Origin of the sequence: Alkalihalobacillus sp. BA299 (assembly GCF_017745675.1) — a bacterium.
Classification (GTDB): Bacteria; Bacillota; Bacilli; order Bacillales; family Bacillaceae_F; genus Alkalihalobacterium.
In genome coordinates, this window is sequence record NZ_JAFLJM010000001.1 from 1 (window position 1) to 115,343 (window position 115,343).

Genomic DNA, 115,343 nt, shown 5'->3' on the forward strand with positions numbered 1-115,343 from the left:
CACTCCATGTAAAGTTTAAGTGGAGAAAAATTAAGTAGCTTTTCTCCTATTAAGGTTGCCCAGATTTAGCTGAAATTAAAAAAATGGGGTACGTATTTGACAGTTTCGTTCATATCAGTCAACATCGGATCGCTAGCGCTTCTCCGTGTTTCCTTTATCTCATACGGGAGGGCTCCAGTCCATAAGCCGCTAAACGGGCGCTTGCGCTTTTCTTGTCTAGCTACAGGTGTCATCGGCTCGAGGTCGCTTCGGTATATCAAACGGGTCTAAAAGTCAAGACACTAATTGCTGGCCCTCCAGCGCTTGTCGCCGATAAGCAGACACCTTCCGCTTTCTTGTCTAGCTGCAGCGCCCAGCGTCTAGTGAGACTTCCCTCACCGCCGTACGATAAGTCAACATCGTTTCGCTAGCGCTTCTCCGTGTTTCCTTTATCTCCTGCGGCTCCTTCTTTAATACAATATTTGTCGAAGTATTTTATTATGCTTATGTAGTTTGAGTTTATTCAACCATTTATAAAAAGCAGTAAAAGAAGCTGTGAAAGGCAAAATACTAGAACTGGTTTTTAATAATGTATACTAATATTTAAGATAAGTATTAGCTTTCTAAGAGAATGAGGGGGAAGTAAAAGTGAGAAAAATTAAAGTGGCGCTATTGCATTTATTACCAATTACTGGAGATGTCGCTTATAATCAAGGCTTAATTGAAAAAGGGGTTAAAAAAGCTGCGGAAAAGAAGGTGGACTGGATCATTACACCTGAGTTAGCGGTGAGTGGGCTTCAATTTGAACATATCATCGGAACACAATGGATTAACGAACAGCCGGATGAATGGTTGACTCAATTTATGAAAATAGTTAAAACTTTAAAAATAACAGTCTTTCTTGGAAATGCTGAGCGGTCTAAAGATCAAAACTTTTATAATTCTGTATTTGTGATAAATCCAGAAGGGAAATTAATAGGTAGACAAAGAAAGTTTGCTAGAGTTGATCATTGGTCGACTTCAGGAAGTACCCTAAATCCGATTGATTTAGGCAATATACAAGTCGGTATTTTGATTTGTGCAGATGCTTATAAAAAAACTATTGCAGATACATTAAAAGACAATGGTGCAGATATTATTATTGCTCCTTCATCATGGGGACCTGGTTTACATGGACCAGAAGGAGAATGGGAGCAAAGGTCGATCGATACAGGTTTACCGTTATTTGTATGTAACCGTACAGGGGAAGATAAAAGTGTTTCCTTTTGGGAGGCAGAGAGTTCAGTAATTAAAAATGGGAGGAGACTCCTTACTCATTATTCTAAACAATCGTCACTTCTGACATTTGAATGGGATTTGGAAAACATGGAATTATTGTCGACTCATTTTAAAATAGAAAAAATATGAATTAAAGATGTCAGTAAAAATAACTGAAGAAGTAGTAGAAGTGTTTACTTGAAAATAAAACATTCAAAGTAAAAATTTCCCCTTCACTACAGTAAAGGGGGAGTTATATGAATTAGTATAAGAATGGCACTAATTAATGTTGTTGTGATATTGTTTCTATTTTGAGCTTAGAAATTAATAAGGATCGGAAGGGTGGCCCATTTGCTCTGCTTGATCTACAGCTACTTCCATTTTCGTGGCCATTTGTTCTCCTGCTGTTTTTAGCCCTTCAGCTATTCTTTTTCCATAGTCTTTATCACATTGAGTAAGCATGTCCACCATACGATCTTGAATTTCTCTACGACAAGTCGATAATGCCCCGACTAAATTTGTAATTAACTCATCTCGCTCCCAATCACTAAATCTTCGGTACGTTTCACCGGCTTGTCCAAAATTATTTTCACGAGAAATTTTTTCTCTTTTTATATTTCCTTCTACATAAGGTTCATGTTCTTTTCCAGGGTTTTGTGCCTCTTTTAGACCACCAATAAGTGAAGGTTCATAATTGACGTGTGGGTTTTGGTGTTTTCCAAACTCGGTTCTAAAATCCATTTGTCCGCCTTCTTGATTAGAAGCAACATGTTTCTTCGGTTTGTTAATTGGTAATTGCAAATAGTTTGAACCAACACGGTATCGTTGTGTATCTGAATAAGAGAACGTTCGTCCTTGGAGTAATTTATCATCTGAAAAATCAAGACCGTCAACGAGTACTCCTGTACCAAATGCAGCTTGCTCGACTTCAGCAAAGTAATTTTCAGGATTTTTATTTAATACCATTTTTCCAACTTTATGCCATGGGAAATCCTCTTTGTACCAAAGCTTAGTCGGATCAAGTGGATCGAAATCCAATTCTGGATGCTCTCCGTCTTCCATTATTTGTACATAGAGCTCCCATTCAGGATAATCTCCCTGCTCTATCGCTTCATACAAGTCTAGCGTAGCGTGGTTAAAGTCTTTCATTTGAATTTGGTCGGCTTCTTTTTGTGTGAGATTTTTTAAGCCTTGTACCGGTTCCCAATGGTATTTGACTAACACAGCTTTGCCTTCATCATTAACCCATTTATACGCATGTACACCCGAACCTTGCATATTTCGATAATTAGCTGGAATGCCCCATGGCGAAAATAAAAAGGTAATCATATGCATCGCTTCAGGAGTTTGACATAAAAAATCAAACATTCGTTCTGGATCTTGTACGTTCGTTACAGGGTCAGGCTTAAACGAGTGAACCATATCAGGGAACTTTAATGGATCACGAATAAAGAAAATTTTTAAGTTGTTGCCAACCAAATCCCAATTTCCATCCTCTGTGTAAAACTTAATCGCAAACCCTCGAGGATCTCGTAAAGTTTCAGGAGAGTGTCCACCGTGTACAACTGTTGAAAAGCGGACAAATACAGGCGTTTGTACTTCAGTGTTTGTAAACACCCTTGCTCTCGTGTATTTGGAAATCGGTTCACCATTCACTGTTCCATAAGACTGAAAATATCCATGGGCTCCTGCACCGCGAGCATGAACGACACGTTCAGGAATTCTTTCACGGTCAAAGTGCGTTATTTTTTCAAGAAAATCATAATTATCTAGCGTTGTCGGCCCTCGGTTTCCGACCGTTCGCACACTCTGATTATTAGTGACAGGATGGCCTTGTCTATTCGTTAAAGTATCATCGGCTTGTAGTTTATGATTTTGTTCCTCATTCATAAAATTACCTCCTTTGTATGTACAGCATAACTTTTACCAAAAATAGGTTGTGCATCCAAAATAATTTTATTCAGATTATTGGAGAGATGTGGATGTAAGTAATTTTTGATTGGGATTTTTACGGGAATGAAATATAGATTGGTTTGGAAAAGGATATTGCCAAAGGTATACAGAATAAATTTGATAACCATGAATCTAAAAAATAGAACAGTATGAATAAGTGTTCAGGGTGCTTGAATTGCTCATTTTTATAATCTCCTTTATAATTTGCTACATATTTTAGGAGTGGGCTATTTACCATTTAAGAAGGTTGATTTGAAGGAGGTACCCTCGTTTGGTCTATTTAAATTTGATCGCGATTGCCGTTGGTGGTGCATTAGGGACGATTTTACGATATTCATTAAATGTATACACGTTATTTGTCGGGTATCCGCTAGGTACAGTCATTGAAAATATCGTCGGAAGCTTATTACTTGGCTTGTTTACCGGTTGGATTATTAATAGAAAGACTCGTGAATGGGTTAAGTTAGGGGTAGGTGTTGGCTTTTGCGGCGGGTTTACAACGATGTCAACGTTAGCCGCAGATAGTTTGTTTTTATTTCAGCAAATGTCGATATTTGAATCAATGATTTATTTATTTGTATCGTTATTTGGTGGGTTAACGCTTGCATTTTGGGGCTTAATGTTCGGTATGAAGTGGAGTGCGAGCAAGGACAATGAAAACAAGGGGCAATGGTCATGAATTTGCTTATTTTAGGATTAGGAGGGGCACTTGGTGCAGTTTCACGATATTTACTTGGGTTAGCGATTATGAAAAGACACCCTCAACCACCGATCCCGATTGCGATGCTGACCGTAAATCTAATCGGATCTTTTGGATTAGGGTTATTTTTTGCGTTGGCTTATGGTGATATCCCAATAGCTTCATACGGTGAGCCGTTGTATTTATTTTTTGGGATCGGCTTTTTTGGTGCATTTACGACGTTTTCCACCTTCAGTATGGAAACGATTGAACTTATCAGGAAAAAACGGATGAAAAAAGCAACGGTGTACTTTATGTTCTCTATTACGGGAAGTATTTTAACGTTTGTGATTGGCATTTTATTAGGGATTTTTTTAAGTAATTGAAAGATAACCACATAAGAAGGAGACATAAACTACAAATCCCTAAAATAACCTACTTAAACTATTTTAAGTAGGTTCATTCAATACCTAATATATTCCTTTTTTATTGATCCATTAGTATAGTAGACTTAGATGTAAATATTAGCAATGTCAAGGGTGTGAAAAAGTGAAGCAAATTAAAAATAAACTAGCAACGTATTCGAAAAAATCAGTATCAATTCAAGAGCTAGAACAACTGATCATGCCATTTATAGATACATATGATCAGTTTGCCACAGAAGTGCTCGAGCTAGAACAGCAGTCGATTTTGCAAATGGTGAAATCCAAAGGGAGAACGAGTCGGAATCCTTCGTTAGCTTTGCAATATCGTATTAATAAAAGTTTACTAGTAGAAGGACTTCATAAAGAAATTCAAAAGTATCGCACGCAACTTGATCATGCCATTCAGTTAGATACATATTTTTCGAAGGATCCTTCCGTTTGGAAAGAAGACCTACCCTATCTTTTAAAAATAGATCAATACATAAAAAAGCATTCATTTTCATTAGAAGCCGTACCAGCTCCAGAAAGGAGTTTTGAACTTGTTGCTGATGAAAAGTGGATCGAAGAAAAGGGCGGAAAAGAACTGTTAGAACGAATTGGCCTTTGGGAACGCTTCAACATTATTCCCGTGGCAGACCCATTGATGTTCGCCATCAACCCTAAAACGATGAAAAGCCCTGACCAACTACATCTGATTGTTGAAAATAAAACAACATACCAAGGCTTACTACCTGTTTTAACAGAAACTATTTTTTCGACGTTAATCTATGGGAGTGGAAAGAAAATTATTAAAAGTATCGAACAATTTAATAGTCAATACCCAGTCGAGGCCAATCATTCATTTTATTATTTTGGTGATGTCGACAATGAAGGGGTTTCGATTTGGTATTCCCTTTCGAAAGTTCAACATGTGGAACTTGCCCTCCCGTTTTATCACGCTTGCTTACTGAAACAAGCCGCCACAGGAAAAGAGAATCAAAAAGGTCGAAAAGAGGCAATTGATGCCTTTCTTCATTATTTTTCACTTGAAATACAAAGCGAATTGAACGTTACACTAGGTGAAGGCAAATATTTTCCGCAAGAAATTTTGAAGGCGAAGGAGCTGCAACAAATATGGAAGGAAACGGATTGGACAACCTAGATGTTGCTGAGCTGACGAGTGGTTTTCGTGATCGGATGAGAAGGCTGGCTTTATTTGACCCGCTTTATGAACTTGATCGAAAGCGTGAAGTGGACGATGCGAACAATCCCATCGATATGAAAGGACTCGGTTTACTAACACTACTATTCTTTTTTGAGCAAAAATTAATGAGGCAATATAAAACGGGCGTAAAGCAATTAGCTCAATTTTTACAAGAAGTTACAAAATCACAATATATTATCGTAGATTCAGGCTATGAAAAAATTGCCCGGACGATCATTCAGACGTTTCGACCGACAACAGGGAAAAAAAGAAGTTATTCGTTTTATAATTGGGAACAAAATCACCAAGATGACATTGAGTATTCGATTTTAAAAGCCAATAATTTTGATGTGAAAACAAACACGCAATTTTATACATTAGATGAAGATGGACTAGAGCTTATCTTTGCTACAAAAGAGTTCTATAGTGAATTTCAATTGTCGATTAACCAGCTGATGCTTAGAAAACAGCTAGACAAAGGTGAATTTAAAGGAGCCCTTAGGCAAATTAACGAGATGCGTATTGATGTTGAAAGCTTAGACGAACGGATGGTCAAGTTAAAACACGAGATAAAGCGTAGCATCGTGTCTGAAGAAACGTTCGAACGGTATAAAAGCTTGCTCGACGATATATATCGGCGCTTGGAGCGAGAGGACGAAGAGTTTAGAGAGCTTCGTCAGTTTGTAAAAGAAACGCGGGAACGTCTTTATGCACAAGATACGCACCAGAAAGAACGGAAAAGCTATGAACTGGTTTTAAAAATTATTAGAGAACTAGAAATCGTCCACTATGAACATTCAAGATTGCTTGAGCAAACGTATTCATTAAAAAATACGACATTAATTACGGCCCAAGAATCTCTCTATTATATTGGTATTCAATCATTTAATTTTGATCAAGACCTCGTCTCGCGGATTACGTCGACACCGTTACCGTTTGAGGCGTTAAAAGGAACGCTTCACCCGTTTTTAAAGGTAGAAGAAAACAAGCAGTGGTCTCCATTTTCCGTATTAGCCGAACAAAATATTACCGAGGAACGAGAAGAAAAAGTCGAACAACATTTTATTGAAGCAAGTGAACAAGAAAATGATGAAAAATATCGAAAATGGTTGATGGTTCGGTATCGAGAATTAATGGAGTTATTTTTAAAAGCATGGGATAACGAGAGTGGAAAGACGCTATCACAATTGATTGCATTTCTAGAAGAAAATGATCAGGTAAACTTGCTTGAGCAACGGTACTTCTACGATTTCTGGCTTATTCTTCACCAACGTTCACCAATTATTCCAGGTATTGTTGACGAAGACGAAAGCAAAACGCTGCTTGGCGATGCGCTCGCTCTATTAGGTAATAGAACATTATCCATACAAGAAGGAAATGGGGTAATCCAACGTGTATCCCGTTATTCGATCCAAGAGATGAACATGAATGTGGAGGAAAATGATGAATTATCCTGAACAAAAGATTATGAAGGCTTTTCAAATATATACGAAACTTGCCCGTGACGGCAAAGCAGGTGCAGAAGAAGTACAGCAATACAAAGCTGATGATAATATTCGCTCACTACTTGATAATTTTACGAGAGAAGTTGACTGTGTCGTTATTATGACGAGTGAAGAAGTGTTCTTAGTTCCTCATACAAAATTGTCCCCATTTCATGTAAGCAACGATTGGTTGAAGAAAAATTATTTACGTTCAGGTGCAACGAATGGTGACATTTACCTTCTTTATTTTTCGACGATTGTTCTTTTTGGTAATTTTTATGACTCCTATCAAAGTCCAGAACCGACACGGCAATTTATTCGCCTTGATGAGTGGATCCAATTGATTGATGAGCGAATCGATCAATTGACAGCTCATAGTGAAGAAGATTTAAAGGAGCTGGAAAAAGAATTTTCGTATAATTGGACGATAATTACTGAAAAGTGGAAGGATATGGATGATATCAAAGAAACGGCAAAGAAGCAAACGGGTAACACGATTAGTCGGTTAAGCTTCATTGATACGGTCAAACGATTTTTAGTGGATCAAGAGTTAATCCAAGAGATCGGTAATGAAGAAATAACATTAACAGAAAAGGCGAAAACGATTATTCAACGTTATTTTATGGAAGTTGAATACAATAAAGGAATTTTTGAATTTATTTATGGATTTGAGAGGAGGGAAGAGTAATGCCTTCGATTAGTAAAATACGTTTGACGAACATTGTGTATGAGGAAGGAAATAAGCGTTATAACGATGAAACATTTTTGTTCGATGGTCACAATGGAGCGATCCTTCTTGAAAATGGTGGCGGTAAAACTGTCTTAATTCAAACCGCACTTCAAGCGATTATGCCTCATGCTGATTTAGCAGCGCGGAAAATCAAAAATACATTACAGCTTGAAAATGCTCCTGCACATATTGCAATCGAGTGGATCACAAGTGATAAAACGAGACGCTATGTAACAACGGCTGTTTCTTTATTTATGACAAAAAATGGACTAGATTCCTTACGATACGTCTATGAATATGACGCTAACGATCCTTATCGTATCGAGGAAATCCCATTTGTACGTGATGGTAAAGAAGGAAAGCGACCTGCAGAAAAAGGTGAAATGCAAGACTACTATAGTACGATGCGTGAAAAGTCTTTCCGAGCCAGAACATTTCCTACGATTAAAGAATATAAGGCTTTTCTAGAAGAACAGTATCATATCATCGAAAGCGAATGGGAAAATGTCATAAAAATTAATAGTACAGAAGGTGGTGTTGAAGCGTTTTTTGATGATTGTAAATCAACGAATCAATTGTTTGATCGATTATTAATCCCAACGGTTGAGCGATCGATTTCGGGACATGATGAAAACCTGTTTGCCGATATGTTTGAAAAGCAGCATGCAAGCTTCAAAAACTATAAAAAGCTGAAAGAAACGATTGAAGAAAATGAACGGATCCAAGCAAAGTTAGAGGGCTATGTGCAAATTTATGAGAAACTTCACCAAGCTGTACTAGACTATGGAAAAGCAAAAGAACGGGCTAAAGGAACGTGGAATGTCACATTAGCCGAAAAACAACGATCATCCGAAGAAAAACAGGAGCTATTGCAAAAGCTAGATCAGCTCAAAGAAGAGGAGCGTTTACACCAAATCAAAACCGCTTCATATGAAATTCATACCGAAGAGTCCATCTATAAACAACTAGCTGAAGAGTACAAACAATCACTAACTCTAAAAGAACAACTACAAGAAGATATCGATTACTTTGAAAAAGAATACTTTTCTTTAAAGTTTGCTGAATTAAAAGAACAACGTCAAGAACATCTTTACCTTTTACAGCAAATAGAAGGCGAGTTAGCGAAGCTTGAACGAAATGTAGATATTGAAGAAAGTAAGGAAGAACTTGCTGTTTCGAAGCAAACGCTGTTAGGGTATTTCCAAGCTGAAATAGAAAAGATAGAAGCGACGAAACGTGAAGTGAATTATGAATTGGAGCCGATAAAAAGGCAGATCGAAGAACTTTTAGAGCAAACCGAAGAGCTAACTAAAAAAGAGAGAGTAATTGTAAAGCAGTTGTCGGAAATCATTGGGAAAATGAACAGTCGTGAAGATGATCTCGCCACTTTAAAACAACAACTTTTAGCCAATCCCGACCAAGAAAAGGTTGCTGAGGAAATGGAAAAATGGATCGCTCGTGTGCAATTTTTAGATGAGGAAATCATTCGACTTCATCAAGAAGCAAACCAATTAAAGCTAGAAGGTAAAGCTGCTAGTGACCAAATTGACGCGTATCGCTCCGAAAAAGAAGAATTCGAAAGAACAAAACGGACACTGATGGATCAGCAAGCTGACGCTGAGCGTAATCAGCAACAAGTAATTGATCAATTAACAATGCTCCGCCCTCAATGGGCAACGATTGATAATTTATATTTAAAACAAGAAACCGTTGTGAAGCGGATTGAAGAGCAAATTAAGCAGCTAGAAGCTGAAAAAGAAGAACTTTTAATACGTGAGCGCATCGCTTTTCGATATGTGGATGATTATGAAAATCAAGAGAACTTTTTCGGTGATCCATATATAGAGCAACAGCTCCTGTCTTGGAAAAATCAATTGGATTACGTGATTACTGGTGTCGAGTATTTGCAGGATTTGGAAGAAGCTGAACGTGAAGCACTCGAGACTTTCCCGTTATGGCCGATCGCGTTAGTCACAACAAGAAAATCGAAACAAGAGCTCGAACGAAAAGTGGAGCATATTTCTGATCGACTGCAGCTACCAATCGTTGTGATGACGATGGAAGAGGCGCTAGCCATTCATGATCAGAGTGATCACTATTCTTGGATCGCCCCGAAACATTGGAGCGCTAATACCGAAACGGAACCGTTTACAGAATGGAAAATACAAATCGCTGAAATCGCTAAAGCACAAGCACAGCAACGAAAAGATAAAGAATCTGAAGTGACATTGTGGAAAAATGTTCAGGGTGCAGTGATGCAATTTTTTACAAGCTATCCATACGAGTTAGTGAAACAACGAAAAGAAGATATTGCAAAATTAACGATCCAAATCGATGAACGAATACATTTAATGAAAAAACAAAAACAGCGACAAGTAGAAATCGAAATCAAGCAAAATGAAAATCAGAAAAAAGCAATTGATGATCGTGAAGAAAAACAGTCACTTGAAGCACGGATCGATAAAGGGAACCTTTATCAACAATTAGACGCAGACTTAAAGGGATTAAAGAAACAAAAAATTATTATTGAAAAACAACTTGAAGAACTTGAAAAAAGCTTAAAAGCTAATAAAGTACAACTCGATGACAGGAACCAACATCAAGAAGAAATAAACGAACGAATTCAGCAGTTGGAATTAGAATTAATGGTTATTAAAAAAGATGATGATTATTTTGCTGTAAGACAACTCACACCAATTTTTACGAACGATAGCAAGGGGGTCATCAAAGATAAAATTCAACGTCTTGAGTTGGAAATACGGAAAATGAGTGAATCGTTAGTAGAACTCGAAACGAAACGAGACAGCCAACGTCAATTACTAGAAGATAAAGAAAAGAGAATGGAGGAACTTCGTAAAGAATTTGATCAGTTAAATGAAAACAAAGATTTCCCTGCAGATGGTCATGCTTTATTAGCAACACATCGAAATAAACTTCAATCCTCTCGTAAGCGGCTGCAACAACAATCCGACGATGTCCAGAAGAAATCAGCAAAAAAAGACGAGCAAAAAGGAAAGTGGATTTCAAAGGTTGAGCAATTTGAGAAGGATTATTCCGGTCATTCGATCGTTATCTTTGAGGAAGCTGCAACTGAAATCGTTGAACGATTGAAGGATGAAAAGCAAAAGTTAAAGAGTAAAAAAGACTATTTGCTACAAGAACGTACTAGAATAGAATTGCAATTTGAAGCGATTATAGAAGCAGAACGGCTATTAGAACGTTTTATTGAAGGGCATAAGTTTCAAGCACCACATATCGCAGCCTATAAGTTAACATCAGATGAACAACGTGATTTTCACTATAACAGAAAACAGTTTGTTATGGATGTTACGGAGCGACTAAAGATCAACAAAGAGAATGGTGATCAAGAAAAAAATGATGTTGATGTGGCAAAACGTACATTTAGGGAATTTTGCCAAGAACATATTTCAGACGTTAAAATGCGGAATATGGCATTAAATGGTATTGAACATAAAGTAACGTATGAAGATATTTTAGAGTTTAGAAAGAATATGCTAGTGAGTGTGGAACGCGCAACGAACTATGCGAATGAACATATCCGGCAAAAAGACGCAGAGCTTCAGGCGTTTATTAGTAACATCCACTCACACCTCGTGAATGTGGTTGAAGAAATGAGACAAATTCCAAAGAAGACGAAGGTGAAAGTACTAGACGATTGGAAGCAAATTTTCACGTTCTCCATTCCTGAGTGGAAAGAAGAAGAAGGGAAAGCTCGAATTCGTGATCATATTGAATGGATCCTAGAGCAACTAGAGAATGAACGGTTCTTAAATGAACAAGGGATACAAGATGATGGAAAGGTCCGTAAAGAGATTGAAATGTGGCTGCAGTCGAAGCAACTTCTGCAAATCGTCATGAACAACGAAGGCATGAAAGTAACCTGCCGTAAAGTGACGAATGACAAAAAAGTGACGACACGTTCTTACTCGTGGGAACAAAGTAATGTTTGGTCAGGCGGTGAAAAGTGGAGTAAAAACATGACGTTATTTTTAGGTATTCTTAACTATGTCGCTGAGAAAAAACAACATATCCAGCCGAAAATGAAGCGGCATCGCGTCGTCATATTAGACAACTCATTTGGAAAGGCATCAAGTGACCACGTTTTAAGTCCAGTATTTTTTGTTGCTGATCAATTAGGTTTTCAAATTATTGCACTCACAGCCCATGCTGAAGGGAAATTTTTACAAGATTACTTTCCGATTATTTACAGCTGCCGATTACGGCCAACATCAAATGGTACGAAAAAAGTGATGACGAAGTCAAAGATGTTACATCACGCTTACTTCCAAGATCACGAACCAACTGTTGTTGAAAGACTAGGTGAAACCGAACATATGAGTCTGTTTGATTAAAATATAGATGAAATTAGTGAAAAGTAAGGGGCAATATTCTTTTTCTGGTAATAGAGGAAATGATTACTATAAAAATTCCACTTTAACGGTACCCTACGTTTAAAGTATAGAAAACGGTATTAGGTGCAAGCTAATCATTGGGATTTTAGAGTACCTAATATTATTCATGCGGAGGAACGGAATATGGACCAACAACAGCAACAGGAGCAACAGGTGCAAAATCAACAAGTACACCAGCAGTTTCAGCAGGCACAGCTTGAGATGAATCAAGCGGAACAAACATTACTCAATGAAAAAAAGCAGCTCCAACAAGCGGAAATGCAGCTGTATCAAGCAAAAGAACAAGTAAAGATGGAGCAACAAGATGTACAAGCGGCTCAAGCCAAAGTACAACAAAGACAAGCTGCTGTTATGGCACAACGGGAAAAGCTTCATTAATTTCGGCTGGGTCATTAGAAGGAAGATAAACGAGTCGATGGCTGTATCAAAAAAAGAAATACAAATTTTTTAACCCGTTCGGTTATGAGGGTGAAAAATTATATTGCCGGTTAATATTCCAAATGAAGATAACAATTAGATGAACAGCAAAATCGCATGGGATCTTATCGTCCTATGCGATTTTTGTTGATTATTGTTAACTTGGCTTATAAACAATTAAATTTATAGTATTGTATAAATGCTAAAAGATCTAGCGTATCCTTTATCAGATTCTTCTATTAATTAAATAGAAAGTGTGTTATATTTCAATTGTTCTGTTAATTTACTCATTGTTCAAAGAAGTAGGACGATAATAATAGTAACCTAAATTTAAATGTAATCGAAATCGTATAAATTGAAAAGTTGGTTAGCTTAAGTCCCATGTTCCTTGATGCATTTATTAACTTTCATAAAAATATGGGTGTTGCAGCTATCGAATTAATGGAGGTAAATATGGTGACATATACTGAATTCCAACTTATTGTTGAGACAAAACGTAGTCATTTGAGTAATGTTGAACTTCTCGGTTATTTGGATGACGCACGCTATTGTTGGTATGAATATTGTATTGCAATAGGTGTTGAAGCACTTGTAGTCCATATAAGTACTGATTTTAAAAAAGAAGTATTTAACCAAGAAAAAATGATCATTCGTACTTGGATTGATAGAGTAGGAAATACAAGCTTTGTACTGCAGCAAAAAGTCGTAGGAGATCATAACGAACATATTGCATCTTCACAAGTCGTGCTTGCAACAGTAAATAAAGAAACAAGGATGAAAACAACTGTTCCACAAGAAGTTCGGGATCTGCTTATGCAAGAAGGAACTTTGGATTTCAAGCGCTTAGATAAACATAGTAGCTACTCTACTTTTTAGTTATGCTAGACAGTAATGGTAGATGTCATGCACACATGCACTAAAAAGGGGAAAATACAGCTTTAGTTCGATTACATATATTATAGAATACACACACAATGGTCAAGGAAAAAACCAAGTGCTTTACTTTCACTTGGGGCGTTAATAGACGAGTTAATAATTTTATTTTTTTAGCCACACTTTTCCTCTACGATTTATTGAAACTTATCCAACCGTGAGAAAAACTGTTTAACGAATTCATAAAATACCTTTTCAGTAGGAGCGAGATCACGGTTTTTTGGTGTAATAACACCTACTGTCCGCTTTACTTCTGGTGAAGAAATAGGGATTTTTACTGTTAAACGTGATTCTCTATCATAAAATGTTCCATCAGGTAGGAGGCTTACACCAATACCTGCTGAGACAAGTCCTTTGATCGCATCCATATCTTCCCCTTCTGCTGTTATAGTAGGTACAAAGCCTGCCCTTTTGCAGGCATCTACAGCAATTTCATGTAAAATATACCCTTTAGGATACAAGATGAAGTCGTCAGATTGTAGATCACTAAGATGAACATTTTTATGATCAGAAAGGGGATGATTAGCAGGTACGATTAAGGAAATCCCTTCAGAAAATAAAATATCAGAATAAAGGTCAGGATCATCGGTTGGGACTGGGCCAAGGAAAGCTAAATCGATTTCCCCATTTTTTACAGATTCAAGTAATAAAGCATAGGAGCCTTGTTTTAAATGATAAGAAACATCCGGATTATTTGCTTTAAAAGCAGAAATAACCGTTGGAAGTAAATGGTTCGCTAAACTTGTTGGATAACCGATTTTAATGGTCCCTTTTTCAGGGTCCAAATACTCATCAACTTTTTGCTTGGCATAATCGATTGCTTTAATGGCTTTTTTTGTATGGATTAAAAATGTTTTTCCAATCGGTGTTAATTTAATGTTTCGACCTGTTCGTTCAAATAACGTTACTCCTAATTCTCCTTCGAGTTTAGAAATTTGCAAACTAATGGCAGATTGGGCGACATGTAGGTGTTCTGCTGCCTCGGTGAAGTGCTCTCGCTCCGCAACTTCAATAAAATAACGCAATTGACGTAACTCCATCGATATCCTCTCCATCTATACATATTGATTCGAGATCGTTTCTATCTAAATCATATATTGTTTATATCGATTTGAAAACCTAAAATAATACTATACAAGAAATCTTTCGTGAAATAAACAAAAGGGGGAGAAAACATGACATATAATCAAATGCCAAAAGCACAAGGTCTTTATCGGCCAGAGTTTGAACATGACGCGTGCGGGATTGGCTTATACGCTCATATAAAAGGAATAGCTACACATGATATTGTAAAAAAAGGGCTAGGAATGTTATGCCAGTTAGATCATCGAGGAGGTCAAGGAAGTGACCCCCTAACAGGAGATGGCGCAGGTTTAATGGTACAGGTTCCAGATGCGTTTTTCAAGAAGGTATCCCCAGAAATGAACTTGCCTGAAAAAGGACGGTACGGGGTTGGGATGCTATTTTTCTCAAATGACGAAAATGAACGGAGCGAAATTGAAGCACGTTTAAATAAATTAATAGAAGAAGAGGGACAGACGCTGTTAGGGTGGAGAAATGTTCCTGTTGATAAAGAGCAACTTGGTGAAGGCGGCAAAGCAACCTGTCCAACAATTCGCCAAGTGTTTATTGGTGCAAATAACGATGTCCAAGATGACTTAGCTTTCGAAAGAAAATTATATGTTATTCGGAAACAAGCCGAACGTTTTGCAAAAGAACAAGATTCGCGTTTTTATTTTGCCAGTCTTTCAAGTCAAACGATTGTATACAAAGGCTTGTTAACACCTGAGCAAGTGGATGCATTTTATCTAGATCTACAAGATGAAGCATTTGTTTCTGCTTTTGCATTAGTACATTCACGCTTTAGTACGAATACATTTCCGAGCTGGGAAAGAGCGCATCCGAACAGATATCTTATTCACAATGGGGAGATCAATACATTACAGGGTAATGTAAACTGGATGAAAGCTCGTGAACAACAATTCATATCAGAAGCTTTTGGAGACGACTTACCGAAAGTACTTCCGATCTTGGATACAGATGGAAGTGACTCATCGATCCTTGACAATGCGCTTGAATTTTTTGTGCTGTCTGGGCGTAAACCAGCGCATGCAGCGATGATGCTAATTCCTGAACCATGGACAGAAAACCCTCATATGTCAAAAGAAAAGAAAGCTTTTTATGAGTATCATAGCTGTCTTATGGAACCGTGGGATGGTCCAACAGCGATCTCGTTTACAAATGGTAAGCAAATCGGAGCGATTTTAGATCGTAATGGTCTTCGTCCTGCTAGATATTATGTGACAAATGACGATTATATTATTTTCTCATCAGAAGTTGGTGTCATTGATGTTGAACCAGAAAATGTCGTATATAAAGATCGATTAAGTCCTGGAAAAATGCTTCTTATTGATCTAGAGGAAGGACGCATTATTTCAGATGAGGAAATCAAAGCGGAGATGGCCAATGCTGAACCATATCAAAAATGGTTGGATGAACAGCTTGTAAAATTAGAAGATAAGAGTGATTTGAATGAACATCCAGTCAATGACTTACTAGTGCGCCAAAAAGCATTTGGTTATACGTATGAAGATGTAGAAAAGTACTTAATTTCTATTATTAAAGAAGGAAAAGATCCAATCGGGTCAATGGGGAATGACAGTCCACTCGCAGTATTATCAGACCGTCCGCAATCATTATTTAATTATTTTAAACAAACGTTTGCGCAAGTAACGAATCCGCCTATTGACTCAATTCGTGAGCAACTCGTAACAGCGACGGTTTCTTATTTAGGAGCAGAAGGCAATATCCTTCATCCAAATCAAGAAAGCTGTCATCGTATTCAGCTAGAAACACCAGTTTTAACAAATGGACAACTAGCACTACTAAAAGAAAATATAGACACAAAATTCAAAAGTGCAACAATCGAAACACTATTCTCAACAGATTTAGAATGTGCACTTGAGGGGATTTTTAAAGAAGCAGAAAAGGCAATCCAAGATGGGATAAGTCTATTAATCTTATCTGACCGTGGTATGAATAAAGAGAAAATCGCTATGCCTACATTATTAGCAGGAAGTGCTTTACACCATTATCTTGTTCGTCAAGGACTACGTACAAAAGTGAGTTTAATCGTAGAATCTGGTGAGGTTAGAGAAGTTCATCATTTTGCGGCATTAATCGGTTATGGTGTTGATGCGATTAATCCTTACCTAACTTTTGCAACTTATAAAAAAGCTGTAGAAAATGGTAGCTTATCAGTAAGCTATGAAGAAGCAATAAGTAAGTACATTAAGGGCGTGACAGAAGGTGTCGTAAAAGTTATGTCCAAAATGGGGATTTCAACAGTTCAAAGTTACCGTGGAGCGCAAATTTTTGAAGCAGTTGGTATCGGAACGGATGTAATTAATCGTTACTTTACAGGGACAGCTTCACAAATCGGTGGTGTTGACTTAGAAACCATTGCTAAAGAAGCAGTTGTACGTCATGAAAAAGCATATGCTGATTCAATTGAACAAATATTAGAATCAGGAAGTGATTTCCAGTGGAGAAAAGATGGAGAGTTTCACGCGTTTAATCCACATACGATCCATACACTCCAGTGGGCTTGTCGTAAAGGCGATTACAGCTTATATAAAAAGTATTCTCATATGGCTAACGAAGAAAGAATCGGCTTCCTCCGTAATTTATTTGCTTTCGATCCAAACCGGAAATCTTTACCGATTGACGAAGTAGAATCGGTAGACTCGATTGTACGTCGTTTTAAAACAGGAGCAATGTCATTTGGTTCATTAAGTAAAGAAGCTCATGAAACGTTAGCGATTGCGATGAACCGGATTGGTGGAAAAAGTAATAGCGGTGAAGGTGGAGAAGATTCAAGCCGTTATACTGTCGATAAAAACGGTGAGAACCGTCGTAGTGCGATTAAACAAATTGCATCAGGTCGATTTGGTGTCAAAAGTCATTATTTAGTCAATGCTGATGAATTGCAAATTAAAATGGCACAAGGAGCGAAACCAGGTGAAGGTGGACAGCTACCAGGAAACAAGGTGTACCCATGGGTGGCTGAAGTTCGTGGCTCAACACCAGGTGTAGGGTTAATTTCACCTCCTCCACATCATGATATTTACTCAATTGAAGATTTAGCACAGTTAATTCACGACTTGAAAAATGCTAATCGTGATGCACGTATTAGCGTGAAGCTGGTATCTAAAGCAGGTGTCGGAACGATTGCAGCGGGTGTTGCCAAAGGTGCTGCAGACGTAATCGTCATTAGTGGATACGACGGTGGAACGGGTGCTTCTCCGAAAACGAGTATTAAGCACACAGGTTTACCTTGGGAGCTTGGACTTGCTGAAGCACATCAAACGTTAATGCTTAATGGATTACGCGATCGGGTGGTATTAGAAACTGACGGAAAGTTGATGACAGGTAAAGATGTAGTTATGGCAGCAATCCTTGGAGCAGAAGAATATGCTTTTGCAACTGCACCACTTGTTGTTTTAGGTTGTGTAATGATGCGTGCTTGTCACTTAGATACATGCCCAGTCGGTGTGGCTACACAAAATCCTGAGCTTCGAGATAAATTTACAGGTGATCCAGATCATATCGTGAACTATATGCGTTTTGTGGCTGAGGAAGTTCGTGAATTAATGGCTGAGCTTGGCTTTAAAACAATGGATGAAATGGTTGGTCGAACAGATGTATTAGAAGTAAGCGAACGTGCGAAAGCGCATTGGAAAGCGAAACACCTAGACTTATCAACGCTTTTATATCAACCAGAAGGCGTACGTATTCGTCAAAAAGCACAAAATCATAAAATTGATCAATCATTAGATATTCAAGAAATACTTCCAGCTGTTCAAGCAGCGATAGAAAATAAAAAGCCAGTTGATGTTACATTCCCGATTACAAATGTTCAGCGTGTTGTGGGTACAATTGTCGGAAGTGAAATTTCGAAGCTTTACGGTGAAGAAGGCCTGGCTGAAGATACAATCACTCTAAGGTTTACTGGATCTGCTGGTCAAAGTTTTGGTGCCTTCGTACCACGAGGAATGACAATGCACTTAACAGGTGACGTGAATGACTATATCGGCAAAGGTTTATCTGGCGGTAAGTTAATTGTAAAAGCTCCTGCACAATCGACATTTAAAGAATCGGACAATGTGATTGCGGGTAATGTCGCATTTATCGGTGGAACGAGTGGAGAAGCATATATTAACGGTCAAGCGGGAGAGCGTTTTGCAGTACGTAACAGTGGTGTACACGTTGTTGTTGAAGGTATTGGTGATCATGGCTGTGAATATATGACAGGTGGCCGCGTTGTCATCTTAGGTAATGTTGGTAAAAACTTTGGAGCGGGTATGTCAGGTGGAATTGCTTACGTTCTAGCTGATGATGCTGATATGTTTAAAACAGTATGTAACCAAGAAATGATTGAATTTGAGGGGTTAACTGCTGCAGAAGACGTGAATGAAGTCCGTGAAATGATTTCGAAGCATTTAGGATACACAGGAAGTAGTAAAGCGAATGAAATTCTTGAAAACTGGGATCAGTTCGTTAGAAAATTTGTCAAAGTCATTCCGAAAGACTACAAGCGAATGATGGACAGCATTGAGGAACAAAAACAAGCGGGCTTAACAGAAAATCAAGCAGTAATGTCTGCATTTCAGGAAAACGCCTCACAAGGGAAAAAAGAAAAAGCACCTGCAAAAAAATTAGAAGTAGTCGTTCAGTAGGAAAGGAGAGGGAGACATGGGAAAAGCAACAGGATTTATGGAATATTCACGCCAAAAACCGAAAGAAAAAAATCCAGTCACACGCTTAAATGATTGGAAAGAGTATTCCTCGATTTTTTCTGATGAAATGTTAAGTCAGCAAGGGGCGCGGTGCATGGACTGCGGAACTCCTTTCTGTCATATGGGAACGGAATTACAAGGGGTAACAACAGGTTGCCCCATCCATAACTTAATTCCAGAATGGAATGATTTAGTTTACCGCGGGCGATGGAAAGAAGCATTAGATCGATTATTAATGACAAACAACTTTCCTGAATTTACAGGGAGAGTGTGTCCAGCACCATGTGAAGGGTCCTGTACAGTGGCAATTTCTGATCCAGCCGTTTCAATTAAAAATATTGAGCGCACGATCATTGATAAAGGCTTTGAAAATGGGTGGATTACTCCGCGCATTCCAGAAAAACGTACAGGTAAAAAGATAGCTATTGTTGGCTCAGGTCCAGCAGGGTTAGCGGCTGCAGACATGCTAAATCAAAAAGGACACTCCGTCACTGTATATGAACGTGCGGATCGTCCAGGTGGATTACTCACTTATGGTATTCCAAATATGAAGCTTGAAAAAGAAGTTGTTGAGCGCCGTATTCAATTATTAACTCAAGAAGGCATCGACTTCATTACGAATACAGAAGTAGGAAAAGACATTACAGCAGAAGAGCTTCGTGCCCAAAACGATTCGGTCATTCTTTGTACAGGTGCGCAAAAACAACGTGACTTAGTCATTGAAGGCAGAGAAGCAAATGGTATTCACTTTGCAATGGACTACCTAACAGACGTAACAAAGAGCTTACTAGATTCGAATTTTACAGATGGTAAATTCATTGATACGAAAGATAAAGATGTTATCGTTATCGGGGGAGGGGACACAGGAGCAGACTGTGTTGCAACTGCACTTCGTCAAAATTGCCGCAGTGTTGTTCAATTTGGTAAGCATCCAAGGTTACCAGAGAAGCGTACATCAGACAATATGTGGCCTGCATACCCGAACGTATTTACTTTAGAGTATGCGTATGAGGAAGCAGCAGCTAAATTCGGTGATGATCCACGTCAGTATTCGATCCAAACGAAAAAAATTGTTGCTGATGAAAACGGTAATGTGAAAGAACTTCACACAATTCAAATGGAAAAACTAAAAGATGAAAACGGAAATTATTACTTTGAAGAAATTCCTGGCACAGAAAAAGTTTGGCCAGTACAGCATGTTTTCATTGCGATCGGATTTGAAGGAACCGAACAACCACTGTTAGAACAATTCGGTGTGGAAACAAAAAATAACAAAATCGATGCTGCTTACGGCGATTATAAAACAAATGTTGATGGCGTATTCGCCGCAGGAGATGCACGAAGAGGACAAAGTCTTATTGTTTGGGCGATTAACGAAGGCCGTGAAGTTGCAACTGCAGTTGATGAATATGTATCTGCAGCTGTAACGAAGTAAACCTAGCCTAATAAGAGTATAAAACGAAAAAAACTAGGGATTCGAATACGATTTTCCTAGTTTTTTGTTTTTTCAGAAATAAGATGCCGCTATGAAGTTCATTTCACTGGAATTTAATGCAGTTTTGAGCGAATGCAAACTAGTTTGCTAGGATATAAAGGGAGCTCATTTTAGGATATTGGTCTAATCGCAGAAATATCGGTCTAACTCTGAATATATCAGTCTAATCGCAGAAATATCGGTCTAACTCTGAATATATCAGTCTAATCGCAGAAATATCGGTCTAACTCTGAATATATCAGTCTAATCGCAGATATATCAGTCTATCCCTGATTTATATCTCGACTAAGCTTAGGTATAGATTATTATATTTTTACTTCTTGCAACATTTGGTCATTTTAGAAACGTAGTGTTACATATTATTGCAACTCCCAAAACATACAAAGAGCGTCTGGTCAGGACGCTCTATTAAAGGAGGAAATGTTATTTGTACTGGACCATAGAGGAGCTCGATTTTTTCATTACTTACAAAAAGCGGTACCTACAATGATGAGAAGGATGAACAAAACAACGATTAACGCAAAGCCAGTACCAGGACAGTAAGCACCAGCTACTGGACCATAGCCATAACCACAACCATATCCACCGTAGTAACTCATAGTAACACCACCTTCCTTGCACGGTTAATATATATTATGTAGCAAGGCCAAAAGTGAGCTAGACTTGTATGGAATGACGATTAAATGGGCGTTTACCACGGGTATATAGGAGTAGGTACAAAATATTTAGTTTAGACTTCCTTGAATTTCTTTAGTAAGGGAAAAATTATTGTAAAGTTGGTCCCGTGTTGTAGTTTACTAGAAACATTATAACTGTTCATTATAGTGTAATTTGGTATAATTTATTTACAGACATACTTCTGGAGGTGCTACGATGAAACCATTACAAATTTCAGCAGAAACTGCACAAAAATTAGCCGAAAAGTTAAATGTACCATTAGAACAAATTATGCATATGCCGCAACATATTTTAGTGGCAAAATTGGCAGAAGCTGAAGCTGCAGAAAAAAAGGATAGAGAAAAATAAGAGAAACGAATTAGGCTTACTTTAGATGCCAAGGTTCCAAGAAGGGACTTTGGTTTTTCCCCCAAAAAAAATTATTTCGATACTTGTTGAGAAATTGTGTTATTTTGAGCTTGCCACATTAAAAAATATTCGAAATTAATTGATGATTCATTTTATATTTTATAATCTGAAAATCGAAAGGTGATTCATGTTTCGAGTTAAGTAAGCAGGAACTACGTATTTTCATTCTAAGGAGGAGGTTTTTAGAGAATTAGTCAAGCATATGTTCTATGAAATTAGTGATGAATTCATTGATGAACTTATGTCTTTGAATAAACTAAGGATTGCTACTATTAAATCTGAGTAAATTATTAAAAGTGCATTCAAAAATTAATTGACAATTCAAACTATTTATAATAATATTTAATTGAAAACAGATTAATATTTCATTTTATTAAAAGGTTACCATTAAAACACAAGGAATTTTAGAGGATAAATGTTTAGAGATCAAGTTTGTATTCAAAGGAGGAAAAACGTGAATTCAAGAATGACTGAAGCACTTTATAATGAATACCTTCAACAAGAATACTGGAACGATGAAACATTAGGAAACTATTTTTTGAAAGCGGTTACGAGATTTCCGAACAAAACAGCGGTCGTAGATCCATATAAACAAGTAACATTTAGTGAATTAGCAGAATTAGTTACAAATATTGTTAATGGTTTTTTGTCACTAGGTATCCAATCAAATGATGTAGTTGCCTATCAATTACCGAATTGGGTAGAAGGACATGCAATTCATAATGCACTACGAATAATGGGGGCAGTCGCTTGTCCTGTCGTCCCTATTTACCGAGAAAAAGAGCTCACTTTTATTCTAAATGAAACACAGGCAACAGCGATTGTTATTCCAGAACAATTTAGAAATCATGATTATATGGTGATGTTAAATAATGTGAAAAAGGATGTACCAACATTACAGCATATTATTGTTGTTGGTGAAACAGCTACTGAGGGAATGATGACACTTCATGAAATAATAGAATTAGGTCAAAATTCCAGTGTCAAAAAAGCATTAAATGAATTTACAGTTAATCCAAATGAGGTTTGCTTAATTTGCTATACTTCAGGAACTACCTCTAATCCAAAAGGAGTTCAACATACGAACAACACTTTACTTCGCGAATATGAAATGTTTATAAAAAATTTCAATCTAACTTCTGACACAGCAGTATTTATGCCTTCACCTATTACACATATATCAGGATTATCTGCACTCGAACTCCCTGTTATTCTAGGGGCTAAAGTAGCATATATGGATTTCTGGGACGCCGAAAAAGCAGCCGAAATTATTAGTAGAGAACGTTGTAGCTTTATGGTTAGTGCCACACCGTTTTTACAGTGGTTAGTAGAATCGGATGTTTCACAAAGATATGACTTAACGTGTATGAAAAATTTTGTATGTGGGGGTGCTTATATTCCTCCAGAGCTGATAAAAAAAGCACCTAAGGCTGGTATCAGAGCTGTTAGAACATATGGTTCAACAGAATGTCCGACGATTTCATTAGGCAGTCCCAGTGATTCACCTGAAATGACAGCAGAAACAGACGGAAAAATTGTTCCAGGATATGACGTTAAAATTGTTGATTTTGATCGAAATGAAGTGTCATTTGGCCAAGAAGGAGAGATAGCTGTTAAAGGCCCAGAAGTATTTATCGGATATAAAGATCTTGAGTTGAATAAAGCTGCCTTTGATGAACAAGGTTACTTTTACACAGGAGACTTAGGACGTCTTGAAGAAGGTAGGTATTTAGTTATTACGGGTAGAAAAAAAGATATCATAATTCGTGGTGGTGAAAATATTTCTACAAAAGAAATTGAAGATCTTCTATATCAGCATGAAGCAGTAGAACAAGTAGCTATAGTTGCTATGCCTGACCCTGTACTTGGTGAGAAGGCTTGCGCTTATGTAAAAGTAGTAAAAAACAAGGATTTTTCATTTGAAGAAATGGTTGACTACTTAAAGGGGAAGCAATTAGCTAAGCAAAAACTTCCTGAGTATCTCGAATTACTAGATGATTTTCCTTCTACAAGTTCTGGAAAAATACTTAAAGTTGAGCTGAGAAAAATGATTGCTAAGAAGCTAGGTTTAGCACCAGTAAGAGTTTAAATTAGTATAAAATTATAAATGGAGGTAATTAAATGTCTTTAGCGACATCATTTGCAGCCAATACAAAGCGACCTTTTTTTACAGAAGAACATGCCCTGTTTCAAAAGTCATTACGGAAGTTTCTGCAAAAAGAAGCAGAACCGTATTTTGAAGAATGGGAAAAAGAGGGACGGGTACCAAGGGAATTTTGGAAAAAGGTTGGCGACAACGGATTTTTATGCCAGTGGTTTGATGAAGAATATGGAGGGCTTGGTGTAGATTTTGGCTTTTCTGCCATTTTAGCTGAGGAATTTGAACGAATTGGTTCTGGAATGACCGGTTTCCCGACACACTGTGATGTTATTGCTCCATATATTAGTTCGTTTGGTACAGAGCATCAAAAGAAAAAGTATCTACCGAAATTTTTAACCGCAGAAATGATTTCTGCGGTAGCGATGACAGAACCAGGAGCCGGCTCTGATCTATCTAGTATGAAAACAACAGCGATTAAACAAGATGACCATTATATTTTAAATGGATCAAAAACGTTTATTACAAATGGAACGCAAGCAGATGTTTTTATAGTAGCTTGTAAGACGGATCCACAAGCAGTCCCTGTACATAAAGGAGTTAGCTTACTTATCGTTGAGAAAAATAGTCCAGGTTTCTCAGTAGCAAGAAAACTAGATAAAGTTGGATTGCGATCATCGGATACGGCGGAACTATTCTTTGATAATGTTATTGTTCCTGCTGAGAATTTACTAGGAGAAGAGGGGAAAGGCTTTACTTACTTAATGCAAAAATTACAACAGGAGCGAATTTTAACAGCGATCACCGCCCAAGTAGCAGCTGAAGATATGCTACAATTAACGATTGATTATATAAAAGAACGTGAAGCATTTGGGAAAAAAATTAGTAAATTTCAAAATACCCAGTTTACAATTGCAGAAATTGCGACTGAAATTCAACTCGGACGTACATTTGTAGATCAATTGATTATGAGACATATTGCTGGGGAAGACATTGTCACCGAAGTATCGATGGCTAAATATTGGGTGACAGAAATGGCAAAAAGAACATCAGGAAAATGTATGCAACTTCATGGAGGATATGGGTATATGGAAGAGTATAAAATTGCTCGCCGCTATCGTGACATCCCTGTTTATTGTATTTTTGCCGGTGCGAATGAAATCATGAAAAAAATTATTGCTAAAAATATGGGCTTATAAAATTTAATCTAAAAGTCTTTTTTAGAGGATACAATGACGATATTTAAGTTGTAATTATGTGAGCGCATACATATAGTTAATTTTCTAGTTTAAATTTATGAAGCTTTGTTATAGTACTTTTTGTTGATTAAATTTGTCTATTATTTTCTGAAGCTTCTGTAAATAAAGCTAGTTTTTAATTATTGTGTGTACTTTCATTTTTATAAATAAAAATGATTAGGGGGAATTTTTGATGAAGCTTAAAAAACGAAGTGGCATTTTGATGGCATTACTTCTAGTCCTGATGTTGGTAATTGCTGGATGTGGTGGCACACCTGCTGACAGTGAAAACAACAATAATTCGAATGAGGATGCAAGTAATGAAACATCTAATAATGTAGAGACTGTAAAGCTTGGTGTTGTTTTAGCGACTACGGGTCCGATAGCGACAACAGGAACATGGACACTCGATGGACATCAAATGGCTGTTAAAGAAATTAATGAAAATGGAGGCTTCCAAGTAGGGGACAAAACGTATAATGTGGAAATCGTCCACTATGACTCTGAAGGAAGAGCAGAATCGGCTACAAGAGCTACTGAAAGATTAATCAACCAGGATAAAGTTGTTGCCGTGTTAGGTACATCAATTAGTTCAGAAACAGCAGCAATGATCCCAATTGCAGAGCGCGCACAAACTCCACTCGCTACTTTTGTTGCAGCTAGTGATGTGTTAACAGAGCAAGGAGCAAGCTACTTCTCGCATGCTGCTCCAGCTAATATTAACTATGTAGATGCAGGAACACAAACTGTTAAAGACATTGGTATGTCAAATATCGCGATCATTTATGTCGATGATGCTTGGGGCCAATCGTACGCTAGATTATACCCTGAAAAGTTAGAAGCAGCAGGAATCAATATTGCTACTACAGAAGCTTTCGCACCTGAGCAAAGTGAGTTTATTACTCTATTAAATAAAGTAAAATCAACAAACCCAGATGGTATTCTTTTAGCAGCTGAAACAGAATTAGCTGTCCCATTACTAGTACAAATTAGGGAAACAATGGGGGAAATTCCAATTATGGAAACAGGTGGAGTTATTCCTGAAGAAGTATTACGATTAGAGCCTGAGGTTGCTGAAGGACTTGTGACACTAAGCCGTTCTGGTGAAGAAACAGAAGAAATCCGCAATTTTAAAGAGATGTTTGAAGCTGATTATGACTATGAGGCAAACTCATTCGTATATTCTGGTTGGGATGGAATCCACTTAATTGTTGATGCACTAGAAAGAGCAGGAACGGTAACTGATAAACAAGCGATCAATGATGCGATTAGAGCATCAAATTATCCAGGATTAATTGGAACATACAGCTTTAATGAAAGAGGAGAAAATAAATTAACTGGAAATCGTGCCATCGTTAAAGATGGGGCAGTTATTTATCAATCAGTTGATACACCTCTTCCATAAAATAAGTAGTGAGGCGGTGGTAGTTACCACCGCCCATTTAACAAATGTTGAATCACTAGCCATGACCTTAAAGACGGTGATAGCTGAGGGTAAGTTTACATAAAATATCCTACTGTCAACGTCCGAGTAACGATAAAGTAACAGCTAATAAAAATCAAGTATCACTATAAAAGGGAGGTAGTTTAGTTGCTAGAACAGATCCTGCAAGCACTCATTAATGGATTAGTAAGCGGAAGTATTTACGGACTTATGGCGATAGGTTTTACTTTAGTATTTGGGATCATGCATGTTATTAATCTAGCGCATGGCGAACTGTATATGTTAGGTGCTTTTTCAACATTTATTATGGTGAGCTATTTTCAAATTAATTTCTTTGTAGCTTTAATCGGCGCAATGATCGTCGTTGGGGTATTTGGTTTCTTTATTGAAAGAATAATATTTAGGCCATTACGTAAGACATCTGTTTTAAATACACTGCTTGCATCTATAGGTCTATCAATCTTAATAAGTAATCTCGTATTGTATATTGCAGGTTCTGGTATGAGAAGTGTTTATTTTCCATTTTCCGGACAATCTGTACAAATTTTAGGTGTGAGCTTATCCATTCATCGTTTGACGGTATTGCTCATTACGTTCCTATTAGTAGGTCTATTGTTCTATATCATAAAGTTCACGAAGTTTGGTAAGGCGTTGAGAGCAACTTCTCAAAGTCCAGACGCTGCTGCACTAATGGGTGTAAATATAAACCTCACCTATGGAATTATTTTTGCGATAAGTGCCGGAATGGCAGCTGTTGCTGGTGGTTTAATTGGTTCACTTTACGTTGTTGATCCTTCCATGGGATTAACCCCTGGTTTAAAATCTTTTATTATTGTAATTCTCGGCGGAATGGGCAGTATTGTTGGAGCAATTGTAGGAGCTTTAGTTTTAGGTTATGCCGAGACATTTACTACCTTATTTGCTTCTTCATCTTACCAAGATTTAGTGGGTTATATTATTTTAGTTTTAGTTTTATTACTTAAGCCAAATGGATTATTTGGAGGAGGTGCCAATATTAAATGAGGAATAAATCCCCTGTTAAATTAACGTTGATCGCCGTAGTGGCACTTCTATTACTAATTTTACCGTTGATGGTGGATAATTACCTAATTCACGTGGTCAATCAAGTGGGAATTTTTATTATTTTAACTTCAGCACTTAATATTATGGTTGGATATACAGGGCAATTATCTTTTGTACACGTTGGCCTTTTTGCGATCGGGGCTTATACAAGTTCGATCTTATCTATTGATTTAGGTTTACCATTTTTAGTAGCACTTCCTATTGCAGCAGTTGCAGCAGCCATTATCGGTTTTTTAATTGGATTTCCTGCACTCCGCTTTAAAACGCATTTCTTTGCAATCGTAACTTTAGCGTTTGCTGAGATCATTCGCCTTCTAATCTATAATCTACGAGATTTAACTGGTGGGCCGAACGGAATTTATAGCATTCCTTTCCCAGAAAGTTTTCTATGGTTTGATTTTTCACAACGTAGTCACTTCTATTATATTACTTTGTTCTTCGTCGTCATTACTTTAGTCTTTGTTCGCTACTTAATTGGTACAAGAACAGGGAAAGCGATGTTAGCTGTAAGAGAGAATGAAACATTTGCAAAGTTTATTGGTATTAATACGTGGAAAGTGAAAATGACGGCGTTTACAATTAGTGCTTTTATTGCGGGGATTGCAGGTAGTTTATTTGCTCATTACAACTCTTACATCTCTCCTTATTCGTTTACGATTGCTGATTCAGTTACCTTCTTACTAATGGTTATCATTGGGGGAATGGGGACGATAGTTGGACCAATTGTAGGAACTGCATTCTTAACGTTTTTACCCGAAATGTTAAGAAGTGTCGCAGATTTGCGCATGGTTATCTATGGGTTACTGCTTATTCTTACGATTATGTTTTTACCAAGGGGAATAGTAGGATTGTTTAAAGATTTGTATGCCTATTTTCAAATAAAAAAATCACCGGAAAAACCAATTTTTAAAGACATGGAAGGTGGGAAGCAAGATGTTGGAAGTTAAAAATGTCAGCCGTTTTTTTAAAGGTCTAAAAGCATTGCAGGATGTTTCGTTTACAGTAAATGAAAATGAAATATTTGGTGTGATTGGACCTAATGGTGCTGGGAAAAGTACGATGTTTAATTGCATCACTTGTTATTTTCCGCCTTCGTTAGGAAATGTTTATTTTAATGGGAAAGAAATCACAGGGCTAGCCCCTCATGAAATTACCCAACTGGGCATTACGAGAACGTTTCAACATACTCAAGTATTTCCAGAGTTAACCGTACGAAATAATATTATTACCGGACAATACGTAATGAAGCATAAAGATCCTTCACGAACGCAAGAAGCATTAGATGCAAATGTCGAAGAAATCTTAGCGTTTGTTGGTTTAAGTGACTTACAAGAATCGTTAGCGAAGAACTTAAGCCTAGGACATCAAACTCGTTTAGCGATTGGTATTGCTTTAGCCACTGAGCCGAAACTATTGTTATTGGATGAGCCAGCGGCAGGGATGAATCCTGAAGAAACGAAGCAATTAACAATATTACTAAGGCAAATTCGTGATCGTGGTGTTACTGTTGTTTTAATTGAACACGATATGAAAGCAGTTATGGGATTATGTGAAAGAATTCTAGTTTTAGAATACGGGCAGAAAATTGCTGAAGGAACTCCACAAGAAATTAGAGAAAATCCAAAAGTAATTGAAGCTTATTTAGGGAGTGGTGACCTTGCTTAAAGTAAAGGACTTACAAGTGAATTATGATAAGGTCAATGTGTTAAAAGGAGTATCACTTGAGGTGAACGAAGGAGAGATCGTCACCTTAATTGGCTCAAATGGTGCTGGAAAAACAACCTTGCTTCGAACGATTTCTGGCATAAAAGAAAGCAATGGTGGCGAAATCACTCTATTAGGAGAGCCGATTCATAAGCAAAGCTCCCATAAAATAGTAGAAATGGGGATCGGGCATGTCCCAGAAGGACGACATGTCTTTGGGGACATGTCTGTTTTTGAAAACTTAGAGATGGGTGCTTATCGTAGAAAAGATAAGGAGAACATTAAGAAAGATTTAGATGATATTTTCGATATTTTTCCAAGATTGAAAGAAAGAACATCACAAATGGCAGGAACGTTAAGCGGCGGGGAACAGCAAATGTTAGCCATCGGAAGAGCGTATATGTCTAGACCGAAACTTTATTTGTTTGATGAACCATCTCTTGGAATTGCACCATTGATTATTGCTCAAATCGCTCAAATGATAAAACGATTGAATGAGAAAGGTTCAACCGTTTTATTGGTTGAACAAAATGCAAATCTAGCATTAAAAATCTCTCACCGAGCCTATATTTTAGAAACAGGTACAGTTGGTTTAAAAGGGAATTCTGCTGAGCTTGCAAATGATGACCGCGTGAAAAAAATCTATTTAGGATATTAATTTCTTATCTTTATATTTTGATAATCAGATATTTATGTAGGAGGTAGATTACCATTTATAACACCATTATCTATAAAGAGTTAGAGAATGAGGGTATAGTAGAGATCATTATGAATCGTCCGAAAAAACGAAATGCGATCAATAAAGAAATGATCGTCGAAATGTCGGATGCATTTAAACGAGCGGAAGAAAATGAAAATGTGAAAGTCATTATTTTTAGTGGTGCTGGGTCTTGTTTTTCGGCAGGTCATGATTTATCACCAGACGAAGAGTATCCTGATACGTGTGATGAGCGTATTCAATTTGAACGTAAATACTATTTCGATGAATCGATGTATATCCGTAATATAAGGAAACCGATTATATCAAAAGTTCATAGTCATTGTATTGCAGCAGGATTAGCGCTTGCATCGGTAACGGATATTGTCATAGCTTCAGAGGATGCGGTCTTTAGCGATCCTGTAGTTCGGATGGGTGCAAACAGCCAAGAATTAATGTTTTTACCATGGCTTATTGGTGAAAAGAAGACAAAAGAGTTACTATTCACAGGTGATGCTATTTTAGCGAATGATGCTTTTCAGTTAGGTTTAGTGAACAAGGTCGTACCTACTGATAAATTAGATCAAACTGTTATGGATATGGCGAGGAAAATTGCTCATATGCCACCTTTAGCGATTTCTCTTGTTAAGGAATCTGTTAATAATACGATGGATATAATGGGATATACGAATTCAATGAAAATGCATTTTGCATCGCATTTATTAAGTCATACAACAAATGAAGTTCAGGAAGGAATGGGTAAATCCAAAAGAGGTAATTTAAAAGAGTTTTTCGAACGCAGAGATCAAAACTTTATATAAATCCATCAAGCTACACTATTTTTAGGTAGCTTGGAGAAGTCTTTAATGAAATAGCTTGCCTTTATAAACAAGGATGAGGCATGTTATGACACTCCTTATTCATTTTTCTGCATCATAAGAAAATGAAACCATTTTTAAATTAATACGTCTAATAGAGTATACAATCAAAAAAGGGGATGTCATGATGAAAGTGCTACTATTATTGGTCCTTGCTTTTATGTTGTCGGGGTGTGGTTTAGGGAATGAAACTACGGGTCAAGACCCGAATAGCGGCGCAAGCGAAATTGCAGAAGGTGGAATGGCTGTTAGTCTAATGGAGAAAAATTCATTAATTTTTAACTATGAAATAACAAATCAATCAGATGAAGTGGTAACAATGGAGTTTTCAAGCTCCCAAAGAATTGATTATTCAGTTACAACGAAGGATGGTAAAGAAATTTATTTATTTTCTAGTGTAGCTACGTTCCTTCAAGCGTTAGGTGAAGAAGAATTGAAGTCTGGAGAAAAGCTGGAGTATGTCATTGATTTGAATGAATTAAACCTTGAAGAAGGTGAATACCTTTTAGATGTATGGATGACTCCGAGGGACGGGACAGTTTACAAAGTCGTGAAGGCGTTTATCGTTGAATAAAGGATCTATGAGAGTTCTAAAAAACTATTTTAGGGCTCTATTTTTGTTTTAGGTCAAATTATGGTTAAAAAACAAAATTTAGTATATGGACAAGCAGTACTATCATAAATTATTATAATATTACAAAAACTAGTGCAGCTTCATTCACTCAAGCATTAACATTTGAAATAGTTGAAATTATAGCGTGCGTTGTCATCATAGGCTAGCATTTAAAAATAATGTAAAACCCATTTAATTTGAATGTAACTTAACAAGACAATGAGGTGATTGCATGAGTTTTATTGGGAGATTTCTGAATATTGAAGTAGAAATGACTAAAACGTTAGTCGATTCTTTTTTAGAAAAAATTAAACAAGCTTACCCCTATGAGTGGATATTAGACAGAGAGTATAAAACACTTATCATACATGGTGATAAATACTATCAACTACCCTTTAAACAAGAAAAAGATTCATTGATTTTAACTTTAGAAGAGTTAACTACGAACGAAAGAACGTTTTCGATAGCATTCAATGAGCTATTATTTGAAGCACGAAAAAAAATGATGGGAATTGAGAATGTTTATGAGAGAAAGAAGCGAAGAGCAGAAAAAAGACAAGCAGAATTAAAAGCCATTCAATATCAAAAGATTGAAAAACAACAGCTGAAATTAGCACCACCACTGACGAAAGAAATAAAAACAAACATTTTGAAGCTGGAAATTGACTATTTACTAATGGAATTGCATGAAGCATTGAATATACATGATCAAATAAAAGTTTCGTCATGTAAAAAAAGGCTACGAGATTTAGTAGACCAATTGAAGCAAAGTGGGTAAATTTTAGAATGAGTAATGTAAAGTATAATTGTGAAGAAAAACAGCAGGAGTCAATTAGATATCCTGCTGTTTTTTTGTTAAAAGCCATCGGGAGTCGGCGTATATGGAATGTTTAAGTTTCTTTCTACTGTACGAACTCTTTGATTTAATCGATTAAGTCGATTACTATGAAGTTCGTCATTTCGGTTTAGGCGGACAATCTCCTGGTTAATGCGGTTAATTTCTTCATTAATACGGCCAATTTCACTGTTCAAACGTAAGATTTCTTGATTTTGACGATTTAACTCAGTTGCTTGCTCTTGATTTTGCCTTGTTAATTCATTCACTCGTCTTTCTAACTCTTGGGTTGTTGGCTGTTGTCTCATTAATGATTGTTGGTCTTGCTGTGGAGCATAAGGGTTTTGGTGATACTGTGTATAATAGCCTGTTGCTTGTTGAACATTTCCAGGATAATATGGATACAAATTCATTCATTCAGCACTCCTTCAAAGGTTTTATAGGCAGCGAATACATAATCAGCCTATGTCATAAAGCGAGGAGTGACAGGGCATTAACCTAGAGACAACCTTATAAAAAAATAATATTTATGTAAACAATGCGGCTAGCAGTGGTTATATTCTGGTGAAGATGTCGTGATACGAGGGGATTCAGTAACTCACGCGTGGTTAGAAGTTTATTTTCCAATGCATGGCTGGGTTGGATATGATCCGACGAATAATATGTTGGCTCTTAATGAACATATATGTGTAGCGACAGGCAGGGATTATGCAGATATTTCCCCTTTAAAAGGGTGTATTATGGAAGTGCAGAACAAGAACTAAATGTGTCGATATCAGTGAAGCACTTTGATGTAAATCATATTTTCAGGTATATCTTTAAATAAAAGCAGCTTGGCAAAGTATTTATATACTTTCCAAGCTGTTCTTTGTGTTAAAGTAAAGTGACAACAGTTTATTGTTCCATTAAACTCGTTACAGGTACACTTTGTTTTTGATTAGGATTATTAAGCGGATGAATGGTTGCTGTCCCATTCTGTTGATCAACATGTTCTATGTAGATCTGTTGTCCATTATACATGACGTTTGCCATTGTTGATGAAGAAGAGATTTCTTGTGCTCGTTGTGCGTCCATTATTGCCACCTCCTTTTAAATTAGAACAGTACTAATATTTGTTAGAAACGTTTTACATATACGTAAGTTAGTAAAAATACCCACTTGGAAATTTACAAAAAGGGATTCCTAATCATATTTTTTATATGGTTTAGTGGTTAGTGAAAGTAGGGAGAGGTAATCATGCTTTGGGAAGTTATTATTGTATTTATAATCGTATTCATCGGAGGTTTTATTCAAGGAGTCAGTGGATTTGGATTTGGCTTAGTCGCTATGGGGTTACTCCCAGTTATGTTTTCATTAAAAGATAGTACATTGATTGTTATTTCATTATTATTAGTAGCTTCTATAAGTATCCTTTTAAAAATCTATAAATATATTGAACTTAAAGGCTTATTGTTGATTGTGAGTGCTTCATTAATAGGAAGAGTTCTATCTTTTTTCATTCTAAGTACTTATGGGGAAATGGACCAATTAAAACAAGTGCTAGGTTTCTTTTTAATTGGTATGGTTATTTATTTATTTTTTAATAAAACGAACCAAGCATCTACATCTGTCATGAAACCAGCTACTCCAATTATCCTAGGGTTTTTAGCTGGTTTTATTGGAGGCGTATTTGCGGTGGGTGGGCCATTCTTAGTTTTTTATTTCTTGATGCTTTATAGTGATAAACATAAATATAACGCTAATCTTCAAGTAACAGTTGTAATTACTAGTGTATTTTCGCTAATTTTACATGGTGTAAACGGTGATTTTAACTCTACTTTTTATTTATATTTCTTGATTGGTGTTGTCGGTGTATATGTGGGGACAACTCTCGGGCTAAAGTGGTTTGAGAAGCTCCCTAGTCAGCTGATTAAGAAGTTTGCAATGTTGATGGTTTTAACGGCCGCATTAAATTTAATCTTCATTATTTAATTATAAAAGCCAAGTTGATGCTTGGCTTTTTATGTCTTTTTGCTTTCATTAGTACTAAAGATTACTTCCTAATTTTTTTTCTTATTAAAAATTTTTTTATCCTCATCTGACCTCTTAAAAAATGTTTGCTTGTAAGCTTGATGAGTGGTTATAGCAGCCCCAGTTGCTATGATCCCATTTGCGATCCCGTTAATTGTAAAACCGATCGTAAATATTCCTGAAATGATGCCTGCAATCAATAATAGCCAAAGAATCATCCAATCTTGAACTTTCGGTGTTTTTTTAAAGATATTGCCAAGAATCATTAGGGCAGGTACAACAATTAAAAGCTGAGGGTGAACTTCAACTTGTGAAAATAACTCTACCATTTTAGCACCTCCTTATTTACTATATATATTCAGAAAGTAAGTCTAGTGTTATGATAAGAATGGAATTAAAATACAATTTTATAATAAAAAGAGAGAGGTACACGGAGTGAAAAAGTTCCTTGGCTTTGTTTTGTTTTTATCTTTAATGGGATGTAGTGAAACAACTATAGTTGACAAAGAATCAAAAGATTTAGCTGTAAAAGCAGATGAAGTTGTATTAGGGAAAGGGTTGGATGAAGAGGTTGTACCGGCATTTTTAAGAAAAAAAAGCGAACCGATTGAAATCATTTTTGTTGGTGATGTAATGATGGAAATGTCTTTGAAGCAAACGATTAATTCAAAAGGAGTAGATTATCCATTTGAATTTGTTAGAGATGAAATATTAGGTGCAGATTATTCGGTTGCAAATTTAGAAACAGCGATAACTACAAGTAATAATGCTTTTGCGAAACAATATAATTTCAAGGCCAATCCGATAAAACTAGAAGGGTTAGCGAACGCTGGCTTTGATTTAGTATCACTAGCAAACAATCATACGATGGATTATAGAGAAGAAGGTTTACTAGATACGATTAAATATTTAAGAGAATATGGCATTGAATTTATCGGAGCAGGAAAAAATAGTGAAGAAGCTTATGCATCTCATGAAGTTGTATTAAATGAACAAAAAATTAAATTTTTAGCATTTTCAAGAGTATTACCGGATGTTACATGGTATGTAGAGGAAGATAAGCCTGGAATAGCGAGTGGTTATCAAGAAGAACGAGTCATAGACATAATCGAAAAAGAAAAACTAGACACTGATTACGTACTGGTTTATATGCATTGGGGTATTGAAAGAGCAAATCGGCCAGAGAATTATCAAAGAGAATATGCTAGAAAAATGATCGATGCAGGGGCAGATGCGGTCATTGGAGCTCATCCACATGTGTTACAGGGCTTTGAGTTTTATGACGGTAAGCCAATTGCTTATTCGTTAGGGAATTTCCTTTTTCCAGATTATATCTCAGGACCTACTGCAGAAACTGGTTTATTAAGCATCATTATTGAAAAGGAACAAGTGAAAATGAGGTTTAATCCTTTTTATATTGAAAAAGACGTCATTGTTGATAAAGGTGAAGAATATCGAGAAAGACTTTTTAATTATCTAGAGGAAATTTCATATGATATTTTCATAGAAGACGGCGAAATAAAACCGGTAAACTAAAGTTTGTTTATTGTATCGTTTTGTATTAAAGGTAGATAATGAAGGAGAAGCGTAAAATAGTGGTGGGAAATCCGCAAAAGGTTATTCAACAATTATATGACCTTAAAACCATGTATGAAGCTAATGAAGTTATGATCGTCACGATTACTCATTCTTATGAAGACCGATTAAAGTCGTATGAGTTAATCGCAAATGAATGGATGAATGATTGTTGATAATCTATATTTAAGCAAGAGAAGTTGTCTCAAAAGCCTAGCTTTTGAGACAACTTCTTTTTGTCATGAACAAGGGAGTCTTTATAAATTTTTATTCCGTTTAACTAACACTTTTTAGATTATTAATAAGAACTAGAGGGAATTTTACAAAAAATTCATTCATAGCAAACAAACGATTAACATTGACGAGCTACGATTATAGTAGTGTTGTTAAGAACACAAATATTAATCTTAAAAAGGAGACTGTTAAATGAGACTTGTTGTGATGGGTGATTTACATTATTCAGCGATTGATGAGACGATCCCTGGCTTATATGAGGCACGCGCAGATTTTTTTGAAGCTTTTATAAGAGAGTTCTTTTCCATTCAAGCAGATGCTCATATTTCTTTAGGAGATTTGACGAATTATGGTGCAACCCTTGAATTGGAGGGAGTTTATAACATTATTCGTAAATATGATAAGCCTTTTTATCATGCATTAGGAAATCACGATCTCTATGCACAGCCAAGAAAAAATGTCTTAGAAATAACTGGTCAAGCAAGATATCACTCGATCACTACAGAGCATGCAGTTTTCGTATTTTTAGACACCGCCAAGGAAATGGATTATGAAGATTGGGGAGGTTGGGTTGATGATGAGCAATTACAATGGTTAAAATCGATAGTACAAGCTTCTGGAACAAAGCCTATGTTAGTTTTTGCACATCATCCAGTATACAATACAACGACTCGTTCTGATCGGGAGAAGGGCTCGATCCATCAAGATATTGATATGTGGTCAGTATTAAGTGAAAAGGAAGGCGTCGGCATTTATTTCAATGGACACACACATGTGGAATCAATAATAGAACAGGAAAATTGGACTTTCGTTCAGCTTCCTGCCTGTCTTGATTTACATACTCTTCGTATGGTAGAGATTGATGAAAAAGAAATACGCATTACCCCAGTTGATATTACAAATGAAAAAATAGTAGGATGTGCACCAACGCTTTATAATAATATGAAGCACTTTACACACAATCCTGAGGCGCGTGGTAAAGAATCTGATCGTAGTTGTACAGTATCACTCGTTGCATCTGTTAAATAATGTAGATAGGATAGCTCCCATTGCGGGGGCTTTTTCTATCAGTCAATTAGCATGTTACTATTCGCTAATTAAAAGGAGAGTCTAAGATGACATTACTTTCAGAGCACGAATATTTTTTTGAAAGGTTAAAATTCCACAAAAAAATAGCAGCGATAAAGAGTCCTCGCCATATAGAAACTGCCATTAAGAATAAAAATAGTTTAAGTGGTGTTTATCTACTAACTGGAAGTATTACGGTGATCAAAAGTTATGTTAATGTTTTTAAAAAAGAAAATCTACCAGTGTTCGTTCATATAGAGAAGATTGGTGGATTAAGTGTAGACCATGAAGGAATGAATTATTTAGCAAAAAGTGTAATGCCGACTGGAATTGTTACTACGAAACCCAATAATATCATTCATGCGAGGAAATGTGGCTTACTAACAATTCAACGAGTATTTGCAATAGATTCAGAAGTGATAGAAAATTTAGTTGCTAAAGTTGATATAAATAAGCCGCACCTTGTTGAAATTATGCCAGCTAGAGTTGTTGAAATTATTACTCTGTTAAAGAATGAAATGAACGTTCCCATTATATCAGGAGGTCTAATTAAGGAAAGGGAGCATGCTGTAAATTCACTAAAAGCCGGGGCTGTCGCTATTTCTACATCAAATGTTGAAGTGTGGAAAGAGGATATTTCAGGTGTTGTTGGAAGTTTTCAAAGGTAACAATCTAAATATTAACTTTATAATTAAAGAGAATAATTTATATCAAGTTAATACTGACTTAATAAAATTGTATTAACATAATAGATGAAAAGTGAATAGAAAAATTATGGTCCAATTATAGAGAGACCTCTAGTTTAGTCTATAAGATATGCATAGCGTTTCTTATGGTTTAGTTAGAGGGCTCTCTTTTTATATTTTTTAGGAGGTGATTAGCTTACAAAAGGTTTGATGTTGGATTGTTCTGTCAATTGATATTTCTATTAATAAATAATTTGGAGGAATTTAGTAATGAAAAAATTAATTGCTGTATTTTTAGCGGTTCTATTTGTACTTGTTATAACAGGATGCAAGTCAACTACAGAAACAAGTAATAATAACAATTCTTCTTTAAGTAGTAATAGCTCAAGTAGTAATGAATCAGAGAACACGGATGAAAAAATTGAGATTACGTATTGGTATGCCTGGGGGGATAAAATTCAGGAAAACAATATCAATCTAGTTGAAATGTTTAATGAGTCACAAGATCGTATTCACGTGACTGCTGAATACCAAGGTACATATGATGATCTCCATGCAAAAACGCAAGCAGCGTTAGCGGCTGGAAATCCGCCACATGTCACACAAAATGAGATTGCATCAATGGGTGTATTCGCACGATCTGGTATGACTGAAAATTTAACCCCTTTTATTGAAAGGGACAATCTGGATATTGATGATTTTAACCCAGGTTTAATGGGCAACTCTTATATTGATGGAGACATTTATGGACTTCCTTATTTAAGAAGTACACCTATCTTATATTTAAATGCAACCCTATTAGAAGAAGTTGGTTTAGACCCAAGTGGTCCTAAAACGTGGGAAGAGTTTGAAGAGTATAGTCGTAAGCTCACTATTGAGGGTGAACGTGTAGGAATTACTATGCCAATAAGCATATGGTATTATGAAGCATTCGTTCATCAAAGCGGTGGGGAATTAATTAGTGAAGATGGTAAAGAAGCACTTTTCAATTCAAAGGAAAGCGTTGAGCCAGTAGAGTTTATGAAACGTTTAAATGAAGAGGGAATTATTAAGGTTCCAACAGGGGACGAGGCTGGTGCAATATCTGAACAAGACTTTGCCAATGGCCGTTCGGCTATGATTTTAGGGTCTACAGCAGGGGTAGCCAAATGGTTAGAAGTATCAAATGAACAAGGCTTTGAATTAAGAACAACTTTTATGCCGGCTAATAAATCATACGGAGTTCCGACCGGTGGTTGTAATTTAGTGATGACAACAGGATTAACAGATGAAGAGAAGGATGCGGCTTGGGAATTTATTAAGTGGATGACAGACAAAGACCAGACCATTTATGCAAGTACTTATACGGGTTACTTACCAAATCGACTCTCAGCAATTGAGGATCCTAGAATGCAAGAATTATATGCAGAGTACCCACAATATAAAGTAGCTGTTGACCAACTACAATATGGGAATGCTCGACCAATGGAGATAGCATACCCGGAAATCGGGAAAGAAATTCAAAATGCAATTGCTAAGTCTATATTAGAAAATTTATCACCACAAGAAGCGATGGATGAAGCGGCTGAGAAAGCAAATCAACTTTTGAAGTAGTAATGGGAATAGGGAGGAAAGGGGAAAGCTCTTTTCTTCCTCTCCTTCTTTACATAATACATTCTAAAATTAGGAGAACAATATTTAGGAGGTAAACAATGGAGTTAAATGTTGTGGAGAAAAAAGTAATTACTACTTTTTCAGGAACAATTGGCCCTTTGAATAAAGTGATAGAATTACAGTTTAATGTTCCGACTTTTACAGGAGAGCAAATCGTTCAATGGGTAAAAAATGGAGAAGTAATTTATGAAACTGATATTTCTTGTAATGAAGTAGTACAACATGACCTTGCTGTTGGAATAGGAGACTGGGTACGAATTCAGCTACGAAATAAGGAAGGTCAATTTTTAGCATGCACGAATCCATATTTTATTAGGGGAAAAGGAGGTTTCTAAAGATGGCGCAAATCATATTGAAAAATGTAAAGAAGCAGTTTAACGATGAAGTCGTAGTTAAAAATATAAATTTAACGATACAAGATGGATCCTTTACTGTTTTAGTTGGGCCTTCTGGTTGTGGGAAATCGACAACACTGCGAATGATAGCAGGATTAGAAAAGCAATCAAGTGGAGAAATATGGATTGGTAATCGGTGTGTAAATGATGTCCCACCAGGAAAACGTGGTGTTGCGATGGTTTTTCAAAACTATGCTTTATATCCAACGATGACAGTAAGAGACAATATTGAATTTGGACTGAAGAATAAAAAAGTTCCTAAAAAAGAACGGGAAGCGTTAATTGAAGACATTTCAGAAATTGTAGGATTAGAACAATATTTAAATAAGAAGCCATCAACTCTTTCGGGGGGACAACGACAAAGAGTTGCATTAGCTCGGGCGATGGTTAAAAAACCTGATGTATTTATTTTAGATGAACCGTTATCGAATTTAGATGCCAAATTACGAGGACAAATGCGGTCTGAGCTGATTCAACTTCATAAACGATTAGGAACAACATTTATATACGTAACTCATGACCAGGTTGAAGCTATGTCTATGGGAGATGAAATTGTCATTTTGGATAAGGGAGTCATCCAACAAGCGGATTCACCATTAAACGTTTACCATGATCCTAATAATAAATTCACAGCAGAATTTATCGGGACACCAGCCATGAATGTAGTAGAGTTCGAAAAAGTGAAAGTATTTCTACCTGAGTTACATGAAGCGATTGGATACGTTGGTTTCCGTCCTGAACAAGTAATACTGGATTCGGAAGCGTATGGAAAAGGGATGATGATGCCATGTAAGATCATTACTCGAGAAACACTAGGTGCAGAGACGATTTATCAGGTGGAAAATGAAGCGGGGGTGTTTAATGTGAAAACCTATTTAGCACCGATAGAAGAAGCCAGCAAAAGTATTATCAAAGTACCATATGAGCATTTATATTTCTTTAATGAAAAAGGAGAAAGAATGCGTGGGATTTCAATTATGAATAAATCAGAAGACTTTGTAGTTGGAGGAGTTTGACCGATGGTCGTGAGTAAGCTTCGTCCCTATATAATGGTAGCACCTGCAATTACCGTTTTTATTTTGTTTTTTATTTACCCTATATTCTATATGATTTATTTAAGTTTCCATGAATGGAATTTTGTAAGTCCGATGAAGGATTTTGTTGGATTAAGTAATTTTGTAGCACTTACTTCATCAGATGTGTTTTATAAAGTTTTAACGAATTCTTTTATTTACACATTTCTAGTTGTTTGTTTCACGATCACTATCGCTCTATTGTTGGCACTTTGGCTCAATAAAAAAGGAATATTTTTCGCTTTTGCTCAAGGAGCTATTTTTAGTCCTCATATTATTTCACTCGTATCTATTGCAATGCTCTGGCTATGGATAATGGATACGGACTTTGGTTTACTCAATTGGTTCATTGGTTTATTTGAGCTTGGTAATGTACAATGGCTGACACATCCTGATACTGCACTGATATCACTTGTTATCGTAGCCGTATGGAAAAGTGTTGGCTTTAATACACTAGTCTTCATCGCAGGCTTACAAAGTATACCGCAAGATTTATATGAAGCTGCTGAATTAGATGAGGCCAATAAATGGCGTAAATTTTACAAGATTACATTACCTATGCTTTCCCCTACGTTATTTTTCTTAGTTGTTATTAATATGATAGGTTCTTTTCAAGTTTTTGACACCATTGCTATTATGACAAATGGTGGCCCCATTGATTCAACAAATATGTTTGTATATTTTATTTATGAAAATGGCTTCCGTTTCTTTAAAATTGGTTATGCCTCTGCTGCAGGTGTCATTTTACTCATTGTTTTAGCTGGATTAACGATTTTATATTTTAAATTGCTTGAAAAACATGTTCATTATCGCTAGGAGGGAAATACTGTGAAGATGTTAGGGAAAATGCTCACATATTCGGGCTTGTCCATTCTGGTATTATTATTTTTACTTCCATTTATTTGGATGGTAACTACAGCCTTTAAATCACTTGGGGAAACGTTAATTTTTCCACCTGTATGGATTCCTGAATCTTTACTTTGGGAAAATTTTGTTGAAGCATGGCAATCTGGACCGTTTTTAAGTTATATCATTAATAGTGTACTTGTTTCTGTGGGGATTTTAATTTTACAAATGTGTACGATAATTCCGGCAGCCTATGCTTTTGCAAGGTATCGATTTAAAGGAGATCGATTTCTCTTTGGTTTAACAATGATAACGTTAATGATTCCTGCGCAGCTTATCTTTTTACCTGTTTTCTTACAAATGAGTGCTTGGAGTTTACTTGATACGTTATGGGCGCTTATCTTACCGTTTGCTTCAAGTGCTTTTGGGATATTCATGTTAAGACAAAACTTTAAGCAAGTCCCTGAAGAATTACTAGAAGCAGCTAGATTAGATGAGGCATCAGAGCTTAAAATCATGTGGAAAATTATGATTCCTATTGCTAAACCCGTGCTTATTACATTTGCGTTATTTAGCTTTATCGCGCACTGGAATGATTATTTTTGGCCATTAGTTATGACTACATCGGATACATCAAGGACATTGCCTCTTGGAATTGCAGCGCTACGCCAAGTAGAAAGTGGAGTTTCTTGGAATCTCTTAATGGCAGGTAATGTTATTCTCGTATTACCGATATTAATTGCCTTTTTCTTTGCTCAACGACAAATTATTCGTGCGTTTGTTTATACCGGAGTTAAATAAAAATGGATAAACCTTAATCACTGTTTTAATGAAAATGGCTGTTTCATCAGTGTTTTGCTCCTCTTTATTAAATAGTTGCTTGTACTAAAATTTGTAACTATTTATTATGATTGAGGTCTGATACTGTGAGTCAGCCTCTTTCAATTTAATAATTGAGCTACAACAGCCTAATATAAAGAGATATTTATTGTCACCTTAAACTTATTAAAATTTTCCGAAAATTCTGTTGACAACACTCCAGATTAATATATAATTATATATGAAAAGCGATTCATGTTTCATTAAAAATTTAAAGGAGGATTTATGTTTTAGTAACTATAAATGGGGAAAGAAAGCTTTTCGGGAGTAAGAAATCATAAAAAGGAGATGTTCTAGGATGGATTTTCAATTTTCCGATAAAGTTAATAAACTACTAAATGAAGTAAATGAGTTCATGGAGCAATATGTTTATCCGAACGAAAAAGTATATGAACAACAATTAAGTGAAGCGCCTTCTCGTTGGCATATACCTCCTATCATTGATGAGTTAAAAGCCAAAGCAAAAGAAAAAAGGTTATGGAACCTCTTTATGCCAGATAGTGAATACGGTGTGGGCCTAACCAATTATGAGTTTGCACCTTTAATGGAAATTATGGGGCGGTCACCTTTCATTGGACCAGAAGTTTTTAACTGTAGTGCACCAGACACAGGGAATATGGAAGTAATAGCACGTTACGGTACCGAGGAGCAAAAAAAAGAGTGGCTCGTTCCTTTATTAGAAGGAAAAATAAGATCAGCATTTGCTATGACCGAACCTCTTGTTGCTTCATCTGATGCAAGGAACATTGAGTCCAGTATCGTCCGAGATGGTGATGAGTATGTTATAAACGGCCGAAAATGGTGGACATCTGGTGCTCCCGACCCACGGTGTAAAGTTCTCATTTTTATGGGAAAAACTAATCCAGATGCACCTACCTATGAGCAACAATCTATGATACTAGTCCCTATGGATACTCCAGGAATCAACATAGTTCGAAACCTTAGTGTTTACGGTTATGACGACGCCCCTCATGGTCATGGAGAAGTAATATTTGACAATGTAAGAGTACCAGCATCAAATATGCTATGGGGTGAAGGGAAAGGATTCGCAATTGCACAAGGGAGACTAGGACCCGGTCGAATTCATCATTGTATGCGAATGATTGGTGTAGCTGAAAGGGCATTAGAATTAATGATTGAAAGAGCACAAGATCGGGTCGCTTTTGGAAGCGCTCTCACAAATAAGGGTGTTATACGTCAATGGATTGCGGATTCCAGGGTTGAAATTGATCAAGCAAGACTCTTAACTTTAAAAGCAGCAGATATGATGGATAAAGTCGGGAATAAGGAAGCCAAAAAAGAAATTGCTATGATTAAAGTGGTAGCGCCAGAAGTTGCTACTAAAGTAATTGATCGGGCGATACAAGTTCATGGAGGTGGAGGAGTCAGTCAAGAATTCCCACTTGCGAGGTTCTGGACTTATGCACGTATTGTACGATTGGCTGATGGACCAAATGAGGTTCACCGTGATGCAATAGCAAAACAAGAAATTAAACAGTACAACAATAAATCAAATTATCTCCTGAACCACTAAGATCTCTATTAAATCAATTACATTGAAATGACTTAATTTGTATATTTGCTGAAAGGCGGTAATAAGATGAAATCTAATGAAAATGATATGATCTCTTCTGTTCGGGAAGGGGAAGATTTTAATAGGGAAGCATTTCACTCCTTTTTACTTACTAATGTGGATTGGTGGCCAAATGAACCACTTGAGGTAACTCAATTTTCATCAGGATATTCAAATTTAACCTACTTAATTCGATGTGGTGAAGTAGAAGTCGTTATGCGTCGCCCCCCTTTAGGACCTCTACCGCCTAAAGCGCACGACATGAAAAGGGAGTTTTCATTACTAAAAAAATTATACGCAGCATTTCCATATGTACCTAAAACCTATACTTTATGTGAAGATGAGTCAATAATTGGCGTGCCGTTTTATGTGATGGAACGCAAAAAAGGGTTAGTTTTCGATGGTAAATTCCCACAAGGCTTTACTGTGACCGAAGAAAAATGCAAACAAATTTCTTATGCAGCTGTTGATACGCTTGCACAGCTTCATCAAATTGATTACAGAGAAGTAGGGTTGGAAAATTTTGGTCGTCCTGAAGGGTTTATAGAAAGACAGGTACACAATTGGATAAAAAGGTATGAGCGAAGTAAAACGCATGATATTCCTCATTTTGAGATAATAGCAAAATGGTTTACCGAAAACATACCATCTTCAAATGGTGCAGCAGTTATTCACAATGATTATAAACTTAACAACATGATGTTTTCAGAGAAAAATGTCAGTAAAGTTGAGTCCGTTTTTGACTGGGAATTAGCTACCATCGCTGATCCATTATTTGATTTAGCTGCTGCATTAGGTTATTGGACGGAACCAAATGATTGGGAGAGTGTAAAAACCAGCTTACCTTCTTTGACTACAACACCAGGGTTTATTTCACGTGATGAGTACATACATCGTTACTCCTTAAAAACATCACAAGATATACCTCCTCTTCATTTTTATATGGCATTTACTTATTTTAAAATTGCTGTTGTCATGCAACAAATATATTTTAGGTGGTTCAATGGTCAAACAAAAGACAGTCGCTTTGCTACCTTAGATATATCGATAAGAAGTTTGATGGAATATGCAAATGAAATAATCATCACAAAGAAATTTTAATCGAGAAACTACCTCTCTATTAATAAACCACTACTGGATTTTTTTTATTAGACTTTTATAGTGATGCTTTACCCCATTAGTGGTTCATCTTCATGTTGTGCTAAATATATAACTCTTGAAACAGTAAATTTCGCTAGAACAAGTTAAATTATCCTGACATGTAACAAAGTTAAAATACAGTTTTAGTTTAAAGGAGGTAAGTGGATTTGGATCATCTATTTAACTTAAATGATAAAATCGCATTAATTACAGGAGGAAGTCGTGGTATAGGAAAACAGATTGTGAAAACTTATGCTAGACAAGGTGCTGCTGTCGTAATTGCCAGCCGTAATATCAATGATTGTAATAATGTTGCAGAAGAAGTAATTAATGAAGGCGGAAAGGCAATGGCAATCAAGTGTGATATGGCTAACTTAGATGACATTACTAATATGTTCAAATCAATAGTTGATACATTTGGTCAACTGGACATTTTGGTTAATAACGCTGGTGTAAGTATTACAAAACCTTCTGTAGAAGTAACAAGTAAAGAATGGGATACGATGTTCGATATTAATATAAAAGGACTGTTCTTCGCTTGTCAGGAAGCGGCCAAAATCATGATAGAACAAGGGCAGGGAAGGATTATTAATATATCATCAATTGGTGGAATTAAAACATTTAAACGGATTGCGCCGTATGGTGCGAGTAAAGCAGCTGTAATTCACTTAACTAAATCCCTTGCTTCTGAGTGGGCAAGACATGGAATTTTAGTAAACGGAATTGCACCTGGACTGATCAGTACTGATATTAATACAGAGGAGGTAGGTGATGAAAAGTTATTACAAAAAATGTTACAAATGATCCCGCTTAGGCATCTTGGAGAACCATCTGATATTGCAACTATGGCACTGGTCTTAGCATCAGATGCCTCGAATTTTATGACAGGTCAAACTATCAGTATTGATGGTGGAGTAACGTCAGAGTGATTCCTAGTTAGCATTTATAATAGAATTACTGAAATATTTAGAAATTCCTACTTTGAGGTTTTAATTACAAAATAATAACCAATATATAAGGAGGCACAATTTTTGACGGAAGCGAATTTAAAACCAAAAACAAATAGAGGAATTCAAACACGGAATAAGCTTCTAAGATCCGCAGAATATATCTTTGGAAAAAATGGTTATCACAATAGCAGTATAACAGAAATCACACAACGAGCAGGAGTATCACTTGGGAATTTCTATACTTATTTTGAGTCAAAATATAAAATATTTGAATGTCTTTTATGGGAAATGCAGAGAGAATTAATTCAGCTAATAAAAGATAGGACAGCAGGGATAGAAAATAGGATTGAAATGGAAAGGGCTGGATTTAAAGCACTATTCGAATTCTTAAAAAAAAGACCGTACTGGTATAGTTTGTTCCCTCAAGCAGAATTTGTAAATAAAGAGCTGCACCGAAAAACATTGGAAAAGTTTGCAAATACGTATATATATAGGATTGAAAAATCTATCAAAAAAAAAGAGATTAGAAACCTTAATCAAGAAATACTAGTGTATTCGTTGATGGGAATTATGAACTATTTAGGGATGAAATGGATTTTGTGGGACAAAAAAGAGGTTGATGATGAGTTAATTGATGAGTTGATGGTGTTTGTTAAATTTGGAATTCATATATAAAAATTGTAGGGATGGTAAATCAATAATTGATGCAAAAGTAGTATTAATTACAATTACTGATAACAGTTTAAACACTTAAAACAATTTAAATATTTTAAATATTCAAGTTGTATATTGCGATATATCAAAGCTTGTAATAAAATAAAACTGAAAAGCGATTCATATATCAATTGTCATAATAGATCTGGAAGTGATTAATCAGATATGTTTAGTATGATGGAGTATAGGGTATTTATTAAAATAGTAAATGAAACATGAATCAGGTTACACAAAATTATAAATTTTAAGAGGTATCATAAAATAAGTCTTAAATGAAAACTGTATCTCCCTAAGATCTTCATACTCTCGTTATTAATTGGGTTACTCTTCCAACCTATAAAATTATTCAAAGATTGAAGGAGGTTAATGATGTCGGTCAAGGATCAAAACTCATACAAAGTAGCATTAGTAACTGGTGCAGCTAGAGGAATTGGACGAGAAATCGCACTTACGCTTGCCGAAAGAGGAATTTCTGTAGGATTATGTGATATCTCCCCAGAGGTTCATAAAACCTGTAAAGAAATTCAAGCCTTAGGCGTTCCATCTGCTGCAGAAATAGTGGATATTTCTAATGAGGAAGATGTAAATCGGGCATATGAGTCCATTTCTATCAAACTAGGTACTATCGATGTGCTGGTAAACAATGCTGGTATTGGCCAACTAAAATCTTTGGTAGACTACAGCATTTCTGAATGGGATCAAACATTTTCCGTCAATATCCGAGGTGCGTTTATATTTAGTCAAAAGGTACTCCCAAATATGATGGAACAGCATAATGGATTGATTGTTAATATCGCCTCAATTTGGGGATTACGTGGGGCGAGTGGTCGGTCCGCATATGCAGCATCTAAACATGCATTAGTTGGAATGAGTAAATGTTTAGCTGATGAATGTCACCCATACCGTATTCGTGTTATCGCACTATGTCCAGGCAATGTTCTTACAGATTTAGCAAAAGGAAGCGAAGCTGACACAACGGGCTGGATGGAACCAAAAGATGTTGCTGATGTTGTCGGGTATTTGTGTGACCCTGGCAGCAGGGCTATCGTTGGAAGCACAATCGAGGTAAATGGTTGGGGGAGGCCACCTGAATTTAAGTAGAATTCGGCCATCATCAAAAAAATTTTTTTAGAAGATTTTATTTATGCTAATAACAATAGCACCTGTAAATTTGGTGAAATTGTTTAGTAGTCTATATTTAAAAAATTATTCTAATAAAGGGGTGTAATTCAAGAATGAAGCAATTGCTTTGTAAGGTAGATGACCTCCAGTCGGGAGAAATGAAAGCGTTTAAACTTAAGAGTCGACAAATTGTTTTGGTCAGAAATGGAGATGATTTCCATGCGGTAAGTGGTATTTGTCCACACCAAGCAGCATTGATGGGTGAAGGACATCTAAAAGGAACCAATTTAACAACAGCTGAAGTAGGTCATTATTGCTATGGGAAGGATAAACAAATACTCACTTGTCCATGGCATCATTATGAATTTGATGTAACAACAGGTGAATCGCTATTTGATTCTGAGTACAAGTTGAAAACTTATAAAGTTGAAGTTTCAGAGGAAGATGTGTTTATTGACTTTTAACTAATCCAAAAAAATTACTTAGAAGAAATTACGACTAAAGTAAAAGTAATTCTTTTTTAATTTTTGGCTAATCAAATTTATAAATTGATACAAATTAGGAGGTTTTACTATGGCAATGGCAGAAGAAAAATTAACTGATAATCGTAAATCATTAAAAGTGATAGATTGTGATGTTCACGTTCAAGAAACTTCATTTGATGAATTGGTTGGATACATGGATAAACATTGGAAAAATTTCGCACAATCTGCATCTCAATTTAAACAACTTATGAGTATCAGTTATGCAATAGTTGCAAATGGTGGTGTTAGAAAAGATTCATGGGGCCCAAATGGTGAGTATCCTGGATCGTCTGTTGAATTTTTGAAAAAACAATTGCTCGAAGAACATCGGATTAATATGGCTGTATTATACCCGAACGGCACTTTCTGTCTTAATAGTTTACCTCAAGATCATTGGGCAGGAGCTATCGCATCTGCTTTAAATGACTGGTTAATTGACAAGTGGTTGTCAAAAGATCCTCGTTTCAAAGGTACGGTTTCCATTGCTGCCGCAGATCCAGAGGCTGCAGCACGTGAAATCGATCGTGTTGGAGGGCACCCTCAAATGGTTCAAGTAGGTCTTGCTATCCACTCCCCGCACAGAGGGTATGGTGACAAATTTTATGATCCTATCTGGGAAGCTGCAATTCGTAACAACTTAGTTTGTACCTTCCATGTTTCACTACCAGGCGGTCAAAATAAGTATCATGCAACAGGCGCTCAAAAATACTATGGTGAGTATCAAACTCTTAATTGCTTAACGTTCCAGGCTCAAATGGCAAGTATGGTATTTGGTGGTGTTTTTGATAAGTTTCCAGGTCTCAAGGTGGCTTTTGTTGAAGGTGGATTTGGATGGGTACCTAATATGATGTATACAATGGATACTCATTGGAAAGCTTTGCGACTTGAAACACCATGGGTTAAGCGTTATCCAAGTGAATATGTTAAAGAGCATTTTTGGTTCGGAACACAACCTTTTATCGAGTCAGTGGAGGATCCAAATAATATCTTACAATTAATTGAAATGGTTGGAACAGATCGTATGATTTTTACAAGTGATTACCCGCACTGGGAATTTGATGCTCCGACTGCAGCATTCAATAAAATCCCAGCGGATATCCGTAGAAAAATTCTGTTTGAAAATCCAGCTACTTATTTAGGGCTTTCTGCAAAAGATTTGAAGATTATTGAAGATGCATCTAGCAAATCATAACTTGTAAGAATTTAATTCTCTTCAAGTTGGTTAATATATTACAAGTTTGATGGTATTGAGTTATCAGGATGAGTGACCTCTTATGCTGTTGCTATACTTTTCATTTTAATGCAATATGAATAATTAAATAATTTATGTTGATCTAGTTGGTATTATGATATTTAGGGGTGTGTAGTATGATAACGGCAAGAAATCGACCAAATTTTTTGGGCAGAACAGCTATTGCAGGTGTAGGATATACAGAACTTTCGAAAAATTCCGGAAGAACAGTTCTAAATCTAGCATCGGAGGCATGTAAAAGGGCCGTAGCGGATGCAGGAATAAACTTAAAAGATATTGATGGAGTATTGAGTTATAGCGTATTAAATGACTCAGTATCGAGCGAAGCGGTGGCGACCGCTCTAGGGTTACCTCAATTAAATTATCTTCTTAATTTGAATACTGGGGGTCAGGCACCTTCTTACTTGGTTATGCTTGCAGCTATGGCGATTGAAGCAGGCTTGGCGGAAAATGTGTTAGTGTTTAGAGCTCTTAACGGCCGTAGTGGGAAGCGCATTGGTGGAATGCAAGTGGCTGGTGAAGCTGCCCAATTTCGTGACCCAATAGGCTATATAGGTCAGCCTGCATACATGGGTATGTGGGGACGGCGTTTTATGATTGAAACGGGTGCGACCTATGAAGATTTAGCAGCGGTAGCCATCGCGCAGCGTAAATATGCTGAATTAAATGAGCGAGCCGTTATTCGTAAACCACTTACGATGGATGACTATTTAGAAAGCCCTTGGATTGTTGATCCATTTAGAAAAGCTGATTGTACAACAGAGGTTGACGGCGCTTGCGCTGTGCTAGTCACTTCTTTAGCGAATGCTCGCCAAATGAAACAGCCCCCAGCGGTAATCGAAGGAGCTGCATATGTAAGTGGAGAGCGACCAGGATTGGACATGAGTGATGATCTACTCTGGGATAACCTAGCCATTAATTATACAAAATTGCTATCAGATCAATTATGGAAAAGCGCAGGATTGGGTCCAAAGGATGTAGATTTTGCTGAGATTTATGATTGTTTTTCGAGTGTAGTGTTAATAGGGTTGGAAGGTCTTGGTTTAACAGGGTACGGCGAATCTGGAGAATTCGTGAGAGCTGGAGAAACAGGGTTACACGGACAGCTTCCGGTAAATACAAATGGAGGCCTGCTTTGCGAGGGATATCTACACGGAATGAACACAGTGGCAGAAGCAGTTCTACAAATACAGGGGCGCGGCGAACAACGACAGGTTCCAAAGGCAAATGTTGGTGTCGTTACATCTAGCGGACAAGTGGATGGTTCTGCATTAGTATTGAGGAGGGATTGATAGATGCAAAAACAAGAAAAAATGAATGATTATATTGCTCCAGAGAAAAATCAGGATACTGAATTTTGGTGGGAAGGTGTAGAAAATCACGAACTTCGAATCCAAGCTTGTGATGATTGCGGAAAACAATGGTTTCCTCCTGTGCACAGTTGTCCATATTGTGCAAGTGAAAAGTGGAAATGGGTGAACGCCTCAGGGGTTGGAAGTGTTTATTCTTGGGTAGTCTATCACCGAGCATTTCATCCAGCCTTTAAAGATGACTTGCCTTATACGGTTCTTACAGTAAAATTAGCTGAAGGTCCAAGGATTGTAGGACGCTTAATTCAACAAAATGATGATGTTGAGGTATATGCAGATATGCAGGTAAAAGCTACGTTTTATGAACGAAATGGTAATACATTGCTAGGTTTTACGAGGGTGTAAAGTAGAATTACATTTACCATAACAAGACCGAAAGATTAATAATTGGAGAGTGTTTAAGATTTGATAGAACCAGGAGGAATATATATGTATAAAGGGTTGGAAACATTCGGTAAATTAGTAGAATATCGTGCAAATCATTCGCCCTATAAACGGTTTATACGTTTTGAGAATTTCGATCTCACTTATGATGAATTCAATAAAAACGGAAATAAGGTCTCCCATTTTATAAAATCGTTGGGAATGTCGAAGGGAAATACTTGTGCTGTTATGTTGCCAAATAGTCCAGAATTTCTCTATACATGGCTAGGGTTGTCACGTCTGGGTGTAATTGAAGTCCCGATTAATACTTCTTTTCGTGGTGATCTTTTAACATATATGCTTAATAAGGCTGAGTGTCAAGCGATAGTAATTTCTTCAGATTTGGTAGATCGTGTAAAAGATGTTTTAGGAGATTTAGAACATCTACGCCACATTATCGTTGTAGGGCCCTTTTCTGAATTTACTACAGATTCAGTTTCCGTTCATTCTTTTGAAGAGTTGCTTACCAAGTCTAGTGATTCTTTGATTGATGTGGAGATACTTCCCACTGACCCGGCTGTTATTCTTTTTACCTCTGGAACAACTGGACCGTCTAAAGGTGTTGTTCTTCCACATCGGCATAATTTTAAACTTGCTGAGAATTGTTGTGAAGTGATGAATTACGGACCAGAAGAACGCTTATTTACGGGATATCCATTGTTTCATGGAAATGCACGCTTTACAACAGTCCTGCCAGCTCTACTAGTAGATTGTGACGTCGTGTTACATGAACGGTTTTCTACTTCAAAATTCTGGGATATATGTCGAGCAGAGAAGGTTACAGCATTTAATGCTTTGGGTTCATTATTCACGCTACTCATGAAACTGCCTGAGCGGCCAGATGATGCAAATCATTTAGTTCGGAAGGCTTATGGCGGCCCTACCCCTCCAGAAATTTATGATGATTTTCAAAAACGGTTTAATGTTAAGATTACAGAAATCTACGGGTTATCCGAAGCTGGTACTGTAACGAATAATCCAGCAGATTCATTCAGAAAAGGATCTTGTGGGCGAGCAGTTCCTTTCTTTGAAATCGAAATTCACGATGATAATGACAAGCCTTGTTCAGCAGGTGAACCTGGCGAGATCGTTTTACGACCAAAAGAACCTGGGGTTATGTTCACAGGTTACTACAAAATGGCAAAAGAAACGGTAGAATCATGGCAGAATTTGTGGTTTCATACTGGCGACCGCGGATGGATGGATGAAGATGGTTATATTTATTTCCTTGACCGTAAGAAAGATGCCATTCGCAGAAGAGGAGAAAACATCTCTTCATATGAGGTAGAGCGGGTAATCAATGATCATCCAAAGGTATATGATTCAGCTGCAGTTGGTGTTCCTTCCGAACAAAGTGGGGATGAAGAAGTACTTGTTGCCATTATGACAAAAGATGGAGCAGAGTTGAAACCGGAGGAACTACTCGAGTTTTGCCAACCAAGGATGGCCCATTTTGCTGTTCCAAGGTATATAAGGTTTGTGAAAGAGTTACCGAGAAATACATCTCAAAGAGTAGAAAAATTTAAACTTCGTAAGGAAGGTATTACCTCAGACACCTGGGACCGTGAACGAGCTGGCTATGAAATTAAACATTAAATATTATTATGTGTTGTTTCGACTTACTTGGCTGCTTTGAGGAGAGCTTCAGTAGTCGGTGTTAAACATGACCCTACCTTTACACCTGCTGTGGTTAAGGAAGTAGAAAAGTTACTAAATCATCCAGTAAAACCAATTATTTTTGAGGAAGCTGGACATTTTCTGCATATTCAAGCACCAAGAAATTAGCGAATATTATGAGTCGTTTTTTGGTGCTGAATTGTGTTAAATCATTATTTTGAAAGTGAGTTGAACTTCTGTGTTCGATAAAGGACAATCTATGCTACTTTGGGCTTTGGAGTGTGATCCAGAAAGAGATGCGGAATGGAATGAATGGTACAATCTTGAACATGTTCCTGCATTATTACAAGTACCAGGTTTTCATAGTAGTAATCGGTACGAGAAGGTTACAGAAACTACTTTACGACATTTGAGTTCTCGTTTTCAAATCCCCCGATATTTAAGCTATTATGAACTTTATGATGAAAGTGTACTGCAGTCAGAGGCTTATCATATTAATCGGTCTTCACTAGGTCCAGGTATGCGTCCAGAATGGACAAAGCGAATGCTAACGTATGTTTTAAGTGTAATGGGTGGGACTTACCAGCCATTGACTGAAACTTGGATGAACGTATCTGACCGAACAGTTCAAAACCTATGGGTTTTATTTCTTGAGCCATACGAAAATAACGAGGATGAAATTGATGAATGGTATCTAAATCAATTATTGCCCTTATTACAGAAAAGTAATTTCGTTAAAGCATGTCGATTAATCGGCTCTCAACAGTCAACTCTTATTGTAAAAGGGGGAGTTAAGCAGGAAAATGGTGTAAGTCGAATTGTTTTGATTTCTGTAGATAAGGATTTCTCTCCTGATGATGAGTCATCTTTTCATGAAGTATGGAAGGATAGGAAAAATAGCTTTAAAAGTGGAAATGGCGCTCTGTACCAAAGAATTCCACTATCGAAGATGATGGGACAAACAGAAACTTAAAAGGTTTAAGGTGCATTAACAAATATCATTTTGGAGGATTTACTTATGGGTAAATTAGAAGGTAAAGTTGCAATAGTTACTGGTGCTGGTTCTGGGATGGGGCGTGCTATTTCAATATTATTTGCAAATGAAGGGGCTAAAGTTGTATTAGCTGAATTTAATGAAAGTTCAATGAATGAAACGCTTGAAGAAATATTATCTGAGAATAATACGGCTACTGCAATAAAAGTAGATGTTTCAAATGAAGCAGATGTTGAGGCAATGATCAAGAAAGCATTAGATGAATTTGGTAGAGTAGATATTTTAGCAAATGTAGCAGGTGTTTCAGATGGTATGACTTCGATTGAAAATTACTCAAATGAATTATTCCAACGAGTAATGGCTGTTAACGTAAACGGACCGTTCTATGCATCACGCGCCGCTGTTAAAGTATTTAAAGAGCAAGAAACAGGTGGAACAATTATTAATGTTTCTTCAATTGCTGGATTTCTTGGGGCACGTGGTGGTACAGCGTATACAATGTCAAAACATGCACTTATTGGTCTTACTAAGAATATCGCTGCATTTTATGGTCGTAATAACGGAAAAATCCGTGCGAATGCCATCGCACCTGGCTCTATCTTAACAAGTATGACGCCAAATGATACTTCACAGTTAGATAAATTAGGTATGGAAGCGTTCAGTGACCTTGGACCATTTAATAGAGGGGTTCCAGAAGATATCGCTACATCAGCGTTATTCCTTGCTTCTGATGACTCAAAATTTATTAATGGAGAAGTTTTAACAGTGGACAGTGCTTGGACGGTTCGTTAAAACACCTTCATTATCTATGATTAAGAAGGTACATAAGCAATAGTCTCTTAAACTACTTGGATGCTGCGCGTTATAAGTAATTAGGAATTTAAGAGCCTAACAATTTAATTTAAGACCAGTTATTACAATATAAATCAATATAAACAAATATTTCTTAATTGTCTGTAAATAAATTGACTTTTACAAATTCTCCCTCTAAAATAAAAGTTGAAACATGATTCAAGTATTATATTATGAGGGGTTAGTAAGGGTAAATTTCTTATATCTATTGAAAGCGCTTTATTTAATTGAATCTACTTTTCTATAAAAAGGGTAAGCTGCTATGAAAAATAAAAATGTACTAATAACTGGAGGATCCAAAGGTTTTGGTAATGAATTGGCACTAGCATTCGCCTGAAATGAAGCAAATATAGTTATTAATTATTTTAATAAAGAAAATAAACACTTAAAATCAACTACTAAGGAGGAAAATCAAATGAACAAAAAATGTAAATTAAGCTCATATAGTTTAACCTTATTTATCCTATCATTATTTTTGTTTTTATCAGCCTGTAGTGGTAATGAAGAAACGAACATCAGTAATGAAAGTAGCAATAAGGGAGAAGTTACACAAAAACCAGTTGATTTAAAATTTGGAATGGCGGTTCCTGCTACACATCCAATTAACGCACTTGCAGCTGAACCTTGGACAAAAACAGTTGAGGAAGAAACTGATGGCTTAGTAAAAGTCGACATACATGCTGGGGCGGTGTTAGGGTCTTCAACTTCTGTCCTACAAGACGTAAGCGGAGGTGTATATGACATTGGTTTTGTTGTCGGACAATTTTTCCCAGAAACACCTCTCTATAAAACATCCGTCCTTGATTTACCCTTTGCATTTGCTAATACCGATGATCATTTAGTAAAGGCGAAAATTGCCCAAAAATTTGTTGATAAGTATGTCAAAGCAGATCTAGAAAATTTAGGTGTTAAAATAATGGGGGTTTATTTAAGTGACCCTGCAGTACTTCTGAGTTCGGAACCAATTCGGACGGTAGATGACTTAAAAGGAAAACTTACATTTCTTCAGGGACCACAGTGGCAGCCGATTATTAATGGATGGGGTGCAAGACCAGTCTCCCTTTCAATCGAGGATCTTTATACTTCTCTTGAAAGAGGCACATTGGATGTAGGTGTTTATGCGTTGGGGGGGATGTATTCTCAAAAGCTTTATGAACCTGCGCCATACATTACAAATTTACCAACCTCAACAGCTACTCAATTTGTTGTTATGAATGCTAATCAGTGGAATAGCATGTCTCCAGAACTGCAAGAACAATTTAGCGAAAGCTTCAATCCAAATATAGAGGAATTAATTAATAATGCTTATGTTAAAGGAAGGGAGGAAAGTTTTGAAAAAATTAAAGAAGAAATTGAAGGAAAAGGCGAGATCATTGAACCTTCTGAAGAAGAGTTAGCAAGATTCCTTGAGCCTGCAAAGGATGTCTGGGATCAGTGGATTGAAGAAGCGAATAAAAAGGGATATGATGGCCAAGAAATCATGCAAGGCTTCCTACAAATTATGGAAGAAGAAGGTGTTGAACCACCGTTTGAATTTTAAGGTAATCTAGTTATTTTAGAAAGTAAATTATTGATAGGTGTAGAAGTTTGCCCTTAATGTTTTTCAGAAATCTTGTTCACGAGAGAAGTCCATTATATAGTGAATTTGAACAGTTTTACCTGTTATCAATATTAAGGACTTCTCTCTGGAAAATACAACATTAGAACTTTTGTATTAATTTAATAACATTTATCGATCGCAAACTGTGATTTATTAAGCTTCAAAAAAGCCATTAACTGAAAGAGGTGAGCTGAATGCATTATTTAGCTAAAACTATTAAAAGAATAACAACTATTACTAAATGGGGAGCAATCATAACCATTTTCAGCATGATGCTGTTAATTTCTTTCACTGTAATTTCCAGGGGTATATTTAACTTACCAATTGTAGGAGATTATGAACTAGTCCAATTAATGATGATTGTTTTAGTTGGTTTAGGGTTCGGTTATTCCGAACGAATCGATGCACATATCAAAGTAGGTTTATTAGTGGACCGCTTTAAACAAAAAACTCAGGCAACTATTGATATTATCGTTTATATTCTCGTTGCTTTCATCTGTTTTTTAGTCGGTACAATACTCTTTAAAGCTGGTCTGCAAGGTCTCTCTTCATTTAAAGTAACTACATCAATTCTATCCATTCCTCACTATCCATTTCAGTTTTTACTAAGTATCGGTTTTTACATGTGGGGCTTAGAAGCAATGTTAAAAATAATTTATAGAAGTGTGGAGTTGATAAATGGAAAAGAATATCAGGATCAGGATGAAGGGAGTGATATAAATGTCGGTTGAAGTATTGGGGCTTTTAGGAATTTTATTAATGTTTGTACTGATGTTTTTTAGAGTTCCAATTGCGATTGCTCTCATGATTCCAGGAATTATAGGCGTTCTTTTACTTCGTGGATGGGCTCCTCTTGAGGCAGCTTTAAAATCTATAATATGGACACATAGTTTTAGTTATACTTTTAGTACTATTCCTATGTTCATTTTAATGGGGGAACTGTTATTTATTTCAGGAATTAGTAGTGAATTGTTTACTACGTTTCGAAAATGGCTTGCAAACCTTAGAGGGGGGTTAGCAACATCTACAATTGGAGCATCAGCATTATTTGCTGCAGCTTCTGGTTCAAGTGTTGCTGCCACTGGAACAATGGGAGTAATCGCGCACAAAGAGATGAGAGATTCTGGGTATAACGACAAATTTAGCAGTGGTACTATAGCAGCTGGAGGGACTTTAGGTATATTGATACCGCCCAGCGGGGCATTTATTATTTACGGAATTTTAACTGAACAATCCATAGGTAAGTTATTGATTGCTGGTATTATTCCTGGGATCATTCTGTCGCTTCTTTTTATTTTAACTATTTATATTACAGTTAGAATCCACCCTCAATTAGCTCCCGATACTTCAGTTAAATATAGTTGGAAAGAAAAGTTCACTTCTCTAAAATCCACTATTTGGATTATGATATTGTTTGCCGTTGTAATTGGTGGTATGTATGCAGGATGGTTCAGCCCAACTGAAGCCGCTGGTATAGGTGCTGCAGTAGCATTAATTCTTGCCCTTGTAAAAAGAAAATTAACTTTTAAAACATTGATTGTAGCATTAGAAAGAACACTAAAAACAACTGGATTTATCTTTGCAATCGTAATAGGAGCATTTGTTCTAAACTACTTTCTAGCATTAACAGGTTTACCAGATTTATTAGCATCTTTTATCACATCAATTAATGTTCCTTGGTGGGTCATCATGCTATTAATCTTACTTATGTATTTTATACTTGGAGCTGTAATGGATGCATTGGCAATGATCGTTATAACAATCCCAATAATTACCCCGATAATTACAGCATTAGGTTTTGATTTAATTTGGTTTGGGGTTTGGATCGTCGTAATAATTGAATTATCTCTAATTACACCTCCGATCGGGATGAATTGTTTTGTTTTAAAAGGTGCAGTTTCTGATTTACGCTTGGAGGATATTTTTAAAGGAGCAGCTCGATTTATAATTCCTATTTTAGTGATGTTAGTCATATTAGTTTTATTTCCTGAAATTGCTTTGTGGTTACCAAACAATATGTAAAAAGTTGACCTGAGTAGAACCAACTCTAAATTTGATAATATGGAGAAGAGTTGCCAACTATGACAGCTCCCCTCCTAGTTTTCTAAAAAATAAAATTAGTCAGAATTTATTGACAACTTTTTTAAATATTCTTATGATTATAATTGAAAGGTGATTCACATTTTAGGTTAAAGGTGTTATCAATAATTAATAATTTGTTAGCTTATTAGTTTAGAATGTAAAAATTATTAAGGAGGAATGAATGTTGGAGAATTTTAAAGAAAGGGTTCCTGTTAAAGAAGGCCTTTTTAGTTGGTCAAAAGAACCCCATGGTTTAATTATTTCGAAATGTTCCACTTGTGGCGAATTGGTTTTCCCAAAGCAAGAATACTGCCCTGAATGTTGTACAGAAACAATGGAGACCGAAATTCTCAGTTCTAAAGGAATTTTAAAATGTTTTACAGGGATAACTGCTCCTCCACCAGGTTATAAGGGGACAGTGCCCTATACAGTTGGAATTGTTGAATTTCCTGAAGGAATTAGAATATTGGGTATCACAACTGAAAAAACAGTTGACAGCTTAGTACCTGGAATGGAAGTCGAAGTAGTTATCGATACAGCTTTTGTGGAAGATGACCAGGAATTTGTAACGTTCAAATATCAACCTACAAATATGAGGAGGGATTAGATGGATGATGTAGTAATCGCAGGAGTTGGCATGCATGAATTTGGTAGATTTAATGATAAGAGTTATCGAGACTTAGGATCTGTCGCTGCAAAACGCGCATTAAAGGATGCGAATATGACTATCAAAGATGTGCAAGCCGCTTTTTGTGCAAATGTGTATGAAGTCTCAGCCTCTGGCCACAATGTTTTAGAACGACTTGGCTTACCTGGGATCCCAATTGTTAATGTAGAAAATGCTTGTGCCAGTGGTGCCTCTGCAGTACGTCTTGCTTACCAAGCAATAAAATCAGGGGAATACGATATCGTACTTGCTGTAGGTTTTGAAAAAAGCCCAAGAGGATTTTTACATGGAGCTGGATATGATCAGTGGCAGGAGTCAACTGGGTTAGGAGCAAACCCTCTATACTTTGCTACTAGTATTCATGGACATATGGTCGAATATGGAACAACCAAAGAACAACTTGCTCACATTGTTTACAAAAGTCATAAATATGCTGTTCATAATCCATATGCAATGTACAGAAAGGAATTATCTGTAGAAGAGATCTTGAATGCACGGATGGTTTCAGATCCATTAACGCTATATATGTTATGTGCACCTAATGATGGAGGAGCAGCTGCTGTTATTTGCAATAAGAAAACAGCTGAAAAATTCACACAAAATTATGTCACGATTGCAGCATCGGTGTTAGAAACTAGACGGCGAGGAGATATGTTTGTTCCTGCTGTATCTGCACCTGCACAAACATCATATCCTACTCTAGCAGAACGAGCAGCACAATCAGCATTTAAGATGGCAGGGATAGGCCCGAAGGATATTGATGTTGCTGAAATTCAAGATGTGGACGCTGGTTCAGAGATTATTTATTCCGAACGATTAGGTTTTTGCCCTATTGGAGAAGGAGGACCAAGAGCTCAATTAGGAGAGACATCGATCGGCGGGAGAATTCCAATCAATGTTAGCGGTGGGATCCTATCAAGAGGTGAACCTGTAGGCGCATCCTCTCTCGGTCAAATTGCTGAAATAACAAGGCAGTTAAGAGGAGCAGCTGGTAATAATCAAGTAGAAGGAGCTAAAGTTGCTCTCAGCCATAGTGAAGGTGCTGGAGGTAATTCTTGTGTAACGATTTTGAAAAAATAGATTAGTAGATTATTAACATAATAATTTAACTCAGGTATTAATAAATTAATAAAAGGAGCAGATCAATGAGTCAAAACTATTTAAGTGAAGATCATAAACTATTTAGAAGTACTTTGAGAAAATTTTTAGAAAAAGAAGCCGTTCCTTACTTTGAACAATGGGAAAAAGAAAAAATAGTACCACGTTCTTTTTGGAAGAAGATGGGTGAACAAGGATTTCTTTGCCCATGGGTTGATGAAAAATATGGAGGAGCAAATGTCGATTTTGGTTTTTCAGTAATTATTAATGAGGAGTTAGAAAGAGTAGGGTGTGGATTAGTAGGGATAAATAACCATAACGACATTGTAGTTCCGTATATTAATACATTTGGAAATGAGGAACAAAAAGAGCGATGGCTTCCTGGCTGTATTACAGGAGATATTATTACAGGCATTGCTATGACGGAACCAGGTGGAGGTTCTGATCTTGCTAGTATGAGAACAACAGCGGTAAGGGATGGAGATTACTATATATTAAATGGAGAAAAAACGTTTATTACAAGTGGAATAGCGGGCGATTTATTTGTCGTTGCTTGTAGGACGGATCCAAAGGCTGAACCAGCTCACAAGGGGATTAGCTTAATTGTTGTAGAGAAAGATACCCCTGGCTTTTCAAAAGGTAGGCAACTAGAGAAAGTAGGTCAGCATTCTTCTGATACATCGGAAATCATTTTTGAGGATGCACGTGTTCCAGCTGAGAATTTATTAGGTGAAGAAGGAAAAGGTTTTTACTATTTGATGGAGAAACTCCAACAGGAGCGCTTACTAGTTGCTGTCGGAAGTGTTGCTACTGCAGAAAAAATTCTTGAGATTACGATTGATTATGTAACACAAAGAAAAGCATTTGGGAAACCTATCAGTAAACTTCAAAACACACAATTTAAGATTGCTGAGATGGCAACAGAAATTCAACTTGCAAGAACATTCGTTGATGACTTGATTGTAAACCATATGGAGAAAAAAGATGTAGTAACCCAAGTTTCGATGGCAAAATGGTGGATAACTGATATGACGAAAAAGTTAGCAACCCAATGTATGCAATTACATGGGGGGTATGGATATATGGAAGAGTATGAGATTGCAAGAAGGTTTAGGGACGTTCAGGCAACTTCAATTTATGCAGGAACAAATGAAATTATGAAGTCGATTATTGCTAAGCGAATGGGACTCTAGTAATAAAAAATAATTGTATAACTATGACACTATTTCTCCGGCAGACTATACTAATCTGTCGGAGATGCTTATAAAAACTTATACATACTATTCTGATGAACCATGTGATAGTAAACAACTTTATTAGGTTCGCTTTTTATGTTTTATAAAATGAAAATTCCTCTCTTTTGTATTAACAACCAAGGAGGTTTACTATGTTAAATAATACAATACACGGAGTTGAACTTATCGAACTGGATACTGGTTCTCCAGTTGGGGCTATCAATACCTATTTAATTTTTGGAGAGAAACTAACTTTGATTGACACAGGAGCAAATTTACAAAAAAATTGGGTATTGTTAAAAGAAGCCTTAAATAAGATGCAATTAACAATATATGATATAGACCAGATATTATTAACACATCATCATGTCGATCATGTTGGATTGTTAGACCGTATTTTAGAAGTTCATCCAATCCCTGTATTAGGTCATCCGAACAATAGACCTTGGCTATTACCAGATAAACAGTTTGTGGAGTGGCATCATGAATTTTTTCAAAAATTCTTAAGTGAATTTGGAATACCTGCCGAATTGTGTGGAGCTGGCAAACAATTTTTTGATAATTTACAGCCGTTGTCATGCCATCATGTTGAACTATCTTTGGAATTAAATGAAGGAGATACAATTCCAGGATTATCAGATTGGAAAATTATAGAAACAAAAGGTCATGCGCAAAGTCATATATCTTTCTACCGAGAAAAAGATCAACTATTAATTGCGGGTGATCACATTATTAATCATATTTCTTCCAATGCAGCTATTGAACCACCAATGGTTCGGAATTTAGAAAGAACGAAACCATTAATTCAATATATGGAAAATTTAAAAAAATGCGTGAATATTCCTATAGATACTGTACTATCTGGTCATGGATCTACGGTTAGGAATCTAAAAGAACTTGTAACTGATCGTTTATACGGTATCGATGAACGTGCATCTCATATCAAAGAAATGATAAAAGATAACTACAAAAGCGGATTTGAAATAATCAATGATTTATTTTCTCCAAGAACTGTTAAAGAGCAATTAATGTTAGTTGTTTATGAGACAGCAGGGCATTTAGATTTACTTTTAGATCGTGGGGAAATTGAAGAAATAAAAAAAGGTGATATAAGGTATTATCGTTCAATATCGTAAGGAACTCTTAATTAGGGATTAGTAAGGTGATTGCTAAGGATGGTGTAACTAATACTCACGAAATGGGGTTTTATGGGAAGAAAAAGAGGTAGGTGATGAACTATTTGGTGACTCCTCCAGTAGGAATATACAGAAAAGTGTCATTCGTTACATTTTAGTAGTTTTGAATATTAAAACAAAAGAGGAGGCCTAAAATATGACTGAATTTCAAAAGAAGATTGAAATTAATAGGAGTCTAAGTAGCGCTCCAAAGGAAGTAGCGCTTGCTATGCTCCAAAGCTGGAGTGAAGAGGGGTTAGGACAGTCACGATCGCTGATTCATCCAGGATCCACTGCCTGGTTAGCGCACGCTGCTGGTGCAACTGGATCTGAATCGAACACTGGAACAGAGTTTGGAATTGATCGCTGGCTTGATCTCCTAGCTGGCTCAATCGATAGTATGCCAAATGGACTTAAAATCATAGTTCATCGAATAATTGCTGAGGATCAATGGGTGAGTGCTGAAGTGGAAAGTCGGGGAGAGTTGACAGACGGGAGAGTTTACAACATGAGATACACTTTTTGGTTCCAAGTCATTGATGGCCGTATTTATCATATGAAGCAATACTTTGACACCAAGTATGGCGAACAATTCTTCCTCAATAGCCACTTCGAGTAAAGTAATAGTTACTTTATGTATTAGTTTTAGTTATTAGTTTCTATTAGCGAGTTAGCTTAAACTCCATTCTGGAATATTATTTATCAGCGTTTTTTGAAACCATATCTAAGTTATAAGTAAAGTCTTTAACATAATTAAAAATCTTCTAGTAAAATTAATTAGAAAGATAGATACCTAAATAATTTATAAGTTGAAAAACAATTCGGGTATTAGTTCTAAGCTCGAAGTGTTTGAAAGCGCTTAAATGGTTTTCATGTGTTGTGTAGAAATGGGCATTTATTTCATTTATAATTGAAATATGATTCATATTATAATTACAAATTTTAAGGAGTGTCCATAAATGTCATATGATCATTTAATGCCCAAAACTAATAGAGGAATGCAAACAAGAAACAAGCTATTACGCTCTGCAGAATATATATTTGGTAAAAACGGATACCATCAAAGCAGTATTTCAGAAATCACTCAAAATGCAGGAGTATCACTTGGGAATTTTTATACCTACTTTGAATCCAAATATCAAATATTTGAAGCTCTTCTTTGGGAAATGCAGAGGGAACTAACACGATTAATAAATAAACGTATATCTGGAATCGACAACAGGGTTGATATAGAGCGAGAAGGAATTAAAGCATTATTCGAATTTTTAAAGGAACGACCATATTGGTACAGTTTGTTTCCTCAAGCTGAATTCGTAAACAGAAAACTACACCGCGAAATATTTGAAAAATTTGCAAAATCTTATATTGCCCGTCTTGAAGCAGCAATGGCAAATGACGAAATTAGAAACCTTAATGCTGAAATGCTTGTTTATAGTTTTATGGGGATTACGAATTATCTTGGTTTGAAATGGGTTTTATGGGATAAAAGAGAAGTTGATGATAGGTTAATCGATGAACTTATGGATTTCATAAAATATGGAATTATGAAGCAATAACTTTTAAGATATCTAATAAAAAGTGGAGGAAAACAGTATTTACTAGAATCTGAATTTCCTCCTATATATCTTCAAATGTTTATGAATTTTTTTCCGATACTAATATATTAATATCCTCAACGTCGATGGTGGCTATAGCGCTTAATACCCAATTAAGCAATTCATTAATAGAAAAAGGTCTAGGTGAAAGTTTTTTTATCAGTGCAGATGTTTCCAAACTATCTGACGTTATAAATTATGTAAACCAACCTATTAACCTTTTTAGTGGATTGAAGTCGGAAGGGGTAAAACAAGGAGGTGATGTTAACTAAATCATTTGCTTTAACGATATAAATAATAATATTTTAAGGGGGAACGCTATGAAAAGGAAGTTTATATTATATTTTTCAATTTTTACATTTATCATCATGTCCTTAGTTTTAGTAGCATGCAGTGGAAATCAGACGACTAGCAACGAAAATCAAAATGTAAATCAGAGTCAAGATGAAAATAAAAATCATGGAACAGAAGAGGAACCAGTAGATTTCAAATTTGGTTCATGGACACCTGAGACACACCATACACAAATAAATGCATTTGAACCTTGGGCAGAATATGTTGCAGAGAAGACAGGTGGCTTAATTACCGTTGATGTTCGGGGTGGATCGGTGTTAGGTGGATCACAACAATCACTTCAAGATGTTAGTGGCGGAGTTTATGATATTGGATATACTGTAGCTCAGTACTATCCTGATACTCCATTATTTAAAATGACAGTCCTAGACTTGCCTTTTGCCTTTGTGAATGCAGAAGAACATTATCAAAAAAAGGTGAAGGTGGCAGAGCGTTTTGTTGATGAATATGTAAGAGAAGATTTTGAGGAACTGGGAGTAAAATTATTAGGTATATACTCTAGTGACCCGTTGACCATTTTTAGCTCAACTCCGATTAATTCTGTAGAAGACTTAAAAGGTAAAAAGATCCTCCTACAAGGCGCAAACTGGGAGCCAATTATTACAGGATGGGGTGGAATTCCGGTATCTGTTGCTATTGAAGATCTATATACAGGTCTTGACAGAGGTACACTAGATGTAAGTTTATATGCTACTGCAGGTGCTTACTCAACAAAAATTTATGAACCAGCACCCTATTTTACGAACCTACCTAAATCTGGGGTTTCAGCAGTTTCTATGATGAACTTGGAAAAGTACAAAAGCTTATCTCCAGAATTACAGAAAACCTTAGATGAGGAACTTAGTCCAAAACTAATGGAATTATGGCAGGGCAGTTTTATAAACACAATGGATCAAGCGGTAGAACAGCTTGCAAATGAGATCGAAGGAAAAGGGGAAGTAATTGTACCTACTGATGAAGCTGCTCAAGGTTTTATGGCACCAGCTGAAGGTGTCTGGAAGCAATGGATCGAAGAAGCTAATAGAAAAGGTTATGATGGTCAAGAATTGATGGATGGGTTCCTCCGTATTATGGCTGAAGAAGGTGTCGAGCCTCCATTTGAATTTTAATCATTATCAGTTTTACTTTATTTTATCAATTTGCTTTAGTCTAATGATAACCATCACTTGAGAAATGTTCTTGAGCGGTGGTTATTCTTTTATTTATTTGTAAACTTAAGATTTTCTAAAACTAATTTAGTCGATCCAACTACCTCTAAAAAATAATAAATTGATGTACCAAAAAGAAAATCATTAAAATTATACTGTTATAATTGGAAGGATAGCAACAAAGAGGAATGAATTTTCGAAAAAAAGTTACATTTCGTCATAAAATCATTTATAATTTAGATTGAAGATACTTAGAAATATATATATTATTATAAGAATATCCGATCAGAAAATATATTAATATAGAATGAGGGATGACATTGGTTATAAATCTATTAAATCGATTAGAAGAAATATATCCTGAAATGGTAGAGATGAGAAGGTATTTACATCAGAATCCAGAGTTATCGTTTGAAGAAGTAAAAACACCTATTACGATCGCTGAGTATTTAGAAAAATTAGGAGTTGAAGTAAAACGAGGCGTTGGAGGACGAGGTGTTGTTGGTATCATTCGTGGGACGAAACCAGGAAAGACAGTTGCAATCCGAGCCGATTTTGATGCTTTACCGATTCAGGAGGAAAATGATGTGCCGTATAAGTCTAACGTACCAGGTGTCATGCATGCATGCGGCCATGATGCGCACACAGCAACTTTACTTGGGATCGCGAAGGTATTTATGGAAAATCGTGAGGATCTCCATGGAAATATTGTGCTGATACACCAATTTGCGGAAGAATTATCACCTGGTGGAGCAAAACCTATGATAGAAGACGGATGTCTCGATGGAGTGGATGCAATTTTCGGAACGCATATTTGGTCAACGATACCTGTCGGTGAAGTTTCCTATTGCTCAGGTCCTGTGATGGCAGCTGCTGATGCGTTTGATATCGAGATTATTGGTAAAGGTGGACATGGTGCAGCACCGCATGAAACAATTGACCCAATTGCTATAGCTTCAACATTTGTTTCAAGTCTCCAGCAAATTGTGAGTCGTCATGTAGATCCTTTAAAATCAGCAGTCATTAGTGTTGGTTCATTCCATGCTGGAAATGCCTTTAACGTCATTGCTGATAAAGTAAAATTAAACGGAACCGTTCGTACATTCGATCCAGCTGTCCAGGATGATATTATTGAAAAATTAGAACGTTATTTAAAAGGTGTATGTGAGATGGCTGGGGCTACGTATACTTTCGATTATCGTAAAGGGTATCCAGCTGTTGTTAATCATGAAGAAGAGACATTACATTTAGCAGAATCAGCGAAAGAAGTCGTAGGAGATGACAAGGTAAAAGAAATGTCTCCGATGATGGGCGGTGAAGATTTTGCTTACTACTTACAGCACGTACCTGGCACGTTCTTCTTTACTGGAGCTGGTAATGAAGAAGAGGGAATCGTTTATCCGCATCATCACCCGAAATTTAATATAGATGAAAAATCAATGCTTATCGCCGCAAAGGTGTTAACGAAAGCGGTCTACGAATATATGAAAGTTGATGTTTCTGGAGATGGAAAACAAGGAAATCAGGCATAGCTACGGAAAGAAATCTTGAGCAGAAAACAAATTAAAACACCTAAAGGAAGAGTCTTATATCCTTAACCTCTACAAATATTGATGTAGATCTTTAATTATTGATAGTGGTTTGTCCTGCCAATTTAGTATATACTTGTAAGATAAAGTTAAGGTTTTATAACTAAATTAGTAATCGGAAAGGCATGATGTATGGTGGAACAACTAACTCAACAATTAATTGATTTTTTACAAGGAGAAAGACTCGTTACATTAATCACGACCGATAAAGACACAGGGCGTCCTGCAGCTTCAACCGTCTCATGGTTAATTGCAAAAGAGGATGGCAAAACAATTAAATTAGCTCTTGGACATAAGGGATCAAGTGTAGACAATATGTTAAATAACCCATTAGTTGTATTGAATGTAATCGGACCTGAAAGTTCGCATGAAATCGTTGGAAAAGCCGAGGTGTCAGATATAAAATCAGGCACGATGAAATTTAGAGTCGTCACCATAACAATTGAAAGTATTGAAGAAAATATGTTTTATGGTGGAAAAGTGACAACTGTCCCTGCCTATACAAAAACGTATGATCCAGATTTGGCCAAAAAAATTGATAACGAAATATATGGTGAATTGAAAAGCGAATAACGATTTAAACAGTAGAGGCTAACTCCAGTAAAAGGTTAGCGGCTGATCGAATATTATTGATCGCTGCTTTCTTAAAAGTTGCTATCTTGTATACTAAGAGTTAAAAATAGTATACAGACAACTGGAGTCAGCCTCAATTTATTTTTTACGGAAGATTATGAAACAAAGTAGAAGCAGTGCTTTATTTTTCCTTAGATCGGGTTTATGTCGTTTTGACTTCTATCCCATTAATCACATTTTCGTTCGTTTCACCTACACTAATAATACGATTTATCGCATCAATATAGGCGTTGGTCCGTTTCCTTTTGCAAACCCTTCGATCACTTGCTGATCTTTTCCGATGATATTGACGAATGCACGATATTGCTTGTTATTCAAAACTTGTAAACTTACATCTTGGAACTCTAAATATTTAGTGCCTTCGTTAGGCTGTTCACTTTCTAAAAGCGTATCGTGGTACCACTCTCTTTTATTGTTGTCTCACGACGAACAGCTTGTTCGGTGTTTGTTTGTCCATACATCCATAGTACATAACCCCAGATGCGACAATAAAAAAGCCGTACCGACGCATAAATATCGAGGTCGCTACAGCTTCATTTGGTGCACTATTGGTATGTTCAATCGCTTTGGTTACCTCTTTTAAAACGTTCTTCCATGCTTTCGGGCGACGGTCATCCATGAATCTGGATGATTGACGATGTGAACCTAGAAACGGTGGAGCTCCTCTAGATTAAGCATTTTTGGCTGTTTCTTTAATAGTCGGTAAGACACAACGACCACGTCCAAAAGGAATGCAGTGAGGGGTACCGAATATAGGATCCGTTGCGACTTGACATTCCATTCCAAATACATTACGAACTAAATCACAATTGATAATATGTTCCGGACTTCCTTGGTCGTAAACGGCACCATCTTTAATCGCAATAATATTATGAGCATAACGTGAAGCTAAATTAATATCGTGCAAAACCATAATGATCGTTCGATTATGGTTTTCGTTTAACTCAAATAGTAGATCTAATATTTCAATCTGATGTGTCATATCTAAATAAGTAGTTGGTTCATCTAATAAAATAACTTCTGTATCTTGTGCAAGTGTCATCGCAATCCATGCGCGCTGTCTTTGTCCGCCTGAAAGTTCATCAACGGGACGGTCACGTAGATCTGCAACACCAGTTGCCTCCATAGCTTCTTCTACTTTCTCTGCATCTTCTTCCGACCAACGTTTTAACCATGACTGATGAGGGTACCGTCCTTGTTTGACTAACTCATGTACAGTCAATCCTTCTGGTGAAATCGGTGATTGTGGTAAAATTCCCATTTTTTTAGCTACTTCACGTGAAGACATCCGGTGTACGTCTTTTCCATCTAATAATATTGAACCATCAGTTGGTTTTAATAAACGTGCAATCGAACGAAGGAGAGTAGATTTACCACAACCATTACTACCTACAAAAACAGAAATTTGCCCATGTGGTATCGTCAAGTTTAAGTTTTCGAATAATGTTCGATCGTGATAGCCAATAGACAAATTGTTTGCCTTAATTGATACCTTCATTCAAAATACCTCCAGCTAATTAGACATAAACTCTAATTGAATTTTTTCATTAGTATTATAGTATCATAAAATTGAAGCTTAGTGAGAATGATTTTTATTATTATTTTTTGAAAAAAAGTCTTTACATTATAACATTTCGTTTATATACTAAACTTTGTTGATGATGATAATGATTATCAAAGACGATAATAATCTACTAGAATGGATACATAACTACAGGAGGGACTAGGGAATGAAACAGAAAATGATGATTGTACTTGCTCTTGTAGCATTAGTACTAGCATTAGCTGCGTGTTCTTCTAACAATGAAGAAACATCTGCAAATGAAGAAGAAGGTAATGAAACAACTGAAACAACAGAAACAGAAGTGGCTACAGAAACAACTGAAATCACTATTGAAGGTGTGAATGGGGAAGTTACTTTAGATGCACCTGCTAAAAAAGTAGTGGCACTAGAATGGACATATGCTGAGGATTTACTAGCTGTTGGCGTTCAGCCAGCAGGTGTTGCAGATATGGAAATGTACGGTGACTATGTCAATATTGAACCACAATTTGATGATACAGTTGTTGATGTAGGTGGGCGTCAAGAACCGAACTTAGAAGTATTAGCATCACTTGAGCCCGATTTAATTATTGGAGTAAGCTTCCGCCATGATGCGATGCTTTCAGAGTTAGAAGCGATTGCACCGACTGTTATTTTTAATCCATATCCAGAGGACGAAAGCATTAATCTTTATGAGGAAATGGAAACTACTTTTAAAGAGATTGCTAAAGCGGTTGATAAAGAAGCAGAAGCAGACCAAGTTTTAGCGGATCTAGATCAAAAGTATGAAGAGGCAAAGGCGAAAATTGACTCTGCAGATCTAGCAACAAAAGATGTTATTTTAACTCTTGCTTATTCAGGAGCACAAGCACCAGAGATTCGTGTGTTTACTCCTAATTCAATGGCATCGATCATTATCGAGAAAATGGGATTAAATAATGTCCATATTCCAGATCAACATGAAATCTTTGGTTCAAGTACATTTAACGTTGAAGGTTTAGTAAAATACGAGGATGCAAACTATTTATTTACAGTACCTGATACTGATAATATTTATGAAAACCAATTAAAAGGCAATAAAGTATGGGAGAACTTAACTTTTGTTAAAGAAGACCGTTTGTATGACTTAGGAGAAGATACGTGGTTATACGGTGGACCATTGTCAGCAGGCACATTGCTTGATCAAATTACTAATACAATGGTGAATAAGTAATGTTCGGTCATTCAATGAAGAAGTCCTTTGTCTTGCTGACAGGGGGCTTCTTCTTGCTGATCATCTTGTCTCTCTTCCATCTAACGCAAGGACAAGCGGATTATACGGTTTCTGAGTTATTGGAGCAAGTTTGGATTGAGGGGCGGGTACAAGATATTGTATTATCACTAAGGTTACCAAGGCTTGTTATCGGGGTTTTAGCAGGGGGAGCACTTGCCGTCTCTGGAGCTGCTTTACAAACATTGACGAAAAATCCACTTGCCGCGCCAGGTACATTAGGTATAAACGCAGGTGCATTTTTCTTTGTTGTGGCTTCAACAGTATTTTTTCCTAATTTTTTAGGTAGCTTTCCCTTTCTGACTGCTTTACTGGGAGCCATTCTTTCATCGGTTATGGTTGTTATGCTTGCAGGAAGACAGATGGAACCAGTCCGAGTTGCATTAACAGGGATGATTATCTCTTTGTTATTTGCTTCGATTACAGGAGCGATGCAACTACTTTTTGAAAATAAAACAAATGGTCTATTCTTATGGGGATCTGGAACACTTGTGCAATTAAACTGGGACGGTGTTTCGTTTGCTACCCCGGCAATTGCGATCGCCTTTGTTGGTGCGTTATTTCTTGCCAAACCACTAGATACACTATCTCTTGGTGAAGATGTGGCAATTTCACTTGGACAAAAAGTGTCTACCGTAAAACTCACAACTTGGGCTGTGGCGATTGTATTAGCCGCTGTAACAGTGAGTGTTGTTGGACCGATTGGCTTTATTGGATTAATGGCGCCTCATATTGTAAGAATGCTTGGTATTAAAGGACATTTTATGATTTTTGTCCATTCTTTCTTATGGGGAGCCACCATGATGATTGGAGCAGATGTTCTTGGTCGTCTAATTCAACCAGGACAGGAAGTGCCTGTTGGTGCAATGACCGCTTTAATTGGTGGACCATGGTTACTTTACTTAGCATGGAGAACTGCACGATCACTTAATCGTGGCGATCGTCCAATGGGGGGAACGACATCTCCCGTTCAACTACCAATTATCGTACCTATTATTACTCTATTAATTATTTTTAGTATTGTCATTGCCTTTTCATTTAATGGCCAAGCATGGACGTTTGAATGGGCGAATACTGCAGTGTGGAATTTCCGTATTCCTAGAGTATTAACCGCATTTATCGTCGGAATGATGCTTGCAGTTACTGGTGTTTTATTACAGGGGGTTTTACGAAATCCATTAGCAGACGCAAGTGTAATTGGTGTTACTTCGATGGGTGGAGCAGGTGCGATGCTGCTACTAGTTATGTTTCCGGCAATACCACCAGCTTTCATGCCGCTTGGTGCAATTATTGGATCTACTGTCGCACTACTTATTATTTTAATATCAGGCTGGAAAAATAATTTTTCCCCGATGCTAATTGCGTTAATGGGGGTTGCGATTGCGGCGTTCGGTTCTGCAGCAACTCAGGTATTTGTTGTAAAAGCAAAACTAGCTGTCGCTGCTGCACTCGTTTGGTTATCTGGAAGTACGTACGGAAAAAGTTGGGATGACGTTCAGTTAGCACTCCTTTTGTTCATAATCTTCATTGGACCAGCGATCTATATGACGCGGAAACTAGATACATTAACCTTTGGCGATGATGTAGCATCAGGTCTAGGATTATCCGTTCGTTCGTCTCGAGTTTGGACGCTATTGATCGGGGTTGCTCTAAGTACCGCAGCAGTATCTCTAGTTGGAGTGATCGGGTTTATAGGATTAGTAGCACCCCATATTGCAAGGAGAATAGTAGGCTTTCGCCATTTTCCGCTTATTATCGTTTCTGCTTTGCTTGGGGGATTACTATTAGTTGTCGCTGACTTTATCGGTCGAATTGTTATTGCACCGAAAGATATACCAAGTGGACTTATTGTTGCATTAGTAGGGACACCGTATTTATTATATTTATTGAGAAAAATGAAATAGTAGGAAAAAGAAATTAGAAGGCGCTTACGAGGAAGTAAGCGCCTTTGTGTAGATAAAACGTGACTATTTATGGTGATAAATGGGATTAAAATACTAGGGTAATTGTCTGGACGAGGAAAAAGGGCGCGCGATAGGAGGGAAAGAGTCCGGTATTTAATTACTAGGAAAATGTTGTCGCAATTAGCTATTTAAAAAAGAACCCTATTTAAATTTTAATTGATAACTAGATTATGTTTGACTTCAGAGGTCATTTGAAGATAAATGGATTGGAATTAAAAGAGTAAAAGTGATTTTTTGATCGTACTTCGTGTCAAAAATATATTTATAAGATGAGGGTGACTTTCCTTTTGGATTGTCACCCTTTTTATATTAAAAGTTTGCACGTTGTTCCCACTTAAGCTCATTGAAATAAAAGCTGCTGTAGAAGGTTAAGCAAGGTGCAATGTATATGAAATCGCTTACTCTTTTTAAATATGTCAACATTGTGAATGACAAAATGCACATTTCTTTAAATGGTAAACGCTTTATTTCGATTGTAATATTATAGACACAAGACAAACAATACAATTTAAAATATACAAACAGAAAGGAGTATTCATATGTCTAACACAAATAAAGAACAAAAAACAGATTTTCGAGTTAAAATACAACGTTTTGGTAGTTATTTAAGTGGTATGATCATGCCAAATATCGGAGCTTTTATCGCATGGGGACTTATAACTGCATTATTCATTCCTACTGGTTGGCTACCAAATGAAGAGTTAGCTCAACTTGTTGGTCCGATGATCACATATTTACTTCCCTTACTCATCGGTTTTACTGGTGGTAAAATGCTATACGATGTCCGCGGAGGAGTTGTTGGTGCCACAGCAACGATGGGGGTTATCGTTGGTTCAGACATTCCGATGTTCCTAGGTGCAATGATTATGGGTCCTATTGGTGGTTATTTAATTAAGAAGTTCGACCAAGTTATACAGCCAAAAGTAAAACAAGGCTTTGAAATGTTAGTTAATAACTTTTCAGCAGGGATTTTGGCAGGAATATTAACACTAATCGGTTTTTGGACAATTGGTCCTGTTGTCGTAGGTTTAAATCAAATATTAGCAGCTGGTGTAGAAGTTATAGTTCGTGCTGGTTTACTACCATTAGCGAGTATTTTCATAGAACCAGCAAAAGTTCTATTCTTAAATAACGCTATTAACCATGGAATATTAAGTCCACTTGGGGCGAAAGAAGCGGCAGAGGCAGGTAAATCGATTTTATTTTTACTTGAAACGAACCCTGGACCAGGATTAGGAATTTTATTAGCATTTATGATTTTTGGTAGAGGGACAGCAAAACAAACCGCGTCAGGTGCTGGAATTATTCACTTTTTTGGTGGGATCCATGAAATTTACTTCCCATATATCTTAATGAAACCAATGTTAATTTTAGCTGTAATTGCAGGTGGAATTAGTGGTGTATTCACGTTTACTTTATTCAATGTAGGATTAGTAGCTCCACCATCTCCAGGAAGTATTTTTGCTTTAATGGCGATGACACCTCGTGGTGGAAATCACCTAGGTGTGTTACTAGGTGTACTTGTTGCAGCTGCAGTAACGTTTGTTATAGCTTCACTTATATTAAAAGCGAATAAGAAAGAAGATGAAGATATTAGTGGAGCAGCAGTAAAAATGCAAGAAATGAAAGGGAAGAAGAGTGCAGTAGCAGGTTCTTTTATATCGTCAAAAACTACTGAAGAACAAGGGTTTGACTTTGCCAACGTTAAGAAAATTATTTTTGCCTGTGACGCAGGTATGGGTTCAAGTGCAATGGGAGCATCTATACTGAAAAACAAAGCGAAAAAAGCAGGTTTAGAGATTGAAATTACAAACACATCTATTAACAATATTCCAAGTGATACAGATATCGTTGTTACACACAAAGATTTAACATCACGTGCTGAAGAAAAGCTACCAACGGCTTACCATATTTCTGTAGACAATTTCTTAAACAGTCCTAAATATGATGAGCTCATTGAAAATTTAAAGTAGTGTTTTAATGAAGGAGGGGGACTCAGTTAGTAAAGTGCACAGCACTAATGAGTCGCTCTCTTTTTAATTGGCTGTTTTCGTTAACTTTGTTGCTTTTGGACCGTTTTTTGAAAATAAAATAGCCTTTTCAAGACAAACTCATTTGACTGAACGGCTATTTTACTTTCAAAACCTTCACGCTATGCGTGAAGAGCCAAGCATACACTTGGCTTACGGTCCAAAAGCTAAAAGCAACAATCTTTGAGAAAAGAGCCTTTTAATTAAATATGCTGTAAAATCTATAATTTGGAAGGTTAATACTCTCATGTGTGACCTGACATGTTGTGTTCCTCAACTAACCTAGATAATTAAAAATTGGCAACAACTCGTATGACGAAAATACTTCTTCCTTTTATTGAGATAGCAATTAACAAACACTATCATTGTATATATAGGAAATATCAATTCATATTTGTCATCAACTTTACTCATAATATGTCATGAGGGTAGCCATAAAAGTGGAGTGAATATTATGTATATTTCAGCTAGGGAACGTAAGATATTAGAACTTTTACTTGCGATGAGAGAAGAAACGACGGTAAAAGATCTTGCCGATGAATTATCTGTAAGTCCACGTACGGTTCACCGTGATTTAAAAGGGGTAGAAGACATCCTGAAAGAATATGAATTAGGACTTAATAAAAAATCCGGAATTGGAATTCAGGTAATAGGTGATGATGCAGCAAAAGAAAAGCTAGAACTATTTTTATTTAACCTCTCTCATAATGAGTATACTTCCGAAGAGCGGCAAACGATTATCTTGTCCGAATTATTAGATACTTCTGAGCCTGTGAAATTATTATCATTAGCAAATGATTTAAATGTAACCATTGCTACTGTAAGTAATGACCTTAATAAAGTGGAGGATCGACTAAAACCTTTTAACCTAACTTTATTAAGAAAACGAGGTTATGGAGTTGAAATAATTGGTTCGGAATCAGCGAAACGAAAAGCGATGAGTAATCTGATTATAGACAACATTGATGAATATGAATTTATTTCTATGATCAAAGAAAATATACAAAAGAAATCTTCAAAAACTGTTGATACGATAACTGAACGACTACTAGGTTTAGTGGATAAAAAGAAGCTATTTATTATTGAAAAGCAAGTAGATAGGGTTAAAAATGCCTTGCCATATTCGATTGCAGATAGTGCCTATATTGGACTTGTTGTACATCTAGCTTTAGCAATTGAACGAATACAACAAGGAGAAGACATTAATTTTAACGATGAATATCTTGAAAGTTTAAGAGGGACAAAAGAGTTCAAAGTAGCTGAAGAGATTGTCGCGGGATTAGAAGACGCATTTCAAATTAAAATTTCTCATAGTGAGATTGGCTATATTACCATGCATTTGATGGGAGCAAAACTTCGGAATGAACGAGATGAACTATTAGAGGAATCAAGCTTTCAAGTGGGCATATTTGCGCAAAGTTTAATTCGTTATGTCGGTAAAAAAATGGGTCAAGACTTAACAAAAAACATGTCATTATTCCAAGGTTTAGTTGCACATTTAAGACCAGCTTTGTACCGAATTAAGCAAAATATGGGAATTTCTAATCCGCTTTTATCTAGAATTGAACAAGATTATCATGAGCTATTTAATATTTTAGAAGATGCAGTAAGTAAGATTTTTACTGGACTCGATATACCAAAAGAAGAGATTGGTTACTTAGCAATGCACTTTGCTTCTGCATTACTGCACAAAGATGAAATAAAGGAACTACAACTCTTAGTCGTTTGTTCAAGTGGGATTGGGACGTCGAAAATGCTTTCATCAAAATTACAACAAGCAATTCCAGGCTTGAAAACTGTCAATGCCTCCTTGTTTGATCTAGCTTCAATGGATATAGAAAAATTTGATGCGGTTGTGTCAACAGTTCCATTAAAAAAATTTCAAGAGGACTATCTTGTTGTAAGTCCATTATTATCTGAAGAGGAAGTTGAAAAAGTCAAACGATTTTTACTAAATAAAAAACATTTTTCGAAAAAATCCAAATTAAGTGAAGTAATGGAAGAAGAACATTTTGACAGTGAAAAATATCTTCAAGACATTGAAAAGATTAAAAACTATTCCACCGTTATCTATCAAATCTTAAAAGAATTTATGATTTCAACAATCAATGATTCCATATCGATTGACATAGCCTTGCAGAAGCAGTGCGAAATTTTAGCCGAAAAAAACATCATTAGTGATGTACGTGAAGTGACAGAAGGTCTTCACAAACGTGAGGAATTGGGTGGACTAGGTATTCCTGGGACATTACTTGCTTTATATCATACGAGAAACGAATGGGTCCGTGTACCAAGTTTTACGATTTGTAGATTGAACCACCCGCAGCCCGTTAAAGCGATGGATGACTCTAGTGTTGAAATCAATACGATATTACTGATGCTTTCCCCACTTAATATAAATGAAGAAACTTTAGAAATACTAAGTGGAATTAGTTCTTTTATTATTCGAGATGAACATTCAATTGAACTATTTGAATCAGGAGAAAGTGACGAATTACACAACATACTGGCAAGAGAGCTAAAAATAATTTATGAAACTAAATTAAAAAATTAAGGAGTGGTTACCATGTCAAACCAAATTTTATCAGCTGAAAATATTGTACTTAATGCAAGTTTTACAAATAAAGAAGAAGCTATTAGAAGTACTGGGCAAATTTTAGTAGATAAAGGTTATGTAGAGGTTGCTTACATTGAAAAAATGCTAGAACGTGAAGAACTAACATCAACGTATATGGGGAACTTTGTAGCAATTCCTCATGGCACAGAAGATGCCAAAAAATCTGTCCTTTCATCTGGACTTTCTGTCATACAAGTTCCAAACGGTGTAGATTTTGGTGGTGGAAACATTGTAAAAGTATTAATCGGTATTGCTGGTAAAGATGGCGAGCATTTAGACATCCTTTCTCAAATTGCAATTGTGTGCTCTGAAGAAGAAAATATTCAAAAAATTGTAGAAGCGAAGTCTGCAGAAGAGATCTTAAGCTTGTTTGCTGAGGTGAACTAAATGCTAGCTGTACATTTTGGCGCTGGAAATATCGGTAGAGGCTTTATAGGGAGTCTGCTAGCAGATGCAGGCTATGAAGTATGTTTTGTCGACGTAAATAATGAAATAGTCGATTTACTTAATGAAAGACAGGAATACCATGTCACACTTGCTGAAGAAAATGGTATTACATCAACGGTAAAGAATGTAAGAGCGTTAAATAGTTTACAACAACCAGAAAAAGTGATCGAAGCTATTGCGGAAGCACACATCGTTACAACAGCGGTCGGACCTAATATCCTTGCTATTATTTCAGAGTTGATTGCCAATGGGCTAAGAAAAAGAGTCGAGAGAACCGAAAAACCACTAAACATTATTGCTTGTGAAAATATGATTGGTGGAAGTGAGTTTCTAAAAGAAAAGGTATATGAAAAGTTATCTGATAAGGAAAGAGAGCAGTTTGATGAACAGTTCGCCTTCCCGAATGCAGCTGTAGACCGTATTGTACCTATTCAAACAAATGATGATAAGTTATTAGTATCTGTTGAACCTTTTTATGAGTGGGTCGTTGATCGATCAAAAATAATTGGTGAAGTACCTGTGATTGAAGGGGCAACGTTTGTAGACGATTTAACACCATTTATTGAGAGAAAGCTCTTTACTGTAAATACAGGTCATGCGATTGCTGCCTATTTAGGATATCAAGCAGGGATCAAGACGATTAAAGAAGCAATGGAATGTGAAGAGATTTCCCAAGCTGTTAAAGAAACATTGAAGGAAACAGGAACAGTATTAGTGAATAAATACAACTTCAATTCAAATGAACATCAGAAATATATAGAAAAAATCGTTAGTAGATTTACAAATCCCTATATCAATGATGAAATTCCAAGAGTTGCAAGAGGACCTATTCGTAAGCTAGGACCGAATGATCGATTAATTAGCCCAGCGATTCAATATTATGATTATGTAGATGGACAGCCTAAGAACTTAGCGAATGGAATAGCTGCAGCTTTAAGGTATGATTACCCTGAAGATGAAGAAGCTGTGAAATTGCAATTAAAGATAAAAGGTCTAGGATATAAAAAAACGATTGAACAAGTTTGCGGAATTCAAGCAGGACACCCACTAATCGAATTAATTACTATGGAATTAACAAAATAGTGAAAAAGAAAAGAGGCTGTTCCAAAAAAGAACATTTTTGGAACAGCCTTATATTAACCGTACTGCTCTCATCTGAGGGTTTCATGTTAATGTTTTTACTATAATAATAAAGTGGAATTTGATAGATTTCAGTTAAGAAGTTTTTTACCGGAAATCAAGACTCATTTATAAAATCCCGTTAATATTTATTATGATAATATACTATATTGAAACCCGATTAGTGTTATTGTATTTTTTTGTACCTCTAATAAAGCAATTATTATAGTTTTATTTAAAGTCTTTCTAAAAGATTGTTACTATTTTTTCTTCTTGAACATAGCCAACCGGATGCTTGATCCTTCACCCTTTGCGTGAAAAATGGTCCAAAAAGCAACAATGTTACCGAACACAGCTTATTTAAAAGTTTAAGAGGAGAGCTTATCAAATTCAGTGTAAACTAAAAATTTTCTTGGAATAATAAATGAAATGATTCGATCCTTCGTTTTCTGTTTAAATTATCTTCTTATCTACCCTATATTCTTATCTGACAAATTAAAATATTATAAAAATATTGACATTAATAATCAATCAAAGGTATAGTTTACATAGTGAAACTACTTTTTTAGTATGTGAACAGGGGGTGTGTCTTTGAACTATAGAAATAAAAGTTTAGAAAAAACCTTTGAAATCATTGAAGCTCTCAGTATTTCGCCATTAACACCTTCTGATTTATCCAAAAACCTTGGGATTAACCGAAGTACACTACATAGGTTTTTACAAAATTTAGAAGAACTTGAATATGTAGAGAAACTTCCAGATCATCGAATAAGACTCTCTCATCGTTTTATCCGGATAGGTCTGCAAGCGCAAACCCATTTCAATTTTTTAACGATTGCTAAGCCATTTATGAAAGCGTTTGCTGATAGGGTTGGAGAAAGTGTTCTAATTGCATCTTTCAATGGGAAAAAGGTTACTTATTTAGAGAAAGAAGAAAGCTCACAAACGGTGCGAATTGTTGTAGAAGCGGGGAGTCAATCACCTCCTTATACCGTTGCATCTGGGAAGTTGCTTTTATCAGAACTTTCCGAAAAGGATCTGAATCAGTTTTTAAAGCGAACTACTCTTAAACCATATACCAAAAATACGATCACTGAAGAAGAAGAATTAAGAAAAGAATTAAAAAAAATTAAGGAACAAGAGTACGCTATTGATCACGAAGAGTATGAGTTAGGATTAAAAGGGTTTGCTTGTCCGATTCGCGATGTAAGTGGCAGTACAATTGGCGCGCTATGTGTAGCTGGTGTTTCCTTGCGCTTCGATGAAAAGAAGACGTTTGAAACCATTGAGTTACTGAAGCATTATTCAAGTGAAATATCTATGCAGTTAGGTTACCAAGGGTATCACACTACTATTAGTGGTGATCAAAAATAAAAAATTTCTAAAAGGGGGAAGAGTCATGAAAAAGTTATTCATGATGTTCTTAATGGTAGCGCTTTCAATCGCGCTAGTTGCTTGTGGAGGTAACGATGAAACAGGTGGAGAAGATTCACAAGACACAGGTTCTACTGGAGATGAAGAAAAGGAAAGTTATGATTTAAAGATGTCTGTTACAGTAGGTAATTCTTCTACTTGGTTTATTGCAGCAGAAAAATTAGCAGAAGATGTAGCCGAAGCATCAGATGGTCGTATTCAAATTTCAGTATTTCCAAATGAGCAATTATCTGGTGGAGATAGTGGCGCTGGGGTAGAGCAAGTAATGAATGGAACAACGGACATGTCTTACCATTCTACAATCATCTACTCAATCATGGATGAAAGATTAGGAGTTTTAAGTGCACCATTCTTATTTGCAAACCTTGAAGAAACAGATGTTGCTTTAGCTGGTGAAGGTGGAGAAGCGATCAAAGAAATTATCCGTGAAAATGGAGTAGAAACATTAGGTTTTGGACAAAATGGTTTCCGTCAATTAACGAATAGTAAACAACCAGTTCAATCTCCAGAAGACCTTAAAAATTTGAAAGTCCGTATTCCAGGGATCAGCATGTATACAGATTTATGGAGAGAATTTGGAGCAGATCCGACAGCGATGACATTCTCTGAAGTGTTTACAGCACTACAACAAGGAACAATTGATGGTCAAGAAAACCCAATCGACGTTATTCACTCTGCTCAATTAGCAGAAGTACAAAAGTATATTACAATGTGGAACTACTCGTATGACCCATTAATTTTAGGAATAAATAAAGAGTTATTTGACTCTATGAGTGAAGAAGATCAAGAGATTTTAAGAAATGCAGCTGCTGATGCAAATGCGTACCAAATCCAAATGGCACGTGATAAAGAAGCAGAACAAATTGAAGAGTTAAAAGCTGCCGGTATGGAATTCTATGAGCCTACTGAAGCAGATATAGAAGCATTCCGTCAAGTAGTTGAGCCAATTTATGAAAAATATGAAAGCGTTTGGGGAGCAGACTTGTTAAATACTTTCCGTTAAAAAGAGGTTGAGAGAAGGGTGACTTAATAGTTGAGTGCTAGGCATCTATAACACGATACAGCTGGTGCTGAGGTAATGAAGTGAACTAAGTATCGTGTGTGGAGAGCTTGGTACTCATGGGTCACCTTTTTTAAAAAATACCGCATACAGACAAATCTGAAGGGAGTGTACACAAATGAGCCGTATTCTTACCTTTGTAGAATATACATTGGTTGTATTTGCTTTAGGTACGATGTCCATCATCACATTTGCTAATGTACTATCACGATATTTTCTTAGTTCTTCCATTTCGTTTACAGAAGAGATTACAGTAAATCTATTTGTGCTATTAACCTTTGTTGGTGCTTCTATAGGGGTAAAGCGTGGTGCTCATTTAGGCTTCAGTTTAATTTTTGATAACGCACAAGGTGTTTTGAAAGCATTTCTGACTGTCTTAGTTGCATTGCTTACGGTGTTATTCTTTAGCGCTGTTGCGTATTTCGGTTTTGACATGATGATGTCGCAAATTGAAAGAAATCGTATGACACCAGCATTAGGTTGGCCGCAGTGGATCTTTACATCGATGATGCCACTAGGTTCCTTGCTATGTATTATCCGTATTATTGAAGCTACAATTCTATCATTCAAAAAAGATTCACTAAATAGAGAGGGGGACACAACTTTATGACGGCTATACTTTTATTTGGTCTCTTTTTCATACTAGTGTTTCTCAATGTTCCGGTAGCGATTTCACTGGGATTAGCTTCAATTGTTATCTTATTTTTAGATAACGGATTAACTTCATTAGGTTTATTACCAAGTGTCATGTATGCAACGATTTCTTCTTTTACTTTACTTGCGATCCCGTTTTTCATTTTAGCCGGTGTCATCATGGAATATGCGGGGATCTCTAAACGGTTAATTGATTTTGCGAATGTTTGTGTAGGACACAGAAAAAATGGAATCGTGTTAGTTACTGTCATTACAGCCTTGTTCTTTGCGGCAATTTCAGGATCAGGTCCTGCGACAGTAGCGGCAATTGGAGCGATTTTAATTCCAGCATTAGTTAAAAACGGTTATCCAAAAAATATTGCTGCTGGACTTATCGCTAGTTCTGGATCCATTGGTATTATCATTCCTCCTAGTATTGCCTTTATCGTATTTGCGGTCGTTGCTAACGACATCGTCCCGATTACGATTAGTCGTCTATTTATCGCTGGTATCATTCCAGGGCTACTTCTTGCTGTCGCATTAGTTGTCGCGTCCATGTTTGTGAAGCGAACGAATGTAACTCAAGATGTTAAAGCAATGGATTCAGAAGTAGCAGCAACGCTCAATTTAGGGAAGAAAAGTTCAAGCAAAGAAATTGCGTCTGCTTTTTATAAAGCGATTTGGGGCCTTTTGATCCCAATTATTATTTTAGGTGGAATTTACGGTGGGATTTTTACGCCGACAGAAGCAGCTGCTGTAGCCGTTTTCTATGCACTTATTGTAGGTCTATTTATCTACCGTGATTTAAAGCTGAAACATCTAAAGAATATTTTTATTGATGCTTCAGTCCAAACAGCTGTCGTTATGCTCATAGTAGGTGCGGCTTCCATTTTTTCTTACATTATTACAACACAGCGAATTGCCCAGACGATTTCAGAAGCGATGTTATCTGTCACTGAAAATAAAATATTAATTTTATTAATGGTTACAGTTATTTTACTTATTATTGGTGCATTTATTGATGCGATATCCGCTTTCTACTTACTTGTACCTATTTTATTACCGATTATGTTGCATATAGGTGTTGATCCTACAACGTTCGGTGTTTTCATGACCGTTAACTTGGCGATAGGGTTATTTACACCGCCAGTAGGATTAAATTTATATGTCGCAAGTGGAATAGCCAGGATTTCATTAAAAGATATAACGAAAGGAACGATACCGTTTCTTATCGCCTCAATCATTGTCCTACTACTTATTACGTATATACCAGCATTATCGAATTGGTTACCAGATTTACTAGGGATGTAGTAACTATTTTAAAAACAAACAGTGAAGGGAGATTTTATAATGAAACGACTAGAAAATAGAGTATCAATTGTTACTGGAGCCGCACGAGGAATCGGTGCTGCAGCAGCTAAGGCACTAGCAAGAGAAGGGTCTCACATTGTGTTAATAGATGTACTAGAATGTGAAACAACAAAGCAAGAAATTAATGAATTGAACCAAGAAGTAGAAGTATTTATTCATAATATTGATATTAAGGAAAGAGGACTCGTTGAAGGGGTTGTCAATCAAACAGTAGAACATTTTGGCCGTATTGATGTCGTTGTTAACAATGCGGGCACATGCTCAAGGCTTGACCTGGAGCATATGACAGATGAAATGTGGTTTAGAGATATTGATACGAATTTACGAGGAACGTTCTTGTTTACCCAAGCGGCAATCTATCCACATATGAAAAATCAAGGCTCAGGAAAAATTATTAACATTAGTTCCATTTCTGGAATTATGGGTGGTCCGATTTCTGGGACTAAAGCAGAAAATGGCGAAAGTGGTCGTTCGGGCCCAGCGTATGCTGCTTCAAAAGGTGGGGTAATTGCATTAACGAAGTGGGTAGCTAAAGAAGTAGGAGAACATGGTATTTGTTGTAATAGTATCGCACCTGGTCCGATTGAAACCGAGATTACTAAGGGAATGAATTATAAATTAGATCAACCAATCCAAAAGATGGGTGTACCAGAAGATATTGCAGAGGCTGTTGTATATTTAGCTTCTCCAGGAGCTGACTATGTAACGGGGCAAGTATTAAAAGTTTGTGGTGGTTCAGCCATAGGCTAAAGTTTTCTTAAGGTTGATGTTTCATGCTATTAAATCTATCAACAGGAGAGGTGGAAGGATGACGAGAAAAAATCACTCCTATCCGACTGAAGCAGGTAAAGTCATTTTTGGATCTTTAACTGCTGGCACTGATTTGATTGAGGGGATACTTGAAGAATGTAGAAAACAACAAATTTCTTCAGGGATGGTTACTTGTATTGGTTCTCTGAAAGAAGTAGGTTATGTTCTTTTTGAAACGAAAAACAATCATCCAACAGGCTATGGAAAACAAATTACAATCAAAAATCCAGTCGAACTCATACATTGTACAGGATTTATTTGTGAAGATGAAAACGGGGAATTAGATATTCATCTCCACGGGCTGGTGACAGAAGAGACTGGGAAGATTAGCGGTGGACATTTTCTAAAAGGGGTAAATCCTACACTGATAACAATTGAATTCACAATTGTTTGCGGGAATGAAATTAAAGCCGTTCGCGAGTATGATGAAGAATTAACGTTTAAGGTTATTAACTATAGTAGGTAGCTGTTAGGGGGTAGAAGAAATGGAAACATTGGGGGCTCTAGCACGAAAAACATTGGTTCAGCATGGAGATAAGCCAGCGATTAAAGATTCGCGTGGGACTATAACGTTTGCTCAGCTTAAAAGAAATACTTGCCAACTCGCTCATGCATTATTAAATGAAGGGTTATCAAAAGGGGACCGTGTTGCGATACTCATGTCAAACCGACGTGAACACGTAGAATTAGATATTGCCATCGCATTAACAGGTTTAATTAAAGTACCGATTAATTATCGTCTCCATCCGAAAGAGTTCGATTATATTGTGGAAAGTTCAGGGGCAGCTTTTTTAATTGGGGAAGCGAATTTGTTAGAAAGTGTAACTGTTCCTATTAAAAAATTAGATGTAGATGAAGAGTATGAAGTGTTCATTAGTGGCCAAAAAGACGAGTTTCCTAACGTTGAAGTAGGAGAAGATGATTTATTTGCCTTGATGTATACTTCAGGGACAACGGGCAAACCAAAAGGTGGCATGCTGACGCATCGCAATATGCTGTCAGGTGCTCTTTCATTAAATATGGTTTGTAATATCACATACGGAGATATTATTGGTCATGTTGCACCATTAACCCACGGTAGTAATTTTCTATCACAATGTGCATTATTCTTCGGCTTAAAACAAGTCATTTTTAATAAGTTTGACCCAAAAGAATTTATCGATGATCTGGAAAGAGAACAAATTTCGATTATCTTTTTAGTACCAACATTAGTAAATATCATGATCCACGAGGAAAACTTTGATCCTAACAAATTACGATATATCAAGTCGATTAACATGGCAGGGGCACCAATGGCCGTAGAAAAGTTGAATAAAGCCTTATCATTATTAGGGCCTAAGCTTGCTGAAACTTATGGACTAGTTGAAGCGCCATTAACGATTACGATGATGCCAAAAGATGAGTTAGCGAGTAAACCAGACTCTTGTGGGGCCATTGGTCCGTTTGTTGAAGTTCGAGTTGTCGATGAAAGTGGGAAAGAAGTGCCTTATGGGGAAATTGGAGAAGTTACATGTAAAGGCTCTCTTGTCATGAAAGGGTACTGGAATAACGAAAAGGCCACGAATGAAACATTAAAAGACGGATGGTTGTACACGGGAGATTTGGGGTGGATCGACGAAAAAGGCTATTTGCGATTAGTCGACCGAGCAAAAGATATGATCATAACAGGAGGCTTAAACGTCTATCCTCGTGAAGTAGAAGAAGTGTTAAACCAACACCCAGATGTAAAAGAAACTTGTGTATTTGGTGTACCTGATGAAAAATGGGGCGAGAGTATTTATGCCCATGTCGTCTTAAGTGACGAAACGAAACAAGTCAGTGAAGACGAGTTAATTGAGCTTTGTAAAAATAATCTAGCAAGCTTTAAAAAACCACGTAGAATAGAGATAGTTAAAGAACTACCGAAAAATAGCTACGGGAAAATTTTACGAAAAACATTGCGCGATCAATATCAATTACAGGGGTGAAGGCAATGTCTACGGTATCTGTCATCGGAAGAGGTATAACGACATTTGGTAGAAAAGAAGAATCGATCAAATCAATGGTTGTTAAAGCATGTCGAGAAGCACTAGTTGAAGCAGGTAAACCTAAAGTCGATGCGGTGTTTGTTGGGAATTTCTCATCAGGACCACTTGCGAGTCAGGAAATCTTAGGCTCCATAATTACGAATGAGCTTGGCTTAGGCAGTATTCCTGCAGTTAAAACAGAAGGTGCTTGTGCATCAGGAGGAATTGCCTTTCGCCAAGCGTATCAGCTTGTGAAAGCAGGAGAATATGATACGGTATTAGTTGCCGGTGTTGAAAAAATGACGGGTATGGATACGGAAACGGTTACAAAAGCGATTAATTACGCGATGGATAATGAGTCCAATGAAGGGGCATCGGGTCTGACATTTCCTGGGTTCTTTGGCGTTTTAGCACACCGTTATATGTATGAATACGGGATGGAGAGAAAACACCTAGCGATGGTTGCACTAAAAAACCGCAACTATGCGATTTCTAATCCTATTGCCCAATTTAAAAAAGAAACGACACTTGAGGAAATTATGAATGCAAAGCCAATCACAGACCCACTTGGACTTTTTGATTGCTCCCCGATTTCTGATGGGGCCGCAGCTGTAGTCATTCAAAAAGGAGACCATGGGGTTCGTATCATTTCTTCTGGGCAAGCATCTGGTACACCGCTCATGCAAGAGGTAGAAGATCTTCTACATATATCTGCGACTAATCAGGCGGCAAAAAGAGCTTATGAAGCGGCTGGAATTGGACCAGAAGATATCGATGTCGTTGAATTGCATGATTGCTTCTCAATGACAGAAATTATTGCCATTGAAGAGTTAGGTTTTTTTGAAAAAGGGAAAGGTTGGGAAGCACTCGAACAAGGTTTAACGCAGCACGGGGGAAAAGTACCTGTGAATACGAGTGGTGGTTTATTATCCAAAGGACATCCGATCGGAGCAACTGGAATTGCTCAAATTGTGCAAATCGTTGACCAACTCAACGGAAGAGCGTGTAACCAAGTAGAAGGTGCACAAATCGGGTTAGCTCAAAATTTAGGTGGAACGGGTGCATATTCCCTCGTCCATATTTTTAGCAAAAAAGGAGTGTAACCAATGAAGCTTCCAGTAAAAAAATGTAAACAGTGCCAATCGATCTTATATACGAGTAAATATCACTGTACAACCTGCTACTCCGATGAATTAGAGCAGACAGAAATTGACGGAAAAGGAAAAGTCTATTCGTACACAAAAATTCATGCAGCACCAAAACAGTTTGCAGGTCAAGCTCCTTATTTCGTCATCCTTGTTCATTTAGATCAAGGATTAAAAGTGACAGGGAGGTTCAATGGTAATAATGTACAAATCGATAAAGCTGTCGAATTGGATGAAATTAAAGATCGAGCTTACTTCTTTAAAGAGGTAGGTACCGATGGATAGTATATTAACTAAAAGTGCATTAATTCAAATATAATCTCTTATCGGATCTATAAATAGAAGGGGAAAAACGCCCCTTCTATTTATGTGAGTACCTAATACCTAGCACTAAAATGACATAAAAACATTTAACAAAGGTGGGATGAATATTAAATTTATTAATTCGTTTATTTCAGGAAACCTGCCATTATTAATTATTATTGTCGCTTTTCTTACGTATTTATCACCGATTCATTTACAAGTGGCTAGCTGGCTGCCGAGCTTATTGCTTGGCTTAGTTATTTTCTTTACGGGATTATCGATGAATGTCGAAGCGATTAAAGAAATGAATTCGAAATATGGGGTTCTAGGTCTTGCTACTTTATTAAAGTGGACGATAACGGTCATTATTTCTATCGCATTAGCACATATCTTTTTTTCTTCACGCCCAGAAATTGCTGCGGGTTTTATTTTATCAGGAACAGTTCCAAATGCGACAGCAGCAACGCTTTATACGTTTATCGCAGGAGGGAACACATCATTAGTCATTGCTGCATCATTTTTAGATATTATAATTAGTCCAATCATTACGCCCTTAGCATTACTAGGAGTAGGTGGCGATAGTGTGACGATATCATTTCTTAACTTGCTGCAATCATTTATTCTTATCGTCATCCTCCCGATTATCGTAGGACTTGTTATGCAGAAAAAGGTACCGCGTTTAGTGGCAAAGTCAGTCAGTTACACGAAGCTTGGGTCATCGATTACATTGCTGCTCATTATTCATACGATTATCGGGAATGCGAAGAATACGATCTCTTCTGAACTCATTCTCATTCCAATGATTACAGCAGTCGCTTTTTTACAAGTAGCTCTTCCGATGATCCTCGCGTATCTCATCCTACAGATGAAATGGGTGCCTATTGCTGAAGGGGACATTAGAGCAATTATCTTCCATGTTGGCTTATGTAATACAGCTTTAGCTGCGATTTTAGCGATTGAATTTATTAGTGAAATTGCTGCTTTACCAGCGATCATAAATATGGTCATTAACCTGTCGTTGGGTTCATATTTAGCCAACTATTTATCCAGAAAGAAAATACAATCGGAAGTTCTTGAAATGTGATGGAAGTAGTGGTGATAACAGTATTAATCAATGAAAAGAGCTTGGAAATAATTGAACTGCACCCCAATTTTTAGACATACAATCTAACAAAATTGGGGTGCAGTTTTTTTGCCATAAATCATCCGCAAAATGTCTTCAAAGGTTGTAGCGCTTTTTCTTTCTGGCTAAAGTAGTAAAGTCTATTCCTAAGATATCTGCGCATCGTTTCATCGGTTTATATTTTGTTAAATAGAAAGCTAGAATTTGTTTCTCATATTCATTGATTAATTCTTTTAACGGCTTTTCACTTGTTAGCGATTGAAGTTCAGCTTCAGGAATATCAGGCTGATTAATACTCTTTGTACGGATTTTAGATGGAACTAGCGAATCATCAATGATATCTTCATCAGATATAATCATCAGTTGTTCAACTAAATTTCTTAATTCGCGGATATTACCAGGCCAATGGTAGGATAGTAGCAAATCAATGGCAGCAGACGAGAAGGACTTTTGCATCTGATGTTTTTCATTATACTTAGAAAGAAAGTGGACTAATAGTACAAAGATATCTTCTGTTCTTTCACGAAGCGGCGGGATGTTAATAGACAATACATTTAATCGAAAGTAAAGATCCTCTCTAAAATGTTTTTCTTGAATCATTTTTTCCAAATTCGCATTCGTAGCTGCTATTATTCTAACATCGATTGGAATTTGTTTTGTTCCACCGACTCGCTGAATTTTCATGTCTTGTAATACCCCTAATAATTTCACCTGAAGAGAAAGGGGCATTTCACCTACTTCATCTAAAAAAATAGTTCCTTTGTGAGCAACTTCAAATAGTCCCACTTTCCCTTGTCTTCCAGCACCTGTGAAAGCACCTGCTTCATATCCAAATAACTCTGATTCTAGTAAATGCTCGGGTATTGCTCCACAATTGATTTTAACAAATGGACCATTGTTTGATCGATCGCTAATGTAATGAATGTAATTGGCTAATACATCTTTTCCTACGCCTGATTCTCCTAAAATGAGAATCGGTGTATCTACTAAAGAGAACTTGTGAGCAAGCGAAACGATTTTTTCCATGGAGGTACTACGATAGATAATTTGATTACCGTCTACACTTGTTAGTTGAACTTCTTGGAGAGTTTGTCTATAACCCTTCGTTAGTGCTGACGTTTCATCCAGTTGATGTTTTAATTTATTAAGTTCTGTTAAATCTCTTACATTTCCAATCGTATAGAGTAGTTGACCTTCATCATCGAAAACAGGTGTTGCCGAAATTAAAGCTTCTACTCCAGTTGGGTAAGTCACTGATTTGGTAATCGTTTCTTTTTTCAAAATAGACTCTATCGATGCGGAATCTTTCAACCAACCTTTTTCGATAATTTCATACACAGTGAAATGGTCTAATTGTGAAGGTAATAAACCTGACATCCGTAAAAAAGATTCGTTATACCAGATTGTTCTTCCATCTGGATCAGTAATGGTAATACCGTCATATGTACTTCCGATAAGCTTTTGAAGTAATAATTCAGTGTCTAAATTTTTATGGAAAACTTTATTTTCACTACCTTTAATTTCCGCCATTATACCAGCTCCCTTATGGCAAAATCGCTATATATTGCAATTTTGCCATAGCAACTATGCGATATCAAGTTTTATTTTTACTATTTTTGTACTCTTTTGCCTTATTTAATTGAATTATATACTTACTTATTTTTACTGAAACGGAATATGAAAATGATTTTACTAGAAAGATTGAGTTCGAATTTAAATTTTGTAAGAAAAAAGTTGGAACTGTCCTATAAAGCACCATTTTGGCATGGAAATTGCAAAATAGAAGGTATGTAGTAACAAATAGATTTTGAAGGAGGTTATACATGATGAAAACGCTAACGAACCATTCAATATATGATGAAGAGAACGGAATCATCTTTGGATCCTTGACGATGGGCACAGATCTAATGGAAGGAATTATTCAGGAATATGAGAGATACAACATTCATTCTGGTGTTGTCACCTGCATGGGTTCATTATCTCAAGCCACTTATGTATATATTAAGAATGATCAACATGGAGATTTATCGTATAGTGATGAAATAATTGAGGAGGGACCGATAGAATTATTAAATGGAACAGGTTTTTTATGCAAAAACGAAAATGGAAAAACAGATTTCCATTTGCATGCGATGTTTGGTAATCAAAAGGGAGCGGTTTTTGGTGGGCATATCCTTCCTGGCAAAAATCCTACACTAATCACAATAGAGTTCACCATTAAAGTTGGAAAGGGTATTCAAGCCTTACGTACATTTAAACCGCAGTTAGGGTTTCAAACGATAACTTTTAGTAATGCTAACAAAGGAATCAAACTTATAAGTGGTGACTATAAATAAAATTATTTAACAAATATCAAAAATAGGAAACTCAAAAAATAGGAGGTGTATAATAATAGGCTTGATATTAAAGAGCTACGATCAAATTGAAAGCGTTGTCAATCAAAAAAACAAACACTATAAAGATTTGTAGAAGCGCTGTGATAGCATAAGGATAAAAATCTATGAAATTAGTTTGTGAGTAAAAAAATCGGTGTAATAGTTTTATCACGTTTAATAGGGGGTAGAATAATGGAAACACTAGGTACATTAGCTAAAAAAACAATGCTCCAGCATGCGGATAGACCAGCAGTTAAAGATTCTAGAGGTACAATCACTTATAACGAGCTCCAAACCAAAGTATGTCAACTTGCTAATGCACTATTAAATGAAGGGCTGCAAAAAGGGGACCGAGTTGCGATTTTAATGTCAAACAGACGTGAACATGTGGAATTAGATGTTGCTATTGCTTTAACAGGATTAATAAAAGTCCCTATCAATTATCGTCTCCATCCAAAAGAGATGGCGTATATTTTAGAAAATTCTGGAGCATCATTGTTAATCGGAGAAATGAATCTACTAGATTGTGTAGGTGACACGATTAAAAAAATAGATGTTGATGCAGAGTATGAGAAATTTATTAGTGGTCAGGATAAAACCTTTCCTGATGTTGAAGTGAACGAAGATGATTTGTTTGCCCTTATGTACACATCTGGTACAACAGGTAGACCAAAAGGAGCAATGCTTTCACATCGAAATATGATTTCCTGTGCACTCTCCCTCAACATGGCGTGTGATATCACATATGGTGATACGCTCGGGCATGTCGCACCACTAACGCACGGAAGTAATTTTCTATCGCAATGTGCCTTATTTTTTGGATTGAAACAAGTCATATTTAATAAATTTGACCCGAAAGAGTTTATTGATGATCTTGAAAAAGAGAAAATTTCGATCATTTTTCTCGTACCGACTTTGGTAAATTTAATGATCCATGAAGAAAATTTTGATCCAAATAAGTTACATCACATTAAGTCGATTAATATGGCAGGCTCACCGATTGCTGTTGAAAAATTAAATAAAGCTTTATCTTTATTAGGATCGAAATTTGCTGAAACGTATGGATTAGTTGAAGCACCAATGGCGATTACAATGATGCCGAAAAACGAACTTGGAAGTAAGCCGGACTCATGTGGTGCTATAGGACCATTTGTTGAGGTGCGGATGGTTGATGGAGATGGGAATGAGGTTCCGACTGGTGAAATTGGTGAAGTCACATGTAAAGGTTCTTTAGTTATGAACGGTTATTGGAATAATGAAAAAGCTACAAATGAATCATTTAAGGATGGTTGGTTTTATACAGGTGATTTAGGGCGCCTTGACGAAAAAGGTTATTTACGATTAGTAGATCGAGCAAAGGATGTAATTATTTCGGGTGGTTTGAATGTGTATCCGCGTGAAGTGGAGGAGGTTTTAAATCAACATCCAGATGTTAAGGAAACATGCGTTTTTGGAATTCAAGATGAGAAGTGGGGAGAAAGTATTTGTGCCCAAGTTGTCTTACGAGAAGGTGCAATACCTGTCAATGAACAAGAATTAATCCAGTTATGCCAAGAAAATTTAGCAAGCTTTAAAAAACCCCGTAAAATTGAGATCGTAAAAGAGCTACCTAAAAACAGCTACGGAAAAATTTTAAGAAAAACATTACGAGACAAATATCAAATACAGAGATAGAGGTCACCGTTAACCAAAGAGTTTACTTTTCAGTTTTTATACACAATAAAAAGGATTAGTTCGATATTAAAAGGAATCTGGAGGGAATAGTTTGATAGAAAGAATTGCGATCGTAACAGGAGCAGCATCCAAAAGAGGAATTGGTAGAGCGATAGCAACGGAATTGGCAAAAAAAGGAGCAACTGTCATTATCGCTGACATAAATGAATCAGGAGCAATACAGGCAGCAAATGAATTAAAAGAGTCAGGGTACAACGTAGTTGGTAGTAAAGCGAACTGGTACTTCACAAGAAGTAGCAGCAACAGTTGTGTTTTTAGCATCAGACGAAGCAAGTTATATTACAGGTGAGGAGATTGACGTAAACGGAGGATTACTAATGGATTAGTTTTATACTGATAATCTTACAATTAATAAAAGTTTCACAAAAAAATGAAAATGTATAAAGAACTAGGGGGGAACGTCATGTCTACAGTATCTGTCATTGGAAGAGGAATTACAACATTCGGGAGAAAAGACGAGTCGATTAAATCAATGGTGGTAAAAGCTTGTCGAGAAGCACTAATGGAAGCAGGTAAACCAAAAATTGATGCGGTGTTTGTTGGTAATTTCTCATCAGGACCACTTGCGAGTCAGGAAATCTTAGGTTCCATAATTACGAATGAGCTTGGCTTAGGCAGTATTCCTGCAGTTAAAACAGAAGGTGCCTGTGCATCAGGAGGAATTGCCTTTCGCCAAGCGTATCAGCTTGTGAAAGCAGGGGAATATGATACGGTATTAGTTGCCGGTGTTGAAAAAATGACCGGAATGGACACGGAAACGGTTACGAAAGCGATCAATTACGCGATGGACAATGAATCCAATGAAGGCGCATCGGGTCTGACATTTCCTGGGTTCTTTGGCGTTTTAGCACACCGTTATATGTATGAATACGGGATGGAGAGAAAACACCTAGCGATGGTTGCACTCAAAAACCGCAACTATGCGATTTCTAATCCTATTGCCCAATTTAAAAAAGAAACGACACTTGAGGAAATTATGAATGCAAAGCCAATCACAGACCCACTTGGACTTTTTGATTGCTCCCCGATTTCTGATGGGGCCGCAGCTGTAGTCATTCAAAAAGGAGACCATGGGGTTCGTATCATTTCTTCTGGGCAAGCATCTGGTACACCGCTCATGCAAGAGGTAGAAGATCTTCTACATATATCTGCGACTAATGAGGCGGCAAAAAGAGCTTATGAAGCAGCGGGAATTGGGCCAGAAGATATCGATGTCGTTGAATTACATGATTGCTTCTCAATGACAGAAATTATCGCCATTGAAGAATTAGGATTTTTTGAAAAAGGGAAAGGCTGGGAAGCACTCGAACAAGGTTTAACGCAGCACGGGGGAAAAGTACCTGTGAATACGAGTGGTGGTTTATTATCCAAAGGACATCCGATCGGAGCAACTGGAATTGCTCAAATTGTGCAAATCGTTGACCAACTCAACGGAAGAGCGTGTAACCAAGTAGAAGGTGCACAAATCGGGTTAGCTCAAAATTTAGGTGGAACGGGTGCATATTCCCTCGTCCATATTTTTAGCAAAAAAGGAGTGTAACCAATGAAGCTTCCAGTAAAAAAATGTAAACAGTGCCAATCGATCTTATATACGAGTAAATATCACTGTACAACCTGCTACTCCGATGAATTAGAGCAGACAGAAATTGACGGAAAAGGAAAAGTCTATTCGTACACAAAAATTCATGCAGCACCAAAACAGTTTGCAGGTCAAGCTCCCTACTACATCATTCTTGTGCACTTAGATGAAGGCCTTAAAGTAACAGGAAGGTTCAACGGTAACGATGTGCAAATTAATACACCTGTTGAGTTAGATGAAGTGAAAGAACGCGCCTACTATTTTAAAGCCTCAAATAAAGGAAAAATAATTATTTAAGGTGTTAGGCACTTATAGTGTGCTGAAGGAAGGGCGGGCTTGTCTCCTATTCTAGAGTTGGGCCCATTACATCATATGGGCCTAATGATTTCGCTTACTTGATTTGTAAAGTACATATAATCTAATTTTGTGATGTAATACTAATGATCGACCAACAGTACATTCATACTCAGCTTCGAAATAATATAAATTTATGTACATAATTTTGGCCAATAAAAATAAACTACAAAGGTGAGGGAATATCAAATCATTATATTTATTCATTTCCAGTGATTTTCCGTTATTAATAGAAGTCATTGCAATCATTGTTTACCATTTTACGAAAATTGTTGTCGATATTTTGCGAACGAAATATGTAGTTTCTGTCGACGATTTATGGAATTATAGAATAGTATTTAACAGTAGTGGGGGGACATCAATTGGTTAGTTTTATTGAAAGTGATGCTATTCTAAAAATGTTCTTCGAAGGTTTTTTGCCTGTAATTATAATGTTTTTAATCCCAATCCTGGTGTGGGTAGTGTTTCCGGGTTTATTAGCACAGTTCATTTTTAAAAGTAGATTGGCTTATAGCATAGGAGCATTATTAGGCTTACTTGGTCTTTGCATCGTTAAATTTGGTCCGTTTTGATTAAAAAAATTGAAATTAACCAAAGCTTAACAAAATATATTACTGTAATAATATTATGTTAACTTAAATCTTATTTGAAGATATTTTATCCGGTTTAATTAAGAGAAAATAGGAAAGTAAAGGTAGTCTCACCATTGAGACTACCTTCTATTTTTTGAAGATTATACTTTTAGGAAATTTCGATATTATGAAATTTGCGGATAATATTATAAAATAAGGTTGTTTTCGTAAACTTTGTTGCTTTTGGACCGTTTTTTGAAAATAAAATAGCCTTTTCAAGACAAATTCATTTGTCTGAACGGCTATTTTATTTTCAAAACCTTTACGCTATGCGTGAAGAGCCAAGCATCCGCTTGGCTTACGGTCCAAAAGCTAAAAGCAACAATCTTTGAGAAAAAAGCCTAAAATAATAAAAAGGGCAAAGTAATAACTTTGCCCTTAAAAGGAAAATCAACAAGTGGTTGCGTTCACCCATTATATTTTATTTAAGAATCATGTATTATGATTGTATGTTAGTCCTTGTATGATTGATTTGAATGTTAGTTTCACTTGAGCAAAGTAGTGTTATTTTATTCATCACCGTCATTCTTCAATTTATGTATATCTTCTTCTTCAGCAATTTCGGTCTGAAGGTTTGCATGTGTCGGAATAACAGCAGTATCTTCGAGTTCTCCAACGAAAACATACATTCCCATATACTTATGGAAATACCATTCACCAGCACCAATACCGATTGCTGAGATTACTGCAGGTCCAAGTAAGGGAGAAGCAAAAAATGTGCTGCTATACAGATAAATAAACAAAAAGGCGATAGCCGTTTCAATAAGACAGGTTAGCATGTTATTCATACGTGGCAATACGAATAAATCAATAATGAAATAAGAGAAAAGAGTATAAATGGCTGTGATTACAATAACATGCCCAACTGGAACAGTTACTCCTATAGTTAATACGAAAAACAGCAAAATTGCAGCAACTATAAATTTTATAATTAATGGACGTATGTGTTTCATCGGGTAAAAGTCCTTTCTAACAAATTTATTCGTATCCTTTTCCTGTACTATTCCCATGAAGTGATACGGTTATTCAATCAAAACTTTTTACAAACAATAATATTATTATGTAAACTAAATTACTTTAAAGTGTTTTTTACTTGCTAGTACTTACCAAAAAAACTATTATTATTAATAGTAAGACTTTTAAGAAAAGTAACATAACTTATTTCTATTAGGAAGTGCTTCAAACAAATGGAGGGATTTGATGGATTACCGTACAGTAGGAAAAACAGGAATTAAAGTATCAAGTATGTGTTTTGGCACGATGTCCTTTGGTGGAAATGCGGATAAAGAAACGTCTAAGGCGATGTTTAAACGTACTCGTGAAGCAGGAATTAACTTTTATGACTGTGCAAATATGTATAGTAACGGTTTAGCTGAGGAAATTCTCGGAGAATGTATTGCAGATTGTCGAGATGAAATCGTTCTTACGTCAAAAGTGTATTTTCCAACAGGAGACGATGTAAATGCAAGAGGACTATCTCGTCGACACATAATGCTAGAGGTTGAGAATACTTTAAGAAGGTTAAAAACAGACCGCCTTGATTTCTATTTTGTACATAAATTTGACCCCCATACACCTATGGAGGAAACGCTCCGTGCCTTAGATGACCTACAAGCACAAGGAAAAATCCTTTACCCAGCAGTAAGCAATTGGGCAGCTTGGCAAATCGCAAAAGCTCTTGGGGTATCTGCAAAAGAACAGCTTGCAAGATTTGAATTAATTCAACCGATGTATAATCTAGTAAAACGCCAATCTGAAGTCGAAATACTCCCACTAGCTCAATCTGAACAATTAGGTGTTATTACATATAGTCCGTTAGGTGGAGGCTTGCTAACAGGAAAGTATGGTGTCGACAGTAAGCCAAAGCAGGGGAGATTAGTGGAACAAGAAATGTATACAAAGCGTTATAGTGATCAGATGAACTTTGAAGTAGCAGAACGATTTACAACGTATGCAAAAGAACAAGGGATCAATCCTGCTACCTTAGCGGTGTCATGGGTCATGGCACATCCAGCTGTAACCGCTCCGATTATTGGGGCAAGAAATGTAGAACAGCTGGAATATTCATTAGCTGCTCTTGATATCAAAATGACGCAGGAATGGCGTGATGAAATTTCAAGTTTATCGATCACACCACCACCTGCAACCGATCGGACAGAAGAAACCGAATAAGTTTAATAATATATTCCCTCCCTACTAAAAAAAGTAGGGGGGGTTTGTAGTGAAAATATAGGTGTTATGGACAGTCATCAAATACTAAAGTTTGTGAAAATAGCTTTTATTTTGATTAGGAATTCCCTTTTTTAGAAGATAAAAAACTTTTCAGATGATGTCTAGCTGCAGGTGTTATCGGCTCGATGTCGCTTCGGTCCATCAAACGTGTCTAAAAGTCAAGACACTAATTGCTGGTCCTCCAGCGCTTGTCGCCGATAAGTAGACACCTTCCGCTTTTCATGTCTAGCTGCAGCGCCCAGCGACTAGTGAGACTTCCCTCACCGCCGTACGATAAGTCAACATCGGCTCGCTAGTGCTTCTCCGTGTTTCCTTTATCTTCTGCGGCTCAGTCCAGTCCATACGTCGCTGAACGGGCGCTTCCGCTTTTCTTATTGACAATGATTATCAATATAGATACTATTTATACTATAAATTACGAAAACCGAGTTGATCTTATGAGATAGACTTATTAAATGATAATCAAAAAAGGGAAGCTTCGTTTTGGAGGTACATATGCGAGAAGTTACAATAACATTAGATGAAAAGTTACAGTTAGAAGAATATCGTGTTTGTTTTAAAGGAGAGGACTTCAAAGGAAGGGATAATGGCTCTTCTTCTTTAGCAATACCTGTTGTGGATATGTTTGACAGAGATCAACTGGCAAATTATCTAAATATGGTACAAAAAGAACTCCAAGCTCCTGACCTTAAAGTAGCAGCTTCTGCATTTTCAAAGCGATATAGCTACTTAATAGTGGTCCCAGCCTTTTATTCGTTATATATGTTAAATAAACAATTAAATATGTCGGTGAATAACTTATACCTAATGTCTTCTGCTTCAAGTGAAAGGTGGTTACCACGGATTTACTTAAAAGATCAAAGGGCATATACGCCTGATACGACAGAGGAACGTGAGTGTAGTAGAAATCAACTCATTGAATCGATTTTCGTCAACCATTTAAGTCCACTTTGGAATGAATTATCTGAGGTTTGTAAAATTCCAAAACCGATCTTGTGGGAAAATACAGCGGTCTATACATTCTGGATTTTTGAATCTTTGCTACAAAGGACTGACATACCGTCAGAGCTTCGAGATGCAATCAAAGTTGATTTTGAATTTTTACTATATGAAGCACAGGCGTCTATATTTAAAAGCTTAAACGAGAATCCAATCAGAGCTTTTTACTGCGAGAAGACGAATCTCGATGGAAAACAGGTACGGGTTAGGAAGACATGTTGCTTTTATTATGCGCTTTCTAAAGATGGAGACATGTGTAATGGTTGTCCGCGAAAGGGATGTAATTAAGTTTATCCCGTTTAACTGGCGCTAAGACCATGCTGAAGAATAGGAGACAGGTAATTAAGTGATATTAGGCGAATAAAATATAGTTGAGGAAGAGAGGAGGGATTTGATGGTTTTAAGTATATTTACAATGGTCATAATTTTTGGCGTTTTTATTTTTTTATTAGCAGGGTTAATAGGGTCTCGAAATCCAAAAGGCGGGGGGCAAGGAGAAATGAAAGATTATCTTATTAAAAAGACGTATTACTATCTCATTTCATTTGTAACTTTGATGATGGTCATTGGTGGAAGTGTTGCAGCTTTTATGGCAATAGCTGATTTTGTTGTTCCTCCTACCTATCATTATGATTATTACTATGAGGAGCAAATGTATGAAAAGGAACATGGAAGTGAAAGCACCATCAGTCCAGAAGAGCGCGAAGAAAGACAAGAAAAAGCTAGAGAACAACAGAGACAAAATGCGAAAGATTTAGCCATTAATAATTTAATAAAAAGCTTAGGTTGGATTTTGATCCCACTCCCGATCTTCATTTATTTTCAAAGGCAAATTAGACGAAAAGAAACGGATTAAGTATAGAAGACTTGCGGAAACAAAGCGGAGCATTCTTTAAAAGGCTACTCCGCTTTACATATTTAGATTTTTTCACACTTTATTAGAAAAGTCCGAGTGCACGTCCATCTTAGTCGACGTCCATTTTTAGGGCTGCAGGTTTTTTCGGCAGGCCTGGCATCGTCATAATATTTCCTGAGAGTGCAACTAGAAAGCCAGCACCTATTGATGGCTTGAATTCACGAATCTTAATAGTAAACCCAGTTGGTCTGCCGAGCTTTGTTGGGTCATCAGACAACGAAACTGGCGATTTAGCTATACAAATTGGTAAATGACCCCAACCTAGCGCATCAAACTGCGTAATTTGTTTTTGTGCCTCATCTGAAAACTCGACGTTAATTGCAACGACAAATGGTAATTTAAATGCTTGAATCGTTTTAATATGTTTTTGTAGATTTGATAGTCCTGTGCGTAACGCGTCAACATTTTCATTTTGTAACTCTTGTTTCGACATCCCACCGTGCATTTTCAACGCCCGGATCGTTGCAACGATAACGACGACTTCTGGGTGAATGTCAGCAAAGCGAGCTTTAATGTTCAAAAACTTTTCCGCTCCTAAATCAGCCCCAAACCCAGCTTCAGTTACTACGATATCACTTAACTTTTGAGCCATTTTAGTCGCGATTACGCTATTACATCCATGGGCAATATTCGCAAATGGGCCACCATGGATTAAAGCTGGTGTATGCTCTAGCGTTTGAACAAGGTTTGGCTTGAGGGCATTTTTTAATAAAAGGGTCAGGGCTCCTTCAACACCAAGGTCAGCTACAGTCACAGGTTGTTGATCGAAGTTATAGGCAACGACGATATTAGCTAAACGCTTACTTAAATATAGCAAAATAGTTTTGAAACAAAGGAATTGTCAGAAGGTTTCTTTGAATATAAACGATCATATACATAAAGAAAAAATGTATGAAAAATGACATTTTCTCAAAATGGTAAAGTATAAAGAAAAATTATGTTAAGATTTTTAAATAAGGCTGTTTCCGTAGACTTTGTTGCTTTTGGACCGTAAGCCAAGCATCCGCTTGGCTTACGGTCCAAAAGCTAAAAGCAACAATCTTTGAGAAAAGAGCCTTAAATAAAATAAAACGTATACAGAACGACAAAATAAAAATTATTGTTTTTTCATGGTACAAGCAAATTTAGAACAAATTGGATTAGGAGTGAGAACACTGAAAACAGTTGTTGTTATTGGTGGAGGAATTACAGGCTTAACGACGATGCATTATTTGCAAAAAATTATAAAAGATAAAAAGCTAGATGTAAAATTGGTTTTAATAGAAAAAAATCAGGAGTTAGGTGGAAAAATACAAACCTTCCATCAAGACGAATTTATTATAGAATCAGGGGCAGATTCTATTGTTGCACGACATGAAAGTGTTATGCCGCTTATCAGCGATATAAAATTAGAAGATCAGATGGTTTATAATTCAACTGGGATTTCATATATTTATACGAACGAAGAATTACACCCGATACCTGCAGATACAGTATTTGGTATCCCAATGAGCGTCGAATCTTTATTTAGCAGTACATTAATTTCAGCGGAGGGGAAAACTGCTGCACTTAAAGACCTTGAGATGAAAAATGATAAATTCACAAAAGAAAGCTCGATTGGCTCATTTTTAGAATACTTTTTAGGAAAAGAACTAGTAGAAAAACAGATTGCACCAGTTTTATCAGGAGTTTATTCAGGAAAATTAGAAGAATTAACGCTAGCTTCTACATTACCATACTTGCTTGAGTACAAAAATCAATACGGTAGTATAATTAAAGGCTTAGAAGCAAATAAAGAGCGCTTTCAGGCTACGGCAAACAAAAAATTTATCTCGTTTACTAATGGGCTTTCAACATTAATAGATCAATTAGAAGTTGAACTTGATAATTGTTCGATTTTAAAAGGGGTTACAACAACATCTATTACAAAAAACAATGAAAAATATGAAATTTCATTATCAACCGGTGAAAAAATGGATGCGGATTATGTTATTGTTACGACACCACATGATGTGGCACAAACCTTATTAAATCAAGAGGAATTAGATCCGTATTTTAACCAATTAAAAAACTCATCTCTAATTAGTATTTACCTTGGCTTTAATATTGCTGATGAAGAATTACCGGCAGATGGTACGGGGTTTATCGTATCTGACAAAAGTAAGTTAAACTGTGATGCATGTACGTGGACAAGCAGGAAATGGAAACACACATCCAAAAATGAGAACCTTTTAATTCGACTATTCTATAAAAGTTCGAATCCTAAATACTCAGCTTTAAAGCAAATGAGTGAAAACGAACGCATTCAAGTAGCTTTAAACGATATTGAAGAAGCTCTTGGAATTAAAGGTCAACCAACAGCAGTCGAGGTGACTAACTGGGATAATCTAATGCCCAACTACCATTTAGCGCATAATCAAGCCGTTCAATCGCTAACACAACATTTATCATCCATTCACCCTAATGTCGTTCTAGCTGGCTGTTCCTATTACGGAGTAGGTATAGGTGCTTGTATTAAGAATGGCAAGGATACTGCTGAGGAAATTGCAGAACTATTGTAAATATAATATAGATAAAAAGAACAAAGTGAACAGCATTGGAGCTTGTTTCGCTTTGTTTTTTTTAATTCTTTTTGAGGAATTTAGTTAGCGGAGTGTATTAACATACTAAAGTACTTCCTTTTATGGTTTTTTATCGAAAATTTTCCTTTGATGGAGTAAGTTGTCAGTTTTTGCGCTTCCCCAGGAAATTTCGAAATAATCTGTTATTTAAAACAAGTAATGCAAAGAATTCTCCCTGATATAGATAAGGAAAATAAAAGGGGATAACTTCAATGGTTAATTACTGTTATGTTCATCTATAAACGAATTTAGACTATGTATGAAGATATGGATATAATAGATACAAATATAGTACGATTTATATAAATGAAAGAAATTTTAAGTAGTAATGTCCTAAATAGGAGGGAATAATGCACGAACCTATGTCTACTTCAAATATAAACATTACGAGTAATGAAAATTTATATAAAGAAGTTCTTCGGACCATGTCAGAGTGTGTGTTTATACTTAAACAAACAGGTGAAATTGTTCCCCTGAATGAAAATGTTGAAAAAGTACTTGGTATTAAAACAGCTACTGCATCTAGTTTAATGGAGTTGGAATATATACAAGAGGACGGCTCCCCGTTACTTTACTCTGAATTACCTTGGGCCATCACAGTCGAGAAGAGCATTCCTTTTCAAAATTTTATCTTGGGCATAAAAATTGAAAATAATGATATTAAATGGCTTTCAATTAATTCAACACCACTTAGTATGGAAGAAAGTGGTGACCAGGCAGCACTTGTTAGTATTTCTGATATTTCAGACAGGAAAAAAATGGAGGATGCTATTATTAAATCGAAAGAAGAAGCGGAAAAAGCGAATTTGGCTAAATCAGAATTTCTTTCAAAAATGAGTCATGAACTCCGGACTCCGCTGAATGGAATTCTTGGCTTTGCTCAGCTTTTAGAACTTGACGAAACATTAAATGAACAACAGCGCGATTTTGTTCAGGAAATATTAAATGGTGGCAGTCACTTACTAGAGCTAATAAATGAAATTTTAGATTTATCCCGGATAGAAACTGGCAAATTAAAAGTTTCTATTGATGAGGTTAACCTTGGAACAGTAATCAATGATTGTATTAATATCGTTAGTCCATTAGCTAAACAAAAGAATATCAATATTTATAATCGAGTGAATGAATCGGAAAACATCACCGTTCTTGCTGATCCATTGCGCCTAAAACAAATCCTACTTAACCTCCTAGATAATGCGATTAAATATAATTATGATAATGGTAAAGTGACAATTTTAAGTCATCTAGAAGGAGACGAACAAGTTGTTCATATTATGGATACGGGTGTAGGGCTGTTAGTTGAAGAATACCAAAAAGTCTTTGTGCCCTTTTATCGAATTGAAGGTACAAAAGAAAAAGGGACAGGCATTGGTTTATCTTTAGTAAAACAGCTCGTACAACTAATGGGTGGTAAAATTAGTGTAAAAAGTAGAATCGGAGAAGGTAGTGATTTTTTCTTTAGCTTACCATTGCCTATCGATTTAAAACCGGTAATGCGCTGGGACGATCAGGTAGAGCTTTCTACGAAAAGTGTTAGGAAGGTAGAAAATTACCGTTTGCTTTATATTGAAGATAATGAGTCCAATTTACATCTAGTAAAAAATATTATTAAATCACATCCATCTTATACACTTTTAACCGCACGCACTGGACAAGAAGGATTAAAAATAGCAGCTAAAGAAGATATTGATTTGATTTTGCTTGATATTAATCTCCCTGATATTGATGGGTACGAAGTGTTTAATTCATTAAAAACAGATGTATTAACGAGAGACATTGCAATTATCGCTGTTAGTGCAAATGCGATGCCACAAGACATTCAATATACTTTGGGTAAAGGTTTTGATAATTATTTATCCAAACCAATAAATGTGAGAGAGTTTTTGGAAACTATTAGCGAGACTGTAAATAATACATTCCAACAAAACATTCCTGATCGTAAAATATTAAGTACAGGTCCGAATGAAGAAGAAGCGGTCTCTGCTAAAACACTTCAGTTATCGTTAAGAGAATTGAAAAAGCTCAAGGAAAAGAAATATAAAGCGGCTATTTCTATGCATTATGTTGAAAATGATTGGTCAAGGTCACAAATCGCAGGGTTAAAATCGACCTTTGCGAAAATGGCTATAGATGTAGTTGCTGTAACAAATGCTCAATTTAATTGGGAGAAGCAAGTAGGTGATATCGAAACTATTTTAGCTGAAAAGCCAGATATCATTGTGAGTATTCCAGTTGATCCGATCTTGACAGCAGGATCGTATAAAAAAGCAGCTCAAGCAGGAGTAAAGCTCGTATTTATGGATAATGTACCAATGAGTCTAAAGCACGGGAAAGATTATGTAAGTATCGTTTCTGCTGACAACTATGGAAATGGAATTAATTCAGCACACATTATGGCAGAAAAATTAAATAGGAAAGGAAAAATTGGTATTATTTACTATGACGCAGATTTCTTTGCCACTAAACAAAGAACGGAAGCATTTTCTAAAACGATAGAAGAAAATTATCCTGATATTAAAATAGTTACACGCGGCGGTATTACAAATCCAAGTGAGGGAGAAAAAGTAGCGAAAGATATGATTACTAAGCATCAGGATTTGAATGGAATGTTTGTCGTATGGGATGTACCGGCAGAAGGAGCTTTGAAGGCGGTCCGCGCTGCAGGAAAAAATGATTTCGTAATTACAACTATCGATTTGGGCCTAAATGTGGCTATAGAAATGGCTAAAGATGGACTCATCAAGGGTTTAGGTGCCCAGCTCCCGTACCAACAAGGAGTAGCTGAAGCGATACTAGCAGGATATTCGTTACTTGGAAAACAGACACCGTCCTATGTTGCCGTTCCATCATTAAAAGTAAAGAAGGAAAACCTCCTTGACGCCTGGAAACTCGTGTATAACCAAGACGCACCCGTAAGCATTATATCTGCTTTAAAATAACAAGCCTCATAAAATGGATACGTTTCCTTTTTCCTATCTTTACACCAAGTTATTTTAATGGTATTCATTTGAATAATTTTAAAATAAGAAATCTTAAGGGGGGACAGATGAATGAATGTATTAATTGCCGAGGATGATAGAGCATCTAGAAAATTATTAAAGTATTTTATTGAAAACCTGCCCCAATTTCAAATTGTTGGTGAAGCTACCAATGGTGAAGAGTTGATCCGTTGTGTTATGGATGAAAAGCCAGACATTGCTATAGTAGATATTGAAATGCCTTTATTGGATGGAATGGAAGCGATTAAATCGTGCAAAAACCTCCTCCCTTCTCTTGAGGTCATATTTACAACCGGGCACGATCAATATGCTTTAGCTGCTTTTGATGTAAGCGCTGTCGATTATATTATAAAACCGATTGATAGGCAAAGACTGTACAATGCACTTGAGAAAGTTGAAAAAAGGTTAAAGCAAAGCGGTTTAACACCTGAAAAAGAACAAATGAATAAAGAGATCATGATTAAAAGAAACAATCAGATTACTTTTCTTCCACCTGAAGAAATTTTATTTATTGAAAAATTAGATCGTAAGTCTGTTATTCATACGAAGGACGATAAATTTGAAACAAACGAGCCTTTAACGAGTTATGAAAATAAGCTAGATACTCGTTTTATGGTATCTCATCGGTCATATATTATTAATCTTGATCATTTATCAAAAGTAGAAGCGGTCGGTCAAATGTATAAGGCTCATTTTAAAAACTACAGCGAAACAGCAAAAATTTCAAAGCGTAAAATAGGAGAATTACGACAGTTAAAAACAAAGCTGAATTACAAGTGATATTTATAACTTCGTCAATATTGAGGCGTGCTCATTGAGGCACGTCTTTTTTATATGGGCGTTCCAAGTCATAGATTTTGAACTTAACTACTTGTTAGAACCATTTTTTTGAAGCTATTCCAGAATGATTAAATCACCAGTGTCATTTAAAATTTCTTGAAATTTGTGATTTTATTGTCTAAACGGATAAATTTATTGTCTGATTGATAAGTAAGCGCTTCCGAACGGATTAAAATAGTGTCTATGGCTTGTTCGACATACTGTCTGTAAACGATTACAATCCTATTAAGAAATAAAAAAAAGAAAAGAGAGTCCTAGGATGGTAAGGATCAAAGATGTTGCGAATATGGCTAATGTTTCTACCGCTACAGTCTCAAGAGTTTTAAGCAAGCCTCACACTGTGAAGGAAGAAACGATGGAAAAAGTTTTGAAAGTAATAAAAGAACTAGATTATCAGCCAAATATTTTAGCAAGGCAGTTAAGAAGACTAGAAACAAAAACGGTGATCGTCGTTGTTCCTGATATTTCAAACCCATTTTTCACGAAAGTTTTAAGAGGAATAGAGCATATGGCGGTCGCAAATGGCTACCAAGTTCTCTTAGGAAATACGAGCAGTGATGTGGAGTGGCAAAGTGGTTATTTGAACATACTTCGTCAGAAACAAGCAGACGGCATGGTTTTTTTAACAGCGAAAGTGAATTCTCAGCTAATAGAGGAAATAGCTAATAATTATCCGGTCGTTCTAGCATGTGAATACATTGAAGGTTCCAATATCCCAACGGTTTCTATTGATAATATCAGTGCAGCGAGAAAAGCAACTGAATATCTTATTCAATTAGAACATACGAGAATTGGCTTTATTTCAGGACCACTTAATAGTGTACTAGGACAAGATCGATTAAAGGGGTTTTATCAGGCGATGGCTCAGTATGACATAAAAGTCGATCCAGTGTTAATTCAAGAAGGAGATTTCACTTATGAAAGTGGACTGAATGTAATGAATAAGCTGTTAGCTCTTAATCAACTTCCAACAGCGGTATTCGCGGCTAACGATGAAATGGCTTTTGGCGCAATCAATGCAATAAAGTCTAAAAAATTAAGAGTTCCTGATGATATATCTGTGATTGGCTTTGATGATATAAAGTTTTCGTCCATTTTCGAACCAACACTCACTACCGTTGCACAGCCAGCTTTTGAGATCGGGAACATAGCGATGGAGTTACTCATTAATTTGATGAACAATAAAAAAGTGAATAGAAGTCAATATATTTTAGAAGATCAGCTTGTCATTCGAAGTTCATGTATAAAAAAGCTCTGAAAATAAAATTTTTTACTTGAATGTAATCGATTACAAAAAAATAGTTAAGTTTTAAGCTGTATGATAAAAATTATCAATATTTTAATGGTAATCATGTAATCGATTACAGTATTTTACATTCCTTTAAGGGGGTGAGGATGGACTTCAAGACTGCTCATATGAAGGATGGAAATAATCACTTTACAAGCAATGGAGGATAAAATATGAAACTAGGATACCAAACAAATACATGGGGTGGAGTTGTTGGACACCCTGCAGGAGTTACATCGATTAAAGATAGTTATTATCTAGCAAATGGATCTACAGAAGAAGCACTAACTGACATTGCTAGTGCAGGCTACCAAGGTTTTGAACTATTTGACGGGAACTTAATGCAATTTGCAGACAAAAAAGAAGAAATTAAGGCTTTAATGGACTCTTTAAAATTAAGTTTAATAGGTGTATATTCTGGTGGTAATTTTATCTTTGATGAAATACTAGACGAAGAATTAGCAAAAATTGAAAAAGCAGCTAAGCTTGCAGCGGAATTTGGCGCAGAACATTTAGTGATTGGAGGCGGAGCCATCCGTAGCACGGGCATTTTAGAAAGTGATTACGAAAAGCTCGGTCAAGCGTTAAATAAAGTCATTGCAATTGCAGAAGAAAACGGATTAGTTGCAAGCTACCATCCACATTTAGGTTCATTAGGTGAAACACCTGAACAAGTCGATAAAATCGCTCAATATACTTCGATCAACTTTTGTCCTGACACGGCACATATCGAAGCAGGTGGCGGCGACCCGATTGAGTTTATTACAAAATATCAAGATCGAATCAAATATGTGCATTTAAAAGATTTACAAGATGGCGAATTCCTTCCTTTAGGTAAAGGGAAGCAAAACTTAGCAGGGATTATCGAAGCATTACAATCCATTCAATATGATGGATGGGTCACTGTAGAGTTAGATAGCTATCCAGATCCTAAACTTGGTGCCCAAATGAGTTACGATTATTTAATAAAAAATTACAAATAAACAATAATAGCTTAGGGGGATTTTCCTGTGAAAAAATTATCTAAAAAGGTACTTGCTACAACATTACTAAGTGGAATGTTAATTTTATCAGCATGCAACTCTGACAGCAGTTCAACTCAATCAGAAAGCAATGCAAACCAAACAGAAAGTGAAACAACTGAAGCAAGCTCTGAAAATGAAAGCAGTGTAATAGAGCCAATTGCAATTAACCCTAACATTGATGCAGACGCTGAAATCATGAGTAAAGGTCCTTATGGGGAGACAGCGATTTCAGCAAGTACGTTGGAATTATCAGTCGAAGATATTGAAAAAATCAGAGAAGGAAATTACAAAGCAGCCTTAGTTATGCACTATGCAGGAAATGATTGGTCAAATGCTCAAATTAACGGCTTAGAAGCAACGTTTGAAAAAATGGGAATTGAAGTAATTGCCGTAACCGACGCCCAATTCAGTGCTGAAAAGCAAGTTTCCGATCTAGAAACAGTTTTAGCAAGAAACCCGGATATTATCATTAGTATTCCGACAGACCCTGTTTCAACGGCATCTGCTTTTAAACGTGCAGCAGAACAAGGGGCTAAGTTAGTTTTTATGGATAATGTACCAAATAACTTAGCTCACGGCGAAGATTACGTAAGTGTCGTTTCTGCTGATAACTATGGTAACGGGATTGCGGCTGCAGAAATTATGGCTGAACAACTTGGTGGAGAAGGGAAAATCGGTGTCATTTATCATGATGCGGACTTTTTCGTAACGAAACAACGTGTAGAAGCTTTTGAAGCAACAATTCAAGAAAAATATCCAAATATCGAAATTGTAGCTCGTGGTGGAATTATGGGACCAGACGATGGTTTAAAAGTTGCTTCCGCGATGTTAACAACAAATCCTGATTTAGACGGTATTTTCGGTGTATGGGATGTTCCATCTGAAGGTATTTTAGCGGCAGCTCGTACGGCTGGTAGAGAAGATTTAGTTATTACGACAATTGATTTAGGTACAAATGTAGCACTGAACATTGCTAAAGGCGGCTCTATTAAAGGGTTAGGGGCACAGCTGCCGTATGACCAAGGAGTAGCCGAAGCGATTTTAGCTGGATACGCTCTTTTAGGGAAAGAAACTCCATCATATGTAGCTGTACCGGCTTTAACGGTAACTCAAGAAAACATTCTTAAAGCATGGGAAATGGTGTATCAAACAGAAGCGCCACAAGAAGTTCAAAATGCATTTAACAACAAATAATTTTAAAGGAGATGTAATGTTATGAAAAAATTAAACGTAGGTCTAATCGGTGCAGGATTTATGGCAAAAGCTCACTCACTAGCAATTGCAGGAATGCCAATGTATTTTTGGCCAGCACCAGCACTCCCACACCGTAAAATGGTTGCTGATATCACAGAAGATTTAGCAAAAGATGCAGCAGCTCGACTAGGTTACGATCAGTATACAGGGAATTGGATGGATATTATTAACAATCCTGAAATCGATATCGTTGACATTGTAACACCAAACGACTCGCATGCTGAAATCGCGATTGCTGCGGCGAAAGCTGGGAAGCATATTATTTCTGAAAAACCATTAGCACGTACGGCTGCTGAAGCGAAGACGATGTTAGATGCAGTTAATGAAGCGGGTGTTAAGCATATGGTTGCTTTTAACTACCGTAGAACACCAGCGGTTGCTCTGGCTAAAAAATATATTGAAGAAGGCGCAATTGGAAAAGTATTAAACTTCCGTGGAACGTATCTTCAAGATTGGTCTGCTGACCCTAACTCACCGCTTTCATGGAGATTCCAAAAAGACATTGCAGGTTCGGGTGCATTAGGAGATATCGGTACACATGTTGTCGACTTTGCTAGATATTTAGTAGGTGAAATTACTGAAGTTATGGCTGAAACACAAACATGGGTAAAAGAAAGACCAATTCAAACTGGTGGTGTCGATAAATTAGGAACGGTCAAGTCTAGTGCAGATGTTCCTAAAGGCATTGTAGATGTTGATGATGAAATCATGACACTATTAAAATTTGAAAACGGCGCCGTTGGTAGTATTGAAGCAACACGAAATGCATTTGGACGTAACAACTTCCTAACATTTGAAATCCACGGTGAAAAGGGATCTCTTTACTTTAACTATGAACGTAGTGATGAACTGCAAGTGTTCTTCGCCGATGATCCTGCCGACCGCAGAGGATTTAGAACGGTGTACACAGGACCAGCTCACCCATATGGAGAGGGATTATGGCCGATCCCAGCGCTAGGAATAGGCTACGGTGATACGAAGATCATTGAAATCTATGACTTTGTAAAAGCGATTGCAGAGGATACGAATGTTTATCCTAATTTTGATGACGGCTATCAAATTTGTGTCATCAGTGATGCAATCTTAGAATCGGCGCAAAACAGACAATGGGTGAAAGTAAATAAATTACAAGTTACAACTCCTTAAATAAAACTATAAGGCTGACTTAAAAGTATAGAGGTACCTCTTCAGTATTTTATGAATTCTAAATCATAATAGTAAGTTCGTATTTAGGTACGTTCTAACCTGGAGAGGTTACTTCCATTAAGTTATTCTCTTTTAAAAAGGGTGAATGAGATGAGTAATCTGGCGTTGAAAATGACTGGAATTTCAAAATCTTTTAACGGGATAACCGTTTTAGATGACGTTCAATTTGAATTAAAAAAAGGTGAAGTTCACGCGTTAATGGGCGGAAATGGTGCAGGAAAATCGACGTTAATGAAAATATTAACGGGAGTCTATCAAATGGACGAAGGAAGAATTGAAATTGAAGATAAAGAGGTAACGATTGAAAAGCCTCAAGATGCCCAAGAAAATGGTGTAGCAATGATCTTCCAAGAATTTAGTGTCATTCCATCATTAACGGTCTCACAAAATATTTTTTTAAATCGAGAAGTGAAAAAGAGTAATAGATTATTAGATGAAAAAGCAATGTATATGAAAACAGAAGAGTTACTAAAACAGTTAAATGTCGATATCAACCCGAATACATTGATTGAGAACTTAAATGTTGGTTACTGGCAGATGACGGAAATCGCCAAAGCATTAGCGCAAAATGCGAAGTTTTTAATTATGGATGAACCGACGACCACTCTTTCAAAAAATGAAACCGAAACATTGTTTGAGCTAATTGAAAAGCTGAAAGGCGAAGGAATGTCGATCATTTATATTTCTCACCGGATGGATGAAATTTTTCGAGTATCCGACAAAATTACCGTATTACGAGATGGACAAAATGTCATCACTTGTCCAACGTCAGAATTAACGATGGAAATGCTCGTTCAACATATTGTAGGGAAAAATATGGAAAATAGTTTTCGATGGAAGCCTCGTAAGATTACACAGGATAAAACTGTTTTAGAAGTGAAAAATCTATACTCAGGTTCAAAAGTGAACGGAATAACCTTTCAACTAAAACAAGGTGAAATTCTTGGGATCGCAGGTTTAATGGGAAGTGGACGAACAGAACTAGCTAGAACTTTATTCGGTATTGATCCGACTAAACAGGGAGAAATACTTATTAACAATGAACGAATAACAATTAAAAACCCGCAAGATGCAATTGCAGCAGGAATCGCTTTAGTACCAGAAGACAGGCGAGTACAAGGGTTAGTCCTTGGACATGAAGTGAAAGAAAATATGATCTTACCAGTTTTAAAACGAGTATCGAAATTTGGATTTATTAACAAAAGCAAGGTAACGAGTTTATCTGAAAGATTTGTTGATAAGTTAAATATAAAAACAGATAGCATTTACAAAGCTACTAATCTTCTATCTGGTGGAAACCAACAAAAAATAGTTTTGGCCAAATGGTTAGCCAATGAGCCTAATATTTTAATCCTAGATGAGCCGACCAATGGTGTAGACATCGGTGCTAAATCTGAAATTATCGAAATTATACGACAATTAGCAGATCAAGGAAAATCAATTATTGTAATTTCTTCTGAACTTGCTGAACTAATGGCAATGTCAGATCGAATCATTACATTAAAAAATGGCCAAGTGACGAGTGAGTTGCAAAGAGCTGAAATTGTATCAGAGGAGGACTTAGAGCATGCAATCCAAAGTAATTAAATCGACATCAAATGCACCTACTTTTGATTGGCGCAATTATATTGTATATTTTGCATTCGTCGGAGTGTTTATTATTTTTTCGATTACGCTTTATGATTATGGATTTTTATCGGTAAATAACCTATTAAATATTGTTAGACAAACAGCAATGATTTCGATTATGGCGGTAGCTGTAACTTTTGTTATTTCGACTGGAGAAATTGATTTATCGGTAGGTTCAATCACTGCCTTATCTTCACTTACAGCTGCATTAGCGATTCAGTCATTTGGAGTAATGGGAGGAATTATTGCAGGAATTGGAACAGGTGCACTTCTTGGATTAATTAACGGTCTTCTTGTAACAAAAGTGTTAATTCCTTCTTTCTTAGTAACTCTTGGAATGATGGGAATTGTCAAAGGGTTAGCGATGTGGATTACAGGAACAGCTCCAGTCCCTATTTTAAATGAAACATTCATTTTCTTATTCGGTTCAGGGAACCTTGGACCTATTCCAATGTTATTCATTTGGACGATTATCGTAGCTGTCATCGGTCACATTGTGTTAAGAAAAACAACATTTGGAAGACAAGTATTAGCAACAGGTGGTAATGAAAGTGCAGCGCGTTTTTCTGGTATCAATACAGCACGCGTGAAGCTGATTGCATTAGTTTCATCAGGGATGATGGCTGGATTTGCCGGAATGTTATTTGCGGGTCGTTTAGAAGCAGGTCGTTTTACTTTTGGTGAAGGTGCAGAGCTATCTGTTATTGCAGCCGTTATTTTAGGTGGAACGAGTCTCTTCGGTGGAGTCGGTACTGTTGTCGGAACGATTTTCGGTTCAATCTTAATTGGAACGATTAACAACGGTTTAATCATTATGGGATTAGATGTCAGTCAACAAATGATCGTTAGTGGTTTAATTATTATTCTAGCAGTTGCATTCGGAAAACGAGCAGTTAAACGATAAGAAATACGAATGAAGAAGGATAGGTGAGTAAACGTGAATAAAATTAAAGTTGGTGTCATTGGAACAGGGTTTATTGGACCTACCCATATTGAAGCTATTAGAAGACTGGGATTTGTTGAAGTTGTCGCACTAGCAGAAAGCAGTTTGGAGACTGCCCAACATAAAGCAGCTGAGCTTGGAATTCCAAAGGCATATGGTGATTACAAAAAAATGCTGCAAGATGAGGACATTCAAGTTGTGCATAATTGTACGCCAAATCATCTTCATTTTTCAATTAATAAAGAGATTATATTAGCTGGCAAGCATGTCTTATCTGAAAAGCCGCTAGCCATTTCAAGTGAAGAATCAGCTGAATTACTAGAGCTTGCGAAAAAGCATGGGGTTGTACACGGGGTGAACTTTAATTACCGTCAATTTCCGATGCTAAAGCAGCTTGAAACGATGATATCTAATAATGAGCTTGGAAAAATAAACCTCGTTCATGGTAGTTATTTGCAAGATTGGTTATTGTACGAAACCGATTTTAACTGGCGACTAGCTCCTGAAGTAGGGGGAAAATCAAGAGCGATCGCAGATATTGGCTCTCATTGGTGTGACACTGTCCAATATGTTACTGGCAAAAAAATTACTGAAGTATTCGCTGACTTAGCGACAGTCATTCCAGTTCGAAAAAAATCAAATGGAGGCGTAGCTACCTTTGGTGCAAATGCGTCCGATGAAGGGCAATATGAAGATGTTCCTATTAATACAGAAGACTATGCATCTGTCCTTGTACGCTTTAATGACGGAACGAGTGGAGTGTTTACGGTTTCTCAAGTAAGTGCAGGTCGTAAAAATCGATTAAGCTTTGAAGTGAATGGTAGTCAAAGCTCAGCTTATTGGAATCAAGAGGAACCAGAAAAATTATGGATCGGGCATCGTGATCGAGCCAACGAAGTAATGCTAGCTGACCCAGCCTTATTTGCACAAGAAGCGAAAGGACACATCCACCATCCAGGCGGACACAATGAGGGTTGGCCTGACGCATTAAAGAATATGATGAAAAATTTCTACACATTTATATACGAAGGAAAAGACCCTTTACAAGATCAAGCAAACTTCGCCACATTTGAAGATGGACATATATCTATGTGTATTACAGATGCGATATTAGAAAGTCATAATAAGCAAAAGTGGGTAAAAGTTCAACTAGAACAGGAGGTGCGCTCATGAAACTAGGAGTTTTTACAGTCCTCTATCAAAACCTCCCGTTTGAAGAAATGCTTGATAAGTTAAGTGATATGGGTGTAGAAGCAATCGAGCTCGGAACGGGAAATTATCCAGGGAATGCTCAT

At 36.5% G+C, this 115,343-nt stretch carries 103 protein-coding genes and 3 pseudogenes (1 of these 106 running past the window's edge); 95 read left to right on the forward strand and 11 right to left on the reverse strand.

Features of this window, described 5'->3' with window-relative positions; genetic code table 11:
* Positions 1 to 627 precede the first annotated feature (627 nt).
* Positions 628 to 1,386, forward strand: coding sequence for a carbon-nitrogen hydrolase family protein (locus J0N78_RS00005; protein ID WP_209120960.1), 759 nt, complete (start codon positions 628 to 630; stop codon positions 1,384 to 1,386).
* Positions 1,387 to 1,560: 174 nt separating this feature from the next.
* On the opposite strand, the gene J0N78_RS00010 is transcribed toward J0N78_RS00005, so the two are convergent.
* On the reverse strand, positions 1,561 to 3,126 hold the full coding sequence (locus tag J0N78_RS00010; protein WP_209120961.1) for a catalase: 1,566 nt from the start codon (positions 3,124 to 3,126) through the stop codon (positions 1,561 to 1,563).
* A 334-nt stretch (positions 3,127 to 3,460) separates the two neighbouring features.
* Here J0N78_RS00010 and J0N78_RS00015 point away from each other — a divergent pair, with 334 nt between their 5' ends.
* The 8 genes from J0N78_RS00015 (at position 3,461) to J0N78_RS00050 (ending at position 13,416) form a co-directional block, all read left to right on the forward strand.
* The gene (locus J0N78_RS00015; protein WP_209120962.1) at positions 3,461 to 3,868 is read left to right on the forward strand and encodes a fluoride efflux transporter FluC; all 408 of its coding nucleotides are present in this window, start codon (positions 3,461 to 3,463) and stop codon (positions 3,866 to 3,868) included.
* Positions 3,865 to 4,254 (forward strand): fluoride efflux transporter CrcB, encoded by a 390-nt coding sequence (gene crcB / locus J0N78_RS00020; protein WP_209120963.1) that lies wholly within the window; start codon positions 3,865 to 3,867, stop codon positions 4,252 to 4,254. Before J0N78_RS00015 ends, crcB begins: the two co-directional genes overlap by 4 nt.
* 163 nt (positions 4,255 to 4,417) lie before the next feature.
* Positions 4,418 to 5,434, forward strand: a complete 1,017-nt coding sequence (locus tag J0N78_RS00025; RefSeq protein ID WP_307794870.1) for a Wadjet anti-phage system protein JetD domain-containing protein — start codon at positions 4,418 to 4,420, stop codon at positions 5,432 to 5,434.
* A complete protein-coding gene (locus tag J0N78_RS00030) occupies positions 5,422 to 6,933 on the forward strand; it encodes a replicative DNA helicase (protein WP_209120964.1) in 1,512 nt (503 codons plus the stop codon). Before J0N78_RS00025 ends, J0N78_RS00030 begins: the two co-directional genes overlap by 13 nt.
* Complete coding sequence (locus J0N78_RS00035; RefSeq protein ID WP_209120965.1) at positions 6,920 to 7,648, forward strand: DUF6063 family protein; 729 nt, start codon at positions 6,920 to 6,922, stop codon at positions 7,646 to 7,648. Before J0N78_RS00030 ends, J0N78_RS00035 begins: the two co-directional genes overlap by 14 nt.
* Positions 7,648 to 12,063 carry a coiled-coil domain-containing protein gene (locus J0N78_RS00040; protein WP_209120966.1) on the forward strand — a complete coding sequence of 1,472 codons (4,416 nt, stop codon included), beginning with the start codon at positions 7,648 to 7,650 and terminating at the stop codon, positions 12,061 to 12,063. Before J0N78_RS00035 ends, J0N78_RS00040 begins: the two co-directional genes overlap by 1 nt.
* A gap of 183 nt (positions 12,064 to 12,246) precedes the next feature.
* Positions 12,247 to 12,501, forward strand: coding sequence for a hypothetical protein (locus J0N78_RS00045; protein WP_209120967.1), 255 nt, complete (start codon positions 12,247 to 12,249; stop codon positions 12,499 to 12,501).
* A 495-nt stretch (positions 12,502 to 12,996) separates the two neighbouring features.
* A complete protein-coding gene (locus J0N78_RS00050) occupies positions 12,997 to 13,416 on the forward strand; it encodes an acyl-CoA thioesterase (protein WP_209120968.1) in 420 nt (139 codons plus the stop codon).
* Positions 13,417 to 13,610: 194 nt separating this feature from the next.
* Here the strand turns inward: J0N78_RS00050 and gltC are convergent, their stop codons facing one another.
* Positions 13,611 to 14,513: a glutamate biosynthesis transcriptional regulator GltC gene (gene gltC, locus J0N78_RS00055; protein ID WP_209120969.1), complete on the reverse strand. Its 903-nt coding sequence runs from the start codon at positions 14,511 to 14,513 to the stop codon at positions 13,611 to 13,613.
* A gap of 135 nt (positions 14,514 to 14,648) precedes the next feature.
* Between gltC and gltB the strand changes: the two genes are divergently transcribed.
* The gene (gltB, locus tag J0N78_RS00060) at positions 14,649 to 19,211 is read left to right on the forward strand and encodes a glutamate synthase large subunit (protein WP_209120970.1); all 4,563 of its coding nucleotides are present in this window, start codon (positions 14,649 to 14,651) and stop codon (positions 19,209 to 19,211) included.
* Between the two features lie 16 nt (positions 19,212 to 19,227).
* Entirely contained in the window at positions 19,228 to 20,706 is a 1,479-nt protein-coding gene (gene gltD / locus J0N78_RS00065; protein WP_209120971.1) for a glutamate synthase small subunit, read from the forward strand.
* Between the two features lie 521 nt (positions 20,707 to 21,227).
* On the opposite strand, the gene J0N78_RS00070 is transcribed toward gltD, so the two are convergent.
* Complete coding sequence (locus J0N78_RS00070) at positions 21,228 to 21,365, reverse strand: YjcZ family sporulation protein (RefSeq protein ID WP_209120972.1); 138 nt, start codon at positions 21,363 to 21,365, stop codon at positions 21,228 to 21,230.
* A gap of 274 nt (positions 21,366 to 21,639) precedes the next feature.
* On the opposite strand from J0N78_RS00070, the gene J0N78_RS00075 reads away from it, so the two are divergent.
* The 11 genes from J0N78_RS00075 to J0N78_RS00125 all read left to right on the forward strand — a co-directional run bounded on the left by J0N78_RS00075 (position 21,640) and on the right by J0N78_RS00125 (position 32,385).
* Positions 21,640 to 21,792: a YycC family protein gene (locus tag J0N78_RS00075; RefSeq protein WP_209120973.1), complete on the forward strand. Its 153-nt coding sequence runs from the start codon at positions 21,640 to 21,642 to the stop codon at positions 21,790 to 21,792.
* A gap of 514 nt (positions 21,793 to 22,306) precedes the next feature.
* Positions 22,307 to 23,941, forward strand: coding sequence for an AMP-binding protein (locus tag J0N78_RS00080; protein ID WP_209120974.1), 1,635 nt, complete (start codon positions 22,307 to 22,309; stop codon positions 23,939 to 23,941).
* A 32-nt stretch (positions 23,942 to 23,973) separates the two neighbouring features.
* Complete coding sequence (locus tag J0N78_RS00085) at positions 23,974 to 25,149, forward strand: acyl-CoA dehydrogenase family protein (protein ID WP_209120975.1); 1,176 nt, start codon at positions 23,974 to 23,976, stop codon at positions 25,147 to 25,149.
* Positions 25,150 to 25,381: 232 nt separating this feature from the next.
* Entirely contained in the window at positions 25,382 to 26,593 is a 1,212-nt protein-coding gene (locus J0N78_RS00090) for an ABC transporter substrate-binding protein (RefSeq protein WP_209120976.1), read from the forward strand.
* A gap of 186 nt (positions 26,594 to 26,779) precedes the next feature.
* Positions 26,780 to 27,655, forward strand: coding sequence for a branched-chain amino acid ABC transporter permease (locus J0N78_RS00095; RefSeq protein WP_209120977.1), 876 nt, complete (start codon positions 26,780 to 26,782; stop codon positions 27,653 to 27,655).
* Complete coding sequence (locus J0N78_RS00100) at positions 27,652 to 28,662, forward strand: branched-chain amino acid ABC transporter permease (RefSeq protein ID WP_209120978.1); 1,011 nt, start codon at positions 27,652 to 27,654, stop codon at positions 28,660 to 28,662. Before J0N78_RS00095 ends, J0N78_RS00100 begins: the two co-directional genes overlap by 4 nt.
* Complete coding sequence (locus J0N78_RS00105) at positions 28,649 to 29,380, forward strand: ABC transporter ATP-binding protein (RefSeq protein ID WP_209120979.1); 732 nt, start codon at positions 28,649 to 28,651, stop codon at positions 29,378 to 29,380. The genes J0N78_RS00100 and J0N78_RS00105 overlap by 14 nt, the downstream gene beginning before the upstream one ends.
* A complete protein-coding gene (locus J0N78_RS00110; RefSeq protein WP_209120980.1) occupies positions 29,373 to 30,077 on the forward strand; it encodes an ABC transporter ATP-binding protein in 705 nt (234 codons plus the stop codon). Before J0N78_RS00105 ends, J0N78_RS00110 begins: the two co-directional genes overlap by 8 nt.
* A gap of 68 nt (positions 30,078 to 30,145) precedes the next feature.
* Positions 30,146 to 30,937 carry an enoyl-CoA hydratase gene (locus J0N78_RS00115; RefSeq protein WP_307794882.1) on the forward strand — a complete coding sequence of 264 codons (792 nt, stop codon included), beginning with the start codon at positions 30,146 to 30,148 and terminating at the stop codon, positions 30,935 to 30,937.
* A gap of 184 nt (positions 30,938 to 31,121) precedes the next feature.
* A complete protein-coding gene (locus tag J0N78_RS00120) occupies positions 31,122 to 31,568 on the forward strand; it encodes a BsuPI-related putative proteinase inhibitor (RefSeq protein WP_209120982.1) in 447 nt (148 codons plus the stop codon).
* A 271-nt stretch (positions 31,569 to 31,839) separates the two neighbouring features.
* On the forward strand, positions 31,840 to 32,385 hold the full coding sequence (locus tag J0N78_RS00125; protein ID WP_209120983.1) for a hypothetical protein: 546 nt from the start codon (positions 31,840 to 31,842) through the stop codon (positions 32,383 to 32,385).
* Between the two features lie 77 nt (positions 32,386 to 32,462).
* On the opposite strand, the gene J0N78_RS00130 is transcribed toward J0N78_RS00125, so the two are convergent.
* On the reverse strand, positions 32,463 to 32,855 hold the full coding sequence (locus J0N78_RS00130) for a coiled-coil domain-containing protein (RefSeq protein WP_209120984.1): 393 nt from the start codon (positions 32,853 to 32,855) through the stop codon (positions 32,463 to 32,465).
* Positions 32,856 to 33,017: 162 nt separating this feature from the next.
* Here J0N78_RS00130 and J0N78_RS00135 point away from each other — a divergent pair, with 162 nt between their 5' ends.
* Positions 33,018 to 33,206 carry a transglutaminase family protein gene (locus J0N78_RS00135; protein WP_209120985.1) on the forward strand — a complete coding sequence of 63 codons (189 nt, stop codon included), beginning with the start codon at positions 33,018 to 33,020 and terminating at the stop codon, positions 33,204 to 33,206.
* Between the two features lie 130 nt (positions 33,207 to 33,336).
* Here J0N78_RS00135 and J0N78_RS00140 read toward each other — a convergent pair whose 3' ends face one another.
* On the reverse strand, positions 33,337 to 33,516 hold the full coding sequence (locus J0N78_RS00140) for a small acid-soluble spore protein H (protein WP_209120986.1): 180 nt from the start codon (positions 33,514 to 33,516) through the stop codon (positions 33,337 to 33,339).
* 162 nt (positions 33,517 to 33,678) lie between these two features.
* Between J0N78_RS00140 and J0N78_RS00145 the strand changes: the two genes are divergently transcribed.
* The gene (locus J0N78_RS00145) at positions 33,679 to 34,413 is read left to right on the forward strand and encodes a sulfite exporter TauE/SafE family protein (RefSeq protein ID WP_209120987.1); all 735 of its coding nucleotides are present in this window, start codon (positions 33,679 to 33,681) and stop codon (positions 34,411 to 34,413) included.
* Positions 34,414 to 34,481: 68 nt separating this feature from the next.
* On the opposite strand, the gene J0N78_RS00150 is transcribed toward J0N78_RS00145, so the two are convergent.
* Positions 34,482 to 34,781 carry a phage holin family protein gene (locus J0N78_RS00150; protein ID WP_209120988.1) on the reverse strand — a complete coding sequence of 100 codons (300 nt, stop codon included), beginning with the start codon at positions 34,779 to 34,781 and terminating at the stop codon, positions 34,482 to 34,484.
* Between the two features lie 106 nt (positions 34,782 to 34,887).
* Here J0N78_RS00150 and J0N78_RS00155 point away from each other — a divergent pair, with 106 nt between their 5' ends.
* The 34 genes from J0N78_RS00155 (at position 34,888) to J0N78_RS00320 (ending at position 68,508) form a co-directional block, all read left to right on the forward strand.
* Positions 34,888 to 35,988, forward strand: coding sequence for a CapA family protein (locus J0N78_RS00155; protein WP_307794871.1), 1,101 nt, complete (start codon positions 34,888 to 34,890; stop codon positions 35,986 to 35,988).
* 38 nt (positions 35,989 to 36,026) lie between these two features.
* Positions 36,027 to 36,203 (forward strand): hypothetical protein, encoded by a 177-nt coding sequence (locus J0N78_RS00160; protein ID WP_209120989.1) that lies wholly within the window; start codon positions 36,027 to 36,029, stop codon positions 36,201 to 36,203.
* A 250-nt stretch (positions 36,204 to 36,453) separates the two neighbouring features.
* Positions 36,454 to 37,290 (forward strand): metallophosphoesterase family protein, encoded by an 837-nt coding sequence (locus tag J0N78_RS00165; RefSeq protein ID WP_209120990.1) that lies wholly within the window; start codon positions 36,454 to 36,456, stop codon positions 37,288 to 37,290.
* 86 nt (positions 37,291 to 37,376) lie between these two features.
* Positions 37,377 to 37,997: a glycerol-3-phosphate responsive antiterminator gene (locus J0N78_RS00170; RefSeq protein ID WP_209120991.1), complete on the forward strand. Its 621-nt coding sequence runs from the start codon at positions 37,377 to 37,379 to the stop codon at positions 37,995 to 37,997.
* 288 nt (positions 37,998 to 38,285) lie between these two features.
* Complete coding sequence (locus J0N78_RS00175) at positions 38,286 to 39,608, forward strand: ABC transporter substrate-binding protein (protein ID WP_209120992.1); 1,323 nt, start codon at positions 38,286 to 38,288, stop codon at positions 39,606 to 39,608.
* Between the two features lie 98 nt (positions 39,609 to 39,706).
* A complete protein-coding gene (locus J0N78_RS00180) occupies positions 39,707 to 40,003 on the forward strand; it encodes a hypothetical protein (RefSeq protein WP_209120993.1) in 297 nt (98 codons plus the stop codon).
* 2 nt (positions 40,004 to 40,005) lie between these two features.
* Positions 40,006 to 41,079 carry an ABC transporter ATP-binding protein gene (locus J0N78_RS00185; protein WP_209120994.1) on the forward strand — a complete coding sequence of 358 codons (1,074 nt, stop codon included), beginning with the start codon at positions 40,006 to 40,008 and terminating at the stop codon, positions 41,077 to 41,079.
* A 3-nt stretch (positions 41,080 to 41,082) separates the two neighbouring features.
* Positions 41,083 to 41,952, forward strand: coding sequence for a carbohydrate ABC transporter permease (locus J0N78_RS00190; protein ID WP_209120995.1), 870 nt, complete (start codon positions 41,083 to 41,085; stop codon positions 41,950 to 41,952).
* Between the two features lie 18 nt (positions 41,953 to 41,970).
* On the forward strand, positions 41,971 to 42,783 hold the full coding sequence (locus tag J0N78_RS00195; RefSeq protein WP_209121380.1) for a carbohydrate ABC transporter permease: 813 nt from the start codon (positions 41,971 to 41,973) through the stop codon (positions 42,781 to 42,783).
* A gap of 376 nt (positions 42,784 to 43,159) precedes the next feature.
* Positions 43,160 to 44,395 (forward strand): acyl-CoA dehydrogenase family protein, encoded by a 1,236-nt coding sequence (locus tag J0N78_RS00200; protein ID WP_209120996.1) that lies wholly within the window; start codon positions 43,160 to 43,162, stop codon positions 44,393 to 44,395.
* 66 nt (positions 44,396 to 44,461) lie between these two features.
* Positions 44,462 to 45,535, forward strand: coding sequence for a phosphotransferase family protein (locus J0N78_RS00205; protein ID WP_209120997.1), 1,074 nt, complete (start codon positions 44,462 to 44,464; stop codon positions 45,533 to 45,535).
* A 206-nt stretch (positions 45,536 to 45,741) separates the two neighbouring features.
* The gene (locus J0N78_RS00210; RefSeq protein ID WP_209120998.1) at positions 45,742 to 46,503 is read left to right on the forward strand and encodes an SDR family NAD(P)-dependent oxidoreductase; all 762 of its coding nucleotides are present in this window, start codon (positions 45,742 to 45,744) and stop codon (positions 46,501 to 46,503) included.
* A 102-nt stretch (positions 46,504 to 46,605) separates the two neighbouring features.
* Positions 46,606 to 47,199 (forward strand): TetR/AcrR family transcriptional regulator, encoded by a 594-nt coding sequence (locus tag J0N78_RS00215; protein ID WP_209120999.1) that lies wholly within the window; start codon positions 46,606 to 46,608, stop codon positions 47,197 to 47,199.
* A gap of 408 nt (positions 47,200 to 47,607) precedes the next feature.
* The gene (locus J0N78_RS00220; RefSeq protein WP_209121000.1) at positions 47,608 to 48,339 is read left to right on the forward strand and encodes an SDR family NAD(P)-dependent oxidoreductase; all 732 of its coding nucleotides are present in this window, start codon (positions 47,608 to 47,610) and stop codon (positions 48,337 to 48,339) included.
* Positions 48,340 to 48,473: 134 nt separating this feature from the next.
* On the forward strand, positions 48,474 to 48,824 hold the full coding sequence (locus tag J0N78_RS00225) for a Rieske (2Fe-2S) protein (RefSeq protein WP_209121001.1): 351 nt from the start codon (positions 48,474 to 48,476) through the stop codon (positions 48,822 to 48,824).
* A gap of 109 nt (positions 48,825 to 48,933) precedes the next feature.
* Positions 48,934 to 50,076 (forward strand): amidohydrolase family protein, encoded by a 1,143-nt coding sequence (locus tag J0N78_RS00230; protein ID WP_209121002.1) that lies wholly within the window; start codon positions 48,934 to 48,936, stop codon positions 50,074 to 50,076.
* Positions 50,077 to 50,252: 176 nt separating this feature from the next.
* Positions 50,253 to 51,428 carry a thiolase C-terminal domain-containing protein gene (locus J0N78_RS00235; protein WP_209121003.1) on the forward strand — a complete coding sequence of 392 codons (1,176 nt, stop codon included), beginning with the start codon at positions 50,253 to 50,255 and terminating at the stop codon, positions 51,426 to 51,428.
* 3 nt (positions 51,429 to 51,431) lie between these two features.
* Positions 51,432 to 51,851, forward strand: coding sequence for a Zn-ribbon domain-containing OB-fold protein (locus J0N78_RS00240; RefSeq protein WP_209121004.1), 420 nt, complete (start codon positions 51,432 to 51,434; stop codon positions 51,849 to 51,851).
* An 84-nt stretch (positions 51,852 to 51,935) separates the two neighbouring features.
* Positions 51,936 to 53,525, forward strand: a complete 1,590-nt coding sequence (locus J0N78_RS00245) for an AMP-binding protein (RefSeq protein ID WP_209121005.1) — start codon at positions 51,936 to 51,938, stop codon at positions 53,523 to 53,525.
* A gap of 27 nt (positions 53,526 to 53,552) precedes the next feature.
* On the forward strand, positions 53,553 to 53,714 hold the full coding sequence (locus tag J0N78_RS00250) for a hypothetical protein (protein ID WP_209121006.1): 162 nt from the start codon (positions 53,553 to 53,555) through the stop codon (positions 53,712 to 53,714).
* Positions 53,715 to 53,805: 91 nt separating this feature from the next.
* The gene (locus tag J0N78_RS00255) at positions 53,806 to 54,519 is read left to right on the forward strand and encodes a DUF4286 family protein (RefSeq protein ID WP_209121007.1); all 714 of its coding nucleotides are present in this window, start codon (positions 53,806 to 53,808) and stop codon (positions 54,517 to 54,519) included.
* A 45-nt stretch (positions 54,520 to 54,564) separates the two neighbouring features.
* A complete protein-coding gene (locus J0N78_RS00260; protein ID WP_209121008.1) occupies positions 54,565 to 55,332 on the forward strand; it encodes an SDR family NAD(P)-dependent oxidoreductase in 768 nt (255 codons plus the stop codon).
* A gap of 475 nt (positions 55,333 to 55,807) precedes the next feature.
* A complete protein-coding gene (locus J0N78_RS00265; protein WP_209121009.1) occupies positions 55,808 to 56,932 on the forward strand; it encodes a TRAP transporter substrate-binding protein in 1,125 nt (374 codons plus the stop codon).
* 254 nt (positions 56,933 to 57,186) lie between these two features.
* Complete coding sequence (locus tag J0N78_RS00270; protein WP_209121010.1) at positions 57,187 to 57,723, forward strand: TRAP transporter small permease subunit; 537 nt, start codon at positions 57,187 to 57,189, stop codon at positions 57,721 to 57,723.
* Positions 57,713 to 59,014: a TRAP transporter large permease gene (locus J0N78_RS00275; protein ID WP_209121011.1), complete on the forward strand. Its 1,302-nt coding sequence runs from the start codon at positions 57,713 to 57,715 to the stop codon at positions 59,012 to 59,014. Before J0N78_RS00270 ends, J0N78_RS00275 begins: the two co-directional genes overlap by 11 nt.
* A 244-nt stretch (positions 59,015 to 59,258) precedes the next feature.
* Complete coding sequence (locus J0N78_RS00280) at positions 59,259 to 59,681, forward strand: Zn-ribbon domain-containing OB-fold protein (RefSeq protein WP_209121012.1); 423 nt, start codon at positions 59,259 to 59,261, stop codon at positions 59,679 to 59,681.
* Entirely contained in the window at positions 59,682 to 60,821 is a 1,140-nt protein-coding gene (locus tag J0N78_RS00285; RefSeq protein WP_209121013.1) for a thiolase family protein, read from the forward strand.
* Positions 60,822 to 60,886: 65 nt separating this feature from the next.
* Entirely contained in the window at positions 60,887 to 62,032 is a 1,146-nt protein-coding gene (locus J0N78_RS00290) for an acyl-CoA dehydrogenase family protein (protein WP_209121014.1), read from the forward strand.
* A 194-nt stretch (positions 62,033 to 62,226) separates the two neighbouring features.
* Positions 62,227 to 63,210, forward strand: a complete 984-nt coding sequence (locus tag J0N78_RS00295) for an MBL fold metallo-hydrolase (protein ID WP_209121015.1) — start codon at positions 62,227 to 62,229, stop codon at positions 63,208 to 63,210.
* Between the two features lie 196 nt (positions 63,211 to 63,406).
* Positions 63,407 to 63,868 carry a nuclear transport factor 2 family protein gene (locus J0N78_RS00300; RefSeq protein WP_209121016.1) on the forward strand — a complete coding sequence of 154 codons (462 nt, stop codon included), beginning with the start codon at positions 63,407 to 63,409 and terminating at the stop codon, positions 63,866 to 63,868.
* 340 nt (positions 63,869 to 64,208) lie between these two features.
* Positions 64,209 to 64,805, forward strand: a complete 597-nt coding sequence (locus tag J0N78_RS00305; protein ID WP_209121017.1) for a TetR/AcrR family transcriptional regulator — start codon at positions 64,209 to 64,211, stop codon at positions 64,803 to 64,805.
* Positions 64,806 to 65,164: 359 nt separating this feature from the next.
* Positions 65,165 to 66,307 (forward strand): TRAP transporter substrate-binding protein, encoded by a 1,143-nt coding sequence (locus J0N78_RS00310; protein WP_209121018.1) that lies wholly within the window; start codon positions 65,165 to 65,167, stop codon positions 66,305 to 66,307.
* A gap of 359 nt (positions 66,308 to 66,666) precedes the next feature.
* Positions 66,667 to 67,878, forward strand: a complete 1,212-nt coding sequence (locus J0N78_RS00315; protein WP_374193836.1) for a M20 family metallopeptidase — start codon at positions 66,667 to 66,669, stop codon at positions 67,876 to 67,878.
* 189 nt (positions 67,879 to 68,067) lie between these two features.
* Positions 68,068 to 68,508, forward strand: a complete 441-nt coding sequence (locus tag J0N78_RS00320; protein ID WP_209121020.1) for a pyridoxamine 5'-phosphate oxidase family protein — start codon at positions 68,068 to 68,070, stop codon at positions 68,506 to 68,508.
* 469 nt (positions 68,509 to 68,977) lie between these two features.
* On the opposite strand, the gene J0N78_RS00325 is transcribed toward J0N78_RS00320, so the two are convergent.
* Both J0N78_RS00325 and J0N78_RS00330 read right to left on the reverse strand, forming a co-directional pair.
* On the reverse strand, positions 68,978 to 69,187 hold the full coding sequence (locus tag J0N78_RS00325; RefSeq protein ID WP_209121021.1) for a hypothetical protein: 210 nt from the start codon (positions 69,185 to 69,187) through the stop codon (positions 68,978 to 68,980).
* A gap of 51 nt (positions 69,188 to 69,238) precedes the next feature.
* A complete protein-coding gene (locus tag J0N78_RS00330; protein WP_209121022.1) occupies positions 69,239 to 70,066 on the reverse strand; it encodes an ABC transporter ATP-binding protein in 828 nt (275 codons plus the stop codon).
* A gap of 232 nt (positions 70,067 to 70,298) precedes the next feature.
* Here J0N78_RS00330 and J0N78_RS00335 point away from each other — a divergent pair, with 232 nt between their 5' ends.
* The 16 genes from J0N78_RS00335 to J0N78_RS00410 all read left to right on the forward strand — a co-directional run bounded on the left by J0N78_RS00335 (position 70,299) and on the right by J0N78_RS00410 (position 89,404).
* Positions 70,299 to 71,324 (forward strand): ABC transporter substrate-binding protein, encoded by a 1,026-nt coding sequence (locus J0N78_RS00335; protein ID WP_209121023.1) that lies wholly within the window; start codon positions 70,299 to 70,301, stop codon positions 71,322 to 71,324.
* A 53-nt stretch (positions 71,325 to 71,377) separates the two neighbouring features.
* A complete protein-coding gene (locus tag J0N78_RS00340; RefSeq protein WP_247747035.1) occupies positions 71,378 to 73,285 on the forward strand; it encodes an iron ABC transporter permease in 1,908 nt (635 codons plus the stop codon).
* A 599-nt stretch (positions 73,286 to 73,884) separates the two neighbouring features.
* Entirely contained in the window at positions 73,885 to 75,318 is a 1,434-nt protein-coding gene (locus J0N78_RS00345; protein WP_209121025.1) for a PTS mannitol transporter subunit IIBC, read from the forward strand.
* A 511-nt stretch (positions 75,319 to 75,829) separates the two neighbouring features.
* A complete protein-coding gene (locus tag J0N78_RS00350) occupies positions 75,830 to 77,929 on the forward strand; it encodes a BglG family transcription antiterminator (RefSeq protein ID WP_209121026.1) in 2,100 nt (699 codons plus the stop codon).
* 12 nt (positions 77,930 to 77,941) lie between these two features.
* Positions 77,942 to 78,379 (forward strand): PTS mannitol transporter subunit IIA, encoded by a 438-nt coding sequence (locus J0N78_RS00355; RefSeq protein WP_209121027.1) that lies wholly within the window; start codon positions 77,942 to 77,944, stop codon positions 78,377 to 78,379.
* Positions 78,380 to 79,522, forward strand: coding sequence for a mannitol-1-phosphate 5-dehydrogenase (locus J0N78_RS00360; protein ID WP_209121028.1), 1,143 nt, complete (start codon positions 78,380 to 78,382; stop codon positions 79,520 to 79,522). It begins immediately after the preceding gene.
* A 627-nt stretch (positions 79,523 to 80,149) separates the two neighbouring features.
* Positions 80,150 to 80,932 (forward strand): IclR family transcriptional regulator, encoded by a 783-nt coding sequence (locus J0N78_RS00365; protein ID WP_209121029.1) that lies wholly within the window; start codon positions 80,150 to 80,152, stop codon positions 80,930 to 80,932.
* A gap of 25 nt (positions 80,933 to 80,957) precedes the next feature.
* Positions 80,958 to 81,995: a DctP family TRAP transporter solute-binding subunit gene (locus J0N78_RS00370; protein ID WP_209121030.1), complete on the forward strand. Its 1,038-nt coding sequence runs from the start codon at positions 80,958 to 80,960 to the stop codon at positions 81,993 to 81,995.
* Between the two features lie 175 nt (positions 81,996 to 82,170).
* The gene (locus tag J0N78_RS00375) at positions 82,171 to 82,662 is read left to right on the forward strand and encodes a TRAP transporter small permease (RefSeq protein ID WP_209121031.1); all 492 of its coding nucleotides are present in this window, start codon (positions 82,171 to 82,173) and stop codon (positions 82,660 to 82,662) included.
* Positions 82,659 to 83,996: a TRAP transporter large permease gene (locus J0N78_RS00380; protein WP_209121032.1), complete on the forward strand. Its 1,338-nt coding sequence runs from the start codon at positions 82,659 to 82,661 to the stop codon at positions 83,994 to 83,996. The genes J0N78_RS00375 and J0N78_RS00380 overlap by 4 nt, the downstream gene beginning before the upstream one ends.
* A 39-nt stretch (positions 83,997 to 84,035) precedes the next feature.
* Positions 84,036 to 84,806, forward strand: a complete 771-nt coding sequence (locus tag J0N78_RS00385) for an SDR family NAD(P)-dependent oxidoreductase (protein WP_209121033.1) — start codon at positions 84,036 to 84,038, stop codon at positions 84,804 to 84,806.
* A 58-nt stretch (positions 84,807 to 84,864) separates the two neighbouring features.
* Complete coding sequence (locus J0N78_RS00390; RefSeq protein WP_209121034.1) at positions 84,865 to 85,332, forward strand: PPC domain-containing DNA-binding protein; 468 nt, start codon at positions 84,865 to 84,867, stop codon at positions 85,330 to 85,332.
* A gap of 19 nt (positions 85,333 to 85,351) precedes the next feature.
* Positions 85,352 to 86,833: a class I adenylate-forming enzyme family protein gene (locus tag J0N78_RS00395; protein WP_209121035.1), complete on the forward strand. Its 1,482-nt coding sequence runs from the start codon at positions 85,352 to 85,354 to the stop codon at positions 86,831 to 86,833.
* A gap of 5 nt (positions 86,834 to 86,838) precedes the next feature.
* Positions 86,839 to 87,975, forward strand: a complete 1,137-nt coding sequence (locus J0N78_RS00400) for a thiolase domain-containing protein (protein WP_209121036.1) — start codon at positions 86,839 to 86,841, stop codon at positions 87,973 to 87,975.
* Positions 87,976 to 87,978: 3 nt separating this feature from the next.
* Positions 87,979 to 88,302, forward strand: coding sequence for a Zn-ribbon domain-containing OB-fold protein (locus tag J0N78_RS00405; RefSeq protein WP_209121037.1), 324 nt, complete (start codon positions 87,979 to 87,981; stop codon positions 88,300 to 88,302).
* A gap of 139 nt (positions 88,303 to 88,441) precedes the next feature.
* Positions 88,442 to 89,404, forward strand: a complete 963-nt coding sequence (locus J0N78_RS00410) for a bile acid:sodium symporter family protein (RefSeq protein ID WP_209121038.1) — start codon at positions 88,442 to 88,444, stop codon at positions 89,402 to 89,404.
* A gap of 135 nt (positions 89,405 to 89,539) precedes the next feature.
* Here the strand turns inward: J0N78_RS00410 and J0N78_RS00415 are convergent, their stop codons facing one another.
* Positions 89,540 to 90,973 (reverse strand): sigma-54 interaction domain-containing protein, encoded by a 1,434-nt coding sequence (locus J0N78_RS00415; protein WP_209121039.1) that lies wholly within the window; start codon positions 90,971 to 90,973, stop codon positions 89,540 to 89,542.
* Positions 90,974 to 91,266: 293 nt separating this feature from the next.
* Between J0N78_RS00415 and J0N78_RS00420 the strand changes: the two genes are divergently transcribed.
* The 7 genes and pseudogenes from J0N78_RS00420 to J0N78_RS00445 all read left to right on the forward strand — a co-directional run bounded on the left by J0N78_RS00420 (position 91,267) and on the right by J0N78_RS00445 (position 96,057).
* Positions 91,267 to 91,779: a PPC domain-containing DNA-binding protein gene (locus J0N78_RS00420; protein ID WP_209121040.1), complete on the forward strand. Its 513-nt coding sequence runs from the start codon at positions 91,267 to 91,269 to the stop codon at positions 91,777 to 91,779.
* Positions 91,780 to 92,010: 231 nt separating this feature from the next.
* Positions 92,011 to 93,492: a class I adenylate-forming enzyme family protein gene (locus tag J0N78_RS00425; RefSeq protein WP_209121041.1), complete on the forward strand. Its 1,482-nt coding sequence runs from the start codon at positions 92,011 to 92,013 to the stop codon at positions 93,490 to 93,492.
* A gap of 163 nt (positions 93,493 to 93,655) precedes the next feature.
* Positions 93,656 to 93,706, forward strand: a pseudogene (locus J0N78_RS26455) (hypothetical protein); the annotation flags it as partial.
* A 58-nt stretch (positions 93,707 to 93,764) separates the two neighbouring features.
* Positions 93,765 to 93,878: pseudogene (locus J0N78_RS26305) on the forward strand (SDR family oxidoreductase); the annotation flags it as partial.
* Between the two features lie 77 nt (positions 93,879 to 93,955).
* Entirely contained in the window at positions 93,956 to 95,092 is a 1,137-nt protein-coding gene (locus tag J0N78_RS00435; protein WP_209121043.1) for a thiolase domain-containing protein, read from the forward strand.
* A 3-nt stretch (positions 95,093 to 95,095) separates the two neighbouring features.
* On the forward strand, positions 95,096 to 95,428 hold the full coding sequence (locus J0N78_RS00440; protein WP_209121044.1) for a Zn-ribbon domain-containing OB-fold protein: 333 nt from the start codon (positions 95,096 to 95,098) through the stop codon (positions 95,426 to 95,428).
* A 419-nt stretch (positions 95,429 to 95,847) separates the two neighbouring features.
* A complete protein-coding gene (locus tag J0N78_RS00445; RefSeq protein WP_209121045.1) occupies positions 95,848 to 96,057 on the forward strand; it encodes a hypothetical protein in 210 nt (69 codons plus the stop codon).
* A gap of 569 nt (positions 96,058 to 96,626) precedes the next feature.
* Here the strand turns inward: J0N78_RS00445 and J0N78_RS00450 are convergent.
* Positions 96,627 to 97,070, reverse strand: coding sequence for a DUF2512 family protein (locus tag J0N78_RS00450; protein WP_209121046.1), 444 nt, complete (start codon positions 97,068 to 97,070; stop codon positions 96,627 to 96,629).
* Between the two features lie 247 nt (positions 97,071 to 97,317).
* Here J0N78_RS00450 and J0N78_RS00455 point away from each other — a divergent pair, with 247 nt between their 5' ends.
* The 3 genes from J0N78_RS00455 to J0N78_RS00465 all read left to right on the forward strand — a co-directional run bounded on the left by J0N78_RS00455 (position 97,318) and on the right by J0N78_RS00465 (position 100,204).
* A complete protein-coding gene (locus tag J0N78_RS00455) occupies positions 97,318 to 98,289 on the forward strand; it encodes an aldo/keto reductase (protein WP_209121047.1) in 972 nt (323 codons plus the stop codon).
* Positions 98,290 to 98,844: 555 nt separating this feature from the next.
* Positions 98,845 to 99,636, forward strand: a complete 792-nt coding sequence (locus J0N78_RS00460; protein ID WP_209121381.1) for an IucA/IucC family C-terminal-domain containing protein — start codon at positions 98,845 to 98,847, stop codon at positions 99,634 to 99,636.
* A 106-nt stretch (positions 99,637 to 99,742) separates the two neighbouring features.
* Positions 99,743 to 100,204 carry a hypothetical protein gene (locus tag J0N78_RS00465; RefSeq protein WP_247747037.1) on the forward strand — a complete coding sequence of 154 codons (462 nt, stop codon included), beginning with the start codon at positions 99,743 to 99,745 and terminating at the stop codon, positions 100,202 to 100,204.
* Positions 100,205 to 100,313: 109 nt separating this feature from the next.
* Here the strand turns inward: J0N78_RS00465 and J0N78_RS00470 are convergent.
* Positions 100,314 to 101,096, reverse strand: a pseudogene (locus J0N78_RS00470) (formate--tetrahydrofolate ligase); the annotation flags it as partial.
* 322 nt (positions 101,097 to 101,418) lie between these two features.
* On the opposite strand from J0N78_RS00470, the gene J0N78_RS00475 reads away from it, so the two are divergent.
* The 11 genes from J0N78_RS00475 to J0N78_RS00525 form a co-directional block, all read left to right on the forward strand.
* On the forward strand, positions 101,419 to 102,804 hold the full coding sequence (locus tag J0N78_RS00475; protein ID WP_209121384.1) for a protoporphyrinogen oxidase: 1,386 nt from the start codon (positions 101,419 to 101,421) through the stop codon (positions 102,802 to 102,804).
* Between the two features lie 410 nt (positions 102,805 to 103,214).
* Positions 103,215 to 105,803, forward strand: coding sequence for a substrate-binding domain-containing protein (locus J0N78_RS00480; protein WP_209121048.1), 2,589 nt, complete (start codon positions 103,215 to 103,217; stop codon positions 105,801 to 105,803).
* Positions 105,804 to 105,914: 111 nt separating this feature from the next.
* Positions 105,915 to 106,643 (forward strand): LytR/AlgR family response regulator transcription factor, encoded by a 729-nt coding sequence (locus tag J0N78_RS00485; RefSeq protein WP_209121049.1) that lies wholly within the window; start codon positions 105,915 to 105,917, stop codon positions 106,641 to 106,643.
* A gap of 319 nt (positions 106,644 to 106,962) precedes the next feature.
* Entirely contained in the window at positions 106,963 to 107,961 is a 999-nt protein-coding gene (locus J0N78_RS00490) for a LacI family DNA-binding transcriptional regulator (RefSeq protein WP_209121050.1), read from the forward strand.
* A 203-nt stretch (positions 107,962 to 108,164) separates the two neighbouring features.
* Entirely contained in the window at positions 108,165 to 108,974 is an 810-nt protein-coding gene (locus tag J0N78_RS00495) for a sugar phosphate isomerase/epimerase family protein (protein ID WP_209121051.1), read from the forward strand.
* Positions 108,975 to 109,001: 27 nt separating this feature from the next.
* The gene (locus tag J0N78_RS00500; protein ID WP_307794872.1) at positions 109,002 to 110,210 is read left to right on the forward strand and encodes a substrate-binding domain-containing protein; all 1,209 of its coding nucleotides are present in this window, start codon (positions 109,002 to 109,004) and stop codon (positions 110,208 to 110,210) included.
* 21 nt (positions 110,211 to 110,231) lie between these two features.
* Complete coding sequence (locus J0N78_RS00505; protein ID WP_209121052.1) at positions 110,232 to 111,416, forward strand: levoglucosan dehydrogenase; 1,185 nt, start codon at positions 110,232 to 110,234, stop codon at positions 111,414 to 111,416.
* Between the two features lie 150 nt (positions 111,417 to 111,566).
* A complete protein-coding gene (locus tag J0N78_RS00510; protein WP_209121053.1) occupies positions 111,567 to 113,063 on the forward strand; it encodes a sugar ABC transporter ATP-binding protein in 1,497 nt (498 codons plus the stop codon).
* Positions 113,044 to 114,009 carry an ABC transporter permease gene (locus J0N78_RS00515; protein WP_209121054.1) on the forward strand — a complete coding sequence of 322 codons (966 nt, stop codon included), beginning with the start codon at positions 113,044 to 113,046 and terminating at the stop codon, positions 114,007 to 114,009. The genes J0N78_RS00510 and J0N78_RS00515 overlap by 20 nt, the downstream gene beginning before the upstream one ends.
* Positions 114,010 to 114,042: 33 nt before the next feature.
* Positions 114,043 to 115,221 carry a Gfo/Idh/MocA family protein gene (locus J0N78_RS00520; RefSeq protein ID WP_209121055.1) on the forward strand — a complete coding sequence of 393 codons (1,179 nt, stop codon included), beginning with the start codon at positions 114,043 to 114,045 and terminating at the stop codon, positions 115,219 to 115,221.
* A protein-coding gene (locus tag J0N78_RS00525; RefSeq protein WP_209121056.1) for a sugar phosphate isomerase/epimerase family protein crosses the window boundary here: on the forward strand, positions 115,218 to 115,343 show its 5' portion. It continues 846 nt past the right edge of the window; only the first 126 of its 972 coding nucleotides appear in the window; it begins with the start codon at positions 115,218 to 115,220; its stop codon lies off the right edge, out of view. The genes J0N78_RS00520 and J0N78_RS00525 overlap by 4 nt, the downstream gene beginning before the upstream one ends.

Bases quoted from the DNA above. Each gene is read 5' to 3' on its own strand.
- J0N78_RS00010 (WP_209120961.1), bottom strand. From the start codon at position 3,126: ATGAATGAGGAACAAAATCATAAACTACAAGCCGATGATACTTTAACG.
- crcB (WP_209120963.1), top strand. From the start codon at position 3,865: ATGAATTTGCTTATTTTAGGATTAGGAGGGGCACTTGGTGCAGTTTCA.
- J0N78_RS00035 (WP_209120965.1), top strand. From the start codon at position 6,920: ATGAATTATCCTGAACAAAAGATTATGAAGGCTTTTCAAATATATACG.
- J0N78_RS00040 (WP_209120966.1), top strand. From the start codon at position 7,648: ATGCCTTCGATTAGTAAAATACGTTTGACGAACATTGTGTATGAGGAA.
- J0N78_RS00045 (WP_209120967.1), top strand. From the start codon at position 12,247: ATGGACCAACAACAGCAACAGGAGCAACAGGTGCAAAATCAACAAGTA.
- gltC (WP_209120969.1), bottom strand. From the start codon at position 14,513: ATGGAGTTACGTCAATTGCGTTATTTTATTGAAGTTGCGGAGCGAGAG.
- gltB (WP_209120970.1), top strand. From the start codon at position 14,649: ATGACATATAATCAAATGCCAAAAGCACAAGGTCTTTATCGGCCAGAG.
- gltD (WP_209120971.1), top strand. From the start codon at position 19,228: ATGGGAAAAGCAACAGGATTTATGGAATATTCACGCCAAAAACCGAAA.
- J0N78_RS00070 (WP_209120972.1), bottom strand. From the start codon at position 21,365: ATGAGTTACTACGGTGGATATGGTTGTGGTTATGGCTATGGTCCAGTA.
- J0N78_RS00075 (WP_209120973.1), top strand. From the start codon at position 21,640: ATGAAACCATTACAAATTTCAGCAGAAACTGCACAAAAATTAGCCGAA.
- J0N78_RS00085 (WP_209120975.1), top strand. From the start codon at position 23,974: ATGTCTTTAGCGACATCATTTGCAGCCAATACAAAGCGACCTTTTTTT.
- J0N78_RS00090 (WP_209120976.1), top strand. From the start codon at position 25,382: ATGAAGCTTAAAAAACGAAGTGGCATTTTGATGGCATTACTTCTAGTC.
- J0N78_RS00100 (WP_209120978.1), top strand. From the start codon at position 27,652: ATGAGGAATAAATCCCCTGTTAAATTAACGTTGATCGCCGTAGTGGCA.
- J0N78_RS00105 (WP_209120979.1), top strand. From the start codon at position 28,649: ATGTTGGAAGTTAAAAATGTCAGCCGTTTTTTTAAAGGTCTAAAAGCA.
- J0N78_RS00120 (WP_209120982.1), top strand. From the start codon at position 31,122: ATGAAAGTGCTACTATTATTGGTCCTTGCTTTTATGTTGTCGGGGTGT.
- J0N78_RS00125 (WP_209120983.1), top strand. From the start codon at position 31,840: ATGAGTTTTATTGGGAGATTTCTGAATATTGAAGTAGAAATGACTAAA.
- J0N78_RS00130 (WP_209120984.1), bottom strand. From the start codon at position 32,855: ATGAATTTGTATCCATATTATCCTGGAAATGTTCAACAAGCAACAGGC.
- J0N78_RS00140 (WP_209120986.1), bottom strand. From the start codon at position 33,516: ATGGACGCACAACGAGCACAAGAAATCTCTTCTTCATCAACAATGGCA.
- J0N78_RS00145 (WP_209120987.1), top strand. From the start codon at position 33,679: ATGCTTTGGGAAGTTATTATTGTATTTATAATCGTATTCATCGGAGGT.
- J0N78_RS00150 (WP_209120988.1), bottom strand. From the start codon at position 34,781: ATGGTAGAGTTATTTTCACAAGTTGAAGTTCACCCTCAGCTTTTAATT.
- J0N78_RS00160 (WP_209120989.1), top strand. From the start codon at position 36,027: ATGAAGGAGAAGCGTAAAATAGTGGTGGGAAATCCGCAAAAGGTTATT.
- J0N78_RS00165 (WP_209120990.1), top strand. From the start codon at position 36,454: ATGAGACTTGTTGTGATGGGTGATTTACATTATTCAGCGATTGATGAG.
- J0N78_RS00170 (WP_209120991.1), top strand. From the start codon at position 37,377: ATGACATTACTTTCAGAGCACGAATATTTTTTTGAAAGGTTAAAATTC.
- J0N78_RS00175 (WP_209120992.1), top strand. From the start codon at position 38,286: ATGAAAAAATTAATTGCTGTATTTTTAGCGGTTCTATTTGTACTTGTT.
- J0N78_RS00180 (WP_209120993.1), top strand. From the start codon at position 39,707: ATGGAGTTAAATGTTGTGGAGAAAAAAGTAATTACTACTTTTTCAGGA.
- J0N78_RS00185 (WP_209120994.1), top strand. From the start codon at position 40,006: ATGGCGCAAATCATATTGAAAAATGTAAAGAAGCAGTTTAACGATGAA.
- J0N78_RS00190 (WP_209120995.1), top strand. From the start codon at position 41,083: ATGGTCGTGAGTAAGCTTCGTCCCTATATAATGGTAGCACCTGCAATT.
- J0N78_RS00195 (WP_209121380.1), top strand. From the start codon at position 41,971: ATGTTAGGGAAAATGCTCACATATTCGGGCTTGTCCATTCTGGTATTA.
- J0N78_RS00200 (WP_209120996.1), top strand. From the start codon at position 43,160: ATGGATTTTCAATTTTCCGATAAAGTTAATAAACTACTAAATGAAGTA.
- J0N78_RS00205 (WP_209120997.1), top strand. From the start codon at position 44,462: ATGAAATCTAATGAAAATGATATGATCTCTTCTGTTCGGGAAGGGGAA.
- J0N78_RS00220 (WP_209121000.1), top strand. From the start codon at position 47,608: ATGTCGGTCAAGGATCAAAACTCATACAAAGTAGCATTAGTAACTGGT.
- J0N78_RS00225 (WP_209121001.1), top strand. From the start codon at position 48,474: ATGAAGCAATTGCTTTGTAAGGTAGATGACCTCCAGTCGGGAGAAATG.
- J0N78_RS00230 (WP_209121002.1), top strand. From the start codon at position 48,934: ATGGCAATGGCAGAAGAAAAATTAACTGATAATCGTAAATCATTAAAA.
- J0N78_RS00235 (WP_209121003.1), top strand. From the start codon at position 50,253: ATGATAACGGCAAGAAATCGACCAAATTTTTTGGGCAGAACAGCTATT.
- J0N78_RS00240 (WP_209121004.1), top strand. From the start codon at position 51,432: ATGCAAAAACAAGAAAAAATGAATGATTATATTGCTCCAGAGAAAAAT.
- J0N78_RS00245 (WP_209121005.1), top strand. From the start codon at position 51,936: ATGTATAAAGGGTTGGAAACATTCGGTAAATTAGTAGAATATCGTGCA.
- J0N78_RS00255 (WP_209121007.1), top strand. From the start codon at position 53,806: ATGCTACTTTGGGCTTTGGAGTGTGATCCAGAAAGAGATGCGGAATGG.
- J0N78_RS00260 (WP_209121008.1), top strand. From the start codon at position 54,565: ATGGGTAAATTAGAAGGTAAAGTTGCAATAGTTACTGGTGCTGGTTCT.
- J0N78_RS00265 (WP_209121009.1), top strand. From the start codon at position 55,808: ATGAACAAAAAATGTAAATTAAGCTCATATAGTTTAACCTTATTTATC.
- J0N78_RS00270 (WP_209121010.1), top strand. From the start codon at position 57,187: ATGCATTATTTAGCTAAAACTATTAAAAGAATAACAACTATTACTAAA.
- J0N78_RS00275 (WP_209121011.1), top strand. From the start codon at position 57,713: ATGTCGGTTGAAGTATTGGGGCTTTTAGGAATTTTATTAATGTTTGTA.
- J0N78_RS00285 (WP_209121013.1), top strand. From the start codon at position 59,682: ATGGATGATGTAGTAATCGCAGGAGTTGGCATGCATGAATTTGGTAGA.
- J0N78_RS00290 (WP_209121014.1), top strand. From the start codon at position 60,887: ATGAGTCAAAACTATTTAAGTGAAGATCATAAACTATTTAGAAGTACT.
- J0N78_RS00295 (WP_209121015.1), top strand. From the start codon at position 62,227: ATGTTAAATAATACAATACACGGAGTTGAACTTATCGAACTGGATACT.
- J0N78_RS00300 (WP_209121016.1), top strand. From the start codon at position 63,407: ATGACTGAATTTCAAAAGAAGATTGAAATTAATAGGAGTCTAAGTAGC.
- J0N78_RS00305 (WP_209121017.1), top strand. From the start codon at position 64,209: ATGTCATATGATCATTTAATGCCCAAAACTAATAGAGGAATGCAAACA.
- J0N78_RS00310 (WP_209121018.1), top strand. From the start codon at position 65,165: ATGAAAAGGAAGTTTATATTATATTTTTCAATTTTTACATTTATCATC.
- J0N78_RS00320 (WP_209121020.1), top strand. From the start codon at position 68,068: ATGGTGGAACAACTAACTCAACAATTAATTGATTTTTTACAAGGAGAA.
- J0N78_RS00325 (WP_209121021.1), bottom strand. From the start codon at position 69,187: ATGGATGACCGTCGCCCGAAAGCATGGAAGAACGTTTTAAAAGAGGTA.
- J0N78_RS00330 (WP_209121022.1), bottom strand. From the start codon at position 70,066: ATGAAGGTATCAATTAAGGCAAACAATTTGTCTATTGGCTATCACGAT.
- J0N78_RS00335 (WP_209121023.1), top strand. From the start codon at position 70,299: ATGAAACAGAAAATGATGATTGTACTTGCTCTTGTAGCATTAGTACTA.
- J0N78_RS00345 (WP_209121025.1), top strand. From the start codon at position 73,885: ATGTCTAACACAAATAAAGAACAAAAAACAGATTTTCGAGTTAAAATA.
- J0N78_RS00350 (WP_209121026.1), top strand. From the start codon at position 75,830: ATGTATATTTCAGCTAGGGAACGTAAGATATTAGAACTTTTACTTGCG.
- J0N78_RS00355 (WP_209121027.1), top strand. From the start codon at position 77,942: ATGTCAAACCAAATTTTATCAGCTGAAAATATTGTACTTAATGCAAGT.
- J0N78_RS00360 (WP_209121028.1), top strand. From the start codon at position 78,380: ATGCTAGCTGTACATTTTGGCGCTGGAAATATCGGTAGAGGCTTTATA.
- J0N78_RS00370 (WP_209121030.1), top strand. From the start codon at position 80,958: ATGAAAAAGTTATTCATGATGTTCTTAATGGTAGCGCTTTCAATCGCG.
- J0N78_RS00375 (WP_209121031.1), top strand. From the start codon at position 82,171: ATGAGCCGTATTCTTACCTTTGTAGAATATACATTGGTTGTATTTGCT.
- J0N78_RS00380 (WP_209121032.1), top strand. From the start codon at position 82,659: ATGACGGCTATACTTTTATTTGGTCTCTTTTTCATACTAGTGTTTCTC.
- J0N78_RS00385 (WP_209121033.1), top strand. From the start codon at position 84,036: ATGAAACGACTAGAAAATAGAGTATCAATTGTTACTGGAGCCGCACGA.
- J0N78_RS00390 (WP_209121034.1), top strand. From the start codon at position 84,865: ATGACGAGAAAAAATCACTCCTATCCGACTGAAGCAGGTAAAGTCATT.
- J0N78_RS00395 (WP_209121035.1), top strand. From the start codon at position 85,352: ATGGAAACATTGGGGGCTCTAGCACGAAAAACATTGGTTCAGCATGGA.
- J0N78_RS00400 (WP_209121036.1), top strand. From the start codon at position 86,839: ATGTCTACGGTATCTGTCATCGGAAGAGGTATAACGACATTTGGTAGA.
- J0N78_RS00405 (WP_209121037.1), top strand. From the start codon at position 87,979: ATGAAGCTTCCAGTAAAAAAATGTAAACAGTGCCAATCGATCTTATAT.
- J0N78_RS00410 (WP_209121038.1), top strand. From the start codon at position 88,442: ATGAATATTAAATTTATTAATTCGTTTATTTCAGGAAACCTGCCATTA.
- J0N78_RS00415 (WP_209121039.1), bottom strand. From the start codon at position 90,973: ATGGCGGAAATTAAAGGTAGTGAAAATAAAGTTTTCCATAAAAATTTA.
- J0N78_RS00420 (WP_209121040.1), top strand. From the start codon at position 91,267: ATGATGAAAACGCTAACGAACCATTCAATATATGATGAAGAGAACGGA.
- J0N78_RS00425 (WP_209121041.1), top strand. From the start codon at position 92,011: ATGGAAACACTAGGTACATTAGCTAAAAAAACAATGCTCCAGCATGCG.
- J0N78_RS00435 (WP_209121043.1), top strand. From the start codon at position 93,956: ATGTCTACAGTATCTGTCATTGGAAGAGGAATTACAACATTCGGGAGA.
- J0N78_RS00440 (WP_209121044.1), top strand. From the start codon at position 95,096: ATGAAGCTTCCAGTAAAAAAATGTAAACAGTGCCAATCGATCTTATAT.
- J0N78_RS00450 (WP_209121046.1), bottom strand. From the start codon at position 97,070: ATGAAACACATACGTCCATTAATTATAAAATTTATAGTTGCTGCAATT.
- J0N78_RS00455 (WP_209121047.1), top strand. From the start codon at position 97,318: ATGGATTACCGTACAGTAGGAAAAACAGGAATTAAAGTATCAAGTATG.
- J0N78_RS00460 (WP_209121381.1), top strand. From the start codon at position 98,845: ATGCGAGAAGTTACAATAACATTAGATGAAAAGTTACAGTTAGAAGAA.
- J0N78_RS00465 (WP_247747037.1), top strand. From the start codon at position 99,743: ATGGTTTTAAGTATATTTACAATGGTCATAATTTTTGGCGTTTTTATT.
- J0N78_RS00480 (WP_209121048.1), top strand. From the start codon at position 103,215: ATGCACGAACCTATGTCTACTTCAAATATAAACATTACGAGTAATGAA.
- J0N78_RS00485 (WP_209121049.1), top strand. From the start codon at position 105,915: ATGAATGTATTAATTGCCGAGGATGATAGAGCATCTAGAAAATTATTA.
- J0N78_RS00490 (WP_209121050.1), top strand. From the start codon at position 106,963: ATGGTAAGGATCAAAGATGTTGCGAATATGGCTAATGTTTCTACCGCT.
- J0N78_RS00495 (WP_209121051.1), top strand. From the start codon at position 108,165: ATGAAACTAGGATACCAAACAAATACATGGGGTGGAGTTGTTGGACAC.
- J0N78_RS00505 (WP_209121052.1), top strand. From the start codon at position 110,232: ATGAAAAAATTAAACGTAGGTCTAATCGGTGCAGGATTTATGGCAAAA.
- J0N78_RS00510 (WP_209121053.1), top strand. From the start codon at position 111,567: ATGAGTAATCTGGCGTTGAAAATGACTGGAATTTCAAAATCTTTTAAC.
- J0N78_RS00515 (WP_209121054.1), top strand. From the start codon at position 113,044: ATGCAATCCAAAGTAATTAAATCGACATCAAATGCACCTACTTTTGAT.